Here is a 113,817-nt window from a genome sequence, read left to right as displayed (position 1 = left end):
CTGCGCCGCAACGCCGTCTACCACTCCACCTACACGGGCAAACCGCCCGATGAACCTGCAGTGCTGGGGGTCGCGCTCAACGAAGTCTTCGTGCCGCTGTTGCAGAAGCAATTCCCCGAGATCACGGATTTCTATCTGCCACCGGAAGGCTGCAGCTACCGGATGGCCATTGTGAAGATGAAGAAGGCCTATCCGGGCCATGCCAAGCGCGTGATGTTCGGCGTGTGGAGTTTCCTGCGGCAGTTCATGTATACGAAGTTCATCGTCGTGGTGGACGAGGACGTCGATATCCTGGACTGGAAGGAAGTCATCTGGGCCATCACCACGCGTGTCGATCCGACCCGTGACACCACGCTCGTCGACCAGACCCCCATCGATTATCTCGATTTCGCTTCGCCCACGGCGGGACTGGGCTCGAAGATGGGGATCGACGCCACGAATAAGTGGCCCGGCGAAACGTCGCGCGAATGGGGACGCCCCATCGAAATGACCGCCGACGTCGACGCGCGCATGGCCGCGCTGTATCAGGACCTCGGCCTGTAGCCAGATCGTTCGGCCGAGGCGGCCGACGGGTCGGCCGATTCTCTGCTCACTTTTCATCTGACCCTTTAATAATTTGTAATACGCGCTTTCCCTAGGTCAAGAACCGCGCCCTGCCTGGCTTGCGCGCGTTCCTACCTGACGTCGCCGACCCGAATGTCGCCGCGAAAGTTCCACAAAGTCCCACACGACGGGACTGGCTCGGGTAGAATCGCGATTTTTTTGCGATCGGCGACTCCGACCCCATTTCGGGTAATGCACGTCCCCGCGTGCGTTGTCATGTCGGATGCCCGTCGAAACTCGCGAAGCCGATCAACAGAAGTTGCGTCCGCCAGCGCCGCCCCCCGCCGTCATGCGCCTGATGACGACGACCGGCCTGCGGGCAGTTTGTCCGCCCTCGCGCAGCGTACCGCTCCCGCCCTCATCGGGATCGGCGCCTGCTCCCCCCGGGCGTGGAGAAGACATCGAATGGATAACAATCAACCCCTCATGCGCAACATCGGGCCGTTCGCCCTGATGTTGACCGGTCTTGGCTCGATCATCGGCTCCGGCTGGCTGTTCGGCGCCTGGAAGGCCGCCAAGATCGCCGGTCCCGCCGCCCTTTTCGCCTGGCTCATCGGCGCCGTTGTCATTCTGGCCATCGCGCTCACTTACGCCGAACTCGGCGCGATGTTCCCCGAGTCGGGCGGCATGGTGCGTTACTCACGTTATTCGCACGGCAGCCTCGTCGGCTTCATCGCCGCGTGGGCCAACTGGATCGCCATCGTGTCGGTCATTCCGATCGAGGCCGAAGCGTCGATCCAGTACATGAGCACGTGGCCGTATGACTGGGCGCACGCGCTGTTCGTCGACGGCACGCTCAGCACGAGCGGTCTGATGCTCTCCGCGTTGTTGGTGATCGGCTACTTCATGCTCAACTATTGGGGTGTCAAGCTGTTCGCGCGCGCCAACACGGCCATCACGCTGTTCAAGTTCGCCATCCCCGCGCTGACCATCGCGGGCCTGATGATTGCAGGCTTCCACCCCGGCAACTTCAACGTGGCGGAGCACGGCGGTTTCGCACCGAATGGCATGTCGGCCGTCTTCACTGCGGTCGCCACGTCAGGCATCGTGTTCGCCTTCAATGGCTTCCAGAGCCCGGTGAATCTCGCGGGTGAAGCCCGCGACCCGGGCCGCAGCATCCCGTTCGCGGTAGTCGGCTCGATTCTGCTCGCGACCGTTATCTACCTGCTGCTGCAAGTGGCCTATATCGGCGCGCTCTCGCCCGAACAACTGGCTGGCGGCTGGCATGGGGTGAGCTTCAGCTCGCCGTTCGCGGAACTGGCGATCGCGCTCGGCCTGAACTGGCTGGCGATCGTGCTGTACTTCGACGCGTTCCTGAGCCCGAGCGGTACCGGCACCACCTACATGGCGACCACGAGCCGCATGATCTACGCGATGGAGCGCAACCGCACGTTGCCCGCGATGCTCGGTCGCGTGCATCCGCTGTATGGCGTGCCGCGCCCGGCGATGTGGTTCAACCTGGCGATCTCGTTCGTCTTCATGTTCTTCTTCCGTGGCTGGGATTCGCTGGCCGCCGTGATTTCGGTCGCGACCGTGATCTCGTACCTGACCGGTCCAATCAGCGTCATGGCGTTGCGTCGCTCCGCCCCCGAGCTGCACCGTCCGCTGCGCCTGCGCGGCCTCTCGCTGATCGCACCGTTTGCCTTCGTATGTGCATCGCTGATTCTGTACTGGGCGCGCTGGCCGCTCACCGGCCAGATCATCGTGCTGGTGGTCGTGGCGTTGCCCGTCTATTTCTACTATCAGGCGAAGGACCGTTGGCAAGGGTTCGGCCGTGACCTCAAGGCATCCTGGTGGCTGATCGGTTACCTGCCGGCCATGGCGCTGTGCTCGTATATCGGCAGCAAGGAATTCGGCGGCCTAGGCCTGCTGCCGTATGGCTGGGATATGCTGATCGTGGCCGCCATGTCGCTCGCGTTCTACCACTGGGGCGTGAAGGCCGGCTGGCGTACGCCGTACCTGGCTGGTGAGCGTGAAGAAGACGTCGCGAGCATGGAAGGCATGCCGGCGCTCTCGCACTAAGCGCGCCGCGCTACGGCATCGCCAACGGAGAAGCCCGCCTGCAAATCATTGCGGCGGGCTTTTTTGCGTCATGCCAATCGACTCGGGCACGCTCACCGATGCGCGCGCCGACGCTCGACGAACAGGCTGTTGCCCAACGCGCGCTTGGCCATCTTCTTGGCATCGGCCGCTGCGGCCGAGACTTCCACGTGCGACGGAAAGCTCTCCGGCGTCACCGCCACCACGCCGATCGACAGGCTCGTGATCGGATGGAAGATGACCATGCCACGACGATCCTCCGCCTCGAACCCGCCCGCCGCGATCTGATCCGGATGGAAGTATTCCGTCACCGCCTCGCCGAAACGGGCGAGTGCTTCGCGACAGCGCGCCTCCCAATCGGGGCTGCGGAACACCACCAGAAAGTCGTCGCCACCGATGTGGCCCAGGAAGTCACGCTCGGGATTGCGCACTGCCATCAGCACACGCGCGACCAGTTGGATCAGGTCGTCGCCGCGCCGATAGCCAAACACGTCGTTGAACGGCTTGAAGTTATCGAGATCGACATAACACGCGTGGAATGACTGCCGCTCGCCGATCATGCGATCCATATAGTCGTCGATGGGCACGTTGCCCGGCAGCAGCGTGAGCGGGTTGGCGTACCGCGCCGCGTCGAGCTGCATGTCGGTGATGTAACGCATGAGGGCATGCCCCTGCGCCACCCCCAGATAGCGCCCCTGGTCGGTGACGATCAAACCGCCCGCGATTTGCCGGCTGGCGCCTTCGGCAATCATGCGGCTCAGATCCTCCATGCGCGCGCGCTTGTCGAACGTGAGCGGGCGTGGCTCCATCACGGCCGAGCATGGCTTGCGTCCATAGAGTTCGCGCGTGAAGGGCCGGGCGAAACGGCCGATCAGCGATGCCCGGCCGATCAAGCCTACCGCGCGCTCATGTTCGACCACCGGCAGCACGTCGAGCGACGCATCGCTCTCGAAACGCGCCACGACATCCTCGCTGCGGGTCTCCGGCGAGACAGGCAACACGTACGAGGCAATGCCCTCCAGCGTTACGTTGCCCGCGCCCAGCTGACTCGGTTGCTGGTGCACATAGGCGCGACGCTCATTGACGACCGCCTGCACCTGCGCGGTGATCGCCCGTTGCGGCCTCGCTTCCGGGCGCGCGATGAGATATCCCTGCCCTAGAAAAATGCCGAGATCGCGGACCACTTGCAGTTCCTCGGCCTGCTCGATGCCTTCGGCGATGACGCGGGTGCCGCTCGTCTCCGCAATCTGGTGCATCGAACGCACGAACTGAAGTTTGACGGTATCGGTGTCGATGCCGTCGACGAAATGGCGGTCGATCTTGACGTAATCGGGCCGCAGCTCTGACCACAATCGCAGGCTGGCGTAGCCTTCGCCCATGTCGTCGAGCGCGACTTCGAAACCCAGCGCGCGATACGCCGCGAGTGAGGCGCGCGTGCTCGCCAGATCCAGCGTGGGGGCGTGCTCCGTGAGTTCGAGCACCACCCGCTCAGGTGCGAGCGGCAACGACTGGAGCATCGCAAACGTTTCGTCGAGACCCAGCGAGTCGCCCACACCGCCGCCGGGGTGGGCACGGGTGATCGGGCCGATGTTGAGAAACAGGCGTTCCGGCAGATCCTGCTTGACGAAGCCGCGCAGCACCGTGCGGCGGCAAGCCAGTTCGAGCGGTGCAAGCAGGCCATGACGGCGGGCGGCGGCGAACAGCGCCAGCGGTGAATGGATCGACGTGCCAACCGGCCCGCGCACCAGCCCCTCGTAACCGGCGATACCCGACGTACGAAAGTCGAGGATCGGCTGAAACACGCAGGTCAGACCGATGCCTTCGCACAACTCGGCAAGCAACGCCGCTTCGTCGGGTTCTGCATAAGGGGCGCGGATTGGGACTGGCGACAGTAGTGCGTCGTCCGATGCCGCCGGCACGGCAAACCGCTCCGGCGGACGTATCGCGACAGGCGGAAGAAGGGTCAACGGCAACTCCGTAAGTCGGGGCGGTGCGCGGCCAACATGCAAACCGCATGACGTTGTGCGGGCATATGCCGGGCCTGCCCATGCACATGTGCAGGCCTATGCATGCACACCCATGGCAAGCGACGCGCCGATGACGTGTTTCACCCGCTCCCCGTGCTTCACGTGCGGCAGTTGCTCTGTGGCCTGTGTCCGCGTCTGGTGACGGTGCCCGCAGGCACCCTCTTGTACTTGGCACTCAGGCTAGCGCCGAGATTTGACAGAACCGTGACAGTGTCGGAATTGCCACACACGGCAGGACAGCGAAAACCTCCCCCCTCTCACGCCGCGGGAATCCGTCGCGCGCGCCGGGCATTCGTCCGACACGGCACGAGAAGCAGGGGCCAAGTGTAGGGAGCCAATGCGGGGACGAAAAAAAACGGCAACGCCGCAAAGCGTTGCCGTGCTTTCCCGAGGGTGCCGTCGACCGGCACGCCCTGCCGGGCTGACCGGTCGGCGGTTCAGACTTAACCCGACGGTAGTGGACGGGTTACTGTGTCGTCACGACCGAATTACCACGCGGTAACGACCGAGCCGCCGAACTTCTTCTCGATGAAGGCCTTCACTTCCGGCGAATGGTAAGCCTTGATCAGCTTGGCCACCCAGGGCTTGTTCTTGTCGGCCGTGCGAATGACCAGCACGTTGGCGTACGGGCCGCTGGCGTCTTCGATGGCGATCGAATCACGCTTCGGGTTCAGACCGGCTTCCATCGCGAAGTTGGTGTTGATGACAGCCACGGCGACATCGTCGAGCGAGCGCGGCAGTTGCGCGGCGTCCAGCTCCACGAACTTCAGCTTCTTCGGGTTGTCGGTCACGTCGAGCGGCGTCGCCTTCAGACCCGCGTCGGCACGCAGCTTGATCAGCCCCTGCTTTTGCAGCAACAGCAGCGCGCGTCCGCCATTGGTCGGGTCGTTCGGCAGCGACACCTTGTCGCCCGACTTCAGATCGGCCAGCGACTTGATCTTCTTCGAATAGATGCCCATCGGGAAAATCACGGTCTTGGCAATCGACTCGAGCTTGTAGCCACGGTCCTTCACCTGGGCGTCGAGGTACGGCTGGTGCTGGTAGCTGTTCGCGTCCAGGTCGCCCGACGACAGCGCGGCGTTCGGCTGCACGTAGTCGCTGAACTCGATGACCTTGATGTTCAGGCCGTCTTTGGCCGCAACCTTCTTCACTTCGTCGAAGATCTGCGCGTGCGGGCCACCCGTGACACCGATCTTCAGATTGACGACATCGGCGGCAGCCGCAGGCGCGGCGAATTGCGTGGCGAAGACGGTAGCGGCACCGACACCGGCCAACAGCTTGAAAAGCGTACGACGTTGCATGAAAAACCTCGCGTGTGAGTGAAGTGCCGGTTCGCCGGCGACGTTGTTGTGTGAGACGTTATTTATGGCTCAGGCGACGCACCAGCCAGTCGCCGAATGTCTGTACCAATTGCACGAAGACGATCAGGATCAGCACGACGGTAATCATCACTTCGGGCAGGAAGCGCTGATAGCCGTAGCGGATGCCGAGGTCGCCCAGCCCTCCCCCGCCGATGGCACCGGCCATCGCCGAATAGCCGACCAGACTGACGAACGTGATCGTCAGACCGGCCACGATGCCGGGCAGCGCCTCGGGCAGCAATACCTTGGTGACGATCTGACCGGTCGTCGCGCCCATCGACTGCGCCGCCTCGATCAGGCCGCGGTCGACCTCGCGCAGCGCCGTCTCCACCAGGCGCGCCACGAACGGCGCGGCCGCGATGGTGAGCGGCACGACTGCCGCCATCGTGCCGATGGACGAGCCGACGATCAGGCGGGTGAACGGGATCACCGCGACGAGCAGGATGATGAACGGCGTCGAGCGCACCGCGTTGACGAGGATGCCGACGATACGATTGGTCGGAAGGTTCTGCAACACGCCGTTGCGGTCGGTCAGATAGAGCAGCACGCCGAGCGGCACGCCGACCACAGCACCGATCACGCCGGAAATCCCGACCATGATGAGCGTCTCCCAGAACGAGGAGACGAAGAGATCGAACATTTCACTCCACATGGCTCAGCTCCTCAACGACAACGCCTTGACTGGCGAGGAACGCCATGGCTTCGGCCACTCGGGCCGGGGTGCCGCCCGCCAGCACGGCGAGCGATCCGAACGCCTGCCCCTGGATCTCGTCGATCTGGCCGTGCAGGATGTTGAAATCGAGTTCGTAGCGGCGAATTGCCTCGGAGAGCAGCGGCTGATCCACCCCGGCGCCGGAAAACGCCAGACGATACAGGTGATCGTGACCGTTGCCGATACGCGACGCGACACGCTCACGCACGCCCACCGGCAACTCCTGCGAGATGACGTCGCCGATGAGCGCACGCGTGACTTCGTGGCGCGGGCGCAGGAACACGTCGATGACGCGGCCCTGTTCGACCACGCGGCCGGCATCGAGCACCGCGACACGGTCGCACACCTGCTTGATGACTTCCATCTGGTGCGTGATGAGCACGATGGTCAGGCCCAACTCGCGGTTGATCCGCTTGAGCAACTCAAGAATCGAGCGCGTCGTCTCTGGATCGAGGGCCGACGTCGCCTCGTCCGAGAGCAGCACCTGCGGCTCGCTCGCCAGCGCCCGGGCAATGCCCACGCGCTGCTTCTGTCCACCGGAAATCTGCGACGGATAACGATCCTTTTGGGACGTCAGGCCGACCAGTTCGAGCAACGGCAGGATCTTCGCCCGAATCTCCGCCGCCGACAGGCCCGCCAGCTCCAGCGGCAGCGCCACGTTATCGTAGACGGTGCGCGAATTAAGCAGGTTGAAGTGCTGAAAGATCATGCCGATGCGGCGGCGCGCCTGGCGCAGCGCGTCGGCCGACAGCGACGTCAAGTCCTGGCCGTCGACGCGCACGGCGCCGTCGCTCGGACGATTGAGCAGGTTGATGACACGCACGAGCGTGCTCTTGCCAGCGCCGCTTCGGCCAATGATGCCGAAGACTTCGCCGCGCTCGATCGACAGGCTGATGTTGGAAAGCGCGTCGATCGGCCCCTTGGGCCCAGCAAAGCGCTGGGTAATGTTCTGGAGTTCGATCATGCAAAAAAATAGCAGCCCCACTGCCGAAACTGCCCGCAGTGCCGCCGCCTGGACCCGATATTCAGTGCAAAGACAATATTCTAGCCCATGCATCTAAATATTTGAAAATAATAAAACTCGACCTCCTTATATCGGATTTCAACTGAACCGGGTGACGCTCAGGCTTGCCTGCCGGAGGCAAAGTCGTCGAGCACTTCGATCACGCGATCAAATTCGAGCGACTTATCGAAGAAGTACTGCACACCCAGTTGCTGACAACGCTTGCGGTAGGTGGCCAACGCGTAGTTCGTCAGCACGATGGCCATGAGCTGCGGCAGCAGCCCCGCGTCGTGCAGGTACGCGAGCACATCCATGCCCGAGCCGCGTCGCAACTGAATATCGACGATCACCGCGTCGAACGACGCTTCCTGGAGCGTGCGAACGGCGTCGTCGGCCGTCTCCGCCACGCCCGCCACCTGGAGCATCCCCGTCGACCCGAGCGCTTCGGACAGGCTTTCGCGGATGACCGCCGAGTCCTCGATCAAGAGCACCTTGAGGGGCAAGCGGGACCCCGTAAGCGTTGCCGCGTTCCCGGTTGACATGACAACCTCGCTATCAACTGATCAAGCCGTTCTTGAGCGCGTAGAGCGTCAGGTCGGCATTGGTTTTCAAATGCATCTTTTCCAGCACGCGCGCGCGATACGTACTGACGGTCTTCACCGACAGATGCAACTCGTCGGCAATCTCGGTGGGGGTGCGTCCCTGCGCGAGCTTGCAGAACACCTGAAACTCGCGCTCCGAGAGTTGTTCGTGGATCGGCTCGTCGCCGGGCTGGTCCAGCTTCTGCGCGAGCAGATCGGCCGTGCCTTCGCTGACATAGCGATGGCCACGCGCTACCGTGCGGATGGCCCGGATGATTTCTTCCGGCGCGGCATCCTTCATCAGGTAGCCGTTCGCACCCGCGCGCAGCAGGTTGACCGCGTATTGTGCTTCCGGGTACGTCGACAGGAACAGCACGCCCTGCGACGGGCGCAACTGCTTGATCACGCGCAACGTGTCGATGCCGTTCTTGTCGGGCATGGCGATATCGAGCAGCACCACATCGAATGCCGTATCGCGCACGGCACGAATCACTTCGTCGCCGCTCGCCGCTTCGCCCAGCACTTCCATATCCGATTCATCGGCGATGAATTGCTTGAAGCCGGTGCGGACAATCGCGTGGTCGTCGGCAATCAGAATTTTTATTGTTGTCGGTGACATCAAAGCTCCAGTGATGCTCGGTCGCCCAAATAATGAATCATCTCGCGCTAACGCTCAATTGCGATGCGCAGCCAGTGCGGCCGGGCTGCCCGACGCGCGTGCCGAGGTCGCCCGGCCGGGCGAGACACCTCGGCGGCCGGGAAGCGCGCGTCTATCGTCGGAACACCCCGAAGAGCAGCGTGACCAAAAAGATCACAAGGAAGATGAAGAACAGAATTTTCGCGATCTCTGCCGCACCGGCAGCAATGCCGGTAAAACCGAACACTGCGGCGATCAACGCGATCACGAAAAAAACGACAGCATAATGAAGCATCGCAACCTCCTAGGATGGGAGCGGTCCGTGCGCGGCATGACAACGCGTCACGGCTTCACGACCGCGCACGGACATGCTCCGTGCAGCAGCGCACCGTCTAGTCGACCATCTTCTTGGCGACAGTCAGTCCAAGCAGCAGGAAGATCACAAACAGCACCAGGAACAGCACGAACAGAATCTTCGCGATGCCGGCCGCTCCCGCGGCAATCCCGGTAAAGCCCAACAGGCCTGCCACGATCGAGATCAGTGCGAACATCAAAGCCCATTTCAACATGGCGCTCTCCTCGGTCAGTCCATCGTTTCCCGGAGACTTCCGTCACATCCGGTGGCGCGTCGCCCCTTGACACAGCGCGACGCAAACCCTCGGACGCTGAGTAAATGGTAGAAAAACGGCACGGGCGGGACTGCCCGGACGCCGCTGGTTTTTGCGTAGGAATTCGCTGACAATTCGCAAAATGACGCGCATTTCGACTTATGATCGAAGCGCGTCTGATCATCGGTATTCCCCGCGCGCGCCCCCCCGTCAACACCACGCCACAGGCCCTCATGTCCCGATTGCTCACGTCCTGGTTGCGTCGCCGAAGCTGGATCATCGCGATGATCGCGGCGATCGTCATCACCGTCGGCAGCCTGATCGGGCTGGAGTCGGCACACCGCCGGCTCGCCTCCACCTACGAGGCCGCCCTGCAGGCGATGACCGCGGCCAACGAACTCAACGAGATCATGGCGCGCACCTCGACCGTGGTATCGAGCCAGCGCGGCTATCTGCTCACGAACGATCCGATCTATCTCGATCCCTACCTGTCGGCCGTGCGACGCATTCGCGATCTCGCCGCCCTGGTGGTCCAGCATTACGAAGTGACCGGCGACGCGCAGGCCTCGAAGGACTTTGCCAACGTGATGACGCTGTTCTCGCAGCGCATCACTGCCATGGAAACGGCACGCGCGGCGGTCAAGCAAGGAGAGATGAACCTCGAAGAGGCGCTCTCGCCGGCCAATCTCGGCATGGGGACGATGGAGCCGGTGCAGGACGGCATCACCGATCTTTACAACCGCGAGTTGGCCCGCGCGCGCACCGCGCAGGACGACGGACGCTTCGATCAGGCGATTTCAGCGATAAGCGCCGGCGCCCTCTCGGTGCTCACCATCCTGCTGTTCGTGCTGCTGTTTCGCACGCTCGGCCGGCAGATGCGGCAGGAGCAACTCGCGCGCGACCAGTTGCACGAACAGCAGGCGCATCTGGATCGAGTGGTGCGCGAGCGCACCGAGCAGCTCGACGAGTTGGCCACGCACTTGCAGAACGTCAGCGAAGACGAGAAGACCCGCCTGTCGCGCGAACTTCACGACGAACTCGGTGCGATTCTCACCGCCTGCAAGATGGACGTAACCTGGGCGCATCACAAGCTGCGCAACGTCGATCCTGTGATTGCCGAAAAACTCGCGCGCGCGCAACGCAATCTCGACTCCGGCATTCAAACGAAGCGCCGTATCATCGAAAATCTGCGCCCGACAGTGCTGATCAACTTCGGTCTCGTGACGGCATTGCGCTCGCTCGCCGAGGAAACCGCCGACCAACAGCACTGGCAACTCGACCTCGACTTGCCGGAAGACGACTTCGCACTGCCCGAGTCGACGGCGATCGTGCTGTTCCGCGTTGCGCAGGAAGCGCTCACGAATGCCGGCAAGTACGCTCGCGCCACGGCGGTGCGCGTGGCGCTGGCGTGCGACGATCAGCGTGTGCGTCTCGAAGTCATCGACAACGGCATCGGACTCACGCCGGATCAGTTCAACAAGCCCAAGACGCACGGCCTGTTCGGCATGCGTCAGCGGGTCTCGGCCAAGGGCGGACGTATCGACATTCACTCGCTGCCGCTGCGCCTCGGCACCGAGATTCAGGTGGTGCTGCCGCTGTGCAATCCTGCGGACGCGCCCAACATCGCGACGGAAGTCACCGAAAGCACTGCCACGCAAACGCCTTGCGCCAGGCGTACTGACGATGATGACGACGCCGGCACCTCGCCGCACACACCCTAGGCTGCATCACCGTGCGTCGGAATGCACCGACAGCGCAACCCGACTCCGCCTACGCATCAGCGCTGACTCGGCTGACAGCGCGAACGCTTCGCACTCCCTACCATGGAATCACGTGTCGCCCGGAAGGCGCGGCGACCCGGCACGACGCTGTGCGTGCCGATGCCAGGCATTACCCGAACCCATCCCAATCCAACCCAAAATGAAGGAGTGGCTATGAACTCGGATCTGATCAAGGGCAAGTGGAACCAACTCAAGGGCGAAGCGAAGAAGCAGTGGGGCGACCTGACGGATGACGATCTGCTCAAGATCGAAGGCAACCGCGACAAGTTCGTGGGGGCGATCCAGGAGCGCTACGGCAAGGCGAAGGCCGAAGCCGAGCGCGAAGTCGACAACTGGAACGACCACCACAAGCTCTGGTAAGCCGTGGCGGCCGTGCCCGCCGGAAGGCGGGCACCCCCGGGCACCCCGATACGCCCCTTTGCCTTCGCGGGTTTGCCACGCGACGCACAATATCCTCTGTCAAAGGAGACATTCCCATGAAACGACTGATCGCTATCGCGCTGCTCTGCGGCTTCGCACTGGGTCTGGCCGGTTGCAACACCATCCACGGCGCGGGCAAGGACGTTGAACGCGGGGGCGAAGCCATTCAGGGCGCCGCCGATCGCGCCAAGTAACGCGGGGACGTCCCCCAAATGCGGCGCGCGGTCGCTGTGAGTGCCCCCAAAATGCAAGCCGCCCGGGACGAACCGATTTGGCGGGGAGGAGACGGCGTCGTGCATCCGTGTGCGACGCCGAGGGCAGGCGGATGTGGCGAATGCGGCATCCGCCTGCTGTTTTTGCGCCACAGGCGGCGGACGCGCATGTAAATGAATGTAACAAGCGCCGCCCGATCCGGCGCGCGCCGATGCGAACCCGTGCCGCATGACGCGCACCGAAACGAGCGCAAATCGTTGATTCTGAATAGAATGACGACTTGATTTACACGTTTGGCGGCCGCTTTTCCACGCCCGAACGTTCCCTGTACCGTGTCAATGCGCATACTTTGCAACAATTGCGCCACGCCCGCGTTTCGGAACTTCAGTAAAGTTAAGGCCAAGGAATCTGACAAACCACGGTGCCCACGGGCATCTGGCGCGCCGGTCGGCATGGTGCCGTCCGGGCGTCGTCAACCGTACGCTGCCAAGTCCGCAGGAGAAACGTCATGAAAACCAAGTTTGCCGCCCTTGCCATCGCGGGCATCGCGCTCGCGGCGGGCGCTGTCGGGACAGCGCAGGCGCACGTCTCGGTCGGTATCGGCATTGGCTTGCCGCTGGTCGTCCCCGCCCCGGTCTATGCGCCGGCGCCCGTCTACGTCGCGCCCCCGCCGCCGGTCTACTACGCCCCGCCGCCCGTTTATGTTGCCCCGGCACCGGTTTATTACGGTCGGCCGCCGGTCTACTATGGGCGTCCGTACTACGGGTACGGACACGGCCACTGGCACCGCGATCGCTGGCATCGCCATTGAGCGACGCCCGGCCATTCACCGGTCGCCTGGCCGGGAAATGCACCGGCCCCCGGTAGATGAACGCGCCACCGACTGTGAGGTCGGTGGCGCGTTCATTTTGACGTAGCCGACTGGCGCAACGCGGCTTGGCGTAGCTACCGGGCGACGCGGTAGGCGATGCGGAAGCCGCCCCAATGACGTCCGTTCACGTAAATTGGCGCCGAGGCGTCTTTCATCACCATGAACTCGCCGCCGCCCATGTCGCGCCGATAGGTCTGCAGCAACAAGGGTTGCGTGTTGCGCCCAGCGGCTGCGCCGGTGCGGTCGTTGAACAGACGCCGGTTGCGGCAGTTCGCGGCGTTCCATACCGGATCGTTGGTCGGTGATTGCGAGAATTTGCGGTTGTGCGTCGGCAGATAGCCATTCTCGTCGACCGCGGCGCAAAAAGCGATGCGTTCGTTGAGCGCAAGCAGCGGCTCCTGGATGGCCGGCAGCGTCTCGTCGGTAAAGCGCGTAAAGCTGGCCATCAACTGCTGAGGATTCGAGCCGGGAATCGGCTCGTAGCGGCGATCGAACAGCGCCTGCTCGGTGATCTTGCCCTTGGCCAGCGCCGCCTCGAAAGTCTCCCCCACCTGCTTGGCCGCACGGCGCACCGCGCGAATGAATGGCGTGTCCTCCGTCTCGACGCCACTGCCGGCAATCAGGCCGATCAGATGCTCCGAGACGCCGAGCAGACCGTTGATGCGCTCACGCGCGCGCTCGACGTGTTCGGCCGAATGCGCTACCCCGTCGGCCATTTCGTCGACATGCGCGGCGAGCATGGTGCATTCGTTCTCGATGGCTTCGCTCGCCTGCGCGATCTGCCCGGCCTGACGGTCGAACGTATCGAGCGCGGTCCCGGCCGTCTCGATCACACTGGCGATGGCGCTTGTCCCTTCGCGGGCGTCGTTGGCGCGCGCGACGTTGGCGTTGCTCTCGCGCATCAGGCGCTCGGTGCGCTCGCCGAGCGCGGCCAGTGTCTGCTCGATCTGCAGCGTCGCCTCGGCCGTCTTGCTGGCGAGCAGTTTGACCTCGGTGGCGACCACGGCGAAGCTGCGCCCGGCCGCCCCGGCGCGCGCGGCTTCGATGGCGGCGTTGAGCGCGAGCAAATTGGTTTGGCGGGCGATGACCGAAATGCCCTCGGCCACCTTGCCGACGTGGTCGAGCGCGTCGCGCAGCCCCGCGATCTCGCCGGCCATGCCGGAGACGCCCTCCACCAGGCCGTGGATCGAAGCCAGCGAGGCGTCGGCCGTGCTGCGCGACGCCGTGATTTGCGCGCTCGCACGATCGGCCACATCACGCGCCTCGCGCGCGGCGTTGGCGATGCGCTGGTTGCCTTCGCTCGTCTCAGCGGCGGTTTGGCGAAGCGCCTGAAACACTTCAGCCTGACGCTTGATGCGAACAGCGATTTCGTCGACGTTACCGGCGATATCGCACAATTCAACGCCCAGGGTGCCGGCGTTGAGCGCCACCTCGTTCATGATGCTGACGGTTTGCGCCGCTCCCCGGGCGCTCGTGAATAGCCCCATCCTCAGTCTCCTCGCGTCTCTGATCTGCTTGTTATGACGAGGGCGCAACCGTCACCCGACCGGCCGGCAAACACCGGCGCAGACGTTCGCGCCACACGCGGGTGTGTCGAAAAGCATAACGGGAGAAATACCGCCGACTTGAGGGATGCCTCGCTGGCCGCCGCCCCGCCCTTCCGACTTTATAGCGGCACCCTCTCATGCACGGCTTACGCGGGACTTACTGCCTGAGGATTGTCGCGCCGCCAGTCAATCATCCGAATAATGGCTATGATGATCGTTAATCATCACCCTATCCGATGGATTCACCATGACGCCGGACCAATTGCTGACCTTCGCGACCGTGGCCGAACTGGGCAACATCAGCCATGCGGCGCAGGCGCTGCACCTGTCGCAACCCGCCGTCTCCGGTCAATTGCGGTTGTTGCAGGAGTCGTTCGGCGAGCCGTTGTACCGACGCGATGGCCGCGGCATCCGGCTGACCGCCGTTGGCGAGCAGGTTGCCGTGTATGCCAACAAGCTGCGACAGGACTATCGCCAGGCCATCGCCCTGCGCGACGACCTGCGCGGCATGGAAACCGGCGCGTTGCGCATTGGCGCGAGCACGACGCCCGCGAGCTACCTGTTGCCCTACGCGATTGCGGAATTCCATCAACGCTACCCCGAAGTCGCACTGCATATCGTCGACGGCAACACCAGTGAAATCGTGGCGCAGCTCGACCGGCTCGACGTCGCGTTCATCGAAGGCGCGGTGCCACCGGGGCTGTCGCGGGAAATTGCAGTGCGTCCGTGGCGCAACGACGAAGTCGTGGCGATCGCGCGCGCCGACCATCCCCTCGCACAACCGCCGCACGGCGCCTCGCTGCAGGCCATCGCCGAGTACCCGTTGATCCTGCGCGAACCCGGCTCGGGGGTGCGGGCGCTGGTAGCGCGTGCCTTCTCGGTGGCCGGACTCTCGCCACGCGTGGCGCTGGAGTTGGCCGGGGTGGAGAGTATCAAGGAGGCCGTGCGCGCAGGCATGGGCGTGGGCTTCGTGTCTGCGATGTCGATGCGTCACGAAGACGCGGCACTCGCCTCCGTACGCATCGATCCCCCGCATGGCCTCAAACGTCTGTTGACGGCACTCGTGCCGCACGCCGACGCGCTGTCGCGTCCGACCGAGCGCTTTCTCGCCCAGTGCTTCGCCTCGGCGGCGGACGATCCGGCGACGGTGCGGTGACGATGCGCTAACCGCACGGTAGCGGCTCCCTCGACATCCGCATGCCGGCGCATGTGCGAGGGCGACGCAAACGCTGTGCCGGGCGTCGCTCAGAACGGCATGCGCACCAACTCTTCCACCGCACCCACGACCTTGTCGCGCGTGCGCATAAGCAACGAGAACGACAGGTCGGCCTGCGCGCTCGCCAGCATCGCGCCGGTCAGGTCGTCGCTCTGGCCCAGATCGAACGCGCGCATGCGCTCGCCCGCATCGCGCTGGGCCGCGTCCACGCCGCGCAGCATCGTGCCGAAGTCGGGACCGGTCGGCGTACCGGCCAGCGCGGGGTCGGCGTCGCGCGCCCCTGCCACGCGATCCAGTTCGCGCTGTGTCGCCTGCATGCGACGCATTTCAGCCATCAATGACTGTTCCATCGAAACGGGCATTCGTATCTCCATCGTGAGGTTCGACGTGTGCCCCCGCCTTCGGCGCAGGCAGCACTGACAAGACTCCGCACTTTACGCACACCCCGCCCTACCCAGAATGGGGAATCCCCCAAAGCGCGCGCGGTTGAGTCATTCCCCATCAACACGTGGGGAAGACGCCTTTAGGATGCGAACTTCCTTGCGCTCACGAGCGCTGCGAACCGACATCCAATCACATGAACACAATGCACGCGCCTACGCCGCCCGGCGCGATCCGGGCACTCGATCCGTGCCGGCTGGGACAGCCGACGCAGCTTCTCGACCCCCTGACCGAGCGGCTGCGCTCGCGCCTCGATGTCCAATTACCGCAGCACGTTCGTCATCGTCATGCTATGGCGTGGCGTGTCGCCGCCATGTCCGTGAGCGCCAGCGCGCCGAACGTCAACGACGTCATCGTGCAGCGCTTTCATGTCGATGGCCACGGCATCGACGTTGGCATCGACGCGGGCCTGCTGCGCGACGCCTTTCGTCTGCGCTACGACGCGGACGATTTCGTCGGGCCGCCCGCCCTGCACGCCGCGCCGCCCGCGGCGACCTACGAGCGTTTCGTCACGCGTTTCGCGCGGCAAATGCTTGACGCGCTGCGCCTGGCCGTCTCCTCGGAGATGTCACCGGCCACGGCCCATGTCGAGACCCTGGCATCAGCGCCGCGCTTGACACCGCCATCGCTGTGGATCGGCGCGCGCATCGCGGATCGCGCGGGCGACGCGCCGCTGGGCACGGTCACGTTCCGGCTCGCCGCCGAGGACGCCCGCCGCTGGCTCACGATGCTCGGCCCCGACGCCGGCGAACGTGCCGCGCAACACACGCCACCCGCCTGCGACATCGCCACGATTCCCGTGCGTCTGAGCGCGCACTGGCTCGACGTCGACTTGTCGCTCGGTGCGCTGCTCGACGCCCAACCGGGGGACGTCCTGCCGGTGCGGTTCATGCAACGCGCGCTCGTTTGCGTGGACAACGACCCGTTGATGAGCGCCGACATCGTCGAGCGCGATGCGCATCTGTGTCTCACGCACTTCCAAACTCTTGAGTAAGGACTCTGTCACCATCATGTCTACCCACTTCCCTCACGACCCGTCCGGTCAAACGCCCAATGCCGGTGTGTCCGCCGATGCAACGGCGCGCACCGCCGCAGACCTGCGCCTGGATGCCCTCGCCGACGATCTGCCTGCCCTCGGCGCACTCCCCGACCTGTCCGACGATCTGGCCGGTGACTGGCTCGGCGCGTCTGGCGAGGCCAGCGATAGCGCGGCACTCGCCGCCCGTCGCACGAACGCGGCCAGCACTGCCCCGGTACCGCTCGCCATGCGCGAAACGCTGCGCCGTGTACCGGTCAAGCTCACGCTGGAAGTCGGTGCAACCCGCCTCACGCTGGGCGAACTGGCGGCCCTGCGTGCCGACGACGTCCTGAGTCTCGATCGCGCAGCCGGTGCGCCGCTGGCCGTGCTGGTCAACGGTGTGCCGGTGGGCCTGGCGGAAGTCGTCGTCTCGGGCGCGCAATACGGGCTGAAGATCCTCACGCTCGATGCGCTCGAGCTGGACCGGCTGGCCCAATGAAAGCCGCGCTACACCTCCTGCGCCAGCGCCACTCGCGCCCTCGCGGGCCGCGCAGCTTCCCGCTGTGCGCATCGGAGACCTTCGTGCTCGCGATCCTCGCGATCGGCTTCGCGCTGTTCGCCACTGGCGCGCATGCCGACGAAGCGGGCGACCTGATGCGCCTGCGCACGCAGGGCGGCACCACCGACTTCACCGTCAAGACCCAGTTGCTCATCCTGATGACGCTGCTGGGACTGCTGCCGATACTGCTGATGGTGATGACGACGTTCGTGCGTTTCGCCATCATCCTCGCATTGCTGCGTCAGGCGCTGGGCCTGCAACAGGGCCTGCCCTCGCGCGTGCTCACCGGCATGGCATTGCTGCTCAGCCTGCTCGTCATGCGCCCGGTCGGCGAAGCGATCTGGACGCAGGCCGTCGTACCCTACGACGAAAACCGCATCACGCTGACCGAAGCCATTCGTGCCGGCGAAGCCCCGCTCTCGCGCTTCATGCTGGCGCAAACGCGCCAGACGTCGCTCGACCTGATGGCCCGGCTGACCGGCGAGACCGACGTCGCCGAGCCGCAGGCGCACAGTTTCCTGGTCAAGGCGTCAGCGTTCTTGCTGAGCGAACTCAAAACCGCATTTCAAGTCGGGGCGATGCTCTTCGTGCCGTTTCTCGTCATCGATCTGGTGGTGGCCTCGGTGCTCATGGCGATGGGCATGATGATGCTCTCGCCGCTGGTCGTCTCGTTGCCGCTCAAGCTCCTGCTGTTCGTGCTCATCGACGGCTGGACGCTTACGGTCAGCACGCTCGTCACCAGCGTGCAGGCGGTCTGAGGAGAACGCCATGCTCACCAGCGACATCGCCATCGACATGGGCCTGGATGCCCTGCGGCTCGTGATCGTCATCGTGCTCGTGCTCATCGTGCCGAGCCTGGTCACCGGGCTCGTCGTGGCGCTCTTTCAAGCCGCCACGCAGATCAACGAGCAGACGCTGTCGTTCCTGCCGCGCCTGATCGTCACACTGCTTACGCTCGGGCTCGCCGCCCCGTGGCTCGCGGGCACGCTCACCGATTTCGCCGCCGACATCTTCGCTCGCGCGGCCATGCTCGCCGGGTAGCGCGGCGCGCCGCCGACGCCCCGCAGCCGGATCCCCCTCATGCCGTTTCCGCTTCCCCTGGCCGCCTGGCCTGGCCTTGAAGGCTGGCTCGCCCAATGGCCCGCGCAGCTCGTGATGCTGTGGTGGCCGTTCTGCCGCTTTGTCGCCGCACTGAGCATGTTGCCGCTCGTCGGCGAGGGTGTTGTGCCGATGCGCTGGCGCGTGCTGGTGGCGCTCATGCTCAGCCTGTCGTTATGGCCGGTGCTCGCCAAAGGCGGCGTGCCCCCGATCGATCCATTCTCGCTGGCCGGTGTCGTGCTGGCCGCCGAACAAGCCATCATCGGCGCGTGTCTGGGGCTGGCGTTCTTCATCGTGCGCAGCCTGCTCACGCTTGTGGGCTACCTGTGTGCCTCGCAGATGGGACTGGCCATGGCGGCGATGAACGATCCGATGAACGGCGAAGCCAGCGAGCCGGTCTCGCTGCTGATGGTATGCCTCGGCACGTTGCTGTTCTTCGTCGCCGATGCGCACCTCATCGCGGTCGCCATCGTCGGCCGCAGCTTCGAGGTCTGGCCCATCGGCGGCGGACTGCCGCTCGGCGATCTCGCCGGGTTGCTGCGCGCGCTCGGCTGGACGCTGGCAGCCGCCATCACGCTGGCGCTGCCCGTGGTGCTCACGACCTTCGTCGTCCAGTTCGGGCTGGGTCTGCTCAATCGCGCCGCGCCGGCGCTGAACCTGTTTTCCCTGGGCTTTGCCGTGACGACGGTCGTCGGGCTCGTAGTGCTCTCGGCCGTCGTCCCGGCCCTGCCCGCCCATTACCTGGCGCTGACCGAACGCGTGCTCGACACGCTCGGCCCCGTCGCCCGCCCAGCCCGACCGATTTGAGCCCATGACGACCCAAGACACCGGCGACAAGTCCGAAGCCCCCTCGTCCCAGAAGCTGCGCCGCGCGCGTGAGCAGGGCCAGGTGGCGCGCTCGCGCGATACGGCCACGGCGGTCGGCATCATGAGCAGCGTGGCCGTGCTCGCCGTCACCGCGCCCGCGCAGCTCGACCACTTCCGGTCCCTTTATGCCGCGGCATTCGCCGACCTCGCGGGCCTCGGCTTCGACGACGCCTGGACGGCCCTGCTGCCGGCGGCGATGTGGCTGCTGATCAAGCTCCTCGCCCCGCTGGCCGCGATTCCCCTGTGCATTGGCGTGGCGGCCATGCTGCCCGGCGGCTACGTCTTCAGCACCACACTGCTCAAGCCGAAATGGCAGCGCCTCTCGCCCAAGGCCAACCTGGGCCGGCTGGTCTCGATGAAGCACTACGCGCAGGTGGGCACCGCCGTGGCCAAGGTCGTGCTGGTGGCGACGGTGCTGGTCTTTGTCGTGCGTGCGCACTGGGACGCCCTGCTCGCGCTGCAAGCAAGCGCGCCGCGCGAGGCGATCGCCGTGGGCCTCGGATTGTTGTGCGACGCGGTGCTCGTACTCGGCGGCGCGTTCGTGGCGTTTGCCTTGCTCGACCTGCCGTTGCAACGCTTCTTCTTCCTGCGCGAGCAACGCATGACCAAGCAGGAGGTCAAGAACGAGCACAAGCAGACCGAGGGACGCCCCGAAGTCAAACAACGCATTCGACAAATACAGCGCCGGATGGCCGAGCGCAGCCTGCGCCGCAAGGTGCCGTCGGCCGACGTGGTGATCGTCAACCCGACGCACTACGCCATCGCGCTCAAGTACGACACCGAGCGCGCGCAAGCGCCCTATGTCGTGGCGCGCGGTCTCGACGAAATGGCAGGCGTGCTGCGCCAGATCGCCCGCGATCACAAGATCGATGTGGTAAGTGCGCCGCCGCTGGCGCGCGCGCTCTACCACACCAGCCAGGTCAACCAGCAGATTCCCGCCGCGCTTTACGAAGCGGTGGCCGTGATTCTCGCCTACGTCCTGCAACTGCGCGCCTGGCGCACCGGCGAGCGCGCCACCCACCCCGACCGTCCGGACACGCCCGCCGTGCCCGCGGCGCTCTCCGATCCACCCGCTACGCGACTCCGCCCCTGATCCCATGAGCCGACTGATGAACCACCTTCGGCGTCACAAATTTCTGACGCCGCTTCTTGTCTTCGCCATCCTCGCGATGGTGATCCTGCCGCTGCCGCCGCTGCTGCTCGACACACTCTTCACGTTCAACATCGTGCTCTCGATGGTCGTGATCCTGGTGAGCCTGTCGGTGCGGCGTCCGCTCGACTTCTCCGTGTTCCCGACGGTCATTCTCGCCACTACGCTCATGCGTCTGACGTTGAACGTTGCGTCCACGCGCGTGGTGCTGCTCAACGGCAACGAGGGCACCCACGCGGCCGGTAGCGTCATCGAGTCATTCGGCAACGTTGTCATCGGCGGCAATTTCGTCGTGGGTCTGGTGGTGTTCGTGATCCTGATGATCATCAACTTCGTCGTGGTCACCAAGGGCGCCGAGCGCATCTCCGAAGTCTCGGCGCGCTTTACGCTCGACGCGCTGCCCGGCAAGCAGATGGCCATCGACGCCGACCTGAACGCCGGGCTCATCAACCAGGAAGCCGCGCAGACCCGCCGTCGCGAAGTCAGCGCAGAAGCCGACTTCTACGGGGCGATGGACGGCGCTTCGAAATTCGTGCGCGGCGACGCCATTGCGGGCATTCTCATCCTGCTCATCAACCTGATCGGCGGGGTCGCCATCGGCGTGACGATGCACGACATGAGTGCGGGCAACGCCTTCCGCCAATACTCGCTGCTGACCATCGGCGACGGCCTGGTCGCGCAGATCCCCGCGCTGCTGCTCTCGGCCGCGGCGGCGATCATCGTGACGCGGGTGTCCGATGCGGGCGATTTCGAAAAGCAGGTGGGCGACCAGTTGCTGGCCTCGCCGTCGGTGCTCGCGAGTGTGGCCGTCCTGATGTTCGTGCTGGCGCTGATTCCGGGCATGCCGACCGCGCCGTTCCTGGCGTTCGCGGCGGTGATGGGATTTGTCGCGTGGCGCGTCGGTCGGCGGCGCGCGCCCGACACGGCCGACGACACCGGGGCGCTCGAAGCCGCGCTCACCGCCCACGAGCCGCCCGCCCTCACGTGGGAGCAACTGCCGTTCGTCGCGCCGGTGACCGTCAGCCTCGGCTTTCAGATCGTGAGTCTCGCCGACAAGCGCGAAGGCGCGCCGCTCGTGCAACGTCTCTACGGCATGCGGCAGACGCTCTCACAGGCGATGGGCTTCGTCGTGCCGGCGGTCAGGCTCGATACCGGACTCGGGCTCGGGGCGAGTGAATATGCGATTGACGTCGGCGGAGTGCGTGTCGCCAGTGCCTCGCTGCCGCACGACCGCTTGATGGCGATCCCGGCCCCCGATTGTTATGGCGACCTCGACGGCATGCCCGCCATCGATCCGTCGTTCGGCATGCCTGTCGTGTGGATCGAAGCGGATCAGCGCGCCCATGCGCTGGGGCTGGGCTATCAGATAGTCGATCCCGCCGGGGTGATCGCCACACACGTTCAGCAAGCGATGAAGACGCATCTGGCCGACCTGTTCACCTACCAGGACGTCACCTCGCTCGGCGAACGGTTGCGCGAGTTGTCGCCCGCGCTGGCCGACGCGCTGGACAAGGCGCTCACGCATCAACAGCAGTTGGCGGTCATTCGTCAGTTGCTCACTGAGAGCGTGTCGTTGCAGGACATCGATGTGTTGGCGACGGCGCTGGTCGATGCGGCCGTGACGAGCAAGGATCCGCTGGTGCTGGCTGCCGAAGCGCGCAGTGCGCTGGGGCGCAGGCTGGTGCACGGACTGATCGGCGACGCGCCGACGCTGCACGTCTATCAACTCACGACCGATCTGGAGAACCTGCTGCTGGGCGCCTACACCGCCGCGCAGCAGTCGGGCAAAACCACCGCCGATGCCTTTCCGCTAGATCCGCAACTGCTGGAGCAGTTGCAGGCCCATATGCCGCAGGCGCGCGAGAACATGAAGCAAACCGGCCACGCGCCGGTGCTGCTCGTGATGCCGCAGCTCCGGCCGCTGCTGGCGCGCTATGCCCGGATGTTCGCGAGCGGGCTGCACGTGCTCTCGTATAACGAGGTGCCGCAGACAAAGGAGATCGACGTGGCGGGAACGCTGGGATGAAAAATGTCCGCTGCCAAGTGTCGTGTGGGGTCAGGCAGCGGTGCGAGAGTGCTTATGTAGCGACAGGTTAGGCCGGCGTTCGGCGGCCGCGCGATTGTGTGGCGCTTTGCGTCAGGTGCCACCTAGGTGATTCGGCGTGGAACGCCAGGGAGCCCAGTATTCTCCAGCTCGCCGAACAGCCAGTCGTGAAAACTGCGCACCTTCGGCAGTTCCGCGCGGGATTTGAGCACATTCAGCGTATAGCCCCGCACAGTCAGCCCCGTCAGGCCAAGCGGAGCGACCAGTTGGCCGGTTTCGAGCTCGCGTTGCGCGAGCAGCAGGCTGTCGAGACAAACACCCAAACCGTCGACGGCGGCGCTGATCGACATGAAGGAGCGATCGAAACGTGGCCCGCGCGTGACGTCGAGCGCCACTTTGCGATGCTGGCGCATCCAGTCGCGCCAGCCCACCAGACAGCCCTCGCTGTGAATCAGCGGGTGATGCTGCAAGTCAGCCGCCCGGGTGATCGGATGCTCGCCATAGGCAAGTTCTGGCGAACAAAGCGGTGCGACGGTCTCGGGCGGCAGCTCGAAGACCATCGCACCGGGCGGCTGCAACTTGCGGGCGCCATAACGGATATCGACGTCGATTTCCTCCGACAGCAGATCGACCGCGCCTGCCGACGCGTTCAGGCGCACATCGATGTCCGGGTGCAGCGCACTAAAGCGCGCCAGGCGTCGCATCAGCCATTGCGTGGCGAAGCTCGGCGTGCAATGGATCGTGAGGATGTCGCTCTTGGCGGCGCGCCCCAGCTCCCGGGTCGCGTGATCGATGCGCGCGAATGCCGCCGCCACCTCCTCGGCGTATCGCCGGCCGAGGTCGGTCAGGACGACCGCACGATGCACGCGATGGAACAGCCTGACACTCAACTGTTCTTCCAGAAGCTTGATCTGATGACTGATCGCCGAGGGCGTCACGAACAATTCCTCCGCAGCAAGCGCGAAGGACGACAGCCGCGCGGCGGCCTCGAAAGCCTGAACTGATTTGAGCGTGACGTGATTGTGCATCGCAACGAATACGTGAATTGAATTCAACGATAAGCCCATATTAATTCGTTTGAGCCCGCGCATTCAACTCTTTAAGCTTATTTCACTGGCTGCGAAGGCAAGCGTCTTGCCCAAGCCCAGGTTCTTGCGAGGCGGCGGTTGCACGCCCGCATCCAGCAAACCCATCCGGTCGAGCCTGAGCGCGACGGCCGGGACAAGGAGAACATGGTGACTACGAGCGACCCCGGGTTGCATGCCCGTCTCGCGGAGTGTGCCTACCGTATCCGGCGCAACGCGATACGCATGGGCGAGGTGCAGGGTCAGGGCTACATTGCCCAGGCTCTCGATATCGCCGACGTCCTCGCGGTCGCTTACGGCCACGCGTTGCGCTTGCGGGCGGACGACCCCGAATGGGATGGCCGAGACCGCTTTTTGCTGTCCAACGGACACTACGCGATCGCCTTGTATGCGGCATTGATCGAGGCCGGCATCCTCCCCGAGGAAGAACTGGAAACGTATGGTAGCGACGACAGCCGCTTGCCGATGTCGGGCATGGCCAGTTATACGCCGGGCATGGAAATGTCCGGTGGCTCGCTTGGCCAGGGCCTGACCATTGCGGTGGGACGTTGCCTAGGCCTCAAGCGGCGCGGCTCGGACGCCTTTGTCTACACGTTGTTCTCGGACGGCGAGCTCGATGAGGGCGCGGTGTGGGAGGGCATCATGTCGGCCAGCCACTGGAAGCTCGACAACCTTATCGGCATCGTCGACGTGAATAACCAGCAGGCCGACGGACCGTCGACGCAGGTCATGGCCTTTGAGCCGCTGGTCGACAAGCTGCAGGCGTTCGGCTGGTTCGTGCAACGCATCGACGGCAACGATCTGGCCGCCGTGATCGCCGCCTTCGACGCGGCTCGCGCGCACCGCGGCGCATGCCCGCGCATGATCGTGTGCGACACCAAAATGGGCAGCGGCGTGCCGTTCCTCGAAGCCCGCGAGAAGAACCACTTCATTCGGGTCGAGGCGCACGAATGGCAACTCGCGCTGCAAGCGCTCGACGCCGGGAGACAAGCATGAGCACCGCCGCAAGCAAGCCGCGCCTGAAAACCTCGGCGATGATCGCCTCCATCGCGGGCGATGGCCAGGCCACGCGCGCCGCCCCGTTCGGCAACGCCCTGGTGGCGCTGGCGCGCGAACGCGCCGACGTCGTCGGCATGACCGCCGATCTCGGCAAATACACCGACCTGCACCTCTTCGCGCAAGCCTTTCCGGAACGCTATTACCAGATGGGCATGGCCGAACAATTGCTGATGGGCGCGGCCGCCGGCCTGGCCCACGAGGGTGCGTTACCGTTCGTCACCACCTATGCGGTATTTGCCGCGCGCCGCGCCTACGACTTCATTCATCAGGCGATCGCCGAAGATAATCTGAACGTCAAGATCGTCTGTGCGCTGCCGGGTTTGACCACCGGCTACGGGCCGAGCCACCAGGCCGCCGAGGATCTGGCGCTGTTTCGCGCCATGCCCAACCTGACGGTGATCGATCCGTGCGACGCGGTGGAGATCGAGCAAATGGTGCCCGCCATGGCAGCCCATCACGGCCCGATCTACGCGCGCTTGCTGCGCGGCAACGTGCCGGCCGTGCTCGACGAATACGACTATCGCTTCGAGCTCGGCAAGGCCAAGCTGCTGCGCGACGGCGCCGACGTGCTGATCATTTCGTCGGGGATCATGACGATGCGCGCGCTCGAAGTCGCCAAGACGCTGGCGCCCGAGCGCATCGACGTGGGCGTCTTGCACGTGCCTACCATCAAGCCGCTCGATACCGCCGCGATTCTGCGCGAGGCGCGCCGCAGCGGCCGTCTGGTGGTGGTCGCCGAGAACCACACCGTGATCGGCGGGCTCGGCGAGGCGGTTGCCGGCGTGCTGCTCTCCCATGGCGTGACACCGGCGTTCCGCCAGATCGGCCTGCCCGATGCATTTCTCGATGCCGGTGCGCTGCCGACCCTGCACGATCGCTACGGCATTTCCACGCAAACCATGGCCGATACCGTGAAAACCTGGCTGCGCTGACGCGCTCGCCACCCCTTACGAAAGCCCGTCAAGCGATCTACCTTAGGAAGACAAAATGAGCGAGACAAAACTTCTGGACGGCAAGGTTGCCGTCATTTCCGGCGCAGCGTCGCCGCGCGGCATCGGCATCGCCACCGCGCGCATGTTTGCCCGGCACGGCGCGCGTGTGGCCATCCTCGACCTCGATCAGGCGGCCGCCGCCGAGGCTGCGGCGAGCCTTGGCGCAGGGCATCGCGGTTATGCCTGCGACGTGACCAACAAGCAAGCGTGCGTGGCCTCGGTCGAGCAGGTCGTTGGCGATTTCAGCAAGATCGACGTGTTGGTCAACAACGCCGGCATCACCCAGCCGGTCAAGCTGCTCGACATCGACGCGGCGAGTTGGGACAAGATTCTCGACGTGAATCTGCGCGGGGTGCTGTATCTGTCGCAAGCCGTCATTCCTCAGATGAAAAAGCAGCACAGCGGCTCGATCGCGTGCATGTCGTCGGTGTCGGCGCAGCGCGGCGGCGGCATCCTGGGCGGCCCGCATTACTCCGCCGCCAAGGCCGGCGTGCTGGGCCTGGCCAAGGCGATGGCACGCGAATTCGGCGTTGACGGCATTCGCGTGAATTGCGTCACACCGGGTCTGATTCACACCGACATCAATGCCGGAAAGATCAGCGACGAAAAGCAGGTCGAAATCCTGGCGGGAATTCCGCTCAACCGCATCGGCGTGCCCGACGACGTGGCCGGCGCCTTCACGTTCCTCGCTTCCGATCTTTCGTCCTACATCACCGGCGCGGTGATCGACGTCAACGGCGGCATGCTGATTCACGGTTAAGCAGGCATCACCCCGGCGCGCTGCGGCGCGCCGGCGCGGCTCAAGCAAGCGTTAAAACTACAACAGCGGTACACGCCATCACCGGAGGAGCACATTATGAGCACGGATTCCAACACGAAAACCCGCATCAACCGCCGTACCTTTCTGAAAGCCGGTGCAGCACTGTCGGTGGCCGCGCCGTTGGTGAGCGTCTCCGGCAGGGCGTTTTCGGCGCCGCAGTTCTCTTACAAGCTGGCCACCGGCCAGGACCCGAGCCATCCGGTGAACGTGCGCGCCAAACAGGCCGCCGAGCGCATTCTCAAGGCCACCGGCGGGCGTCTTGAGATTCGCGTGTTTCCGAGCAATCAGCTCGGCTCCGACACCGATTTGCTGTCGCAGATTCGCAATGGCGGGGTCGAATTCATCAATATGGCCGCCTCGGTGCTCTCCACGCTCGTGCCGGCCGCCGGCATCGCCAACACCGGCTTCGCTTTCCCCGACTACGATCACGTCTGGAAAGCCATGGACGGCGATCTGGGCAAATACATGCAGGCGCAAATCGGCAAGGCCGGCATGCTCGCGATGTCGCGTCCGTGGGACAACGGATTCCGTCAGATCACCTCGTCGACCAAGCCGATCCGCACGCCGGACGATCTGCACGGCTTCAAGATTCGCGTGCCGGTCGCGCCGATGCTGATCTCGCTGTTCCAGTCGCTCAAGGCCGGACCCACGCCGATCAACTTCAATGAACTGTATTCGGCGCTGCAGACCCGTCTGGTCGACGGTCAGGAAAATCCGCTGCCAATCATCTCCACCGCGAAACTCTATGAAGTCCAGAAGTACGTCAGCATGACCAGCCACGTCTGGGACGCCTATTGGATTCTCGGCAACCCGGCGGCATTCAAGCGTCTGCCGAGTGACGTGCAGGCCATCGTGCTCACGGAGTTCGATCGCGCGGCCACCGAAGAGCGGGCCGACATCGCCGCCCTGAACTCGACGCTGAGCCAGAGCCTGGCAAGCAAGGGGCTGCAGATTGTCGACGCCGACAAGCAGGCGTTCCGCGCGCAGTTGAGCAAGACCAGCTTCTATCACGACTGGCGCGACAAGTTCGGCGCGCAGGGTTGGGATCTGCTGCAGCAAACCACCGGGGCACTGGCATGACAAGCGCGCTCTCGATCGACGAGCACCCCCTGCCTGCCTGGCAGGGGCGCTGCGACAGCGCGCTCGGCTGGCTGATCGAGATCCCCTCGGCCATCGCGGTACTGGCCGAGGTCGTGATCCTGCTGATCGGCATCGTCGCGCGCTTCGTCTTCAACCACCCGTTGGTATGGAGTGACGAGATCGCGTCCATCCTGTTCCTGTGGCTGGCGATGCTGGGCTCGGCCGTCGCCCTGCGGCGCGGGCACCACATGCGCATGACGGTGCTGGCCGCGCGGCTACCCGGCCGATGGAAGGCGTTTGCCGAGGTGCTGGCGATAGGTGCACCCTGCCTTTTCCTGGTCATCATGCTCGGCCCGTCGATCGATTACGCATCGAATCAGTGGATCGTGCAGACACCTGTACTGGGCCTGCACGACACCGTGCGCGCAGCGGCGGTGCCGGTGGGCGCCGCGCTGATGCTGGCGATCTGCGCGGTGCGGCTGATGCGGCACCGGGCGCGCGAGTTGCTGCTCGGATTCGGCGCGCTGGCGCTTATCGCGCTCGCGCTGTATGGCGGACGCGATCTGCTGGCGACCATGGGCAACTGGAATTTGGTGATTTTCTTTGGCCTGTTGCTCGGCGGAGGCGTGCTGGTCGGGTTGCCGATCGCGTTTTGCTTCGGGCTGTGCACGGTGGCTTGCCTGCTCACCACCACCACGACGCCGCTGGCGGTCATCACCGGGCAGATGAACGAGGGCATGAGCTCGTTGGTGCTGCTGGCCGTGCCGCTGTTCATCCTGCTCGGCCAGCTCATTGAAATGACCCATATGGCCGAGGCGATGGTGGCCTTTCTCGCTTCGCTGCTGGGGCACGTCAAGGGCGGATTGTCCTACGTATTGATCGGTGCGATGCTGCTGGTCTCCGGCATTTCGGGCGCCAAGACAGCCGATATGGCGGCAGTGGCGCCGGTACTGTTTCCGGAAATGAAACGGCGCGGCATTCCCGAGGGCGAGCTGGTGTCGCTGCTGGCCGCGTGCGGCGCGATGGCCGAGACGATTCCGCCGTCGCTCGTATTGATCATCATCGGTTCAGTCACCGGCGTGTCGATCGCGGCATTGTTCAAGGGCGGGCTGCTGCCGGGCTTGGTGCTGGCGCTGGCGTTGGCGGTGATCGCTCGGCGGCGCACGGGGGACGCGGCGGCCGAAGTGCCGAGGGCGAGCCTCAAAACCGTGTTGCGCACGCTGGTCGTGGCGCTGCCGGCGCTCGTCTTGCCGGTGCTGATCCGTTATGCGGTCGCCGAGGGGGTGGCCACGGCTACCGAAGTGTCCACCATCGGCATTGCCTATACGGTGGTGATCGGGCTGCTGGTGTATCGACAGTTCGACTGGCGGCGCATCTATCCGATGCTGGTCGAAACCGCATCGCTGTCCGGCGCGATTTTGCTGATCATCGGCGCGGCCACCGCGATGGCGTGGGCCTTGACCCAGGCGAGCTTTTCGCAGGCGCTGGCTGATGCCATGGCGCGCATGCCGGGCGGCGCGTATGGGTTCCTGTTCATCTCGGTGATCGCCTTTGTCGTTCTTGGCAGCGTGCTCGAAGGCATTCCGGCGATGGTGCTGTTCGGCTCGCTGCTGTTCCCGATCGCACGCCAGGCCGGCATCAACGAAGTGCATTACGCCATCACCGTCATCCTCGCCATGGGTATCGGCCTGTTCACGCCGCCCTTCGGCCTGGGCTACTACGCGGCCTGCACCATCGGCCGGGTCGACCCCAACGCCGGATTGCGCCGCATCTGGCCGTATCTCGGCGCGCTTGCCGCGGGCCTTGCGGTGGTCGTGGCCGTGCCGTGGATTTCCACCGGGTTCCTCTGAACCCGCGGGTGCGGCGCGCACGGGCGTTGCCGCACACCAACACTCCGTGACTTAATGCTTGATTGACGCGGCCCTGCCAAGGGCCGCGCGAAGGATGCTTTCGACATGTCGCACACCGATGCCAAGGCGCTGGCCAACGCAATACGCTTTTTGTCCATCGATGCCATTCTGCAAGCCGGCGAGGGGCATCAGGGCGTGCCGCTGGGCATGGCCGAGATCGCCACGGCGCTGTTTACGCGCCATCTCAAATTCAATCCTGCCGACCCGACCTGGGCCGATCGCGATCGCTTCGTGCTCTCCAACGGACACGGCTCGATGCTGCTTTACTCACTGCTTTACCTGAGCGGCTACGCGCGCATCGGGCTCGATCAAATCCAATCGTTCCGGGAGCTCGGCTCGCATTGCGCCGGCCATCCCGAATACGACCCCGGCGCCGGTATCGAAGTCACCACCGGGCCGCTCGGGCAGGGCATTGCCAATGCGCTGGGCATGGCGATCGCCGAGGCCTACCTGGCGGCCCGCTTTGGCCGCGGCATTGTCGACCACTACACCTACGCGTTTGTCGGCGACGGCTGTCTGCAGGAGGGCATCGGCCAGGAGATGATCTCGCTGGCCGGGCACCTGCGCCTGGGCAAGCTGATTCTGTGCTGGGACGACAACCGCATCACCGACGACGGCAGCACCGAACTGTCGATCAGCGAAGATGTCGCGGCGCGCTTTCGCGTGGCCGGCTGGCATGTTCAGGAAGTCGACGGTCACGATCTCGAAGCAGTGTCGGCTGCACTGGAAATCGCGCGTCAGGACCCGCGCCCCTCGCTGCTGGCATGCCGCACCGTGATCGCCCAAGGCATCACGCGCCTGCAGGGCCAGCGCGGCGGCCACAGCGGTCGCCTGTTCGCCGCCGACGCCCAGCAGATGCGCGATGCGCTCGACTGGCCGCACGCGCCGTTCGAGGTGCCGGGTCCGGTGCTCGACGCATGGCGTGCCGCCGGGCGCCGCAGCCAGGCCGAATACGGTGCCTGGCACGAACGTGTGGCCGCGTTGGCGCCGGCCGAGCGCGCCGAGTTCGAGCGCGTACAGGCCGGCGCGCTGCCCGAGGGCTGGCGCGAGGTGCTTGAAGACTATCGCCAGCGTGCGATGCAAAGCGACGAGGCGCCTGCGGGCATCATGATCTCGGCCGATATCAGCGACTTGCTCACGCCGCATCTGCCGGAGCGCATGGTCGGTTGCGCCGATCTGGAGGCGCCGACCGGACACAAGCGGCAATTGCGGGCCTTCACGCCCGGCGAGCGGGCCGGCGCCTATGTCCATTGCGGCGTGCGCGAGCATTTGATGGGCGCGATGGCCAACGGCATGGCCGCGCACGGCGGCGTGATCGCGCTGGCCGTGACCTATCTGGCGTTCTCCGACTATGAGCGACCGGCGATGCGCATGGCCGCGCTAATGGGCTTGCCCGTCAAATTCGTCTTCAGTCACGACTCGATCGGCGTGGGCAGGAACGGCCCGACCCATCAACCGGTCGAGATCCTGGCGTCGTTGCGAGCGATGCCGAACATGCAGGTGATGCGCCCGGCCGATGCGGTCGAGGCCGCCGAGTGCTGGATGCTCGCGCTCGAACACCGCACGGGCCCCTGCACGCTGGTGTTCGCCCGCCAGGCGCTGCCACGGGTGCGCGCCAAACACGTCGAGGAGAATCTGTCGCGCCGCGGCGCGTACGTGCTGGCCGAAGCCGAAGGCGGCGCGCGGCAAGTCACCTTGCTGGCCACCGGCTCGGAAGTCGCCGTGGCGCTGGCCGCCCGCACGCGTTTGCAGGGCGACGGCGTGCCGACCGCCGTAGTCTCGATGCCGTGCTGGTCGCTGTTCGAGGCGCAGGACGCCGACTACCGCGCTGCCGTGCTCGGGCCCGGCACCGTGCGCGTCGGCGTCGAGGCGGCGGTACGCCTCGGCTGGGACCGCTATCTCGGCGAGCGCGGCGCCTTCGTCGGCATGACCGGCTTTGGCGCCTCCGGGCCCGCCGAGGCGCTTTACGAACACTTCGGCATCACCGCCGAGCAGGTCGCATCGCAGGCAATGCGGCTCCTTTGAATCACGCCGCACCGTCACACCTCTCGACCATGCATAGAATCGTTTTTCTCGACCGCGCGACGCTCGCGCCGCAGATTCGCCTGCGCCGCCCGGGGTTCGCGCACGAATGGATCGAATACGACCGGACGCAGCCGCATGAAGTCGCTGCGCGTCTGGCCGGTGCGACCATCGTCATCACCAACAAGGTCGCACTGCGCGAGGCAGTGCTGCAAGAAGCATCGGAGCTGAGACTCGTCGCGGTCGCGGCCACCGGCACCGACTGTGTCGACAAAGCCGCGTGCCGTGCCAGCGGGATCGTCGTGAGCAACATCCGCGGCTATGCGGTGGACACCGTGCCCGAGCACACCTTCGCGCTCATCCTCGCGCTGCGCCGCAATCTCGTCGCGTATCGCGACGACGTGCTGGGGGGGGCCTGGCAACGCGCCGGACAGTTCTGTTTCTTCGATCATCCCATTCACGACCTGCGCGGCGCGCGCCTGGGCATCATCGGCGCGGGCGGGCTCGGCCAACGTGTTGCGGAGATTGGCAGGGCCTTCGGCATGGTGCCGCTGTTCGCCGCGCACAAGGGAAAAAGCGGACTCGGATCGCTCTACACGCCCTGGGAGGAAATGCTGGCCACCAGCGATATCATCACGCTGCATTGTCCGCTCACGCCGCAAACCCAAGGGCTGCTGGCGCTGCCCGAATTTCGCGCGATGCAACGCCGGCCGTTGATCATCAACACGGCCCGCGGCGGGCTCGTCGACGAAGCCGACCTGGTGACCGCGCTCGACGAAGGATGGGTGAGCGGCGCCGGTTTCGACGTAGCCGCCGGCGGCGAGCCGCCCCCCGCTGACAGCCCGCTCATGCGCGCCGCGCATCGGCCCAACGTGATCGTCACGCCGCACGTCGCCTGGGCATCTGACGAAGCGCAGCAGGCGCTGGCCGATCAACTGATCGTCAATGTCGAGGCGTTCGTGGGTGGGGCGAGGGTCAATGAGGTGTGAAGGTTGGGACGCCATCGCGTTCTTGATAGCCTCAGGGCACATTGACGCGGCCGCGATGGCGTCATGGTGAGATGAAAAAAGCCAACGGTGCAATACCGTTGGCTTTCCTGTCCCGACTTGCCGGCCGGCAAACTTCACCGGCCGGTACGGTGCGCTGAGTGCGATTAACGCAGCAGCATCTGGATCATGCTCGGCATTTCGCCGGCCTTTTGCAGCATTTGCAGGTTCACGTTCATCTGCGTTTGCAGCTTGGTCAGCTCCGACACCGACTCGGCAAAGTCCACTTCGTTCAGACGCGAGTTGGCTTCACGCGTGTTTTGCAGCAGCGTCGATTGCACTTCCTCGCGACCGTCCAGATCCATCATGGCGGCGCCGATGCTGGCTTGCACGGTGGCCAGTTGGCCGATGGCGGTTTCGAGGTTGGTGATGGCGTTCGACGCGGAGGACGCGTCAAGCAGTTGCGTCGACGGCGAATTGAAACGCGCGTTCAGCACTTCGTCAAACGCGTTGAAGAGCTTCGCTTGCTCACCCAGGTCGAGCGCGTTGCCCGCCGTGGCTGCCAGCCCATTGAGCGGTGCGGTGAGGGCCGTGCGCAAGGCATCGAAATCGGCGCGAGTGCCGGCCGCAAGACCTTCGATCATCGTCGTCAGACCGGCCTCCCAGGTCACGTTGCCCGTGGCGTTCTGCACCTTGCTCAAGATCGCGCTGATGCCGGGCTTCGCCGAAAGATCCTGGATCAGTTGTGCCGCGGCATCAGCATCCGAACCGGCGCCCAAGGCGTCCTTCAACGAGGTATTGGACGGGTACGACGGGTTCGTTTGCGCGCCGAAATTGGCCGTCGCACTGCCAACGCTGGCGAACAGGCTTTGCAGATCGCCGCTGATGTCCATGACCTTCGTTTCGGCCGCGCCCGCGCCGACTTGCAGGTCGATCTTGCCCGCCGCGAGAATCCCCGTCGCAACGCTGCCGAACTCAAACTTCAGCAGGTTCTTGCCGGCGAACGTGGTGTTCTCGAAGATCGCCTGCAGCGCCTGGGCATTGTTGGTGTATTGCTGTTGGAGCGCGCTTTTCTCGGCGTCGCCCTTCAGGCCGTCCTTGGCTTGCGTGGCCAGATCCTTCATGGTCACGAGCAGTTCGTTGGCCTTGTCCAGTGCGCCTTGGGCGACGCGGGTGCTCGACTGGGCGTACTTCATGTTGCTGATCGCCGACTTGGTGCCGCTGGCGTGCATGTTGAGCATGGCCGAAATGCGGGCTGCCGCCGGATCGTTCTTGTACAGGTCGTTCTTGGTGCCGGTGGACAGGTCGCGCATGATGGCGTTCAGCTTGCCGCCGGTGCTGCGTTGCGAATTCAGCGACGACATTTGCGCCACGTTGGTATGCAGAGTCAACATTGCTAGGGCTCCTTGTGCTGGTGAGCAATCTGGCAGACCGGATGGCCTGCCTCACCGTGATAAGGCGTCCCGTCACAACATTTGTTAATGCCTTCCGGCGATGATTTTTCCCATCTCGTGAGCGTCGCGCCTGCGTTCGCGCACAGCACCCGCCGCGCTTAGCTGTCGGCCAGCAACGCCCGAACGTTGGCACGGCTGACCGGCACGCCGCCCGGCATCGCGAGCGTCAGCGCCACGAACGGCGGTTGCTTGCCGAGCCTTGTCGCCCATGCATTTGCCGAGGCGATCGCCGTGGCGTAAGCGCTGTCGTTGGCCGCAGCGTGTCCGGCACTGCCCGCCGCGCGACCGACGGCCTGTGCCGACGCGCGCGCCGTGTTTCGCGCCAATGTGTGGGCCTCTCGAATGGCGTGCACCATCGAGGCGAGCGCGCGCCGCGTCTGGGCAACGGCGTCCGCTCCATCGACGCGCCATGACTGGGGCGCGATGGCATCCGGCGCCTCGCGAAGCGTTGCGCGTCGCGCGACGCCATCGGCACCTCCAGCCATTGCTTGCTGTGACGCGGACGATGCCGTTTGCGCGATGGCGAAGCGTGACGCCAGCGACGGCCAAGCCGCGCCGGGCGCGCTCATCACCCAACTGCGTTCCGGCGGGGGCGGCTCCAGCGTGATGCCGTAAGCGGCGAGCGCGCGCGCCGTGCGACGACGCAATCCCGCCTGCGACACCGCGTTCGCCACGTCGATCTCGACACCCGCCCGGTACGGTCCGGCGGGAAAGAGCGTGATCTGCCCGGTCGCCGACGCACGCCACTGCGCGGGGGCAACGCCCTCGACGGTGAACCGTTTCGGCGTGCGTCCCTGTGCATCGAAATGCAGCCGGTCGTCGACCGTCCCGAGGCTAGCGCGCTCGCGGGCGTCCCATTGGACGACCAGGGCATCCAGGGTACGGCGTGCCTGCGACTGCGATGCCGGATCGCCGTCGCGCCAGCGCGACAGCGACGCCAACGCCGTGCTCGCCGACGCGTGAAGCGTCGCCAGCCATTGCGCGCCCGCGTTTGCCCGGCTCGCTACGGCATGCGTCGAAATCAGCTCGGCGACTTGCGCGACACGCTGCCGGTCGACGGGCGCCGCGCACGGCGACGCCAGCCACGCCGACGCGCCCGCGCGCATCGCGCCGGTCACGCCCAGTGTGGCGGTCGCCGAACGCGCCTCCGTCAACGCTCGCGTCGAGGCGCCGGTTTGCGCGACGTCGCCGGTACGGGGATTCGCGCGGGCCGCGCCCCCGGGAATCTCTCGAATCACGTCAACCATGAGTCCTGTCCTGTTCGTTCAGACGATGCGGGCACATGAAGGCATCGGAAGCCATCAGAGGACATCGAAGAACGACAACTTGCCCACCTCGGCATGTGCCGTGCGCGCCGCCGACATGGCGCGATACAAGGCCATCAGTTCCGGAAATGCCTCGGTGGCGGGCTTGCCCTCGATCGCGACGCGCGCCTTGACGAGCACCTCGCTGTGCACCCCATGCTCCTTGCGCACTGCCTCGAGCCGCTTTGCGCTGTGGTCGTTCGCGAATTGCACGTCGGCAATCCGCGTCAACTGATCATCGATCGGGTCAGCCAGCGCTCGCAGTACCGCGACCGCATCGGGGCTGACGTCATTCGCCAACGACGCCGCAGCCGCCCCGAGGCGATTGAGCAGATCCGGCACCCCCTGCCACGTCCGTGGCGGGTGACTGTGGTGCAGCCCGTCGCCGATCTCGATGGACGCGGGCGCGGGCGCGTTCGCCGTCAGCGTGAAATTCGTCGTCCCAGCACCGGGCGCGGCCGTATCGGTGATGGGCGCACCGATGCGCGCGAACACATGGCTGCCGTCGGCGCGACGGAGGTTGAACGCGTCGGTGAGACCGCGCATCAGCGCATGGATCTTGCCGACGTCGTCCAGTGCCACGCCGCCTTGCAGCGTGCCCGCCTTCGTCACGACATCGCTCTTGAACGCACTCAACCGGTCGTAAGCGTTCTTGAAACTTACGCTCGCTTGCTTGAGATCGGCCTCGAGGCTGGCGATGACCTTCGTGCGTTGCGCGAGCGTCTGCTGCGCACGGTCGATACGCGCAATGCGCTCGAAATCGACGGGATCGTCCGAGGCGTGAAGCACGCGCTTTTCTTCGCGCGCGCGGTCGGTCAGGCGTTCGAGCCGCTCGTTCATGTCGCGCAGCACGTGCTCGCGTTCGAAGCGGCTGAAGTGATGATGGATTTGCATGAGGATGTCCTTTCCCGAACGTCGCTCAGACCATGGCCAGCGTGGCGTCGAACAGCTCGTTGGCCACCGAGGCCACCCTGGCATTCGCACGGTAGAGCTTCATGTAGGCCATGAGCGCGCCGCCCGATTCGGTCTCGTCGACGCCTGCCTGCTTCTGGAACTGGCCCCTTGCGGACACCAGCACCGCCCCTGCCGACGCGGTGCTCGCGTCGATTTCGCTTGTGCGCCGGCCCGTCTCGGCGGCCAGCGCGCTCATGGCTTCGACCAGCGTCGTACCCACGCGCCCCGAAAGCGGCACGGGGCCACTGAGCGCGGCTTTGAGGCGATGCAGCGTCTTGCCGTTTCCGTTGGCGCTGTCCGCGTCGAGCGCGAGGTGTTGCGCCGTCTGGGCCATACGCTGCATCTGCGGCAGGCCATCCGGGCCGGTCGCCAGCTTCAGCAGCGGCGTATCGCTGAAATCGCCCGAAGCCACATCGGCGTGCGCGCGGTTAAGTTGATCGACCAACGTGCGCGCGACGTCCGTCATGTCGGCGATGCGCGAGTCGAGCGCTCCGGTGAGGAAGCGGTCGAGGCCACCCAGACGTCCGCCGAGGGTGCCGACCGGCACATCCACGCGCGACGCGCCGGCCACGACCGAATAGCCGCCCTCGGCACGGACGTCCAGTTGCGCGGCACGATTGCCCAGCACCAGCGGGTGCCCGCCTTGCGTCAGCACGTGGTACGCCCCGCTGGTATCGGCTCGCACGTCCACGTCGAGAAATGTCGCGAGTTCGCCCAGCGTCTGATCGCGTTGATCCTCGATGGCCAGTCGGCCCGCCTCGTCCGGCGCCAGACGGTGCAGGCGATTCAGATCCGCCAGGGCCGTCGTGAGGCGATTCACCTTTTCCGCTTCCCCGGCCCGCACCGCATTGACGGTCTCGCGCAGGCGTCCCAACGCCGAGAACATGGCGTTCGTGCGCTCGGCGACACGCCCCAACGCGGCGAAAACGCCATCGGCGTGGACATCGCTGCCAAGCGTCTGGGCCTCGTGGTCGAGTGCGCCGACGAGCTCGCGCAGGCCAAGCGGATCGCTCGCCACATCGGTGCCGCCCAGTTGCGTGAGCAGCGCGGCGAGATGCGGCTTTTGGGCCTCCCATTCGCCGGCGCCGGACACCGCTCGCCACAACTGACGCCGCTGTTCCAGCCCGGCCACGCGCACGACGTCTTGCGCCTGCACCGTGCCATCGGCGCGAGAGGCGACGCGCACCTCGCGGCGCGTATACGCCGAATTGCTCATCTGCGAGATGTTCAGCGCCTCGTTGTCGAGCAGCGACTGCGCGGTCTTCACGCCTTGCGTGGCGATATTCAGCATGTTCATGATTGAGTCCCTGTCCTGTCGATGTGGACGCGGCGCGCGCTCAGCGCGGCGTCATTTGCCGGATGATGGTGTCGGCGATGCCGAACGCGCGACGCGATGCCAGTGCTTGCGCGACTTGTGCGTCCGCCCATTCATGCAGGCCGTCCGTCGTGCGATCGCGTTGACCCAGCGCCCCGGCACCGTCGCGATCGTCGCGTAGTGCCGCGGTGGCGCGTCGCATTTCGCCAAGCAGCTGCGCGACGAAGATCGCTTCGAACTGCTCGGCGGCGGCCGCTAGCGTCGCGCTCGGCGCCACCGGCGTTGCGCCTGCCTCAGACAAAGGCGACCGGGCGGTGGAAATTAGCAAGGGGTTGGGTGTCATCGTTGGGCTCGTCCGTCTCAAATCACGTGCAGCTCGCCGTTCAGCGCGCCAGCCTCGTCCAGGGCCTGGAGAATCGAAATCACGTCGTCGGGGGTGGCGCCGGAGCGGCGCAGGCTGTCGACGATGGTCTGCAGATCGACGCCGGCCGGCCAGACGTGGATATCCGTATCGTCTTCCGCCACGTCGACGCGCGAGCGCGCCGCGCCTGCCGTACGGCCGCGCGAAAACGGGGCCGGCTGGGCGATGACGGGCGACTCGCTCACCGTCACGCGCAGCGAGCCATGCGACACGGCGACCGGCCGCACCGTCACGCCCTGCGAAATCACCACCGTGCCCGAGCGCGCGTTGATGACCGCGCGCGGCACTCGGCTCACGCCCGGCACGGGCAGTGCATGCACTTCGGCGAGAAAGCGCACGCGTGCATCGGCGTCGTCGGGCGACGTCACCTCGACGGTGCTGCCGTTCTTCGCCTGCGCGGTGCGCTCGCCGAAGCGGGCGTTGATGGCGTCGGCGATGTTCGCGGCCAGCTGGAAGTCCGGACGCTTCAGGCTCAGGCGCATGGCGCCGCCCTCGCCGGCCGGCACGGGAATTTCCTGCTCGATCGTCGCCCCGTTAGGCACGCGCCCGGCGGTCGGCGTATTCTTCTGCACGCGCGACCCGCTGCGACCCTCGGCCTGCATGCCGCTCACGACCAGGTTGCCCTGCGCAAGCGCGTAAGTCTGGCCGTCGACCGCACGAAGCTGCGTGAGCAACAGCGTGCCGCCGCGCAGGCTGCGCGCGTCGCCCATCGACGACACGGTGACATCGATGGTCTGCCCGCGCAGGAAGCCAGACGGATAGGTCGCGCTGACCATCACGGCGGCGACGTTGCGCGAGCGCAGTTGCACGTTCTCGGGCATGCTGACGCCGAATTGCTTGAGCAGGTTGGCGAGCGATTGGCTGGAATGGCGCGAGCGCGGGCCGTCGCCGGTGCCGGCCAGCCCCACGACGAGACCGTAGCCAACCAGTTGGTTATCGCGCACGCCTTCCACGTTGACGTAATGGCGCACGGTTTGCGCATGGCTGGCCGGGGCCACGACCATCAGCGCGACCATGACGATCATCGTCGACAGGCACAGCGCGTGGAACCCACGCGGCACACGCGCGAGCGTGTCGGGCAATCGGAACATACGGACTCCCTCAGAGCGGTGCGAACTGGCTGTTGAAAAAGCGCGTGAGCCAGCCGGGGTTGTTGCTGTCGGCGAGCGCACCGGTGCCGAAATACTGGATGCGCGCGTTGGCCACGCGCAGCGACGAGACGCGGTTGGTCGTATCGATATCGCCCGCGCGCACGTAACCGGCTACGCGTACGGTTTCCTCGCCCTGGTTCAGAAACAGGCGTTTCTCTCCGCGTACATGCAGCAACCCGCTGGGCAACACGCGATGCACGATCACCGTGATCGCCCCACGCAGCGTGTTCTGCGCCGTGCTCGAACTATCGCCGCGAAATCCCCGTCGCGCGCCGAGCGCGGTGTCGCCGATGAGCGGCTTTCCCATCAGCGTGGCGTCGTCGATGGACATGTCGCTGCGCTTGTCCAGGCGAGTGCCCGCGCGCTTGCTGGCCTGCGTCTGCTCCTGCAATACGATGGTCAGGACGTCGCCCGCGCGAAACGCCCGCTGGTCCGAGGTGAGCGACAACGCATGCCCGGCGGAAAAGAGGCCACCCGCCTGCCCTTGCGATGACATCTCGGCCACGCTCGGCAGGTCGTCGCTCTCTTCGAGTTGCGGCGGCAGAAAGCCCGCGCAGCCGGTGAGCACCGCAGCGAGCGCCAGCGTGATCGCGACACGCGCGCCGCGACAGATCATCCTGGCATTGCGCGACCGACAGGCCGTTGCGTACGTCATCGTCGTCTCCGTCCGCGTCCGTTAGCGCGCAACCTGCGCGAGGCTCTGCATCATGTTGTCCGCGGCCGACAGCACCTTGGTGCTCATTTCATACGCGCGCTGTGCGGTAATCATGTTCACCATTTCTTCGATGGCCACGACGTTCGAGCCTTCGAGCGCCTTTTGCCGCAGCAGCCCGAGATTCTCTTCGCCCGGGTTGCCTTCGATGGCCGGACCGCTCGCCACCGTCTCGGCGAACAGGTTGCTGCCCATCGGACGCAGGCCGGACGGATTCACGAAGTCGGCCAGTTGCAGGCGGCCGAGCGACGTCGGCTCGGTGTCGCCGGTCTGCGTTGCGCTGACGTCGCCGTCGGCGCTGATCGTGAGGTCGCGCGCGCCCGGCGGCACGACGATATCGCCCACGAGCGGGTGACCTGCCTGTGTGACCATGCGACCATCGGCATCGAGCCGAAGATTGCCGGCACGGGTATAGGCGGTCTCGCCGTCCGGCATCTCGACTTGCAGGAAGCCACGGCCGGTGATGGCGACATCCAGCGCGTTCTGGGTGTCCTGCTCGGTGCCGTTGATGAACTGCTTTTGCGTGCCGGCAATCCGCACGCCGGTGCCGAAGTACATGCCGCCCGGCAACGTCGCGTCGCCTTGCGTGCGGGCGCCCGCCGGGCGAACGGCACGATAGAACGTGTCTTCGAACGCAAGCCGGTCGCGTTTGAAGCCCGTCGTGTTCACATTGGCCAGATTGTTGGCAATGGTCTGTAACTGCGCGTCTTGCGCGTGAACCGCCGTGCGGGCGATGAGAAGTGCGGGATTCATGACATCTCGAAGGAAGAAGTTGGGATGACGTTGGGATGGACAGGGTTCAGCCGCGCATGAGGCGGTTGCCGCCCTCGGCCATGTCGTCGGCGATCTTGAGCACGCGCATCTGCATTTCGAAGTCGCGGCTCGCGTTCATGCTCTGAACCATCGCCCCGACGGCGGACACGTTGCTCGCTTCGCGATGGCCACCACGCAGCGTGACGTCATCACCCGGCAACACGCCGGCATCGCTCACGAGCACGCCGCTGCCTGCGTTGTGCATGTCGCCGGGCATCGCGATCACCCGTTGCAGGCGGCCGACCGGCACCAGATCCGAGGTGCCGGCGAGCACGACCGCCACCGTGCCGTCCTCACCGATGTCGAGTTCGCGATGCGGCGGCACCACGATGGGCCCACCGTCGCCCAGCAAGACACGGCCCTGCAGTCGCAAGGTGCCGTCACCGTCGAGCGTGAGGGCGCCGCCGCGTGAGTAGACAACATCGGCGCCGTCTTCCGGTCGCGCCGCGAGCGCAAGATAACCGTCCCCGTCGATGGCGACGTCGAGCGCACGCCCCGTGGGTTCGAGCACGCCCGGCGTGGTGTCGAGGCCGGCCGGCGCCTGCACGGCATAGTGGCGCGACGCAAGACCCGCGCCCGGCAGGGCGTTGGCCTGTGCCACGGCCAGCGACGCGCGAAAGCCGGTGGTCGCCGTGTTGGCGAGATTCTGCGCGACGACCTGCTGGGCGTCCTGCGCGCGCTGCGCGCCGGACATCGCGGTATAGATCAGGGCATCCATCGCGTCAGATCGACTGCATCAGGTTGCGCATCATCTCGTTCTGCGTCGAGATGACCTTGGTGTTCGCCTGATAGTTGCGCTGCGCTGACATCAGGTTCACCAGTTCGTCCGTCACGTTGACGTTCGAGCCTTCCAGCGCGTTGCTCACGAGCACGCCCGTGGCGCCCTCGCCCGGACGACGCAGTTGCGCCACGCCCGACTCGCCGGTCTCGCGCCAAACGGTACCGTCGGCAGGCGCGAGGCCACCGGCGTTGGCGAACTCACCGAGCGCGAGTTGATATCGCGTTTCGCTCGCGCCGTTGCTGTATTCCGCGACGACCGATCCATCCTTGTCGATGCGAGCGCGAACAAACTCGCCCGCCTCTCGGCCGCCGACTTCGGTCGCGCTCGCGGTGAACGCGCCGCGCTGAGACGCCATGCCGGAGAAGTCCAGCGTCGGCAGCGTGCCGGCACCGGGCGCCCGATCCAGCATCATCGTGGCAGGATCGAGAGTCCCCAACACAGTCACGTTGGCACCGTCGACTTCGGAGACCTCCAGGCGCAGCGGGCCGTCCTGCATCGCGAAGCGCAGGCCTCGCACCACCATGTCGCCATTGGCGTCGCGGAACGTGACGGACGCCTCGCCGATCTGGCCGGCGGTCGTCGGCAACGGGTCGGGCAAACGGCCCTTGATGTCGACCGAAGCGCTGGCGAGCGCCGCCACCGGGCGCTTGTCGATCGTCACATCCGACACGTTCGACTGACCCTGCGCAAAGCCCTGCACGAGTCGCCCGCTCCCGTCGACGAGCTTGTTGTCCTTGTCGACGGCGAAATCGCCGACGCGCGAATAAACACGCTGGCCATTCGTCTCCCGAAGCACGAAGAAGCCATCGCCTTGAATTGCCTGGTGCAGGCGATTCCCGGAATTCTGCAGACTACCGCTGGCGCCGACCGAATATTCGGTGCCGCTGACCTTGACGCCTGCCGGCTGCGCTTCTGCCATCGCCGAAGCGAAACGGGTCGTGGCAGACTTGTATCCTTTGGTCGACACGTTGGAGATGTTCTGCGAGATCGTCTCCAGCGACTGATTGATGGCGTTGATGCCCGACAGGGCGATATCGAAACTCATGTTGTGCTCCTGTGTTCAGGCCGCGCCCAAAGGCGCGCTGCCCGACAATTCCTTGAGGGTTGCCGCGTCGAGGTTCGTTCCCACGCCCAACACATCGACACGCGCGCCGGCGTCGTCCAGATGCACGCGCTCGACACGGCCCGACATACGAACCGGCAGCGTCGTGCTGCCGGCCTGAACGTGAATATCGAAGCGGCCCGTGCCCAAGCGGTGCTCGGCGAACCAGGCGTCGTCGAGGGTGAAGCCGGTGCGTCCCGAGGATGCCGGCAATGGCTTGCGGATCGTTCTGCCGTCACTGCTGCGCAATACGACCTCGGCCCTCTCGCTCTGCGCGGGCAGATCGACCGTGCCGCGAATCGGTTGACCGCTCACGCGCTCGACGCGCGTCGTCTCCACGCTCACGTCGCGACCGACATGACCGCCCAGCGCATAGCCCTGCATGCCCGAGAGCACCTTGGTCTGTGCCAGCACCCGCTGGCTCATCTGTTGCATCGATTCGGCCTGGCTCAATTGCGTGAGCTGCGCCACGAACTGCGCCGGATCGGTCGGATTGAGCGGGTCCTGATGTCGAATCTGCGCGACCAGCAGCTTCGTGAACATCTCCCGCATCTCGTCGCCTGCGCCGTTCGCAGACACGGACGACGCGGCGCCGCTCTGCGCTGCCGCGCGAGCGACGTCCTCAGTACCAATCGCTGATGTCATCCGCGCTCTCCAAGTCGTAACAGTTCCTGCTGCGCCGCGCGAACGCGGGCGAGCACCTCCAGATTGGTTTGAAACGCGCGCGACGCATCGAGCATGTCCGTCATTTCCTCGATCGCATTCACATTCGCGTAGAAGACGTTGCCATCGGCATCGGCGAGCGGATTCCCGGGTTCATGCGCGACACGCGGCGGATCCTCGCTCTCGTAGATGTCGACGACCTGCACGTGCTGCGCCCCCTGAGCGTCGCCGAGCACGGTGGCAAACACCGGCTTGCGCGCGCGATACGCCGTCTCGGCGTCACCGGCGACAGCACCGGCGTTCGCCAGATTGCTCGCCACGGTATTCAGTCGGATGGTTTGGGCGGCCATCGCCGAGCCGGCGATTCCCGCCATTTCCCTGAAGCTCATCGTCAACGGCCTCCGTCAATGACTTTCTGCAATCCGGCGAGCCGCCGGTTCAGAAAGGAAAGGCTGGCCTGCCAGTCGGACAGGTTCTGCGCGAAGAGCGCCTGCTCGATACCGAGTTCCACGGTGTTGCCGTCGGCGCGCGGTTGCATCGGCACCCGGTAGCGCAGGGCATCGGCGGGCGCGCCCGCCAGCGATGCGTGAGCGCCGCGCGCCGACGCGGTGGCCGCGTCCAGATGCTGCTGCACCCGCGCACCGAAATCGAGATCGCGCGCCTGATAACCGGGCGTGGTCTCGTTCGCGAGGTTGGCCGCAAGCACGCGCGTGCGATCCTCTCTCGCGCGCAATGCCGCGGCGTGAACGCCTAGCGCCTGAGAAAAAAATGTCTGCAAAACTCCGCCTCCGTGGTTGACCGATAACGACGGCTCTCATTGTCGACAAAACTATCGAAAATCGGCCCGAACGCACGCGAAATTGACGCGTTTCCCAAAGCCCCTCGCGGCGTTTGGGAAAAAGACGCTGCTTGCGTAACCACTGGGCGAATGACTTCCCCGTAACTTGCGATGCGGCGCCGCTCGCAAGACGCGGCGGTGCGCCGCGAGGCCACCGCGGGGAATTGGCGTGGGGAATCAGCGCTGGGACTTAGCGCTGGGGCGTGTAGGTCGCCTTGACCGAGGCGGGAGATAACACGGCGTCGAGCGCCTGAAGGCGCGTGCCGATGTCGCGCAGGTTGCGCGTATTGATGGCCTTGCAGCGGGCCGCGCTGGCTTGCAGCGCCTGCCAGCGTGCCGAGAGGGTTTCGCGTGCCGGGTTGTCGAGCCACTGGAACACAGGGGCCATCGTGTCGGCGGCCGCCTCACCGAACGCTTGTTCGAGGCACTGCACGCGACGGCGCGCCCTGGCGCGCAAACGACCGACCAATTGTGCGGCACGATCGTGAGCGCGAGCGAGCGCGTCGAGCTGCTCGTCGACGAGCGCGCGATGCAGCGTGTCGAGTGTCTCGATCAGCGTGCGGTAATCCACGAGATCGGCGTCGACATCGGCCACGATGCGCCCCACACATTCGCGGCGCAGGCGCTGCGTGGCGGTGCTCACCGCAGCATCCCGTGATGACTGAGCATCCGGCTCGCGACGCGCTCACTGTCGAATGTCAGTTCGCCGCGGGCAAGCATGGCCTTGATCCGGGCGACCTTGACGGCGTCGATACGCGGCACGGATTCGACCGCCGCTTGCGCGCTGGCGAGCCAATCGCTGGCGTCGGCCGGCACGGTGCGGGCCGCGCCTGCGGATACGCCGCCCGTCAAAGGCATCCTGGCCTCGGCCGACGTCAGGCGCCAGCGTGTGGCGTCGATAGGCATGACATGGGGCATCGCGTCGATCTTGGGCATGAGAAGCCTCCTCGAAAATTACGGTTCACTTGCATCAGGCGACCGATCGCCGTCGCTTGTTAAGCGCTCGGGCAGTCTGGCGATCGCGTCGGCGTCGGCCTGCGCATCCCGTCCGGAGAGCACCAGCGCCGTGTCGTGCGAGGCGCCGAACATCTGCGCCAATTGTGTCGCCCTGGCCTTCGTGAGGACGACGAATTCGATGCGCCGGTTCGCCGCCGCCGTGGGATGATCGGCCAGCAAGGGGGCGTGATCGGCCATGCCGACGGCCATGAGCACCCGACCCAGCGGCAGCCCGCCGGCGACCAGTGCGGTACGCGCAGCGAGCGCACGTTCCGACGACAGGTGCCAGTTGGTGTACCCATCGGCGGCGGACGTCCGATAACGCACGGCGTCCGTATGGCCGACGATCATCAGCGCGTTATCGACGCCGGCCAGCAGCCCGCCGATGCGTGAGAGCAGTGCGCGAGCGCGAGGCGACGGCGTGACGCTGCCGCGCTCGAACATGCCTTGCTCGTCGGAATCGGCCAGACGCACGCGCAGCCCGTCCGGTGTGATGGACGTACTCACGTGATCCGACAGCTTCGCGATCTTGCTGAGCTGTTGCACGGCAGACGCCAGACGCGCCATGTCGGCTGGCGATTCGAACTGACCGTTGGGCGTCGCCTCGATCCGGCTGGCATCGGCTGGCCGCACTTGCGTCGAGGTGGACGGCGAGGTGGCGTGCGCTGAAGCCAGCGTACTGATGCCCGGCGCCTCGGACGACGGCTGCGACTCGAATACGCGCCGCTCCAGCACCCACATCACCACGAACAGGCACATGAGCACCAGGCACAGGTCGGCAAACGCGACCTTCCAGGCGTGGCTGCCCTCCTCGACCGAGGCGCGCGAGCGACGCGTACTCATCGCCCGTCCTCGGCGCCGCGCACCCAACCTTCGAGGGCGTTGAAGCTCGGCAAGGCGCCGTATTGCAACATACGACGTCCCGCGTCGGCCGAGAGCAGCGGCGTTTTGCCGCTCAGGAACGCGATGATGGCCGCGCGCACGCATTCGTAGCCGGTCATCTCCACGGCAACGGATTGCGACAAACGATTCGCGATCGGGCTCAGCACCGCATAGCACGCGAACACGCCGAAGAACGTGCCGACCATCGCCACCGCGACCTGACGCGTGATCATGGCGGTCGCCGCACCGGCCCCGATGTCGTACATCGCGAGCACCAGACCGAGCACGGCGGCAATGATGCCGAAGCCCGGCATCGATTCGGCGAGCTTGTGCAGCGCCTGCACGGGATGCATCATGCGACGCTCGCGACTCTCGATTTCCATCGCGAGCAGGCTGTCCAGCTCGCCTCGCGAGCCTTTGCTCAGGGCCGCTACGCGCAAGGCATCGACCGTGAAGTCGACCAGCTTCGTGTTGGCCAGCACATGGCCACTGCGCTGGAAGATGGGGCTGCGCGCCGGGTCGTCGAGATGGGCGTCGAGCGCACGATCGCCGTCGCGCGACGAGGTTTGCAGCAGTGTGTAGGTCAGCGTGAGCAACTCCTGCTCGAACGCCTCACCATGACGGCGGCGCCGCATGGCCGCCGCGACGACCGCGCGCAGGTCACCCAGCACGCGCGACGTGTTGCCCACGAGAAACGCGCCCAGCGCCGTGCCGACAACCAGCACCAACTCGTTCAGATGAAATACGGTCTCGAACTGGCCGCCATTGAGCCAGAACATGCCGAACACGCTACCCGCGATCACGGCAGCCCCAAGCAGCAGTAGTTTCATTTCGTTTGCCTCGTCTAATCTGTCTGATTCGTCAAATTCGTCTAAGTCATCTGACCGTTGCGTTGTGAGGCGCGCACCGTTCGCGCGCCGCTTCGCCCGGCGTCATGCATGGCGAGCCGCATCTTGGCGAGCGCCGCCTGATGAATCTGGCAGATCCGCGCCCGGGTCAGCCCCAGCACTTCGCCGATCTCCTCCAGATTCATGTCGAACTCGTAGTACAGCTGCACGACGCGCTGCTCGCGCGCATCCAGCGCGTCGAGCGAACGCGCGAGACTCTGCCTGGCGGCGACCAGGTCTTCCGGGCTGCGCCGCTCGACCAGTGCCTCGTTGGCCGCCATGCCCCCTTCGGCGAGCAGTTGGTCGAAGCTCGCGATGCTCTCCGCATAGCTGGCCATCTCGGCTTCTTCCAGCGAGGCGGCGTCCATCCCCGCGTGGTCGCGCAATTCCTCGCGTGTCGGCGCACGCCCGAGCCGGCGCGTCAGTTCGCGCTCGGCATCGCGCCGCCGGTGCGACGCCTGCCGCAACGTGCGCGGGCGCCAGTCGAGCCGCCGGAGTTCGTCGAGCACCGCGCCGCGAATGCGCGTGGCGGCGTAGGCGATGAAGCGTTCGTCCTGCGGGCCATAACGTCGTATGGCGTCGAGGGCGGCGATCAGCGCGATCTGCGTCATGTCTTCCTGCGCCATCGCCACATTCGTCTGTGGTGCCAGCGAGCGCACGATGCGCGCAATCACCGGCATCAGGCGCAAGACGTGCGCTTGCTCGTCGGCGACCGGCATCGCCGGCCATGCCGACGGCGACGGCGGCCGCGACCTTGGCAGCGACGCGTGCGGACTCGCGGCACGCGAGGGCCGCGAGCCCTCCCCATGGATGCCGCGCGCGGCGCGGGCATCGTTGCTCACCTCATCGCGAATGCCGTCGCGCGGCTCGTCGCGTGCGCGCATGACGGGGCCATACATCAGTGTGTTCATAGCCGGAATGCCTCGTCGCCGCGATCCGCGGCGCCCAGCGCGAGGCCCGGGCGGGTGTCGCCGGACCGATCGTCGCGCGCATGCCGCTCGCGGGCATTGCCAGACGCACCGTCGCCGCCGTGTTGCGGCAAACTGGCGAGGCTCACGTGGACCTCCCCGGCGTGTCGTTGCGAGAGCATGTCGCGCAGAAGCCCGACCGTCCCCTGAACCAGGCTCAACACCTCGGGACGCGCTACGTGCAAGCTCACGCTCAGTTGCATCGGCGACTTGCGCACCACGATGCCGATCTCGCCCAGTTCGGCTGGCATCAACCGCATGCGCGCTTCCTGGACACCGTTTTCCGTCATCGACTGCACGCGCTCGGACAGGGTTCGGGACGCGGCGGCCCCATCGCCCACGCTCAGATGTCCGGCCAATTGCCCGCTCGGCATTGCGGCAAGAATCGCCAATCCCGGCGTCCCCGATGCGGCAGTCGACTCTGTCGCCAGCGCGCTCGCGAACGGCGTCGTCACCCGCGTTGCGCGAAGCCTTTGTGCCGCGCCGCCATCGTTCGTCACGTCCGCGGGCAGCAGCACAGCGGGCGGCAGCGTCATCGGCGAGGCGACCCGCGACGCGGAAGCGGTTGCGGTTGGCGCTGCCGCCATGAAAGACGATGCGTCGGCCGCGCCGCTCCCGCGCTCGGTCAGTGGCACGCTGCCGAGCGCGCCCTGCATGCGATGCGCGCGCGCAGCGAGCATCGTGGCGATGTGGGACGTCGGCGTGTCGTCATGCGACGCGTCACCACGCGCATCGGCGTGGGGCAACATTGGCGCCGGTTCACCGACATCGGGCGTGACGGCCGTCGTCGCTGCGGGCATGACAGGCAGGATCGGCGAAATGAAGGCAACGTTGCGCGCCCTTCCGGCGTCGTCGCGCGCCGACTCGACGGTGCCAGGCGTCTCGACCGCGTTCGACAGATCGGACTCGGTCAAGGGCATCGCGGGGGTGACCGGCGTCGTGACGGGGATTTCCGTCCCGGAACCAAACGAGGCGTCCGACGCTTCGCCCGACGCCCCCCACACGGCATCGGGTTGACCGACCGAGCCGTCGACCGGTTCGCGTCCCTCGGCCGACGAGCGAACGAGCGACGCCGCAAAGTCGTGCAACGCGCGCCCCTCTCGGGGATGCGGCACCGCTTGCGCCAGATCGGCAGGCAGCGCGCCATCGGCCACATTGGCCAACGGGTCCGCGCCGGTCAATGTCATGGGGCGAGCCGCTTCAACGATCATCGTGCATCCTCAGGTAGCCGAGCGCGCCATCGCGCCAATGACCGAGTCCGGCCAAGTGTCTGCGCGCGGTCGATGCGGCGCGCTGAGACAACAGGTAAGCCTGGTCGTGCGCGATGCGCGCATCGGCCATGGCGTGCGCAAGCCGGATATCGCGCGCCTCGGGCGACGGCGCGTGCCGCCACGCACGGCGGAACAACGCGTCGGTGGCTTGCAGCAAGTCCCATTCGCGCGCGGCGGAATGCCGTCGCAGGTCTCGCGCCAGCGCGCGGAAGGTCGCCACATCAACCACAGCGCGTCTCCAGCGAGCGCCAGCCCTGCGCCAGTTGCGTCACCACGGCGGTGACCTCGTCGAGCTTGGCGACATCGTGCTCCACGCTCGCCTGTGCGACCCCGCGGATACAGAAGTCGTACACCGTCGCCAGCGGTTGCGTGACGCCCGGGCCATCGGCCGCATCGACGTGCGACGCCAATCCATTGAGCAGATTCAGGCATTTGGTGACGCTGCGCAGGCGCGCCTCGTCGCGCGAATGCTCGATGTGCGCCCGCACGCGTGCCAGTTCGTCGAGCAGCCCGTCGAGCAGGATAAGCATGAGCTGAAGCGGTGTGGCGCCCGCGATGCGGGCGTCGAGGTCTGAGGCGTGGTATTGCTGATAAGCCATGATCGGTTTGACTCCCTAAAGGATGACGACGCGCATCATTCGTCGGACTTGCGCGATCCGCGAAAGAGCGCGTCGACGAAGCTGCGTATCTCGTTCATTTGCTGGCGAACCTGCTCTGCGCGCGCAAATTCGCCGGTGTAGCGCGCCACGAGCGCGCGAAAGCGCGTCTCCAGCCGATCCTGTTGCTCGGACAGCCGGCGTGAAGCGATTTCGTCGTTGTCGGTCCGGTGCCTGAGCACGCCCGTGATCTCGTCGGTCCACTCACGGATGCGCACCGCCAGCCGCATGCCCGCCGGTTGCTTGTCGAGGTCGGTGCGGGTGTCGCGCTTCATGACGTCGGCGCTCTCGCCGAACCACCGGCTCAACAGTTCCTTGTCTTCGGCGTAAGCGGCGTCGAAGCGCACCGAGTCGAAGGTGACCGATCCGTCGGCGTTACGCTTCACCCCGAACTGGGCGGGATCGAACGTCTTGCCGTCGATCGTCACCGGCCGCTCGAAATGGCGCTCCAGGTCGCGCAGCAGCGAGCGCACACCGGCGTCGGCATAGAACGGGCCCGCCGGTTTGATGTCTTCGCGCGTCTCCTCGCCATCGACGGAGACCGCCGCGCCCGGGGTGCCCGGATCCATCAGCTCGCGCACCTGCTTGCGCAGCGCGTCGTATGCCTGAACGAGCGCGCGCAGGTTCGCCGCCGTTCCCTCACGATCCGGGACAACCGACACACGCGTCGTCTCGACTGCGGCATCCGCCTTTTTCAATGACAGGGTGATCCCCGCGAACAGGGCGATTTCGTTGCTCGGATATGCCTCGTCCTGCCCCGCTTGACCACCAAGACGCACGATTGCGTTATCGCCTTTCGCGAGCACCGTTCCGATTTCGGCGCCAGCCGCGTCCTTGACGCTGAAGCGGGCGTCCAGCCCGGAGGATTTCGCCGTCAACAGAAGCCGCGGCACGCCGTCCCTCGCGACGTACCGAAGATCGGCGCGGACGTGGCCGCTCAAGTTGGGGTCAGCGTTGATGCGTCGGGCAAGCGCCTTGACACCCTCGGGCGTTGTCAGGTCCAGTCCAGACGTATCGAGCGCAACCGCCTCGTTGCGTCCCGCCACGGCCAGCTTGCCGTCGGCAAGCGCCGCAATGTTCTGGATCTGCACCTGGTGCACGGTGGCGAGCTGTTTGACATGCACGTCGAAATCTAGCTGCTGCACGCCCTTCTCCAGCTTGACGGAGAACGCCTGATCGTTCGATTGCGTGGCTTTGTGCTGACGCAAGTCCGCGCTGTCGCCAAGGCGTCGCAGTTGCTTCTCGAAGGCGCCCAGCACGTCCTTGAGCGTTGCGACGCCGGTTTGGCGGGATTCGGTGCTGGCCTTGTCTTTCCCGAGACGGCCGAACTCCGCTCGCATGCGGTTGGAGGCAACATCTTGGGCCAGCTTTTCGATACGGTCTTTCACTTGCAGCATGGCGAAACTCCTGATTCAGGGTGGGCACGAGGCGCAAAACGCGGGGTTTCTCCCACCCAAGCGACCTCGGCACGCGCTTTGTCAACGCCAGGGATCGAGGGGATTTCCTCATTTCGCTCACGCGCGGACACGCCCCGCTGCCAGATCGCCAGCGCCAGCGCGGCTTGCTCGCGCGCCTCGCGCTGCCATCGCGCCTGACGCGCCGCCGTCTCGTGACGGGCGACAAGGATTGCCACACCTTCGCGCCGACGCTGCGCGTCGCGCACGGCCTGCGCCGCGACCGCCTGCCAGCGCCCCATCTGCACCATCGGCGCTTGCTGCGTCTCGATCATCTCCACGAGCGTGCGCTTGTAATCGGCGCGATTCTGAAAGCTGTGCGCGCTCGCACGCGTGCCGTCGATGGCCACGGCGCGATAGAGCGCAGTGAGCTGGGCAACGTTGCGCGCAAGCCGTTGTTGGCGTTGCGCGACTTGGCGGCCATCGCGCTGTGCCGCGTCGAGTTCGCGCTCGCGCATCGACAGCAACGCGCGCAGGGCGCGTGGTGCGTTGTCGTTCATCGACATAGCGCCTCCAGTCGCTCGCACAGATCGTGCGGCGCGCGGTGTTCCCCCTCGTGCTGGCACAGGAAGTCGAGCATGGCGGGATGTCGCGCCACGGCGCGGTCGGTCTCGGCGTGCGCGCCGGGCACATAGGCGCCCAGCGGAATCAACTCGCGAATTTGTCGATACGCGTGCCACTGCGCCTTGAACGCGCGCGCCGCGCCGGCATGACGCGCGCCCACCGCCTGCGTCATGCACCGGCTCACCGATGCTCCGATGTCGATCGCCGGGTAGTGCCCCGCATCCGCCAGTTCCCGCGACAGCACGATGTGGCCATCGAGCACTGCGCGGGCGGTGTCGACCACGGGGTCCTGCAAATCGTCGCCCTCGGCCAGCACCGTGTAGATCGCGCTCAGACTGCCCGAGCCCGCGCCATTGCCCGCGCACTCGACCAAACGCGGCAAGCGGGCGAACACCGATACCGGATAACCACGTGCCGCGGGTGCCTCGCCCAGCGAGAGCGCCACCTCGCGGCACGCCATGGCGTAACGCGTGAGCGAATCGACCAGCAGGAGCACGTCGTGGCCCGCGTCGCGAAAATGCGTCGCGATGGCGTGGCACAACTCGGTGGCTTTCATGCGCTGCGCGGGCGGTGCGTCGGCCGGCGCGGCAACGACGATGGCCTTGGCCAGCCCGTCGCGCCCGAGCGTCTCGGTGACGAACTCACCGACTTCGCGCCCCCGCTCGCCGATCAGTCCAACCACGACGATCTGCGCTTCGGTATGCCGGGTCATCATGCCGAGTAGCACGCTCTTGCCCACCCCGCTGCCCGCGAACAGCCCCACGCGCTGCCCCTTGCCCAGACTCAGCAGTCCGTCGATCGCGCGCACGCCGACGGCTAGCGGCTCGGCAATGGCGCGCCGATCCAGCGGCGCCGGTGGCGATCCCTGGGTATCGAGCCACGTGTCGCCGCGCAACGGGCCCTTGCCGTCCAGCGGCTGCCCGAACGCGTCGACCACGCGGCCGAGCCACGACGGGCCGATGCGCAGCGCCGGCGTCGAGTGGCCGGGCAGCACACGGGCACCGGGCACGACGTCGGCCACACACGCAAACGTCAAGAGCTGCAGCGTGCCATCGGCAAACCCGACGACTTCGGCGTCGGTCCATCGGCCGGCAGACGTTTCAACACGACACGGTTGGCCGAGCGAAAACCGTTGGCCTCGCGCGTCGAGCACCGCGCCATTCGCACGCGTGACGAACGCCATCGGTGTCGCGAGTGCGATCTCGTCGTTCATCGTCGAGCCTCTGGCGTCTCGTCCGGCGTAGGCGCTTGCATGCACGCATCGACCCAGTCGGACAATCGCCGGCGCACGATGTCGTGCGTCGCGGCTTGCCGGCCGTCGCACCCGGCGTCGTACCAGAGGCCGTCGGCATCGACCCGGCAGGCGCCGCGCCCGAGCGAAGGATCGGCAACGATGCGCCATCCCGCACGCTCGCCGTCGGCACGCGGCGATCCGTCAACGATATCGCCACCGATACGCGTCGCGAGCGCCTGGGCGTCGTCAGGGCCGACGTAGACGGTGACGCGGTGGTCGCTCGTGCTCAACTGCGCGAGCAGTCGCTGCACGATGCCGGCAATGTCGGCCGGTGCCGTGTTCAACTCGCGCTGCAAGATCGCTTGCACCGCGCGTGTCGTCACGTCGCACACCACGTCGAGCGCCCCCGCCGCGAGTCGCGCGTGCACTTGCTCGCGCGCCGCCTGCAGCGCTGCGAGCGGCTGGGCAATGGCGTCGAGTTCGTCGCGCAGGCGCGCGGCGTACAACACCTGCGTACGCGCCTCGGCCGCGTGTTCGCCGTGCGCACGGCCGGCGTCGAAGGCTTCCTGCCACACGGCATGACGCGCCTGCGCGGCGCCACGCGCCACGCCTTGCGAATACGCCTGCGCGCGCAGGGTGTCCAGATCCGGCGTCACCGGCACCCACCCGCGCTGCGCGGCGGCATCCGACTGGGTCCCAAACCGGTGCGGCTTCATTCGAGCACCTCGCCGTCGGCCAGACGCAGGAAGAGATTGGCCTCGCGCGCTCGCGTGCGCAGCACCGTCATGATCTCGCTGCGCGCGGTTTCCACGCGTGCCGCCGACACCGCGCCAAGACGCCGCATAGCCTGCGTGAGTGCGTCTTCCTGGAGGCGGGACATGCGCTCTCGCACGACTTGCCGCATGCGGGCGTCCGTCCCCTTGAGCGCGGTCGCCCACGTTTCGGTCGACACTTCGCCCACGGCCAGATCGATGACTTCCGGCGCCTGATATGCCAGGATGTCAAAGCTGTACAGACTCGCCTCGACGGACTCCGCCAGCGTGGCGTCGTGCGCGCGCAGGGCTTCCATAAGCCGCTTTTGATCGTCGGGCACATGGCCGATGATTTGTGCCGCGAGCCGGGTGCCCGGCACATCGGCATTCTCGGCCGACAGCCCGGAGAGACACCGATCCGCGATCAGCTCCAGATCGGCCAGCAACTCGCGATCGACACGCGTGAGCTGTGCCGTCTCCAGCAACAGCGCTTCCTGTTGCGACTCGGGCAGCGCCCGAAGCAGTTGCCCCGCCAGGTCGGCGGGCAGGTAGGCGAGCAGCAACGCCTGCATGCGGTGATGCTCGCGCGAGAGCACGTCGGCAAGCCGTGCGACGCTCACCCATTGCAGGCGAGCCAGCTTGGGCCGAACGCGATCGCCATAGATGCCGTCGAGCACGTTGCTGGCGATCCCCTCGCCAAGCGCCGCGGCGAGCGAGCGTTCGAGGTAAGCGCGCGGTGCGGCATTCGCGCCGCCGTGCTGCGTGCAGGCGGCGAGGAATTGGTCGACGATGGCATGCACGTCGTGCTTCTTCACGCTGCCGGCGCGCGACATGGCGTGCGCCACGCGCAACAGCTCGGCAGGCGCGAGTTGCGCCATCACGGCGGCGGCAGCCCGCTCGCCCATGCAAAGCAGCAGCACGGCGGCGCGGTCGACGCCATTGATCTCACTCAGCGCGGAAGTGTCAGCGGGAAGCAGCATGCGTACCGATCCATTGTTTGATGATCTGGGCGACTCGTTCGGGTTCGCCGTCGGCCAGGGTTGTCAGGCGTTCGAGCTTCGTGTCGAACGACGCGTCCGATGCGGGCGGCAAGTCCGCCGCGAAGGCCGGCAGCGCCGCTTGCTGCGCGGCGCGCTCCGCTTCATGGCGACGGCGCTCGCTGGCCTTCGCTTCAGCGGCCAGCGCGGCGGCCTTGCGGCGGCGCGCACGCCGGGCCAGCGCGGCCCACAGACCCAGCGCCAGCACGAGCGTCGCGGCGGCCGCGATGGCGGCATATTTCCTTTGCGTGTCGGTCAGCACCGAGGGCTGAGCGGCCGCGTCCGGCGAGTCGACGAAGGCGGCACGGTCGGACACCGCGAACGGCATGGCGCTCACCACCAGCGTGTCGCCACGCCCGGTCTGAATGCCCGTGCCGGCGCGCAGCGCACGCTCCAGCTCGGCAAGGGACTCGGCGGTCCACCCGTTGCCGCCCGGCGCCGCTTGCGAGTCGACCATCACGGCCACATGCATTTGGCGCACGCGCGGACGGTGGCGCTTCGTCTGCGTAATCGAGCGGTCGTAGGCGAACTGACGCGTGGCCGAGGTCGTGCGCGTCGCACCGGCGTCGCCCGCGAGCAACGGCGCGGCGTCCACCGGGCGGTTGGTCATCGCCCCCGGCACACCGCCCACGACGGCGTCGTCGTCGCGCGCTTCACGCACGGCTTCCTGCGTCACGCGCGGGTCGGTGCCGAGCGCCTCGGTGGTGTTGGACACCAGGTCCTCGTCCAGGTCGATGCTCACGCTCGCGCGATAGCGATCGGGGCCGAGAATGCCGTCGAGCAGGCCGCGCACGTTGCGAAGCGCGTCGTCGCGCGAGCGGGTGCGCGCTTCGGCGTTGCCGTGCGTCGCAGCGTCCAGATCGAGATTCGCCGTGAGCGGCGTGCCGTGCTGATCGACGATGGAGACCTGCTCCGCCGCCAGTCCATTCACACTGCCGGCGACGAGCTTGACGATGGCACTGACCTGCTGCGGTGCAAGCGTCTGCCCGGCGCGCACGGCAATCAGCACCGACGCGCTGGCCGACGCCTTGGTGTGGGTGACGAACGACGTCTGCGGCGCCAGCGCGAGATGCACGCGGGCCGAGTCCACCGCGTCGATCGACATGATGGTGCGCGCCAGTTCGCCCTCCAGCCCGCGACGAAAGCGCACGTCTTGCACGAACTGACGCACGCCAAGACGCTCGTCCCGGTCGACCAGCTCCAGCCCCGGCGGCAACTCCGGCGTCACGCCCTTGGCCGCCAGCGCGAGACGCGCGCGGCCGACCCGGTCATGCGGCACAAGGATCGCGCCGGTGTCTGGATGCATGCGAAACGGGATCTGCTCCGCGTCGAGCACGCCGGTCGCCTGCGCGATCGGAATGCGTTGGTGCTGCCCGAAGAGCGGCGCGTAGCCGGTGTCGCGCGAAACCCAGGCGAGCGTGGCCGCGGTGATGGCGCCGGCAGCCACGACGATCGGTAACGCACTGCGCAGTTGTCCGGCAAGACCCGATGGCTGTGCCCGCCACTTCTGCCATCGCTCACGCGATTGCGTGCCAGCGTTGCCCAGCGCACGAAAAATGTTGTCGATTCCCATATGTCGATTCACTTGGCCGAACAAGGGGTGGGTCGGATCGAAATCCAACCGCCCTCACTCGGCTAAGGCGTGACGCAAAGCCCGCCTGCGTCGTGTGCCAGATTGAAGGCGCCCATGGTGACAATGAATCCGTCAACTATCGAAAATCTGCGTAGTCTTTGGGCATTGGCCGCATGCAAAGCGTATTTTTGGTGCGATTTCCCATTAACACGGGGTCGACGTAGGGCAGGCCGTCGCGCCAACGTCAACCGCGCGGCGCGCGATGGGAGGACGGTCGGGCCCAGATGCGACAAAGCCCTCACGCGCATCACGCGTGAGGGCTTTGCTGTCTTGCGGAGGCGGCGCGGGGGCCGCTCCGGTCTGTGACGGCCGACGTCAGTCGACGTCGGTCCGTGTCAGTCTGTGTCAGGCGGCGATTGCCTCCGGCTTGGCCACCTCGTCTTCCACCGAGCTGAGCATCAAGTGCTCGAAGGCGCCCAGCGAGGCCTTCGCGCCTTCGCCTACGGCAATCACGATCTGCTTGAACGGCACGGTCGTGATGTCGCCGGCGGCGAACACGCCCGGCACCGAGGTGGCGCCCTTCGCATCGACTTCGATCTCACCATGACGCGAGAGCGACACGCTCCCCTTGAGCCATTCGGTGTTCGGCACGAGCCCGATCTGCACGAACACGCCTTCGAGCGCGATCGTGGACGTCTCCCCCGACGCACGGTCGCGATACACGAGACCGTTGACCTGTTGCGCGTCGCCGCGAATCTCGGTGGTCTGCGCGTTGAGCACCACGCGCACGTTCGGCAAGCTGCGCAGCTTGCGCTGCAGCACGTCGTCCGCGCGCAGTTGCGTGCCGTATTCGATCAGCGTGACTTCCATGACGATGCCGGCCAGATCGATGGCGGCTTCCACGCCTGAGTTGCCGCCGCCGACGACCGCGACACGCTTGCCCTTGAAGAGCGGACCGTCGCAGTGCGGGCAATAGGCCACGCCGCGGTTGCGATATTCGCGCTCGCCCGGCACACCGATCTCGCGCCAGCGCGCACCGGTGGCGAGCACCACCGAACGGGCCTTGAGCACCGCACCGCTGGCCAGATGCACTTCGTGAATCTGGCCCGGAATCAGCGCCTGCGCGCGTTGGGTGTCGATCACGTCGACGTCATAGGTCGTCACGTGCTGCTCAAGGGCCGTGGCGAACTTCGGGCCTTCGGTGTGTGTCACCGAGACAAAGTTCTCGATGGCCATCGTGTCGAGCACCTGACCGCCGAAGCGTTCGGCGACCACGCCCGTCACGATGCCCTTGCGGGCAGCGTAGATGGCCGCGGCCGCGCCTGCGGGACCGCCGCCCACGATGAGCATGTCGTAGACCGGCTTGTTGTCGAGCGCCTTTGCGGCACGCGCGCTTGCGCCAGTATCGAGTTTCGCGAGCAATTCCTTCACACTGGTTCGGCCTTGCGTGAACGATTCGCCGTTGAGAAACACAGTGGGAACCGCCATCACCCGACGCGCTTCGACTTCGCCCTGAAACAGCGCACCGTCGATGGTGACCTGCTGAATGCGCGGATTGATCAGCGCCATGACGTTGAGCGCCTGCACGACTTCCGGGCAGTTCTGGCACGACAGCGAGATATACGTCTCGAAGCGGAAATCGCCGTCGAGCGCACGAATCTGCGCAATGGTGTCGTCGTCGAGCTTCACCGGATGCCCGCCCACTTGCAGCAGCGCGAGCACCAGCGACGTGAACTCATGCCCCATCGGCAGCCCCGCGAAACGGATGCGCGGCGCCTCTCCCGGCGTGCCGATGGCGAACGACGGTCGACGCTCGGCGGCAATATCATCGCCATCGCCGCGCGCCACGACAGCGATCTGCGGCGAGAGCGAGGCGATCTCGTCGACCAGGGCCTTCATCTCGGCCGACTGGGGGCTGTCGTCGAGCCACACGGCGATCTCGATCGGGCGCGTGACTTTCTGGAGGTACGTTTGCAACTGGGCTTTGAGGGTCGCGTCCAACATGGCGTTTCTCCGTCTCGATAAGGAGTGATGGGGTGAGCGAGGCCCACCGCGCCGGCCGGAGGCGGGCGCAGGTCAGCGTCGGGATTCGGGATCAGGCGCCGGCGCACCAGGGTCGGTGGCCGGCGCGGGCCACGCGCCGCCAGGTCACAGGCGCAGCGCTCGTGGCAGTGATCGAGCGAGGCGCTTTGAAGTGCTTAGAAGTTGTTAGAACTGCTTATAAGTACTTTGAAGCGCTTTTCAATGCTTAGATCTTGCCGATCAGGTCGAGCGACGGGCTCAGCGTTTGCGCGCCCGGCGTCCACTTGGCGGGGCAGACTTCGCCCGGATGCGCGGCGATGTACTGCGCTGCCTGCACCTTGCGCAGCAGTTCCTTGGCATCGCGGCCGATGCCATTGTCATGAATTTCGCACAGCTTGATCTCGCCTTCCGGGTTGATCACGAACGTACCGCGCAGTGCCAGCCCTTCCTCTTCGATCAGCACGTCGAAGTTGCGCGAGATCGCCAGCGTCGGGTCGGCAATCATCGGGTACTGGATCTTCCGGATCGTGTCCGACGTGTCGTGCCAGGCCTTGTGCGTGAAGTGGGTGTCGGTCGACACGCTGTAGATCTCCACGCCCAGCTTCTTGAATTCGTCGTAATGATCGGCCAGATCGCCCAGCTCGGTCGGACACACGAAGGTGAAGTCGGCCGGGTAGAACACCACCACCGACCACTTGCCCTTGAGCGTCTCGTCGGTCACGGTGAGGAAATCGCCATTTTGGTAAGCGTTGGCTTTGAACGGCTTGATTTGGGTGTTGATGATCGGCATGTCGTTGTCTCTCTGACGGGGTGGAAAGTGTTGACAGTATGCCGAACGCTATCAATTATACAAAATTGATTATAAAAATCTATGTCATTGGTTCAGGCTATCGGCGCCGATAGCCTTCCCGCTTCCTGCTTCCTGCTTCCTGCTTCCTGCTTCCTGCTTCCTGCTTCCTGCTTCCTGCGCCTCCCTTCCCGCTAGCATCCCCCCTGCTCTGCCGTGCCCTGCCACGTCATGCCGGTCGTTGTCCGGCGCTCAAGTGTGCCAGGGCTCGGTGATTCAGCGGCTTAGCGCTGCGGATACCGTACTGCACGAACCTTGCCGCTTCCGCCCCCGCCGCAGAAGAAAAGATCGGCGCCGTTGTGCTCCAGGCCGCTCACGCCGATGCCCTGCGGCATTTCCAGGCGCATGAGCACCTCACCGCTCACGGGATCGACCTGGCGCAGTTCGCTCTCATCGTTCTCCCATGTGCCGTGCCAAAGTTCATCGTTCACCCAGGTCACCCCGGTCACGAACCGGTCGGACGCGATGCTGCGCAACACCTGTCCGGTCGCAGGATCGATTTGCAGGATGCGGCGGTCGCGATACTGCCCGACCCACAGGCTGCCCTCGGCCCAAGTCAGTCCCGAGTTGCTGCCGCTCTGCGGTGCGGGAATCGACGAGACAACCTTGCCGCTCGACGGGTCGATCCTGTCGATGCGCGACTCGGCGATCTGGTATAGATGCGTGCCGTCGAAGGCCGTGCCGGCATCGCTCGGCGCGTCGATCGTACGACGGACTTCGCCGCTGGCAGGATCGATGGCAATCAGCGTATCGCCCGTGGCGGCCCATACCTGCCGGCCGTCGAACGTAACGCCATGGATACGCTCGTTGTCCGCGAACGGGCCGTACTCACCGGCGATATCGGCCGCCATCACGGCGGCTTGGGGGAGCGGTCGCTCCACGCGTTGCAGTTTGCTTGTCATGTCAGGCTCCGGTTGTGACGCCGTCGTCGGCGTGCAAGTCCACTCTAGCCAAACGACCATCCAACAGGGAGTAACAATGTCGTCGTGAATTCGGTGAGCGGCGGCGACATCCACCGACGGGCCCTTGCGCGCCCGAGCGCACGCACACGGCCCTCTTCCTCCAGCGCGGCCAGGGCGCGTTGCACCGTGCGTTGACTCGCCCCAAGGGCCAGCGCCAGCGCGGACGTCGACCAAGCGGCACCGTCCGACAACAGGGCGACGAGCGACGCGCGATCGCCATCGATGGGGGGCAGCAAGACCGACACCGCCTGCTCACCCTGCGTGCGCAGCACGAACCCGCGCGGCGTCGCGTCGATGTGGGCAAGTCCCTTGAGCACCGCGCGCAGACGGCCGATTTCCACGCGCAGACGAGCGCGGTGGGTGTCGTCGGGGCGCCGGAGTCGAAACACTTCAGCGATGAGCGTATCGCGGTCGACGTCGCCAGGCCAGGCGCGCGCGAGTTGCAGCGCCAGGGCAAAGAGCGCCGGACGCCGCGCCAGTGGACGCCAGCGATTGCCAGCGTTACTGCCAACGTTACTGCCAGCGATATTGCCGGCGTTACCACCAGCGCTGATGCCACGCCGACAGGCATCGACGACGAGCGAATCCGAGTGCAGCAGTCGCGCCACGTCGTCGAGGTTCAACGCGCGCTCGCCGTCGGCGTGCGCAAGTCGAGCGGCCGGACGCGCCAGGGCCTCGCGCACGGTCTCGACTTCGGCGATCAACGCGGGGATGTTGGCCGCCGACGCGGCTATCTGCGCATGCGCGAGCATGGCATGCGCCTGTGCGATGCGCAGTGTGCGCAGCGCCAGCTCGGCGCAGATCAGCGCATGTCCGGCGACGAGGCGCGCCGGGATGGCGTCTGACGGGGTGTCGTTCAGGGCTTGCGCAGCGGTGTCAAGCTTGCCGAGCAGCACAAGGCGACGCGCAATGACCAGACGCGCGAGCATGGCATTGGGGATGTCCGCATGCGCAAGCAGCACGGCGGCGGCGGCGTGGAGCGATCGCGTCGACCCGCCAAGGTCGCGCATGGCGAGCGCGACTTCTGCGTCGGCGACAACACATCGGGCGCGCGCCAGGGCCTCATGCGGGCCGAAGCCTCGCGCCGCCCGCTTGAAAAGCTCGCGCGCGCGAGCGAACTCGCCCAGTTGTGCCATCGCGATGCCGCGCAGCGCGAGCGCGGGCGGATCGTCGCGCAACGCGATCCGGCGCAAGGCACCAAGCGAATCGCCCGCAGCGAGCGCGCGGGCCGAAGCAGCAATGAGAGCATCCATCGCGCGATATTACCTCGCGCACAAGGCGATGCCGACGGCGCGATGTCGGCATCGCAAAAACGTTACGGACGAGGCGCGCTCGTGAGACTCAATACCCGCTCAACACCGCGAACGCGAGCACACCGCCCGAGAGCATCAGCAGCACGACGAACAGCGGCAGGATGAACTTCAACCACTGTCCGAAACCGACCCGCGCGGTCGCGAGATACGCGAGCAACATGCCGGACGTCGGCGTGATCATGTTCGTCAGCCCGCCGCCCAGCAAGAATGCCAGCACAGACGTCTGAGGACTCACGCCCGAGAGCTGCGCAATCGGCCCGATGATCGGCATGCTCACCGCGGCCTTGCCGGAGATCGACGGAATGAAGACATCCAGCGCCATCTGCACGCCCATCAGGCCATTGGCGACCGCCACCGCCGATTGACCGCGCACCGCGCGCGTGAAGTCGTTGATGAGCGTATCGAGCACATAGCTCCCATGCAGGATGATCTCGACCGACGCCGCCAGTCCGATCAGCAGGCCCGCGAGCATCATGCCCCTGAGGCCTTCGACGAACGCGTCGGCGGCCGTGCGGGAGTCAAGGCGACCGACGACGGCAGTCACCAGGCTCGTCAGTACATAGAAGGCCGACAGCTCGAGGTTGCCCCACTTCAGCTCGCGCGTGCCGTAGACCAGCATGGCCGCGGCCAGCGCCAGCACGAGCAGCGTGACCTTGTGGCGTCGCGAGAGCCGCGCATGCAGATGCGCCACCGACGCCATTTGCGCCCGCGCCTCGGCCAGGCGGTACTCGCTGCGATACACGTGCCAGAGAAAGTAGGCGATGCCCAGCGCCAGGAACCCCACGAACACCGCCACGCGAAGCCCGACGCCGGAGAACAGCGGCAAGCCGACGAGCGGTTGGGCGACGGCGAGCGCCAGCGGATTCGTGACGGACGCGATATACCCGATCTTCGCCGCAATCGCCACCAGCGCCACCGCGAACAGGTTCGACAACCCCAGACGGCGCGTGAGCACCATCACCATCGGAATCACGACCAGATATTCGGAAATGAAGCCGAGCAGCGTGCTACCCAGCGCGATCAGCACCATCAGCAACGGCGCGAGGAGGTACATGTTGCCCGCGGTGAGTTGCAGCAACCGGTCGATGCCAGCGTCGATGGCCCCCGTCTTGCGCATCACGCCGAACATGCCGCCCACGAACATCACCATGAAGATGAGCGGCGCGTTCTTGACGAGCCCCTGCGGCACCGCGAGAAATGCCGACACCACGTTGGCGGGCTGCGCCTGCGCCGGTGTGCTGTGCGCGGCCCTGGGCGCCACGAGCATCGCAATGTCGTGCGTCTTCGGCACGACTTGATAGGTGCCCGGCACCACGAGCTTGCCCTCGCGCGAGAAGCGCCCGGCATCGACCCACCACGTGATCGCCACGGCCGCGATCAGCACCCAGAGCATCATGACGACGGGGTGCAGCATTTTGCCGTGCGGTTTTTCGACCTTGCCGGGCTCGCCGTGCGCGTGCCCGGCTGGCGCGTTCGCGAGATCGGAATGGGAATGCCCGTCGACGGGCGTCGGCGCTAGCGCTGTCATGTCAGTCCTGCCTGTTGTCTCTTTCGTGTTGTTGATATGACGTCGCCTGGCGCCGTGCCGCCACCGGCCGCCAATCCCTGGCGAACCAGTGCGGGTCTGGCGCCGCGCTACGCCACCTTGTCGGCTTGCGCCTCGTTCGGGGCCTGCGCGAGCGCAGCGCCCGCATACCCCAGTTCCGCCGAAATCTGGCGGCTGCACGCCTGCAGGCGCTCCAGATAATCGGGAATCTCGATGCGGCTGATGCGCGCCTCCGGTCCCGAAATCGAGAGCGCCGCCACGACTTCGCCCGACACGTCGCGCACCGGCACCGCAATGGCGATGGCCCCGCTCGTGACTTCTCCCGCACTGATCGCATAGCCCTTGCGCGTCACGGCGGCCAGCTCCTCGGCCAACGTCATCGTCTCGGCTTCGCCCGGCAAATGCTTCATTCGTGTGAAGAATTCGTTGCGAACGGCATCCGGGGAGAATGCGAGCAACACCTTGCCCGACGCCCCCGAACTGATCGGCCGACGGTTGCCGACCGATCCCACCGAGCGCACCTGATGCGTCGTTTCGCTGCGCGCCACACACACGGTCTCCAGCCCTTCGCGCACACGCAGCACGATGGTCTCGTTGATCGCCTGGTTGAGCACGAGCATCGACTTTTGCGCCGCACGCACGAGAATGTTCTGCTGCGATGCGGCCACGCCGATCACAAACGCCTGCGGCCCCAGCGAATAGGTTGTCGTGCGCTCGTCCTGCAGCACGAACCGGTTGTGCTCCAGTGTGCACAGCATGCGATAGGTGCGCGACTTGTTGATGCCCAGACGATTGGACAGCTCCGTCACGCCGAGTCCCGGATGCTCCGCGACCAGCGAGAGCAGTTTCAGGGCGCTGTCGACGGAATCGACGATGTAGTTCATGGGATTTCCTTAGGGCTTGCCTGCGCGCGCACCCAACGGGCGAGCGTGGCCGTGAACGTTTCCAGATTGCGCCCGAGCGTATCAAATCCGGCGTGCTTCACAAAGCGCGCCTCATCCATGTACAACGCGCGATTGATCTCGATCTGCAAGCTCGAGCGCCGACGCGCGGGATCGCTCACGGCGGTGAGCAGGTCGCCGCCCTGATACGGCGTATTGACCTGAACGCGATATCCCAGCTCGCGCAGCGTGCCGGCCACCCACTCGGTAAACGCCGGATCGGCCGTGGTACCGAGGCGGTCGCTCACCACCATGTCCGGGCGCGCGGCACCGTCGTCCACATTCATGGCGTTGCCGCGCGACTTCATCGAATGGCAATCGACATGCCACAGCGCGCCATGCATCACGTAGGCCGCATCGGCCACTTCCGCCAGCGCGCGGCGATACGGCCGGTAGTAGCCGTCGATGCGATGGCGAACTTCGGCCACCGATAACTTGCGGTCATACATTGGCATGCCCGGCAATGCGTAACGGCGCAGCAGCCCCATGCCGCGTGCCGAATATTTTTCCGGCGCGATGGGGTCCGGCCAGGGCCCATCGAGCATGTCCGCGTCGATATCCGTCACGGCCCGATTCGCGTCGATGTACATGCGGGGGAAATTCGCGGCGATCAGCGTGCCGCCATGACGCGGCACGCAGGCCCAGAGTTCGTCGACGAATGCGTCCCATCCCGAGAGCAGCGCCTCGCGCGGCACCACCGTGTCGAAGTCGGCCGGAAATGTGGCGCCGCTGTGCGGTGAGTCGAACACGATCGGCAGCGACGACTCGACCGGACGCACGACGACATATGCGTCGTTGCGCGACATGCGCACGTCGGCGGATACGTCGGCGCCCAAGGCCGTCGTGTTGTTTTCTTGCGTCACCATCAAAATTTTTCCCACGTGCTTGCGACCGCCTGACGGGCCGGAATAGCGAAATCTCTTATCGCCAAATCATCGTTGTTTTATTTATTAAAACAACGTATTAAAAATTAAGCCTGAAAAAATTTAGACGGTCAAGCGAGGAATCTGTCAGCGGCACGTGCCGATTTCAGGAACCACTCGTGGAATCTGCTGAAATTCACTATTTTTTCCGCGTTTCAATGACTGAAATATCAAATTTTTCAGTATTTTGATTTCACGGATTCTGAAAATTTTTCGACCGGTTGACGTTGCCATCCCCTCTATCCAATAATTTTCAAAACATTGTTTCAATCATTAAAACATTGAAACACGACGTCATTCCACACACCCAGAGGGGAGATATGAAGCAGAAGGCAGGGTTAATCGCACGCGTCGCCATCATGGCCACCGGGGTCGCAGGATTCGCGGCCGTCAGCCCGTCGGCCGACGCACAATCGAACGTCAGGCTCTACGGCCTGCTCGACAGCGGCCTCACGTACGTGAGCAAAGTTGCGGGGCCGAGCGGCACGACGACCGGCAACCGGTTGAGCGTGGATAGCGGCGATCTTCAACAATCGCGTTGGGGCATGAAGGGGATAGAGGATCTGGGCGGCGGCATGAAGGCGCTGTTCATCCTCGAAGGCGGGTTCTCCGTCGCCAACGGCACCGCTGGACAAGGTGGCCTGGCGCTAGGACGCACGACCGTCGTCGGCCTGTCGAGTCCTTACGGCACTGTGCAGATCGGCCGTCGCAAGGACTACATCGACGAAATCGCCACCTGGTATTCGAGCGTCCACGACTTCGGCGTCTTCATCAACGGCGTTCACGACAACAATCTCGACCGCGTCGGCGGCAATCGCGCCAACAACTCGATCCGCTACGATTCGCCGGACTTTCGTGGTCTGAGCGCCAATGTGACTTATGGCTTCGGCGGCACCCCCGGATCGATGGCCACGGGGCAATCGCTGGGCTTCGGTGCGAACTACAAGTACGGTGGCTTCGGCGTCGGCTTCGGGTATTGGCAATCACGACTGGGCACCGGAACCGGGATGACGAACGCGTCGAGCGATGCCGGCGCGACCCCTGGTGGAGGTTGCGATCCCGCGTACGGACATGCGAGCGACGTCTGCATTCGCACATGGATGGTCGGCACGAGCTACCGGTGGGACAAGGCACGCGTCTACGCGTCTTGGTCGCGCACGCTGCAACCGCTTGCACGCTTCGGTGGAACGGCAGCCCCCCTGGCAACGACCCTCACCAGTGCCGCCAGCAGCGGCGCCTTCGCGGCCGCAGGTTCGAACAACGACGCGACCAACGTGTTCGACGTCGGTGTGAACTACTGGGTGCTACCGAATTTGAAGCTTGCCGCGGCAGTCCTGCACTCGCGGTATTCCTTCGTCGGCGCGCCGGCCACGGGTCGTCTGCTCCAATTCAACGTCGGCCTGGACTACTTCCTGTCCAAGCGCACCGACCTCTATTCAAACTTCGCGAACCTGCGCGCGTCGCATATGTACAACCCGGGCATCACGGGTGGCGCACCGGGACGCGACGCGACCCAGAGCGCCGTGACCCTCGGCCTGCGTCACGTCTTCTAAAGGGGGATGCCGCGCCCTGCCATGGGGCGCGGCAAGCATGCCGTGCGGACGATTCAATGCGACTGAGACGCCGGGTCGCCGCGACAATCGCTTCCGGCACAGGACGATGCCGCATTGCGCGCATTCGCCCCCTGCCCAGACGACGTGCCCTGACGTCCAAAGCCGATCTGCTGGAAAACGCCGCCGCCCAGTTCAAAACCGGAGGCGTAGTGATAGGCGGCCACTGTGGAGCCGAGCGCCACCGATAGCAACAACAACGTTCCCGTACGCCAGCGGCGTCGGACCGTGGAAGCCATGTCTCCTCCCTGTCAGAGGTCGGCCCGCCTGAACGACGCTCGTCACCGGCCATCGGCAACCAGCCTTCCATCCTTCCGGCGGGGATCGAGTTCCCGTCACTGCTGAGTCTCGTTTTTTCGCGATTCTGCACGCACTGTGCCCCGTTTGTCATCCCGGCTATCCCTAAGGCCATGAAATGTATCGTGATATGATATATTTTTTGGTTTTCGGACCTCCCGGCGTTTCTCGCCCGCCCGACTCATGCCCGCACCCCCCTCGCCCACACCGACGGTCACCGCCGATGCGCTGACCAAGCACGATTTCGAAGCCCTGTCCGAATTCCGCTATCGCTTGCGCCGATTCCTCAATTTCAGCGAATCCGCCGCGCGCGACGAAGGCATTACGCCGCAGCAATACCTGCTGCTGCTGCACGTCAAAGGTATACCGGGGCGCGACTGGGCGTCCATCAGCGAATTGGCCGAGCGTCTGCAAGCCGTGCATCACAGCGTGGTGGCGCTCGTCGCCCGCTGCGAGAAAGCCGGGCTCGTCACGCGCCGCCAAAACGAAAGCGACCGGCGAGTGGTGGAAGTGCACCTCTCAGCGGCGGGCGACGCATGTCTCATGAATCTCGCCGCCCAGCACCGCAAAGAGTTGAGCACCTTTGCGGACATCTTCCACATTCGTGGCGTTCATCTGTAATCACGGCATTGTCATGGCTTCTCTTCCCCATCCTCCTTCGCCTCACGCCACCGTGGCCGCACCCGCCCACGCACGCGACTTTTCGCGGGCACCGGGCCTGCCGCGACTGCTTGCGCTGGCCGCCGTCATCGGCTTTTGCGGCGTTCCCGCCGCATGGCTGCTGCTGCACCTGATTCAAGGGTTCACCAACCTCTTCTTCTACCAGACGCTCTCGTTCGCGCCCCGCTCGCCCGCCGATAACACGCTCGGCGCCGCCGTCATTGTCCTACCGGTCATCGGCGGATTGATCGTCGGCGCGATGGCCCGATTCGGCAGCGACAAGATTCGCGGCCACGGCATTCCCGAAGCCATCGAGGCGATACTGTTCGGCAAGAGCAAGATGTCGCCGCGCGTCGCCATCCTCAAGCCGCTGTCGTCAGGCATTGTGATCGGCAGCGGCGGCCCGTTCGGCGCGGAAGGCCCGATCATCATGACGGGCGGTGCGGTCGGCTCGCTCATCGCCCAGTACTTCCATCTGAGCGCCGCCGAGCGCAAGACGCTGCTCGTCGCCGGGGCCACCGCCGGGATGACGGCGGTCTTCGGCACACCGGTCGCCGCCGTGCTGCTCGCCGTGGAACTGCTGCTGTTCGAATGGCGACCGCGCAGCTTGCTACCGGTGATCGCCGCGTGCGCGGTCGCGGGTTTTGCACGGCCGCTGATGCTCGACGCCGGTCCGCTCTTTCCCATGGCGGCCTCTGTCGTCGCGCCCATCGCGCTGATATCGTGCGTGATTGCCGGTTTGTGTGCGGGCATCCTCTCCGCCGGCATGTCGCGCGCCCTCTACGCCATCGAAGACGGCTTCCACAAGCTTCCCGTGCATTGGATGTGGTGGCCGGCCATCGGCGGTGTCGCCATTGGCATTGGCGGCTACCTTCAGCCGCGTGCGCTGGGCGTGGGTTATGACGTCATCGCAGATCTGCTCGCCGGACACTTCACACTGCACGCCGCGCTGGCGCTGCTGGTGGTCAAGGCGATCATCTGGGCGATTGCACTGGGATCATGCACGTCTGGCGGGGTGCTCGCCCCGCTGCTCATGATCGGCGCAGGACTCGGCACGCTGCTCGCGCCCGTGCTGCCCGGCGGCGACGTCTCGCTGTGGGCGCTGGTGTGCATGGCGGCCACGCTCGCCGGCGTGCTCGGCGCGCCCCTGACGGCCATCGTCTTCGCGCTTGGCCTCACGCACAACGTGAATGCGTTGCTGCCGCTGCTGCTGACTTGCGGCATCTCGTACGGCATCACGATCTGGATCATGCCGCGCTCGATCATGACGGAGAAGATCGCGCGACGTGGCCGTCACATCCATCGCGAGTATGGTGTCGATCCGCTCGAACGCCTGCACGTTGGCGAGTTGATGACGCGCGAGCCGGTATCGCTGGCCGCCGACATGCCGATCGACGAGGCGGCGCAACAAGCCTTCGGTGCGGGCCAGCGTCATCGCGCCTATCCCGTGGTCGACGCCGGGCACGGTGTGCTGGGCATGGTCGACCGACAAGCGCTCACGCGCGCCCAGGCGCAAGGGCTGCAAACGCTGGGGCAGTTGTACGGCGCGAATCCGCCGCTCGTGGCCCTGGCGTCTGAGACCGGGCGGATCGTGTCGGCGCGTTTCGCGGCGCATCACCTGGAACGCCTGCCTGTCGTGAGCGATGCGACCTCGCGCAAGCTCGTCGGCATCATCAGCCGCAGCGATCTGGTCAAGCCGGCCGAGCACTGGCGCTCGGAAGAAGAAGTGCGCGAGCGCATGCTTCATCTCGGACGCCGACGCAACTGATCCGCGATACGACGACGCGCCGTCAACCCAGGGTGACGGCGCGTCAGGAAGGAATGAAACAACCGTCAGTGGTCAGTGCATCGGCGCCGAATTGCGCGCGTCGCGCGACGAGGCCAGCGGGTTGCCGCTGGCCCGTTCCCAGGCGTTCTTCGCAAGCAGCGCGACGGTGGCGATCACGGCGGGAATGGCCAGCAGCGAGAACGTCGACGCAAATCCCAGGTGACGGCGCATCAGCTCCGCGCCGAGCAATGCCCCGGCAATGCCGCCGAAGCGTCCCACACCGAGCATCCAGGCCACGCCCGTGGCGCGACCGTGCGTCGGGTAGAACATCGCTGCTAACGACGGCATCGACGACTGCGCACCGTTCATCGCCGTGCCGGCCAGGAAAATCAGCACGACCAGCGCACCGATGTTGCCCATCGCCTGCCCGACGGCATACACCAGCACGGCCGTGATCGCGTAGCCCACGGCCACCACTTTCTGCGCGTTGAACTTGTCCATGCACCAGCCCGACAAAATCGTGCCGATGCCGCCACCGAGCGGGAACAAGGCCGTGATCAACGCGGCGCGTTCGATGCTGAAACCGGCATCCTTGAACAGCAGCGGCATCCAGCTCGTGAGCAGATAGAAGATCACGAGTCCCATGAAGTAGGTGACCCACAGCATCAACGAGCCGAAGCCATATTGCTTCGAGAGCACCACGCCGATGGCGGAACCGGCCCGCTTCGGCGCGGTTTCATTGACCGTGAACGTGCCGACGTCGTCGAGCGGCTCGCCCGAGATCCGCGACAGAATACGACGCACGCGCTCGATCGGCTTGTGACGCACGACGAGGAACTTCACCGACTCCGGCAAGCACAGGATCAACAGCACCGCGAGCACCAGCGGCAACACGCCGCCGAGCACCAGCACGCTATGCCAGCCAAAGTGCGGAATCACCCACGAGGCCACGAATCCCCCCACCGACGCCCCCAGCGGAAAGCCACAGAACATGGTGTTGACGATAACCGCGCGACGCGATTCCGGTGCGTATTCGGAAATCAGCGTCACGGCGTTGGGCATGGCCGCGCCAAGCCCAAGCCCCGTCAGGAAGCGCAGTGCGGTCAGCGTCTCGAGATCCTGGGCGAACGCCGTCGTCAGGCTTGCGACGCCGAAGAAGACCACCGAGAGCACCAGCAACGTCTTGCGACCGAGCTTGTCGGCGAGCGGTCCGGCGAAAATCGCCCCGCCCGCCAGACCGAACAGCGCCGCCGAAAGCACCGGGCCGAGCGAACCTCGGTCGATATGCCATTGCTGCACCAGCGACGGCGCGATGTAGCCGATGGCCGCGGTATCGAAGCCGTCAATGGCGACGACGAAGAAACACAGGATCAACACCAGCCATTGATAGCCGGAAAATCGGTGTGCGTTGATGTAGGTGGGCACATCCACCGTTCTTGTCTGCGTCATGAAACTGTCTCCTCGGGGCGCGGCCGCCCCGGTTGTCATCGCTTTGTAATTCTGGAATTCGCCGCCGCGGGTGCGCGTCCCTCTGCGGGGAACGGTGCGCTTGTCGGCCGATGGGATGCAACGGATTTGCGGCGCCGATTTTCTGCCGCTACTGTAAGGCCTTCACCCGGCTGTCGAAATGATCTTTCGTCAGATCATCCATAACGAACAGTTATACACGAGCGCCCGCGCCGATGCCCCCGCCCCGCGCTTCAGGCGAGCGGCAGCCCCACGTAGTTCTCCGCCAGCATGAGTGACGCCGCGCGCGAACTGACAACGTACTCCAGCTCCGAGCGCTGCATCTGCTGCTCGAACGGCGTGGCGTCGTCGAGTCGGTGCATCATGCGCGTCATCCAGTACGAGAAGTGCTCCGCGCGCCAGATCCGCTTGAGCGCCGCCTCCGAGTAGCCCCGCAAGCCGGCTTCGCTGTCACGATGGAAGAAGTCGTCGAGCGCACGCGCCAGACGCCACACGTCGGCCACGGCCAGGTTCATGCCCTTGGCGCCCGTCGGTGGCACGATGTGCGCCGAGTCGCCCGCCAGGAACAAACGGCCGTACTGCATCGGCGTGGCGACGAAGCTGCGCATTGCGATCACGCTCTTCTGGAAGATCGGCCCCTCCTTGAGGCGCCAACCGTCATCGCTTTCCGTGCGCGTGTGCAGCTCTTGCCAGATGCGCTCGTCGCTCCACGTCTCGGCGCGCTCGCTCGGATCGCATTGGAAATACATGCGCTGTACTGTCGGGGAACGTGTGCTGATCAACGCGAAGCCGCGCTCGTGGGCCGCGTAGATCAGTTCGTCCGACGAGGGCGGCGCCTCCACCAACACGCCGAACCACCCGAACGGATACACGCGCTGGTATTCCTTGCGCACCGAGGCGGGCATGGCCGGGCGGCACACGCCGTGAAAGCCATCGCAGCCCGCGATGAAGTCGCACGTCAGCCGTCGAACCTGGCCGTCCACCGTGAACTGCACGCTCGGTTGCGTGCTATCGATGTCATGCACCGAGACATCCGACACGTCGAACAGGATGTCGCCCTGCGCCGCTTCACGCGCCGCGATCAAGTCCTTGATGACTTCGTGCTGTGCGTAGACCGTAATGGCGCGGCCTGTCAGTTCGGTGAGCGAAATGCGATGACGCTGACCGCCGAAGGCCAACTCGATACCGTGATGCAGCGCGCCTTCACGACGCATGCGCTCGCCCACGCCCGTCTCGTTGAGTATATCCATCGTGCCCTGCTCCAGCACACCGGCGCGAATGGTCGACTCGACGGCGGCGCGTGAGCGCGATTCGAGCACGATGGATTCGATGCCTTGCAAATGCAGCAGATGGGAAAGCAGCAGTCCGGCTGGACCGGCGCCGACGATGACGACGGGGTAATGAGTGCGCATGTGTTGTCTCCTGTAGCGGCATTGCCCACGCCCGGCACACCCGTGCCGGGGCATCTCGCGACAGGAAAGCGGCATGCGGGTGGCTTGCATTTCTCTGCTGCCTGGCGCTCGCTGCACCGAATTGAGACTGCGCGTAAACGAGCATGTCAGAAACGGCTTTCACGCCTTGTCACGAGGGGCGAATGCGTCATATCTTATGGATCACGCGCGTCGCATTGAATGGATGAATCGACGCCTTTCTTGTACTTTTTTGACAACTTGAACCAAGGGAAAACCAGTATGTCAGGCGCGTCATCCCGGCTGCGCGCGGCGCGCGAGGCGATTCCGGAATTTTCGCTGTACGGTGAATTGACGGGAACGGACAGTGCCGATTTCGTCCATATCGAATGGATCGAGACGCGCAGCCGCCTCTACGACTGGCATATCGACACGCACCGACATCTGGGACTGTTCCAGGTGCTTGCGATCTTCGAGGGCTCGGTCGAGGCGAACGTCGACGATGCCACGTGGGAGGTGCAAGGCCCGGCCGTCATCACGGTGCATCCGTCGGCCGTCCATAATTTCCGCTTCTCGCGCGGCGCGCACGGCTTCGTGCTGACGATGGCGCAGAGCGTGCCGTTCGATGCCGCGCTCGGTGCCGACGCCGACATGGCGTCGCTGCTGCGCAAGCCGTGGCTTTTCCCGCTGGGCGATGCGCCCCAAACGCGCGACCGCTTGTACACGCTGCTCGGTCTCATCATGGACGAGTTTTCGCGCCCGCAACTGGGACACGCGGAAATGGTGGGATGGCTCACGCGTAGTGTGCTGTTGCTGCTCGCGCGCTTGCATGCGCATCACGATTCGGCTACCCGAGCCGGGCGCACGGAGCTGGATCTGTTCGCGCGCTTTCGCGCGCTTGTCGAGACGCACTACACCGAAGCGTGGGCCGTGCCGGCCTATGCCGAACGACTGCATGTGACCGAGAGCAAGCTCAATCGGTTATGCCGTCGCATCGCGGGAAAATCGGCCTTCGATCTGGTGCAGGACCGATTGATGCTCGAAGCGCGCCGCAAGCTGATCTATATTCCGGCGCCTGTCTCGCACGTCGCCTACGAACTCGGCTTCCAGGATCCGGCGTATTTCTGCCGTGTCTTCAAACGACATGTCGGTGTCACGCCGTCGGCCTTCCGCCGCTCGGCGCAACACGCCCACCTCGGCGACGCTTCGTAAGCGCCGTGAGGTGGTAGACGGGCCAGCGCTGTCGAAAGCCCGCCACCCCGCCGATGCACCGATGCATCGATTCACTGATCCCCTGACGCGTCGATGCGCCGGTGCACCAGCGAACCGGTGCTCACATGCTTACGCGTCGGCCGGGGCCGGCACGCGCAGGAAGCACAGGAGCGCCTCGGTCACGGCCGGGGCACACTCGATGTTCGAGATGTGCGCGCCCGGCACGATGACCTGCTGCGCACCGGGGATGCGCGCGAGCATCGCGCTCGACATCGCGGGCGGCGTCGCAAGATCCTCCGAGCCAGTCACGATCAGCGTCGGCGCGGTGATCGACGCAATCTCGTCGAGCTGATTCATGTCGCGCACGGCGGCACAGGCGGCCGCATAGCCCTGCGGCGACAGCGCGCGGAACATTGCCTTCATGCGCTCGATCAACGCGGGTTCCTGCTCTGCGAACGCCGGCGTGAACCAGCGCGACACCACGGCATCGGCGACCGCGCTCATGCCGTCGGCCTGCACGGTGCGAATGCGCGCATTCCAGCCATCCTCGCCGCCGATATGCGCCGACGAGCAGACGATGGCGAGACGCTCGAGACGCTGTGGCGCATGAATGCCCAGCCACATGCCCGTCATGCCCCCCATCGATACCCCCGCCACACTCGCGCGCTCGATATCCAGCGCGTCGAGCAGCCCGATCACGTCACGTCCCAGTTGGTCGATGACATACGGGCCCGGCGTGACGGACGAGCCGCCATGCCCGCGCGCGTCGTAACGGATCACACGGAATTCGCGGGCCAGCGCCGGCACCTGCGGCGCCCACATCTCGAGCGTCGTGCCCAGAGAATTGGACAGCACCAGCGCCGGTGCATGCTCGTCGCCGTCGATCGCCACGCGCAGCGTGGCGTCGCCCACCTCGATAAGCCGTTCCATCGTCATTCGATTCGTCTCCTCAGCCCTGTGCCGCGTCGCGCGCACGGGTCGTCGACCCCGGCTCGGCGGCTTCCATCTCCGCGAACACCGTCTCGGCGTCGTGGATCGCCTGATTGGCGGCGGGCAAGCCGCAGTACAGCGCAGCGTGCATGAACAGTTCCTTCATTTCCTCGCGCGTCACACCGTTGTTGAACGCGGCGCGTACGTGCATGCGGAACTCATCGCCCCGATTGAGGGCGATGAGCAGCGAGAGCGTCACCATGCTGCGCATGTGGCGCGTGAGGCCTGGACGCGTCCAGATGTCGCCCCACGCGAAGCGCGTGATGAAGTTCTGGAACTCGTCGTTGAATTCATTGCGGCGTGTGAGGGTTCGGTCCACGTGCGCGTCACCCAGGACGGCGCGGCGCACCTGCATGCCGTTGTCGTAGCGTTCCTGATCGTTCATGTTGATTTCCTGCCGGGTTGGGATGGCGCCTGCGTGGCGTCGGCGAGCGCGAGGACCCGGCTCACAAACGCCTCGGCAGCACCCAGATAATGTTGCGGATCCGTCAATCGCTCGAGCGTCTCGACGCCGAGGATGCGGGTAATGTCATCGTCTTCGCGCAGCACATCGAACAAATGACGCTGTTGGGCGAGCGCATCGCGGCAACGTGCCTCGACACGGCGATGGGCTTCAAGACGGCCCATCGATTCGCCCAGGGCCATCGTCACGGCCTCGGCCATGATGAGCCCGTGTGTAATCTCGAGATTTGCCCGCATGCGCGTCGTGTCGACCGTCCAGTCCTGCACGAGCGTGCGCGCCGTGGCCAGCGCACCACCGCACAGCATGAGCAGCTCGGGCAGCGTCTCCCACTCGGCATGCCATGTGCCCAGACCGCGCTCGTGATCCTGCTGCATCGCGACGAACAGCGTGGCGGCCAGTTGCGGCGTGCGGGTGGCCGCCGCGAGAATCGCAGCACAGCCGACCGGATTGCGCTTGTGCGGCATGGTCGACGAACCGCCCCGCCCCGGCCCGGACGCCTCGGCAATTTCACCGACTTCGGTTTGCGTGAGCATGGCCGTGTCGCGCGCGAACTTGCCGAGCGAACCCGTCAGCGCCGCCGCCCAGCTTCCCACGCGTACGATGCGATCGCGCTGACCGTGCCAAGGCGTGGCCGCCTGTGCCAGGTCGAGATGGCGCGCAAGCGCGGCGCCCACGGCGGGGCCCTGCGTGCCGAGCGACGCCAGCGTGCCTGCCGCGCCGCCAAATTGCACGCACAGCGCCTGCGCGCGTACGTTCGCGAGATCGGCGCGCGCGCGCAGCAAGACGTCGAGCGTGCCCGCGAGCTTGAGGCCGAACGTGATCGGCAAGGCGTGTTGCAGCCACGTGCGGCCGACCATGACCGTCGCACGATGCTGCCGAACCTGCGCGGCGAGTTCGTCGATGAAGCCATCGAGATCCGCGCCCAGATCGTCGAGCGCGCCACGCACTTGCAGGATGAGACCCGTGTCGATGGCATCCTGACTGGTGGCGCCCCAATGCACGAAGCGAGCGGCGTCGGCATCGAGCGCGCTCACGCGTGCCGTCAGTTGCTTGACCAGCGGAATGGCGAGGTTGCCCGCGAGGGCCGCCGCGTCGCGCAGGGCGGGCCAGTCGAGTTCGCTGGCACGCGCAGCGGCGGTAATCGGCGCGACAGCGGCGGCCGGGATCAGACCGGCTTCGGCCTCGGCTGCCGCCAGCGCCGCTTCGAAGTCGAGCATGCCCTGCAGCGTGGCGTCGCGCGAGAAGCGCGCCGTCACGGCAGCGCCGCGCAGCAAGGAGTCAAGCAGTTCCGTCATCGGAGCGTCGATGGTGGTTGAGGTTGGGTAGGAGCCCGGTCGCCCGGGTACGTTGCAACAATGCAATGCAGAGACGGCCACGGGCCGGCGGCATTCGCATGCCGACAGCCCGAAGCCGCGCCAGTATCCGCCGTGCGTGACCGAATGATCGACCTCAAAGGTCGAGGAAAACCGTCTCCTCGTCCCCCTGCATGCGGATGTCGAACCGGTACGACACACGCCCGCCGTTCACCTCGCGGCGCGCGATCAGCGTGTGGCGACGCTCGGCCGGCACTTGCTGCAGCACGGGGTCGAGCGCATTGGCCGCGGCCTCGTCGTCGAAATAGATACGCGTAAACAGGTGATTGAGCAAGCCCCGCATCGTCACGATCACGTCGATGCGCGGCGCTTCGCCCGGCGCGGCCACGCCCGGCTTGATCGTCTCGAAGCTGAAGCGGTGCTCAGCGTCCGTGCCGGTGCCGCAGCGGCCGGTGCCGGCGAAGCCGGTGCGCTCGATGTCGTCGGCGCTCTGCACGTAGCGGCCGGCGGCGTCGGCCTGCACAATCTCGATCAACGCGTCGTTGATCGGTTGACCGGCGCCGTCGAGCACCTGCCCGACCAGGCGGATGGCCTCGCCTTCGGCACGATCGAGCGCCACCACGGGCGTGAACGCGCTCTTGAAGTCGTAACGGTACTGCTCCGGCGAGAGGCCATAAGCGAAGTACGGGCCGACGGTCTGCGACGGCGTTTGCTGGTAATCGGACATGGCTCAGGACTCCATCGGCGTTTGGCCGGCACCGCGCAGGACGATGTCGAATTCGTAACCCAGTGCGTACTCGGGCTCGGTGATATCCATCGAGAAACGCGCAATCAGACGGTCGCGGGCATGCGCCGGCGTGGCCTGGAAAATCGGGTCGTAGCCGAGCAGCGGATCGCCCGGGAAGTACATCTGCGTCACGAGCCGGGTCGCGAAATACTCACCGAACACAGAGAAGTGCAGATGCTGCGGACGCCACGCGTTGTGATGGTTCTTCCACGGATAGGCGCCGGGCTTGATCGTCAGGAATTTGTAGCGGCCCTGCGCATCGGTCAGTGCACGACCGGCACCGAGGAAGTTCGGGTCCAGCGGCGCGTCGTGTTGGTCGACCTTGTGCACGTAGCGACCGCACGCGTTGGCCTGCCACAGCTCGACGAGCGTGTTCGGCACCGGACGGCCGCCTTCGTCGAGCACGCGGCCCGTGACGATCATGCGCTCGCCCAGCGGCTCACCGTTGCGCACGGCGTTGCGCGTCAAGTCGCTATCGAGCGCCCCGACGATGCCGTGACCGTAGACCGGCGAGCGCAGGTTCGCGAGGTTCTGCTTCACGGGCACGAGCAGTTGCTTGGGGCCGCGCAGCGCCGTGGACTTGTACCCGCTGTCGATCAGCTTGGGATGCGAATCCCAGTCGCGGGGGCGCAGGACGGTCGTCGAATTCGACATGGTCTCACTCCATTCTGTGTTGACGAATCTGGCTTGCCGCCAGCGTGTTTTCCACACTATATCCATAATCAACGGATATATTTATTGACATTTTCTTAGGTTTTTCATAACTTTCCGGCATGGAAAAACATCGACTCGACGGGCGAATCAAGCTGCGTCATCTGCAATGCCTGCTGGCCGTCGCCCAGCACGGCAGCCTGCAGCGCGCCGCGGAGGCGCTCTCCATCACGCAGCCGGCCGTCAGCAAGACCATTGCCGAACTCGAAGGCCTGCTGGGCGTGCGCCTGTTCGAGCGCGGACGCAATGGCGCGCGCCCCACCGCACAGGCCGAACTGTTCCTGCGGCATGCGGGCGCGAGCGTGAGCGCGCTGCGCCAAGGTATCGACGTCCTCTCGCGCGCCGTCGGCCAGACCGGCGGCGTGATCGAGATCGCCGTCCTGCCCACCCTGGCGGCCGCCCTGATGCCGAGCGCGCTCGAAGCGTTCCGGCGCGAATGGCCGGGCATCGTCGTGCAGGTGCACACCGGTGCCAACCAGCAATTGCTCGCGCAGTTGAAGTCCGGGCAGGTCACGCTGGCGCTCGGCCGGATGTCCGACCCCGAGGGCATGGTGGGCCTCACCTTCGAGCACCTGTGTGCAACGCCGCTTTGCGTGGTGGTGCGCCCATCGCATCCGCTCGCCCAGCAACGCAGCGTGTCGCTGGCCGACATTGCGAATTATCACGTCGTGCTGCCGCCGCACGGCACGATCCTGCGACACACGGCAGACAGCTTCCTGCGTGCGCACGGCGTGGGCATGCTCAACGACTATTCCGAGCTGCTCTCGATGTCTCTCGCCCGCGCCATGACGCTGCGCGACGATGTCGTCTGGATCGCCTCCGAAATCACCGTGCAGGACGACCTTGCCGACGGTGTGCTGTGTGCTCTGCCGTTTTCCACGAAGGGCACCGAGGAGTCGATCGGCATTCTGTGGCGCAACGATACCGTCCCGACCCCGCCGGAACAGACGCTCATCAGCGCCATGCGCGACGCCGCGCGCGTGCGCTATGGCACACCGGGCGTGCGCTGACGACAGCACGCCGTCGCCGGTCACGTCGACCATCCCTCCGGCACGCATCCACAACACATTACGCCGTCGCCGCCACGGGCTGCGCGCTCGCCAGCCCGAGCATGCGTACCGCGTTGTCCTTGAGCACCAGCGGCTTGACCTCATCGCGAAACCCCACCGTCTCGAAGTCGCGCAGCCACCGGTCCGGCGCGATGAGCGGAAAATCCGAGCCGAACAGCATCTTCTCGCGCAGCAGCGAGTTCGCGTACTGCATCAGCTCCGGCGAGAAATACTTGGGCGACCACCCCGACAGATCGATATAGACGTTCGGCTTGTGCAGCGCAATCGAGAGTGCTTGCGATTGCCAAGGCCACGACGGATGCGCGATCACGATGTTCATGTCCGGGAAGTCGGTGGCCACGTCGTCGAGATGGATCGGCTCCGAGAACTTGAGCCGCAACCCGCCGCCGCCCGGCATGCCCGAACCGATCCCGGAATGGCCGCTGTGAAAGACCGCCGTGAGCCGGTATTCCGCGATCAGCTCGTACATCGGGTAGGCCATGCGGTCGTTGGCGAAGAACCCCTGCATGGTGGGATGAAACTTGAAGCCCCGCACGCCGAACTCCTCGACGAGCCGCCTCGCCTCTCGCACGCCCATGCGCCCCTTGTGCGGATCGATGCTGGCGAACGCAATCATGATGTCTGCGTTTTCCTGCGCATAGCCGGCGATCTCCTCGTTCGGAATCCGGCGACGACCGATGTTCGCTTCGCAATCGACGGTAAACATCACAAAGCCGATATTGCGCTCGCGGTAATGGTCAAGGGTCTCGGGAATCGTCGGGCGGCGATTCTGCTTGAGCACCGTGCCGAAATACTTGTCGGCCGCGTCGTCAAACGCCTTGCCGAACAGATCCGGCGGCTGGCAACACGACACTTCCGCATGCACGTGCGTATCGATGGCGATGAGTTTTTCGAGATTCATTCGGCCAGCTCCGGATCGCAAAGTTGCGCAGCGACGATCGTCATCGCACGACGCGTCTCCGGCAGGGTGAACTTCAGCCAATAGCGCGCGGCGCGGCATTTCGCGTCGGCAGCGGGTCCGTGAACGCGCCGCGCCGCCAGTACCGCGTGTGCCCAGAGGCCGGCCATCGACAGGCCGTGCACCACACGCATCACCTCGCCCGCGACACACAACGCCGTGCGGGGCGACGTTCTCGCCAGCGCAATGACGGTCGGCATCATCGACGTCCAGTCGTCGAGCGCCGACAGCGCGGCATCGAAGCCGTGGAGCGTGTCGACGGTGCGCGCGTCGCTTACCTGCGCTCGCGCCCACGCCAGCCATTGCGACAGCGTGGCGCCATCGTCCTTGACCATCTTGCGCAACACCAGGTCGATGGCCTGTATCTCGTTGGTCCCTTCGTAGATCATCGGGATGCGCGCGTCGCGCATCACCTGTGAGATGCCGGTCTCTTCGATGTACCCGTAGCCCCCGAAGACCTGCAATGCGTCGCTCGCCCCCTGGAAGGCCTGCTCGGTGAGCATCGCCTTGACGACCGGGGTGAGCAGCGCCGCCAGCGCATCGGCTTGCGCGCGGGCCTGCGGCGTGTCGGCGTGATGCGCCTCGTCGATCGCGAGCGCCGCGCGATACAACAACAGTCGCGCACCCTCCAGCGCGACGCGCTGCCCCTCGAGCAAGCGCCACACCGCCGGGTGCCCGGCGATAGGCGTCCCGGCGTCGGCCCCCGGCACCCGCGATTGCACGCGCTCACCGGCATGCCGCACCGCCATGTCATAGGCGCTCTGCGCCAGTCCGACGCCGGACGCCCCCACATGCAGCCGCGCCGAGTTCATCATCGCGAACATCGCCTCGAGTCCGCGATGCGGTGCGCCGATGAGATAACCGGTCGCCCCCTCGAACGCCATCGAGCACGTGGCACTGCCGCGAATGCCCATCTTGTGCTCGATGCCGGTACAACGAACGGCATTGCGCTCGCCATTCGCGAGCGTCTTGGGCACGAGAAAGAGCGACAATCCGCCGCTGCCCGGCGGGGCGTCGGGTGTGCGCGCCAGCACGAGGTGAACAATGTTCGGCGTAAGGTCCTGCTCACCGCCCGAGATGAATATCTTCTCGCCGGTCACGCGCACCGTCTCGCGCTGCGCATCGACCCATTCGGCGCGCGTGCGGATCTGCCCAAGATCGCTGCCGGCGCCCGGTTCCGTCAGCCCCATCGTGGCGAGCCATTCGCCGCTGACAAGCGGGCCCAGCCAGGCGTCGCGCAACGCGGCACTGCCGAATCGATGCACGCATTCGTACGCGCCGTGCAGAATGCCAGGGTACATCGTCCAGGCGAGATTCGCGCCGGCCGTCAGTTCCTGCACGGCCACCTGCGCCACGACAGGCAACCCCTGTCCGCCCAACGACGGATCGCACGGCAGCGACGGCCAACCGGCGTCGCGATACTGACGATAGGCTTCGGCAAAGCCGCGGGGCGTGCGCACCTCGCCGTCGCGCCAGGTGCAGCCTTCTCGATCGCCCACGGCATTGAGCGGCGCGAGCACTTCGCGCGAGAAGCGCGCGGCTTCTTCGACTACCTGCACAAGCGTGGCCGTGTCGAAGTCGCGAAACGGAGCGAGGCGCGTCAGCGCCTCACCAACGCCGAGCGTGTCCAGCACGAACGCAATATCGTCGGCCGCGCTGTGCGATTGTGGAGCGTTCATGTCAGTGCCTTGCCGGCGCGAGGATAATGTGCCTGTCATCCGCTTGCGCGGCGTGCAGCCCATCCACGGCCGCGGCGCGCTGGTCCTGCACCGCCCGCTGGTTGATCGATCCCTTGTCGGTGACTTCGCCCCGATCGAGTGAAGGCGGGGTGTCGAGCAGCATGAGTCGCGCCACATAGGTGGCGCTGCCGCCGGCACTCGCATTCAGCCGCGCGAGCAGTGCCGAAAACGCCTCACGCACGGGATGGCTGGCAAGCACGTCGCTCAGCGGCGTCTGTGGCGGCAGACCGCTCAGCCGCCGGCAATCGTCGACGCGCGGGAAGACCATCAGGCCGATATCGTCACGGTTGATGCCGGTGACCACGGCGTCCTGCACATAGGGCGCGCCTTCCGAAATCACGCGCGCCCGCAACGGTCCCACGCTCACGAACGTGCCCGAGCTGAGCTTGAAATCTTCGGTGATGCGACCGTCGAATTGCAGACCGACCTCCGGGTGCTGCGGGTCGACAAACGTGGCGGCGTCGCCCGTGCAGTAGTAGCCCTCTTCGTCGAACACGGGATCGCCCGACGGATGACGCCAATAGCCGGCCATGACGTTCGGTCCGCGAAAGCGCACTTCGAGCTTGCCGCCGACCGGTGCGAGCTTCACTTCGCAGCCGGGCGCGGGCAGGCCGATGTAGCCCGCGCGCATGATCGGCCCAGTAGTGAACATGCAGCTTGGCGACGTCTCGGTCATTCCCAACCCCGACATGATCCGGATGCGCTCGCCGCAATGCGCCTCGGTCACGCGTTCAAGCCGGTCCCAGGCCGCCTGAGACAGCCCGGCACCGCCGAAGAAGTAGAGATTGACACGGGCGAAGAAGCGCTCGCGCAGGGCCGCGTCGTTTTCGAGGGCGATCGCGAGATCCTCCCATCCCTTCGGCACATTGAAATACACGGTCGGCGAGATCTCGCGCAGGTTGCGCAGCGTCTCCTCGAACTTGCCGGCGACCGGCTTGCCGTCGTCGATGTACAGCGTGCCGCCGTTGTAGAGCGCGATGCCAACGTTATGACTGCCGCCATACGTGTGATTCCAAGGCAACCAGTCGACCAGCACGGGCGGCACCTCGCCGAAGGTCGGGAACGTTTGCAGCAGCATTTGCTGATTGCTGCACAGCATTCGCTGGGTGGTCGGCACGGCCTTCGGCTGGCGGGTCGAGCCTGACGTGAAGAGGATCTTGGCGATCGTGTCGGCGTTGACTTGCGCATGAATGGCGTCGATGTCGCGCGGCACGGTATCGAGCAGCGCATCGAAGGCCAGCGTACCCGCGTCGCCGTGCGCGGTGACGCGTACGACACCGTCGTCGAGTACGGCGTCCATGGCGCGACCGTAGGCGCTTGCGTCCGTCGCATACACCAGTCCCGGACGCAGCAATCCCAGCGTATGGCGTAGCTTCCCGAAGTCCGTCGACACGATGGAGTACGCCGGAGATATCGGCGCGAACGGCACGCCGGCGTACATCGCGCCGAGGGCGAGCTGAAAGTGTTCGAGATCGTTACCGGAGAGGATCGCGATGGGGCGTTGCGGCGACATCCCGCGATCGCGCAATGCCTGACCGATCGCGCGCGCACGCTGCAGCATCTGGGCATACGTGATGCCGATCCATTCTCCGTTGGGGCCGCGCCGCGCCACGAGCCACCGCTCCGGGTGCCGGGCGGCGCCCGAGACGAGCCGGTCCGTGAGTCGTTCCGGAAAATCGCCGAGCGGCTCGCGCGAGCGCAGATACCAGCATTCGCCATCGCGAACCACGTCGACGCCCGGGTTGCCGATGGCAACGTGGCGATAGCGATGCGCTGCCACGTCATGCGTGGCGGCTGTGTTGTTGCGTTGATTCAAAACACTGTCTCCTGCTTCGATCCCGCGGCGGCGCGCTCTCGGTCGCGTCCGTACGCGGGTACAGCCTCATCCTGCAACCGATCAGATCGGGTAATGGCGCGGCGTGGTCTGCACGGTGATCCAGCGCAGTTCCGTAAATTCGCCAATCGACGCCTTGCTGCCGAAGCGGCCATAGCCACTGGACTTCACGCCGCCGAACGGCATTTGCGCTTCGTCGTGCACGGTCGGACCGTTGATGTGACAAATGCCCGATTCGATGCGCTTGGCCAGTTGCAGCGCACGCGACACATCGCGGCTGAAGATGGCGGCCGACAGGCCGAACTCGCTGTCGTTGGCCACGCGCACCGCCTCGTCGTCGCCGTTCACGCGCTGGATCGTCACCACGGGACCGAACGACTCCTCGCGGTACAGGCGCATCGCCGGGCTCACGCCATCGACAATCGTCGCCTGCATGATCGCGCCGTCGACACGGCACCCCAGCGGCAGATGGGCGCCATGCGCGCGGGCATCGTCCACCAGCGCCGCCACACGCGACGCCGCCTGCGCGCTCACCATCGCCCCCAGCACGCTGTCGGGCGACGTCGGCGCGCCCGCGCGCAATGTCGCCGCCTTCGCAGTGAGCTTCTCGACGAAGGCATCCGCGATGCGCGCATCGACGATCACACGCTCAGTCGACATGCAGATCTGCCCCTGATTGAAGAACGCGCCGAACGCAATGCCGTCGACGGCAGCGTCCAGATCCGCGTCATCGAGCACAAGCACGGGGGCCTTGCCGCCCAGCTCCAGCAGCGCCGGCTTGAGATGCTCCGCGGCCAGGCGCGCGATGATGCGACCGACATGCGTCGAGCCGGTGAAGTTCACTCGCCTGACCGCCGGATGCGCAATCAGTCGTGCCACGATCTCGCCCGCGTCCTGCGGCGCGTTCGTCACAACATTGACCACGCCGTCGCCCAGTCCCGCATCGTGCAGGCAAGCGCCGATGAGTGCATGCACGCCGGGGCATTGCTCCGACGCCTTGAGCACGACCGTGTTGCCACACGCGAGGGGCATGGCAAGCGCACGCGTCGCCAGAATCACCGGCGCATTCCACGGCGCGATACCGAGCACCACACCGACCGGCGAGCGCACCGCCATCGCGAGACTGCCGGGCACATCGCTCGGAATCACACTGCCATCGATCTGCGTGGTCATGGCCGCCGCTTCGCGCAGCATATTGGCCGCGAGCATGACATTGAAGCCGTACCAGTTGGCCATCGCGCCGGTCTCGGCGGCCCCGATGGCGATGAACTCCGCCGCGCGGGCGTCCATGCGTTCGGCGGCCGCAAGCAAGCGTTGGCGACGCGCCGTCGGCGACAGCGCCGCCCAGGCGGGAAACGCCGCCTGCGCCGCGTCGACGGCCGCGTCGGCGTCCGCCAGCGTGGCGGCCGGCGCCCGCGTGGCGAGCTCGCCCGTCACCGGGTCGATGCGCTCGAACGTTGCCCCATCCTGCGCGCCGCGCCACTGGCCACCGATCAGCATCTGCACTTCATGCATCGCGCTCTTCCTCTTTCCGGTCACTGATGAACATCGCGTCTCAGCGCTTGTAGGCCTGCAGACCCGGCTTGATCGACTTGTCGTCGAGGAACTGCTTCAAGCCTTGCTCGCGGCCATGTTCCGGATCGCGCAACTGGGCCTGATCAAGCTTGGCGTACAGGTAATCTTCGCACTGCTCCCACGTCAGCTCGCGCGAACGCTTGAAGCCATGTTTCGCGGCGCGCAGCACCACCGGATTCTTTTCCAGCAGCTTGGCGGCCAGCGCCAGCGTGGCATCGCGCAGTTCGGCGAGCGGCACGCTCTGGTTCACCAGCCCCATGTCCGCGGCTTCCACGCCCGTGAACGTGTCGCCGGTCATGATGTAGTGCAGCGCGCGGCGATGTCCCACCGTGTCGGCCATGGCCTTGCTCACCAGATTGCCCGGCGGAATGCCCCAGTTGATTTCCGACAAACCGAAGACGGCCTCGTCGGCAGCGATCGCCAGGTCGCAAGCCACCAGCGGCGAGAAGCCACCGCCGAAGCACCAGCCGTTGACCATCGCGATGGTCGGCTTGGCATACATGCGCAGGCGGCGCCATTGCCAATCCGAGGCATCGCGGCGCACGCGCTCCTGTACCACTTCCGGTCCGCCGTCGATCTCGCGGAAGTATTCCTTCAGGTCCATGCCCGCCGTCCACGCGGCGCCAGCGCCCGTGAGCACGACCACTCGCGCATCGGCATCGAGTTCGAGCGCGTCGAGCACCTGAATCATCTCGGTGTTGAGCGTCGGGCTCATGGCGTTGCGCTTTTCCGGGCGATTGAAGGTGACCCAGCCAATACCGCCCTCCACCTTCACGTCGATCGTCTTCCAGCGTCCTTCGTATGCATTCATTTTGCGTAATTCCCAAGTGTTCCGAGCAACCTGTGCCGCGCACCGGAAGTGGCGCGCGGTGTTGCCGACAGACACATTTAATATCAGGCAACCTTACATTGCAAGCCTCATGTTTTCAGTGAAAACCCTGAGCCCTAAATATCAGAACGTGTGACGCATGCCGAGCATCACGCCGGCCTGGCCCTCGCCGGCAGGCGGCGTGGTGCCGCCGCCCCCGCCGCTGACCGAATACGCGGCGCGGGCGCTGTTGAAGAGGTAGGCTGCCTGCGCATAGACCGCGGTGCGCACCGAGAGCGAGTATGTGGCGCGCAGCGTCGTCATCGTGCCGCGCGTGTCATGGTCGCTGTTGACGATGCGATAGACCTCGCCGTCGACGAGCCAGGCCGGTGTGATGCTGTACGCCGCGCCCAGATAGAACAGGTTCGAATGCGTGTTGATGGCGGACGTCGACACACGGCGGCCCAGCCAACCGCCACCCACCTTGAGCGCCCCGTACTTGTAGTACGCGCCGAGGGTGGTGCGCGTGTCCTTGTCGCCGCGGCTCGCGAACGCCGAGGTGGGCTGTCCGTCGAAGAAGTTGGCCGCCGCATTGGTGCCGCCACGTTGCTCCTCGTACGACGCGGCCACGCCGAAGTTGTTCGCGTCGTACTTGAGCATCACCGACCAGTCGCGGCATTGCACCGATTGGCCCGGTACCTGTCCGGCGCAAGTGCCCTGCCCCGGCGAATTTCCCGTGCCTGCCGCGTCGCGGCCGAACGAATATCCCGCGCCGAAGCTTAGCCCCTGCCAGCCGACCTGATACGTGATCGAGTTGTCGGTGCGCGCGTTGGGAACGTAGGCATCGAACGAGCCCATGCCGTAGATGTCCGGACCAAGAATGTCCGAGCCCAGCAGCGCGTAGTACGTCATGGTGTACTGGCGGCCGAGCGACAGCGTGCCGTATGGACCCTTCACACCCACGAAGGCCTGACGACCGAACAGGCGAGCACCCTGCCCAAGATCGCCGCCACGCAGGTTGAAGCCGCTCTCCAGTTGGAAGATCGCCGCGAGCCCGCCGCCGAGATCTTCCGTGCCGCGCAGACCCCAGCGCGACGGAAATTCGCCGGTCACACCCGGCATGCGCAGCACGGCACCGTTCACGCTGGCGTGCGAGACGTACTCGATGCCGGTGTCGACGATGCCGTACAGCGTGATATTCGATTGTGCGCTGGCGATACCGGGCGCCGCCAGCGCGGCGGCCACGGCCAATGAAGCGAGCGCATGCGCGCGGTAGGAAGATGCCATGTGAGTCTCCAAATCATTGATGTTGTTATCGGTGCAGGCAAACCAGGAACAGCAGACGTGCGCGGCCTTTGCGCAAGAAAATGCGCGACGGCACAGCCAGGTGGCGTCCGTCGCGCACAAGCGAGGCCAACCGGCGTGACGCCGGATCAGTCAGCCGCGCGGGGACGACGAATGAGCATGAGGGCGGCCAGTGCGGCTACGATCGTCACGGGAATGCTCGCGCCGATCACCACGGCGGCACTGCTGCCCACGGCGAGCAACATGCCGGCCGCAAGCGGCCCGACCACCGAGCCGATGCGCCCGAAGGCCACGGCCGCCCCCACGCCCGTGCCGCGCATGGCGGTCGGGTAGTAGGCGGCAGCGAGTGCATAGAGCACCGATTGACCACCGATGATGAACATGCCCGCGAAGAATGCCGCCGTGGCCAGCACCCCGAAGCCCTGCGCCGCCGCAAGTCCGACGAGCGAGGCGATCATGCCCAGGTACATGCCGCCGATCACGAGCGACATGCGCACACGATCCATCAGATAGCCGAGGGCGAGCACACCGACGGCGCTGCCCACGTTGAAGAGAATCTGCACCCAGCCGATATCGCCGCGCGCCAGACCGCGCGCGCCCATGAGCGACGGCAGCCAATTGAGCAGGAAGTACAGCACGATGAGCGTGCAGAAGTAAGACAGCCAGAGTTGAATCGTCGAGATACCGCGGCCCTGCGAAAACAGCACCGTCATCATCGGCGCAGGCGTGGCGCGCCGGCCTTGCGAGGTGGCGGCCGCAAACGCGCGAGACTCGGGCAGGTACCAGGCGAGCAACGGCAAGAGCAGCAGCGGGCCGACACCGCCTGCGTAGAAAATGTGCCGCCAGTCCGCGTCGCTTACCGCCAGCATGCCGATGGCCGCAGCGATGCCGCCGCCGAGCGGAATTCCGCAATACATGATGCTCACCGCCGTGCCGCGCAGGCGCGGCGCCACGGCTTCCGACGACAGCGCGATCAGATTCGGCATCGCCCCGCCCAGACCAATGCCCGTGAGCACGCGCACGATCACCAGCATCCCGAAGTCCGACACGAACGCCGTGGCAATCGACAACACGCCGAAGACCACCGCCGAGAGCATCAGCACGCGCTTGCGGCCAATGCTGTCGGCCAGGCGCCCGCCTACCATCGCTCCCGGCAGCAGCCCGAACGTGCCCGCCGAAAAGGCGAGCCCCATCTGCGCGACGCTCAGCCCGAACTCCTTGGACATGCCGCGTGCCGCTACGCCGACCGATTGCAGGTCAAGGCCTTCAAGCAGCGCGACGGCAAAACACAACGCCAGCGTGAGCGCCACCGGACTGGCCGCCTGCGCGGTGCCCTCCGGCGCCAACGGCAACGCCTGCGCGCTACCCTCATGATTCGATTTCATGGTGTCTCCTGTGATCTTTTTCATGGACTTCGGTCGCCACCCAGCGCGGGCAGCACCTGATGCGCCGTCAGTCGACACCGCCGACGAAGCGGGGCGACGCGCCCCCATTTAATCAGGGAACCTGATATTAAGGATGCACGTACCACGGGCGCGACGATGCCGCGCGAGCCGCACCTCCGCTTTCGTCTTACCGTGTCACTGGGATTCTGTCGCGCGTTTTGCTCCGGCGACGGACTCCATTTAATATCAAGCTACCTGACAATACAAGTCATCGGCAGGTCGGGACAAACCCGGGGTCAGTCGCGCAAATTGCGCACGAACATTTCGAGATGGCGTTGCACGGCTGCCGCGTCTTCGCGGCTCACATCGGCACGCATGCGCGTGTCGATTTCCTTGGCGACGGCCTCGCATTGCGCGAGCACCCGGCGGCCTTCGTCGGTGAGTTGCAACAGCACAATGCGGCCGTGATTGGGGTCGGGCTCGCGGGTGATCCACTGGCGCGCGGCCATCAGACTCACGACCTCGTTGGCCGACTGCGGTGTGATGAACGAGCGTTGCGCGAGTTGCGCATTGGAGAGCTTGCCGCGTGCGTCGAGCACCGAGAGCGCGGTGAACTGGGCCAGCGTCAGCCCAAGCGGCGCGAGCGCTTCGGACATGTGGCGGCGCAGCAGACGGTCGAGGCTGGCGATGACATAGGTCAGACGCAGCTTGGCGCGACGCGGCCGGGCCTCGGCCGAGCCCGATGTCCCCTCGAACGCGTCGGTATCCGGTGCCGGCGCGACGCTGTCATTCTCGTTGGCACCTGCGGCTGCGGTCAGCTTCTTTTTCTGGGGTACGACGCTCATGGTGAGAGGGCGAGACTGCGCAAATGGCCTGCGCCAATGCTCGCGTAGTGCAGGAAAGTCAGCAGTGTAACGCCACCGTCGCGCTGTGGCGACGCTCGGACGGCGAAGCGCCCAGATCATGCGCGCCCTAGCCGGCTCGCCCAGCCGTCGCGGGCCGGGGTAGCGGCACAGTCGGCATGATCATCGGCGCGCAGGCTCAGCCGGCAAGCCGGCGGAACGTCTCGAGCACGGCGTCACCCTTGAACGGTTTGACGATCCAGCCCTTCACGCCGGCCGCCTTGCCCCGCTCCTTCATGGCCGGGCTGCTCTCGGTGGTGAGCATCACCACGTTGACGCTCTGATTCGCGAGTTCGCCGCGAATCTTCTCGACCATCGTCAGGCCGTCCATATTCGGCATGTTCACGTCGCTGATGACGAGCTTCACGCCAGGGCTGGCCTTGATCTTGGCCAGGCCGTCCTTGCCGTCGACGGCCGTGTCCACGTCCAGGCCGTTCTTGCGCAGAAAACCCGCGACTTCGTCGCGCACGGTGCTCGAATCGTCGACCACGAGAATCTTCGACATGATGTTGTCCTTGTGTGTAAGAGAAAGCAGAGGTTCGCGCCGGGATCTCAGAACAGTTCCAGCGCCCCGGTCTCGACGGGCTCGGCGCTCGCCTGCGGGGCGTCGCGGAACGCTTCCGGCGACCAATTGAGACTGAAGACGAAATGTTGATGCAACGTCACGATCTGGCCGCTGACCGGATCGGTGAGGTGATAGACGAAGCACAACTGGGGATTGTCGGTGCCGAACGAAATGTATTTCTGTTTGTGATTGATCAGCAGCGGCACCTGCACCTGCGCACGGTCGACCGCCGACGGATCGCCCATATAGCGGTTCTTGAACGCCCCCCAGATCAGGTTCGTCAGCTCGCCGAGCATCCCGTTGAGTTCGCGAAAGCCTGCCTGGCCCTCACAGCGGCCCGTATGCTCGAGCAACTGCATGAAGGGGACCTGTTCGGCCTGCATCATCATGTAGCCGCGGCACCACGCGCTCTCTAGCGGAATCAGGCTGAAGACCTCGCCGAAGATGATGCGGTCGCGCACCACGCCGGGCGGTTCGCAGTGCACGGCGATGTCGCCGAACAGACCGCGAAACACGCCATCGGTGATATCGACCATCCCGCGCACGAGCGCTTCGGGGTATTCATGCTCGACGTTGTCGTCGAGGATCAAAAACTGGCTGACCGACTCGCGGGGGGTGCTTCGGTTCATTATCGTAATTTCCTAAGGCCAGGCAAAACCATTGCCATATCAAAACAATTCCAGCTCACCGCTGCTGTCCTGCGACTCGCTGACGTCGGCGTTGAAGTCGAGCGGCGCGTGCGCACAAACACACAGCGTGGCCGCCAGACGCACCGAACCGTCGAACGTGATGTCCCACGAAGACAGAAGATTCGGCTTGAGCTGCTTGAGGTGCGGCACGCATCGCGCGCTAAGCACGTAAGGGGTCGACATCCCCAGATCGGGGAAGTCATTGAGCAGCGCTTGATTGATCGCCCCACAGCACAGATTGCCCTGCTCGAGGAACACCTCGCGAAACGGCTTGTCGCGATCGTCGCCCGCGAAGTACGCCGCGGTCGTGTCGTCCTCGTCGAAGTGCAGCACGAACAGCAGGCGAAAACCGATGGACGAGATGGTGAACACCACCACGTTGGCGTGACGGGCGGCCAGATCGACTTCGGTGCCCTCCGGCGTCGCGTCGGCATGGCGCACGGCGAGCGGCACGATCTCGCACTCGGCGTGCGCCGTACGGGCGAGCCGGGTGCGGGCAGCGTGATGAAGAATGCGTTCGAAACTGTCGCGGGCGTGAGCGCTGATCACAACGAAACCTGCTGGCTTAGTGAAGACGGGAATGCAACTGTTGTGCGAGCGCTTCGACGCTCGAGAGCGATGCCGCGATCATCTTGCCGCCCGCCTGAATGTCCTGGAACGTCGCCGTGGTCGTCACGTCGTTGCGATGCAGGCTGTCGCGATAGCTCTTCGACAGTTCCTCGGAGCGTGTGGCGAGCGCGCGCACTTCGCTGGCGACGATGCCGAAGCCGCGTCCGGCCGAGCCCGCGCGTGCCGCTTCGATGGATGCGTTGAGCGACACGATCAACACGTGCCGGACAATCGACGACAGCTCGTGATTCTTTGCGTGCATGTCCTGGTTCTGCGTCATGAGCGAGATCATCTGCTCGTGCCAGCGCTCGAAGGTCGCCGCCAGTCCGCGCAGACGTGCCGCTTCGAGCGCAATGCGCTCGGCCTCGGCCTGCCAATGCCCTTTCGCCTCCAGCACGGCGGCCTCGGACTTGCGCGCGACGTGCAGATCCTGTTCGGCTTGTGTCAGACGCGCCTGCTGCGCGGCAAGCGCCTCACCCTGTGCCCGCCCCTGTTCGTCGAGACTGGCGATCGCCAGACGCTCGCGTTCGTGCGCCTGCGCCAGCGCCTCGTCATGCGCCTCGGTCAGCGCCCGCCAGTGCGCCGTGGCCTGCGCCATGCGCCAGCGATGCGCAACGAACGCTACGACGCACGTGCCGATTACGCCGGCCAGCCCACCGACCCAAAGCCATTGCAGGGTGTTCATGCTCAAACCGTCTCCGGAAACGACGTGTCCGCATCCAGCACCGGTCGATCGACAACATCGGCAGCCACGCTGTTCAGATCGAAACCGTCGACCACCAAGGTGTCCGGCAGACACACCACCGTCTGGAACTGGCGGAACTCGGCGCCCTTGTGATCATCGGTGAAGCGCAGTTCGATGCGGCCGTGTTCGCGACGCACGAAGTCCTGCACCGCGTCCATGCCTACCCCGCGCCCCGACACCTCGGTGACCTGCGCCGCGGTCGAGAAGCCCGGGCGGAAGATGAACTGCGCGATCTGCTCGTCTGTCACGTACGTCTCTGCGGTAATCCAGCCACGCTGCACGGCAATGCTGCGAATGCGATGCAGCGCCAGTCCGCGACCGTCGTCGGAGAGCGTGACTTGCAGCATGTTGTGATCGAGGCCGACTTCGATGTCGATGGTGCCCGCTTCCGGCTTGCCCTTCGCACGACGCTCTTGCGCACCTTCCAGCCCATGATCCAACGAGTTGCGCAGCAGGTGCATGAACACGTCGCGCAGAATTCGCACGGCGGGCGAGCGCAGGCGGTAGCCGTTGTCGTCGATGCGCACGGCCGGCGCCGGTTTGCCGAGTTCGCTCGCCAGCGACGGCAGCGAATCGAGCACACCGCCCAGCGCTTCGCCCACGCCCTCGGTACCCAGCAGGCGCAGCGTCTGGTGCACGGCGTCGCGCATGCCCACCAATTGATGCAGATCGTTCGGATCGGCAGCTTCGAGCATGCGAAGGCTCGCGCGGATATGGGCGCGGTCCACTACCATTGACTGTTCGTCGGCGCTCTTGCCCGGGCCTTTGCGGCCGAGGCTCATCTCGTTGATGTGCGCGTAGGCATCGACGGCGTCGCGCACGCGCTCAAGCTCGCGCATCAGGCCATCCTGATCCCACAGGCGAGCGACGTCCGGCTGGCGCAGCTCGTGATAGCGCTGCTCGGTCTCGTGCACGACGTTCGTCAGGTACTGCAGGTTGTACGTGCGCGCATTGCCCTTGATGGTGTGCATGTTGCGGAACAGCTCGGCAATGGCCGCGCTGTCGGCCTGCGAGTGCTTGCGAATGATGCGCTCGTTCTCACGAATGAAGCCGGTCGAGCTTTCGATGAAGTGATGAAACTTCTCCTGGCTCACCGACAGAATCTCGCCGATCATCTCCAGCCGCTGCTTCTGCTCGCTGGCCTCGGCCGCGAGTTCGCGCAGCTCGGTCACGTCGCGCACACACAGCATGAGCCGCAGGATCGTGTCGCTCTCGTCGGTGATCGCCGACCAGGTCAGATCGAGTTGCTTGATGCGCCCGTCCGGCATGCGCTTGCCGATCTCGCCCACCAGCAGGTGTTCGTTGAAGACAAAGTTGATGGCATCCTGCCCGATGCAGGCCTCGACGGCGGCTTCGACCTGCGAGAGCGCATCCGCGCCCAGATCGCTATCGCCGAACACCAGTTCCATGACGGGACGCCCGGCGATGTCTTGCGTCTCGAAGATCGCTTCGAGATAGGCCGAGTATTCGCCATGCACGCGCGCGCCGTCGACCACCGTCAGAATGCCCTGCTGCATGTTCTGCAACATCGCCTGAATGTCGGCCGTCTTCTGCTTGAGCTGCGCCGAGCGCTCCTGAATCTTCTCGATCATGCCGTTGAACGCCACGATCGAGTGCCCGATTTCATCCATGCGGCCGACCGGCACGCGACGCGTGAAGTCCTGGCTGTTCGCGATCTCGCTCATCATCGCCTGCATACGCGAGAGCGGACGGGTGATCTGACGGTACAACAGCGCACCGATGGCCGTGAGCAGCACGATCGCCAACCCCGTCACAATGCCGATGGCCGTCGTGGTGGTCGAGAGCGTGTCGTTGAGCGTGGCGATGGCCGAGTCCTGCTGGCGCGTCTTTTCGACGCGCAGCGTGTTGACCACCCCTTCGAGTTCGTCGCGATATTGCGCGACCATCGCGAAAAGGAATGCCTGCGCCATCTCGGTCTTGCCTGCCTGCTTGAGCTTGGCGGTGTCGTGGATGGCGTTGAAGTAATTCTCGACGCTCTCGCGCGCCTGGGTCACCAACCCCTTCTGCGCATTGCTCGCCGCGCCTTCGGCCTGACGCGTCAGTGACCGGTCGATGTCGCCGCGCAGCTTCTTGAGCGTGTCGAGCGCCTGTTCGACGACGGTGTCGTCCTGCGCGTAGACCAGCGTCATCGTGGCGATCTGCACCGCCTTGACTTGCGAGACGAGATCGGCCGAAGCGAGTGCGCTGGGCACCACCCCTTCCGTCACCTGCCGCACCTTGTGAGCGCTCGCGCGGGTCTGGTAGACCGCGTATCCCCCGATGATCGAGAGCGCGACAAACGTCAGGATCACCAATAGCGTAATTCGATGACGGATCGTCATGGCGTCATTTCCCCGGGTCGCACCGGCCCCCGGTGCCACGCGCGAGTTGACGCAGTAGATCGGTTGCCGAATTAGTTGGTATAGGCTTCGTGCGACGTGATTATTGCCGGTGGACTGTGACGATTCGATGAATCAACGGAAACTTAATGTGTTCCGAAGTCCGCACTACCGAGTAGGAATCCGAGATGAGTGAGCACACACAAACACCGTCGTTCGACGCGTTTCGGCGCTTGCAACGCGTACCATCAAAAACAGCGCCGGCCGCAGTGGGATGCCCACCGCGCGCCGGCGCTGCTGGTCGAGGCGCTGGCTTAGTAGCCGGCGGCGAGACCGTCGCGACGACTATCGCTTGCGGCCACGTAGCCGCGCTCCGGATCGTTGCGATCCAGGCGCCAGATGTACTGTCCCGAGCCGAAGTCCATGTAGGGGTCGTCGATGGACTTCAGCGAGTGGCCCATAGCGACCAGCCCCGCCACCGTCTCGCGGTCGAGCGTCGATTCGATGTCCACGGTGAAGTCGCGGTTGACCTTCCAGCGCGGCGCATCGCAGGCGGCCTGAGGCTGCTGGCCGTAGTCGATCATCCGCACGATCGATTGCAGATGGCCTTGCGGCTGCATATCGCCGCCCATCACACCGAAGCTCATCACCGCCTCGTGCTTGCCGTCGACCTTCTGCGTGAGGAACGCGGGGATGATGGTGTGGAACGGCCGCTTGCCGCCTTCGACCACGTTGGCCGACTTCGGGTCCATCGAGAAGCCGCAGCCCCGGTTTTGCAGCGCGATGCCCAGGTCGGGCACCACCACGCCAGACCCGAAGCCCATGTAGTTCGACTGGATGAAGCTCACCATCATGCCCTGCTCGTCGGCGGCCGACAGATAGATCGTGCCACCGGCCTTCGGCATGCCGAAGTCGAATTGCGACGCACGCTCGGGGTCGATGAGCTTGGCGCGGGCGGTGAGGTAAGCGTCGTCGAGCATCTGCTCGGGCGTGACTTCCATCGATCGCGGATCGGCGACGTATTTGTACAGATCGGCAAAGGCGAGCTTCATCGCCTCGATTTGCAAGTGTTGCGAATGCACGCGATCGACCGCCAGACGCGACACGTCGAATTTTTCCAGAATGCCCAGCGCCATGAGCGCGGCGATGCCCTGTCCGTTCGGCGGAATCTCGTGCACGGTATAGCCGCGATAATCCTTCTCGATGGGCTTGACCCAGTCGGCGCGGTAATTGCTCAGATCGTCGGTCGTCATCGCGCCACCGTGCTGCGCCGACCAGGCGGCGATGCGCTCGGCGATCTCGCCTTCGTAATACGCACGCGGCCCCTCCTTCGCGAGCAGGCGCAACGTGCGCGCATGCCCCGGCATGCGGATCATTTCACTCGTGGTCGGCGCGCGGCCGTTCGGCATGAAGGTCTGCGCGTAACCGGGCAAGTCCTTGAGCTCGGGCACCGCCGCCGCCCATTTGCGTGCCACGATATGCGCGACGGCATGTCCGCGCTCGGCGATCTCGATCGCCGGGGCCATCAGATCGGCGAACGGCAGCTTGCCGAACTTTGCATGCAACGCCTCCCAGCCCGCGATCACGCCGGGCACGGTCACGGTGTCGAGACCGCGCGTCGGCTGCTTGGCGATGCCATGCTGCTCGCCATATTTTTTGCGGAAGTAATCGACGTTCCACGCGGCCGGTGCCACGCCCGATGCGTTCAGGCCGTGGAGTTCCTTGCCGTCCCAGATCAGCGCGAAGCAATCGCCGCCCAGGCCATTGGAGACCGGTTCGACGATCGTCATGCAGGCGGCGGCGGCAATCGCGGCGTCCACGGCGTTGCCGCCCTGCCACAGCATGCGCAGCCCGGCTTGGGCGGCCAGCGGATGCGACGTCGATACGATGTTGCGGGCGAACACCGGCATGCGCGGTGTCGGGTACGGATTCTGCCAATTGAAGTGTGTCATGGGACTGGCTGATCAGCTCTGTAACGAATGATGAAGTAGGCCTGCCGGGCAGCGAGGCTGACGAGGCTCGTCTCTCGCGCCGCGCTATTGCTCGCGCGGATCGAGCGCGTCGCGCAAACCGTCGCCCAGCAGGTTGAAACCGAGTACCGTCAGGAAAATGGCGATACCGGGGAAAATGGACATCCAGGGCGCCTGTTCGACGAAGTCCTTGGCGGTGTTGAGCATCGAGCCCCACGAAGGTGCCGGTGGCAACTGCCCCAGCCCCAGGAACGACAGGCTTGCCTCAGCGATGATGGCGCTCGCCACCGTCAGGCTCGCCTGCACGATGATCGGCGGCAGCACGTTGGGCAGAATGTAGCGCACGATGATGCGCGCATCCGTCAAACCGATGGCACGCGCGCCTTCGACGTATTCCTCGGCCTTGACGCTCAGCGCCTGCGCGCGGGCGAGCCGCACGAAGCGCGGCATGGCCGACACGCCGATGGCGATCATCGCGTTCGTCAGGCTTGCACCGAGAAACGCCGCCATCGCAATGGCGAGAATCAGGAACGGGATGGAGAGCAGCGCATCGGCCAGACGCGACACGATCGCGTCGACCCATCGGCCGAAGTACCCCGCGAGCAAACCAAGCGGCACGCCGATGATCACGGCGATGCCCACCGACACCACCCCCGCCGCAAGCGAGGCCCGCGCGCCGAAGATCATGCGCGCAAGCACGTCGCGGCCCAGCTCGTCCGTGCCGAACCAGTGCAGCGCGCTCGGTGCCTGACGCACCGTCATGAAGCTCGTGGCGATCGGATCGTACGGCGACAGCCACGGCGCGAATAGCGCCACGATCACGGCGAACGCCACGATGACGGCCCCCGCGACGGCCGCCCGGTTACGCGCGAATTTTCGCAGCCCGCGATGGCGCCGGCGCGGCAACCGTTCGGGGCTGGCAACGACCGCGGCGGCGTGGCCCCCGTCGGGAGTCTGCGATGCGGTAGAAGTCGTGGGCAATGCGGCCATGTTCGAAAAGATCTCAGGCGCGACGCAGTCGCGGGTTGAGCAAGACGTAGAGCACGTCGGCCAGGAGGTTGAGCACGATGAAGCTGACGGCAGTCACCAGAACCACGCCCTGGACCACCGCATAGTCGCGATTGAACACCGCATCGACGACCAGCTTGCCGAAACCCGGAATGGTAAAGACCTGTTCCGTGAGCACCGCGCCCGCGAGCAGTTCGCCAAACAGCAGCGCGAGCACCGTCACGATGGGAATCAGGGCATTGCGCAGCGCATGCTTGAGCACCACCGTGCCGCGCAACAACCCCTTGGCGCGCGCCGTGCGAATGTAGTCGGTGCGCAGCACGCCGAGCATGGCGCTTCGCGTGTGGCGCATCAACTGCGCCCCCAGCGCCGCCCCCAGCACGAAGGCGGGCATGACCATCGTCTTGACGCTCATCCACAGGTCTTCGCCCGGTGAGACATAGCCCGACGACGGCAGCAAATGCCAGCGCACCGAGACCAGAAAGATCAGCAGAATGCCGAGCCAGAAGTTGGGGATCGACATCCCCGACAGGGCCAGCACGTTCGCGCCGTAATCGATGGCCTTGCCGCGGTTGGCCGCCGACAGAATGCCCAGCGGGATACCGATGCCGATGGCGATCAGCAGCCCGAACGTCGCCAGTTGCAGCGTAACGGGCAGCTTCTGCGCGATGAGTTCCCTCACCGGCTCGCCCGTGCGCAGCGAGTTGCCGAGGTTACCGCGCAGCACGTCGCCCATCCAGAGCGCGTACTGCGTAGGCAGCGGCTTGTCGAGGTGATACTGCTCGCGCAGTGCGGCGATGACCTGCGGGTTCTGATCCTCGCCAGCCATCGCGAGCACGGGATCGCCGGGCAACATCTTCTGCAGCCCGAAGATCATCATCGACACGATGATGAGCGTGGGTATCGCGACCAGCGCACGATGGATGACGAGGCGAAGCATGACGGCTCCTGTTTCCCTGGAGATGCCGGGCGGTCCCGGATTAGCCCTTGAGGCTCACGCCACGCAGACGGATCAACCCGTCCGGATACGCGACGAATCCCTGCACCTTCTTACTGAGCACGTACGGCCACGGCTGCACATACAGATAGAGGATCGGATTGTCTTCGGACAGTATCTTGTCGGCGGCGTCGTACAGGGGCTTGCGCTCGGCCACGCTAGACTTCACGCGCGCCTCGTTGAGCAGCTTGTCGATGTCGGGATTGCAATACTGCCCGTAGTTCAGATTGCCCTTGCACGTGACGAACTGATGAAGATTGCCGTCCGGATCCACGCGACCCGACCACCCGTTGTAGAGCACATCAAAGTCGCCACGATGGGCAGCGTCGAGCGCCGCCGCGTAATCCATCGGTCGCAATTTCAGCTGAATGCCCGCTTCGGCGAGCATCGCCTGCAGCATCTGCGCCATCTGATTGGAGACGGTGTTGTTGCCGAAGCTCAGCGTCACGTCGACCTTCTCGAAGCCCGCCGCCTTGAGCAGCGCTTTCGCCTTGGCGACGTCGCGCTTGGTCGTCTTGATCGACGTGTCGTAGTACTGCCCGGAACGCGGCAAGGCCTGGTTGGCCGGCGTGAAAATGCCGCCGCCGATGACCTGGTTGATGGCGTCGCGATCGATGGCCAGATCGAACGCCTGACGCACGCGCTTGTCGCGCAATGCCTTCGGCGCGTTGGCCGCCACGTTGAACGTCAGGCCGTAGTACCCCAGCCCGTCGATGGAGACGAATTTCAGGTTCGCATCGCGCTTGACCGAGGCCACGTCCGACGGCGCGAGGCGCTCGAGCATGTCGAGCGAGCCCGAGCGCACATTGGCCAGGCGCACCGTCGTGTCGGGAATCGGCAGGAACACGACCTTCTGGATCGGATACTTGTCCGCTTCCCAGTAGCCCGGGAATTTCTCCAGCACCACGCGATCGTTCTGCACGCGTTGCACGAACTTGTACGGGCCGGAGCACACCGGGTGCGACTGCACGCCGGCATCGTCGCTCAGGGTCTTGGGCGCGAGCATCATGCCCGCACGGTCGGACAGCGTGGCGAGCAATGCGGAATCGGGAGCCTTGAGCACGATGTTGACGGTGTCGTCGTCCACGACGTCGACATGATCGACAGACGACAGCTCGCTCTTGCGATTGCTCGCCGGCAGGCTGCGCGCACGGTCGAGATTTGCCTTGACGGCGCGCGCGTTGAACGGTTCATCGTCGTGGAACTTCACCCCGTGACGCAGCTTGAACGTCCAGGTCTTGCCGTCGGCACTCACACTCCACGACGTGGCGAGCATCGGCACGAACTTCAGATCGGTGCCGATATCGACGAGCGAGCTGCACAGCGAGCGCAGCACCATGCGGTCGACCACCTGCGAACTGCGCGCAGGATCGAGCGAGCCGATGTCCTCCTGCAAACCGATGCGAAGCGTCGATTGCGCCATCGCTGCGGCGGTGCCGGTCGCCAATGACGCCGCCAGAACAAGATCGAGCAGAACTTTTCGCATGCGTGAGACCCCTTGTGGATGGTGGTGTGGTGAAAGTGTCGTTATCCGCCGATGGCGGCATCGGCCTGGGCTTGGCGCGCGCGATACAGCGCAAGGCGTGCGCTCAGGGTTTCGCTCGGCGGCGCGGCGCGCGCGGGACTGGCCCCGGCGTTCTGGATCTCGCGCCAGAAATGGCAGGCGATCTGTCGACCGTCAGGCAGCACTTCGTTGACAGGCTTCTGCTCACGGCACGCGGCGCGCGCATGCGGGCACCGCGGATGGAAGCGGCAGCCGGGCGGCGGCGCGGTCGGGCTGGGTAACTCACCGCCGAGCGGCGCGCGTTCGCGCCGCAGGTGCGGACCGCTCGCGGGGATCGCCTGCAGCAGCGCCTGCGTGTAGGGGTGCAGCGGCGTGTCGAACAACGCATCGGCACTGGCCAGCTCGACAATTTCCCCCAGATACATCACCGCTACGCGGTCGCTCATGTGGCGGATCACCGCCAGATCGTGAGCGACCATGATGAGCGTCAGGCCAAAGTCATGTTTGAGGCGTTCGAGCAGATTGATAACCTGGGCTTGCACGGAGACGTCGAGCGCCGAGACCGGTTCGTCGCCGACGATCACTCGCGGCTCTCCTGCCAGCGCCCGCGCAATGCCGATGCGCTGACGCTGACCGCCGGAGAACTCATGCGGGAAGCGCTGCGCGTAATCGGGCTGCAGGCCGACGGTGCGCAGCAGTTCGGCTACGCGTTCGTCGCGCTCGCGACCGCGCGCGAGACCGTGCAAGGCAATCGGCTCGCCAATCAGTCCGCCCACGGTCATGCTCGGATTGAGCGACGCGAACGGGTCCTGGAAAATGATCTGGAGTTCGCGCCGCAATCGACGCATGGCGCTCGCGCCCAGCGTCATGATGTCCTCGCCCTGGTAGCGCACTTCGCCGCGCGTGGCATCGAGCAGGCGAAGCAGCAGGCGTCCCAGTGTGGATTTTCCGCAGCCGGATTCGCCCACGATCGCGAACGTCTCGCCCGCCTGCACGGCAAACGACACGCCGTTGACTGCATACACCGTGGGCGCACGCGAGAAACCGACGCGATGACCGCCGAAGTGCTTGGTCAGGTCGCGCACGTCCAGCAGCGGGAGCGGTGAAGCGGTAGCGTTCATACGGCGACCTTTTCCATCGGGAATGCGGGCGGTGTCAGGGCCTCGACCGGCGCCAGCCAGCAGGCCACGCGATGCGTGCCGGACAACGTGCGCTCGACTGGCGCTTCACGCGTGCAGCGGGCTTCGGCAAACGGGCAGCGCGGCGCAAAGCGGCAGCCGGCAGGCATGCGCTCCGGTGACGGCACCGCACCACGAATGGTTGCGAGCGTGCCCTCGCGTTTGCCGATCGAGGGAATCGCCCCCATCAGGCCAATGGTGTAGGGATGCTGCGGATCGTCGAAGATCTCGTTCACCGTGCCATATTCGACGATGCGCCCCGCGTACATCACCGCGACATCGTCGGCGACTTCGGCAACCACGCCCAGGTCGTGCGTAATGAGCACGACGGCGGTACCGGTTTCGCGCTGCAAGGTTTGAATGAGGGTGAGCACCTGCGCCTGGATCGTGACGTCGAGCGCGGTGGTCGGTTCGTCGGCGATGAGCAGCGCGGGCCGGTTGGCGAGCGCCATCGCAATCATCACGCGCTGACGCATGCCGCCGGAGAGCTCGTGCGGATAGTTATCGAGCCGAGTCTCGGGCGCAGGGATACGCACCCGCTTGAGCATCTCGAGCGCCTCGGCGCGCGCGGCGCGGCGATCCAGCCCACGATGGCGCCGAATGCCTTCCTCGATCTGATGACCGATGGTGAACGCCGGATTCAGCGAAGTCATCGGCTCCTGGAAGATCATGGCCAGACGATTGCCGCGCAGATCGGCAAACTCGCGCTCGCCCAGCGCCAGCAGATCCCGGCCTTCGAACATCGCACAACCGGCGACGACGTTGGCAGGCGGGCTCGGCAACAACCCCATGAGGGCGAGCGACGTCACGCTCTTGCCGCATCCCGATTCGCCGACGATGCACAGCGTCTTGCCGGGATGCACGGCAAACGAGACGCCATCGATCAGATTCGGCGCGGCGGGCGCTTTGGAGAACTTCAGCGACAGTCCGGTGACATCGAGCACCGGCCCAGCGTCTGCGGGCATGGTCATTGGCGCGTTGTGTAGGTCGATCTTCCTGCCCTCGTTTCCGGCCAAGCCGGTCGCGAGGGATGTGCGTGACACGATTATGTCTTCCATGCACGCAAAAGAAATATTAATATTTCTTTTTCATTCGTAAATTATTCTTGACCCACCGATGCTTACGCTGCGCATGCTGAAGACGTTCCGACTGGTGGCACAAACCGGCTCGTTCGCCGCGGCCGCCGAGCGCGCCGCGCTGACGCAGGCGGCCGTCAGTCTGCAGATGCGCGGTCTGGAAGAGGCCGTCGGTCAGCGATTGTTCGATCGGCGCGGCCGGCAGATCACGCTCACGCGTCAGGGACGCGATCTGTTCCCGCGTGTCGAGCAGATCCTGGCACTCACCGCCGAACTCAGCGCCACCTCCGCCGATGCCATGCAGGGCCCCGTCACCATCGGCGCCGTGGTGTCCGTCATCGGCGCGCTGTCGTTAGTCGTGGCGGAACTGAAGACCGCGCATCCGCGGCTCGATGTACGGCTCACGTCGGCACGCTCTGACGAACTCACCGATCTGGTCGAACAAGGCGAAGTCGATATTGCCGCGGTGGTGGCGCGAGCCGACGATGCCCGCGTCGACGGGCTGGTGTGGACGCCCCTCTATACCGAGCCGATGGTCATGGTCGTCAATCGCGACGTCACCGAACCCGACCCGCAGCGCATTCTCGACGAACACGCGTTTCTGCGCTTTGACCGGCGCGTTCGCACCGGTATGGTGGTGGAGCAGGCGTTACGCGCGGCGAAGCTCAGTGTGACCGAATACCTGGAGCTGAACTCCATCGAGACAATCGTCGCGCTCGTGCGCAAGAACGTCGGCGTGTCGGTGCTGCCGCAGTTGCATCGCGGCGACTGGCAATCAGACCCACTGCTGCGCATCGTGCCGATTGCCGAACCGCCCTTGCTGCGCACGGTCGGCATGATTCATCGCGAGCACGATTCGCGCACGCACGACATCACGGCCGCCATCGCCGGCATGTTGCACGATGTGTGAGTGGATGACGGCTGGGTGGACAAACGGCGCGAACCCTGTCGCGCCGTCACGGAAGATGAGAAGCCGGTGCCGCGCCGGCGATCAATCGCGCGTCTCGAAGGCCTTGTTGATGCGCAATGCCAGCAGCGTGCACACCGTGCCCGAGAGCAGATAGGCACTCACGGCAATCAGTCCGAACTCGGACGACAATCCCAGCGCCACGAGCGGCGCGAAGGCCGCGCCGAACAGCCACGCGAAGTCGGTCGTCAGCGCCGCCCCAGTGTAGCGAAAGCGTTGCTCGAAGTTCGACGTCACCGTACCGGCGGCCTGCCCGTACGACAGCCCGAGCAGCGCGAAGCCAACCAGGATGAAAATATCCTGCCGCGTTGAGCCGCCGCCCATGAGAAACGGGGCGAAGAGCGCGAACACACCGATGAAGATGGCGAAAAGGCCCAGTGTGGTGCGCCGGCCGATACGGTCGGCAATGCGCCCGGAAATGACGGTGCATACGATGGCGATCGCCGCACCGCACAGCTGCACGATCAGCACATTGTTCAGATCCTGGCTGTTCTGCAGCGCAATCCATGACAGCGGGAACACCGTCACCAGGTGAAAGAGCGCGTAGCTCGCGAGCGCCGCAAAGGCGCCGAGAAAGATGTTGTAGCCCTGCGAACGAACCATCTCGCGCGTGCTGATCGGCTCCAGTTGTCCCTCTTCCAGCATCTCCGTGTATTCGTGCGTCACCACCAGGCGCAGCCGCGCGAACAGCGCCACCACGTTCACGGCAAACGCGACATAGAACGGGTATCGCCAGCCCCACGTGAGGAAGTCGTCAGACTCGAGGCTCCAGTGCAGGAACAGGAACAGGGACGCGGCGATGATGAAGCCAATCGGCGCGCCCAGTTGCCCCATCATCGAATACCAGCCGCGCCGTTGCGGGGGGGCGTTCATCGCGAGCAGCGACGGCAGTCCGTCCCACGAGCCGCCAAAACCGATCCCCTGCACCAGCCGGAAGAACGCCAGCAGCCAGATGGCGCGGTCGCCCAGCACCGAATAGCCCGGCAGGAACGCCATGCCGGCGGTTGCCGTGCCGAGCACGAACAGCGCGGCCGTGAGCTTGACACTGCGCCCCCAGCGGCGCTGCGCGTTCATGAACAACGCGGTGCCGAACGGACGAGAAATAAACGCGAGAGAGAAAATCGCGAACGCGTACAACAGGCCATGCAGGCTGTCGGCGAACGGGAAGAAAACGTGCGGAAAAACGAGGACGGCGGCAATGCCGAACACGAAGAAGTCGAAGTACTCGGAGGCCCGTCCGACCACCACGCCGACGGCGATTTCCTCCGGCGCGATGCGCGACTTGCTGCCGTGATCGTGCGCCGTCGTCGCGGCGGTCACGCCGGGAGGCGTCGGCGATTGATGAGCACTGCTTGACATTATCGGACCCCCTTGCGGATCGGGATGACCATGACACTTGTGCCAAAAGAGCATCGCAGGTATCGCGAATCCACGCCATCGGGTTTACCCTGAATTGCCGCATCGTGGAGGGGAGTCCATGATGATCCCGGTCTGAGGCTACGGTTCCATCGATCGCAGCATGACTTCCCCCAAGCTCCCTCGCGGGGTATTTTTGCTCCCCGCCGCCGCGTTGCTGTCCGGTTGCAGTACCGTATTGATGTCGCCCTCGGGCGATCTTGCGGTACGGCAGCGGGACATCATCATCATTTCCACTGTCCTGATGTTGCTGATCATCGTTCCGGTGATCGTGCTGACACTGGTCTTCGCCTGGCGTTACCGAGCGTCGAACAAGCAGGCGGTCTACACGCCCGAATGGGATCACTCGACGCTGCTCGAACTGCTGATCTGGGCCGCGCCGCTGCTGATCATCATCGCGCTGGGGGCCCTCACCTGGGTGAGCACCCACAAGCTCGACCCCTACCGGCCGCTCGAGCGGATCGACGCCAAACGCGACATTCCGCCAGACACGCGCCCGCTCAGAGTACAGGTGGTGGCCATGGACTGGAAGTGGCTGTTCTTCTATCCGGATCAGGGCATTGCGACCGTGAACGAGTTGGCCGCGCCGGTCGACCGTCCCATCCGCTTCGAAATCACATCGACCACGATGATGAATTCGTTCTTCGTGCCCGCCCTGGCCGGACAGATCTACGCCATGCCGGGCATGGAAACAAAGCTGCATGCGGTCATCAACAAGCCCGGCATTTATGACGGCTTCTCCGCGAACTTCAGCGGCGCGGGCTTCTCGGGCATGCGCTTCAAATTCCACGGGTTGTCGGCAGACGACTTCGACGCATGGGTCAAGCAGGTCAAGGCCCGCGGCGACAACCTCACGCGCGACAAGTACGCGGCCCTCTCCCAACCGAGCGAATGGGTGCCCGTGCACTACTACGGCGACGTGGCGCCAAACCTCTACGACGCGATTCTGAACCGGTGCGTGCAGCCCGGGCAGACCTGTCTGAAGGACATGATGGATCAGCCCAATCTCCCGCACGCCAGCCGGGCGCGTAGCGGCACGTCCGAGTCGTTGCTCGCCGACGCGATGTGCACGGCGCAGAACACCGCGCAGTTCGCGTCTGGCGCACAACGCGCGCCCGGTGCGGGAATTGCACAGTGACGCGCACCGCGCCCAACCGTCGACAATGATGCGCCTCGTGCGCGATTGATCCCAGGCTCGAGCTTATGGACATCGTCAAGTTGATCTTCGGTCGCCTCACGCTCGAGGCGATCCCGTACCACGAACCGATCCTCATCGCGACCTTTGCCGGGGTGGCGTTCGGCGGCCTCGTCGTACTGGGCGCCATCACCTACTTCAAGCTGTGGGGATACTTGTGGCGCGAATGGTTCACGAGCATCGATCACAAGAAAATTGGTGTCATGTATGTGATCCTGGGCATCGTCATGCTGCTGCGCGGTTTTGCCGACGCCTTGATGATGCGTATGCAGCAAGCGGTCTCGTTCGGCGACAACATGGGGTATCTGCCGCCGCACCATTACGATCAGATCTTCACCGCGCACGGCGTAATCATGATCTTCTTCGTGGCGATGCCGCTGGTGACCGGTCTCATGAACTTTGTGGTGCCGCTGCAAATCGGCGCGCGCGACGTGGCGTTCCCCTTCCTGAACAACTTCAGCTTCTGGATGACGACGAGCGGGGCCATCCTCGTGATGCTGTCGCTGTTCGTGGGCGAATTCGCCGGCACCGGATGGCTGGCTTACCCGCCGTTGTCGGGCATCCTGCAGAGTCCGAACGTCGGGGTCGATTACTACATCTGGGCACTGCAGATCGCCGGGATCGGCACCCTGCTCTCGGGGATCAACCTGCTCGTGACCATCGTGAAGATGCGTGCGCCGGGCATGACGATGATGCGCATGCCGGTCTTCACGTGGACTTCGCTGTGCACCAACGTGCTGATCGTGGCCGCGTTCCCGGTGCTGACCGCCGTGCTTGCCCTGCTGGCGCTCGATCGTTACGCCGGCACCAACTTCTTCACGAACGACCTCGGCGGCAACGCCATGATGTACGTGAACCTGATTTGGATCTGGGGCCACCCTGAGGTCTACATTCTCGTGCTGCCGGTGTTCGGCGTGTTCTCCGAGGTGGTCGCCACCTTCTCTGGCAAGCGCCTGTTCGGCTATGCGTCGATGGTCTATGCGACGGTCGTGATCACGGTGCTGTCGTACCTTGTATGGCTGCACCATTTCTTCACGATGGGCTCCGGTGCGAGTGTGAACTCGTTCTTCGGTATCACGACGATGATCATCTCGATACCGACCGGTGCGAAGATCTTCAACTGGCTGTTCACCATGTATCGCGGGCGCATCCACTTCGAAGTGCCGATGTTGTGGACTGTCGGCTTCATGGTGACGTTCGTCATCGGCGGCATGACCGGCGTGTTGCTCGCCGTGCCACCGGCCGACTTCTCGCTGCACAACGGCCTGTTCCTGATCGCTCACTTTCACAACGTGATCATCGGCGGCGTGATCTTCGGGGTCATGGCGGCGATCACCTACTGGTTCCCGAAGGCCTTCGGCTACCGGCTTGATCCGTTCTGGGGCAAGTGCTCGTTCTGGTTCTGGTTCATCGGCTTCTACGTCGCCTTCATGCCGCTGTATCTGCTGGGCCTGATGGGGGTGACTCGCCGCGTGAGTCACTTCGACGATATGTCGCTGCAGATCTGGTTCCGGATCGCCGCCGTGGGCGCAGTGCTCATCGCCATTGGCATTGGGTGCTTCATCATCCAGCTCGTGGTGAGCTTCATGCGCCGCGAACAACTGCGCGACGATACGGGCGACCCGTGGAATGGCCGCACGCTGGAATGGTCGACGTCGTCGCCCCCGCCGGCCTACAACTTCGCGTTCACGCCGGTCATCCATGACAACGACGCCTGGTGGCAGATGAAGCAGCACGGCTTCAAGCGTCCGGAGAACGACTTCATCCCGATCCACATGCCGAAGAACACGGGTGCGGGCATCATTCTCGCCGGGTTCGCGACGGTGTGCGGCTTCGGGCTCATCTGGCACATGTGGCTGGTGGTGATCGTGTCGTTCGTGGCGCTGCTGGCGACCGCCATCGGCCACACGTTCAACTACCACCGCGAGTACTACATCCCGGCCGATCAGGTCGAACAAACGGAGGCAGCGCGTACGCGCCTGCTCGCGCAGCATGTCTGATACGACGGCAACCTTCCCGGCCGGCGGCGCCCCGCTCGGGGCTCACACGCCCAGCGCGCCCGACGGCGAATTGAAGTTCATGATGACGAGCGACTATCACCCGCCCAACGGGACGCTGCTCGGCTTCTGGGTCTACCTGATGAGCGACTGTCTCGTCTTCGCCTGTCTGTTTGCGGCGTATGGCGTGCTCGGACGCAATTACGCGGGCGGCCCCACCGGCGCGGAGCTGTTCGAACTACCGCTGGTGGCACTCAACACGACCTTCCTGCTGCTCTCGTCAATCACCTACGGCTTCGCGATGCTTGAGATGCAGCGGCGGCGCCAGAGTGCGGTGCTCGGCTGGCTCGCGGTCACCGGGGCGCTTGGTGCGGCGTTTCTCTCGCTGGAACTCTACGAATTCGCGAACCTCATTCACGAGGGCGCCGGGCCGTGGCGCAGCGCGTTCCTGTCCTCGTTCTTCACGCTGGTGAGCACACACGGGCTGCACGTCACGTTCGGCATCGTCTGGCTCATCACCCTGATGGTGCAGGTTGGCAAGCACGGCCTCACCGCGCCCAACCGCCGTCGCCTGATGTGCCTGTCGATGTTCTGGCACTTTCTCGACGTGGTGTGGATCGGCGTCTTCACGTTTGTCTATCTAATGGGAGTGCTGCCGTGAGCACCCACGACTCGACCCTGCATGGTGCCGACGGGCACGACCACGACCATGAGCATGGCGACGAGGGGCCGCACAGTACCTTGCGCGGGTATGCGACCGGGTTCATCCTTTCCGTCGTGCTCACCGCCATTCCGTTCTGGTTCGTGATGGGCGGCGTCTTCGAGAAATCGAGTACCACCGCCATCATGATTCTGTTTCTCGGCGCCATTCAGATCATCGTTCATATGATCTACTTCCTGCACATGAACGGGCGCTCCGAAGGCGGCTGGAACCTGTTGTCGCTGATTTTCACGATCGTGCTGGTCGTGATCACGCTGTCGGGTTCGCTATGGGTGATGTATCACCTGAACCAGAACATGATGGCGGGTATGATGCAGGATACGAAAAACCTTCCGTGAACGGCATTTCCCTTGAGCAGCAATCGACTTCATGACTCGGGGGGCGCACAGCGTCCCCCGCGCACTTCTGGTGCGCCCTCCCGCCCCTCTCCGCTTCGGCTGGTCATCCTTGGCGTCATCACGTTGATGCTGGTCAGCGTCTTCGTATCGCTCGGGACCTGGCAGTTGCATCGACGCGCCTGGAAGCTCGACTTGATCGAACGTGTGAATTCGCGCGTGCATGCGCCGCCCGCACCGGCACCCTTGCGCGCCCAATGGGCCGCGGTCAGTGCGGCCGAGGATGAATATCGCCACGTCTCGCTCAGTGGTACATACCAGTTCGACAAGGACACCCTCGTGCAAGCCGTTACCGATCTGGGCGGCGGGTTCTGGGTGCTCACGCCGTTGCGCACGGCGGACGGCGGCGAGGTGCTGATCAATCGCGGCTTTGTGCCGCCGGGCTGGAAGGAGGCCGTGCCGGCCGCCCCGGCGGGTGAGGTTACGGTCACCGGTCTGCTGCGCATGCCCGAGCCGGGCGGCGGATTCCTGCGCAAGAATGCGCCGTCGGAAAACCTCTGGTATTCGCGCGACGTCGCGGGCATTGCCGCCGCACGTGGATTGACGGCCGCCGACGTGGCGCCCTTCTTCGTTGATGCCGATGGAAAACCTGGCGCCGACGCGAGCCGCGCGTTGGCCGGCGGCGATGCCGAGGCCATGACTGGCCAGGCGCCGGTGCGCGACTACCCGGTGGGCGGGCTCACGGTGGTGAAGTTTCCGAACAACCACATGAGCTATCTGCTGACGTGGTACGCCCTGGCGATCATGTCGGCCGTGGCCGGCGGGTTCGTCATCCGGCTCGAACTGCGCAAGCGCGGCGAGTCGAACGTCCGGCAACCCTGACGCGCTCGCGTAGCACACTCCCCGACAATCCCCTTGATGGCAGCGTGGTGACAGCGCAACATTCGCAAGGTGAAACCTCATCTTTTCGAGCGGTTTCGCCTGTCGATATTCCACATTTCGAGCGGCTGGCGCCATTACCATCTGACCCCATATAGGCACAAACGCTTGTCGGCCAAGGCAAGCGAGCCTTTTTGCAAAATGTCCAGGGCCACGCGATCTCACGCTGTGGCCCGTCACTCGGACGTGCGTCGCATCTTTCCCCAATTCGCCGTTATGCGTTAACGTTCCAGGGTCGACGGCGTTGTTACGCATGCCTAAGTCTAGGCAGTGGAGACGTCGCCCCGCAACTGTGCCGGCCTCAGGCTCGGTGCGCGGGCGGGCTGCTGGTTGTGCGTGCGTCGCTGGCGATGTTGAAACTCCCCCTATCTCGCTCGGACAAGAACACGTTAAGACGATGAAAAATCCAACTTTCTCCAAAGCGTTTCTGGCGACAGCGCTGAGTTGTGCGCTGTTCAACGTTCACGCCGCCTCGCAGGCACCGGTCGGTGCCGAGAACGGCATGGTGGTTACGGCCCAGCACCTGGCGTCGAAAGTCGGCGTAGATGTGCTCAAGGCCGGTGGCAATGCTGTCGATGCGGCGGTAGCCGTGGGGTATGCGCTCGCGGTGGTGTATCCGGCCGCCGGCAACCTCGGCGGCGGCGGCTTCATGACGATCCAGCTTGCGGACGGCCGCAAGACCTTCCTCGATTTCCGCGAAAAGGCCCCGCTGGCCGCGACGGCCAACATGTATCTCGACAAGGATGGCAACGTCATCAAGGGCGCCTCGACGACCGGCTATCGGGCCGTGGGCGTGCCCGGCACCGTGTCGGGTATGGAATACGCGCGCCAAAAGTACGGCACCAGGACGCGGGCACAACTGATCGCGCCTGCCGTCACGCTGGCGGAAAAGGGTTTCGTGCTCGATCAGGGCGACGCCGACATGTTGTGGACATCGACCAAGAACTTCGAGAACGACCGCGCCAACTCGGGTGCCATCTTCCTGAACAAGGGTCAGCCATTCCAGCCGGGTGAGCGGCTTGTCCAGAAGGATCTTGCGCGTACGCTCAAGCTGATCAGTGCCAAGGGTACCGACGGGTTCTACAAGGGCGAAGTCGCCAACAAGCTTGTGGCTTCGATGAAGGCCGGCGGCGGCATCATCACGCAGGCCGATCTCGATCAGTATAAAACGCGCGAACTGGCCCCCGTCGAGTGCGACTATCGTGGCTACCATGTGGTCTCGGCCCCCCCGCCCAGTTCGGGCGGTGTGGTGATCTGCGAGATCATGAACATCCTCGAAGGCTATCCGATGACCGAGTTGGGATATCACTCGGCGCAGGGGGTGCATTACACCATCGAGGCAATGCGCCACGCGTATGTCGACCGCAACAGCTATCTGGGCGACCCCGATTTCGTGAAGAACCCGATCGCTCACTTGCTCGACAAGCAATACGCGGCCAAGATTCGGGCAGCCATCAACCCGCAGAAGGCCGGTATCTCGCAGGAGATCAAGCCGGGGGTAGCGCCGCATGAAGGCAGCAACACCACGCATTACTCGATCATCGATCGCGACGGCAATGCCGTGTCGGTTACCTACACACTTAACGACTGGTTCGGTGCAAAGGTGATGGCCAACGGCACGGGCGTCATGCTCAACGATGAAATGGACGACTTCACGGCCAAGGTGGGCGTGCCGAACCTGTACGGCCTGATCCAGGGGGAAGCGAATGCCATTGGCCCGGGCCGTCGTCCGCTCTCGTCGATGAGTCCGACCATCGTCACGAAAGATGGGAAGACGGTCATGGTCGTGGGCACGCCGGGCGGTAGCCGTATCATCACGGCCACGCTGCTCACGATGCTCAACGTCATCGACTACGGCATGAATCTGCAGGAGGCCGTTGATGCACCGCGCTTCCATCAACAGTGGATGCCCGAAGCGACCAACCTCGAGCGGTTCGCCCTGAGTCCCGACACGCAGAAGATCCTCGAAAGCTGGGGCCAGAAGTTTGCCGGTCCGCAACCCGCGAACCATATCGCCGCCATTATCGTGGGTGCGCCGTCGCTCGGCGGCAAGCCGATCGGCAAGAACCGCTACTACGGCGCGAACGATCCGCGTCGTAACACGGGGCTCGCACTCGGCTATTGATTGAGGAACCGTGATCCGAACGACGTTTGGATTGTTGGTGTTGATGGGGCCGCTTGCGCGGCCCCATTGTCTTATGGGCGGCGTCCGTGATTGTGATCGCCGGGCACCTCCCCCCAATGTGCTCGGTTAATTTGGGGAGGTCAGTGACCGCCTAAGCGCCGTCGCACACCAAAGGGTCGTTATTTGTAACGTTTTGTAATATGCCGCTGGGAAGTTCAGGAACTCCTCGCCCGCGTCCCGTCCAATAGGTTTGCCCGTGTACTGCGCCGGCATCTCGTGTGGTGGTCACCGACGCGAGAGGTTGCTGTTGCCTGCACGTGCCGACCGTCCCCTTTTGCTACGGAACCGCTCGAAGATGTCCGCCCTGTGGTACCCGCTGTTTATCTCGTCCTTGCCCCGTCTTCCTCGTTTATCGCCGCGCACCGTCGCGTTCGCTCGCCTGGTGCTGTTCGGATTGATGTTGCTCGTCGCCGGGCTACCCGTCAGCGATGCACTGGCAGCGACCGTCCATCATTCGAGTCATGGCAAGCACCACCACCCTGCGGTGAAGAAGAAAAAGACGGCAGCGAAGAAGCCGGCGAAGTCTGCGCGTCGATCGCACCAACGATCAGCGCATCGTGGGGCCAAGCGCCATGCAGGCCACAAAGCGACGAAACCACCGCACAGCGCTAAAACGTCGGTGAAGCGTCGGCCCGCGGCTACGCGGCGCAATGCGGTGTCGAATGCTTCAAACGCTTCAAGGGTTTCAAAGGTTTCAAAGGTTTCAAAAGCTTCAAAAGCTTCAAAGGCTTCAAAGGCTTCAAAGGCTTCAAAGGCTTCGAGCGTTTCGAGCGTTTCGGGAGTTTCGGGAGTTTCGGGAGCGGTGGGAACAACGAGAGCAACAGGAGCCGTTGGCACTGCAGGAGCCGTGAGAGCGACGAAGACAGCGACCGCATCAGTCGGCACGGCTACCAAGCCGCGTCTTCTCGCGCGATGCGGTTTCACGCGGGCATCACGCAAGCGGCTTTTCTCAAGGGCTGTTTATATTGTCGACGAGAAAACGAAGACGCCACTCTTCTCCCTCAATGCGAATCAAGTGCGCCCGATTGCCTCGCTATCGAAGCTGATGACGGCGGTCGTCTGGCTTGATAGCGGCCCGGCCATGCGTGCACCGCTTACGGTCACGAATGCGGATCTCGATACCCTCAAGTTCAGCCATTCGCGTTTGGCGGTGGGCTCGACGCTTTCACGTGCCGACATGTTGCACATCTCGTTGATGGCATCGGAGAACCGGGCTGCCGCCGCCTTGAGCCGCGACTATCCGGGCGGGCGTCCCGCCTTCATTTCTGCCATGAATGCGAAGGCCCGCGCGTTGAACATGCCGAATACGCGTTTCGAGAACTCGACGGGGCTGTCACCATACAACGTGTCGACGGCGCGAGAACTGGCGCGTCTGGTTCGAGCGTCGAATAGGTATCCGCTGATCCGCCGCTACTCGACTGACCATCAACAACGGGTGAACACGGGCAAAGGGCGGCTGCAGTACGTCAATACGAACCGTCTGGTGCGCTACGGAAAGGTGGATGCGAGCGTTCAGAAGACAGGCTTCATCAACGAATCGGGGCATAACATGGTGATGCGCTTGATGGTGCACAAACGGCGTCCCGTGATCGTGACCATGCTGGGCAGCGATACCCCAGAAGGCTCGCGCCTCGATGGCGTGCGCATCGCCCATTGGTTGTCGTGCTCGTTACGATGACACCGGCGCATTCTTGCTTGGCATCTTCAATGCATAGCTCAAGCTCGAACGGCCGACCTGCATCAGCGCACACGCTCGCCTTTGACTCAAGCCCCGTTCGACTGCAAACCGGACTTGCTCGCAGCGAACGTGTGCGATCACCACATTTTTTCGCCGATCTCCCTCATGACCTCGATCTCAAGATCGCGCTCAGCCACCATTTTCTTTAACCGCGCGTTCTCGGCCTCAAGCGTCTTGAGTCGCTTGACGTCATTGCTGGCCATCTCGCCGAACCGTTGTAAGCGACCGGCAAACCCGTCTTGACGGGTCAGGTTTCAGGGCGCGGCCGGCGTCCAACGGTGCGGCAGCAGATCA

At 65.2% G+C, this 113,817-nt stretch carries 108 protein-coding genes and 1 pseudogene (1 of these 109 only partly in view); 34 read left to right on the top strand and 75 right to left on the bottom strand.

Translation table 11 applies throughout. The features are described from left to right. Together PEP31012_RS13165 and PEP31012_RS13160 are read left to right on the top strand one after the other, a co-directional pair. Positions 1-543, top strand: partial view of a UbiD family decarboxylase gene (locus PEP31012_RS13165; RefSeq protein ID WP_150589784.1) — the end only. It extends 1,008 nt beyond the left edge of the window; only the last 543 of its 1,551 coding nucleotides appear in the window; its start codon lies beyond the left edge, outside the window; its stop codon occupies positions 541-543. Between the two features lie 465 nt (positions 544-1,008). Beyond that, positions 1,009-2,625 carry an APC family permease gene (locus PEP31012_RS13160; protein ID WP_174978232.1) on the top strand — a complete coding sequence of 539 codons (1,617 nt, stop codon included), beginning with the start codon at positions 1,009-1,011 and terminating at the stop codon, positions 2,623-2,625. A gap of 92 nt (positions 2,626-2,717) precedes the next feature. On the opposite strand, the gene PEP31012_RS13155 is transcribed toward PEP31012_RS13160, so the two are convergent. From PEP31012_RS13155 to PEP31012_RS13120, 8 genes are all read right to left on the bottom strand, one after another. Next, positions 2,718-4,610 (bottom strand): EAL domain-containing protein, encoded by a 1,893-nt coding sequence (locus PEP31012_RS13155; protein WP_150589783.1) that lies wholly within the window; start codon positions 4,608-4,610, stop codon positions 2,718-2,720. A 548-nt stretch (positions 4,611-5,158) separates the two neighbouring features. Further along, positions 5,159-5,971 (bottom strand): MetQ/NlpA family ABC transporter substrate-binding protein, encoded by an 813-nt coding sequence (locus tag PEP31012_RS13150; RefSeq protein WP_150589782.1) that lies wholly within the window; start codon positions 5,969-5,971, stop codon positions 5,159-5,161. A 58-nt stretch (positions 5,972-6,029) separates the two neighbouring features. Next, entirely contained in the window at positions 6,030-6,683 is a 654-nt protein-coding gene (locus tag PEP31012_RS13145; RefSeq protein WP_150589781.1) for a methionine ABC transporter permease, read from the bottom strand. After that, on the bottom strand, positions 6,673-7,707 hold the full coding sequence (locus tag PEP31012_RS13140) for a methionine ABC transporter ATP-binding protein (RefSeq protein ID WP_150589780.1): 1,035 nt from the start codon (positions 7,705-7,707) through the stop codon (positions 6,673-6,675). The genes PEP31012_RS13145 and PEP31012_RS13140 overlap by 11 nt, the downstream gene beginning before the upstream one ends. Positions 7,708-7,865: 158 nt before the next feature. Beyond that, positions 7,866-8,288 (bottom strand): response regulator, encoded by a 423-nt coding sequence (locus tag PEP31012_RS13135; RefSeq protein ID WP_150589779.1) that lies wholly within the window; start codon positions 8,286-8,288, stop codon positions 7,866-7,868. Positions 8,289-8,301: 13 nt separating this feature from the next. Beyond that, on the bottom strand, positions 8,302-8,946 hold the full coding sequence (locus PEP31012_RS13130; RefSeq protein ID WP_150589778.1) for a response regulator: 645 nt from the start codon (positions 8,944-8,946) through the stop codon (positions 8,302-8,304). A gap of 151 nt (positions 8,947-9,097) precedes the next feature. Then, positions 9,098-9,259: a DUF1328 domain-containing protein gene (locus PEP31012_RS13125; protein WP_039414459.1), complete on the bottom strand. Its 162-nt coding sequence runs from the start codon at positions 9,257-9,259 to the stop codon at positions 9,098-9,100. Between the two features lie 97 nt (positions 9,260-9,356). Then, on the bottom strand, positions 9,357-9,533 hold the full coding sequence (locus tag PEP31012_RS13120; RefSeq protein WP_150589777.1) for a DUF1328 family protein: 177 nt from the start codon (positions 9,531-9,533) through the stop codon (positions 9,357-9,359). A gap of 200 nt (positions 9,534-9,733) precedes the next feature. Here PEP31012_RS13120 and PEP31012_RS13115 point away from each other — a divergent pair, with 200 nt between their 5' ends. The 4 genes from PEP31012_RS13115 to PEP31012_RS13100 all read left to right on the top strand — a co-directional run bounded on the left by PEP31012_RS13115 (position 9,734) and on the right by PEP31012_RS13100 (position 12,797). Then, positions 9,734-11,293, top strand: coding sequence for a sensor histidine kinase (locus PEP31012_RS13115; RefSeq protein WP_150589776.1), 1,560 nt, complete (start codon positions 9,734-9,736; stop codon positions 11,291-11,293). Positions 11,294-11,506: 213 nt separating this feature from the next. Then, positions 11,507-11,713, top strand: a complete 207-nt coding sequence (locus tag PEP31012_RS13110; protein ID WP_150589775.1) for a CsbD family protein — start codon at positions 11,507-11,509, stop codon at positions 11,711-11,713. A gap of 116 nt (positions 11,714-11,829) precedes the next feature. Next, a complete protein-coding gene (locus tag PEP31012_RS13105; RefSeq protein ID WP_150589774.1) occupies positions 11,830-11,967 on the top strand; it encodes an entericidin A/B family lipoprotein in 138 nt (45 codons plus the stop codon). A 527-nt stretch (positions 11,968-12,494) separates the two neighbouring features. Beyond that, positions 12,495-12,797 (top strand): hypothetical protein, encoded by a 303-nt coding sequence (locus PEP31012_RS13100; protein ID WP_246171278.1) that lies wholly within the window; start codon positions 12,495-12,497, stop codon positions 12,795-12,797. 134 nt (positions 12,798-12,931) lie between these two features. Here PEP31012_RS13100 and PEP31012_RS13095 read toward each other — a convergent pair whose 3' ends face one another. After that, positions 12,932-14,344: a methyl-accepting chemotaxis protein gene (locus PEP31012_RS13095; RefSeq protein ID WP_150589773.1), complete on the bottom strand. Its 1,413-nt coding sequence runs from the start codon at positions 14,342-14,344 to the stop codon at positions 12,932-12,934. Positions 14,345-14,651: 307 nt separating this feature from the next. Here PEP31012_RS13095 and PEP31012_RS13090 point away from each other — a divergent pair, with 307 nt between their 5' ends. Further along, the gene (locus tag PEP31012_RS13090) at positions 14,652-15,560 is read left to right on the top strand and encodes a LysR family transcriptional regulator (protein WP_150589772.1); all 909 of its coding nucleotides are present in this window, start codon (positions 14,652-14,654) and stop codon (positions 15,558-15,560) included. Between the two features lie 89 nt (positions 15,561-15,649). Here the strand turns inward: PEP31012_RS13090 and fliE are convergent, their stop codons facing one another. Next, entirely contained in the window at positions 15,650-15,982 is a 333-nt protein-coding gene (gene fliE / locus PEP31012_RS13085) for a flagellar hook-basal body complex protein FliE (RefSeq protein ID WP_246171277.1), read from the bottom strand. Between the two features lie 215 nt (positions 15,983-16,197). On the opposite strand from fliE, the gene PEP31012_RS13080 reads away from it, so the two are divergent. From PEP31012_RS13080 to PEP31012_RS13050, 7 genes are read left to right on the top strand one after another with little or no spacing between them, the layout of a single operon-like run. Then, complete coding sequence (locus PEP31012_RS13080) at positions 16,198-17,055, top strand: FliM/FliN family flagellar motor switch protein (RefSeq protein ID WP_150589771.1); 858 nt, start codon at positions 16,198-16,200, stop codon at positions 17,053-17,055. A 16-nt stretch (positions 17,056-17,071) separates the two neighbouring features. Then, positions 17,072-17,578 (top strand): FliM/FliN family flagellar motor switch protein, encoded by a 507-nt coding sequence (locus PEP31012_RS13075; RefSeq protein ID WP_174978231.1) that lies wholly within the window; start codon positions 17,072-17,074, stop codon positions 17,576-17,578. After that, positions 17,575-18,396 (top strand): flagellar type III secretion system pore protein FliP, encoded by an 822-nt coding sequence (locus PEP31012_RS13070; RefSeq protein WP_150589769.1) that lies wholly within the window; start codon positions 17,575-17,577, stop codon positions 18,394-18,396. The genes PEP31012_RS13075 and PEP31012_RS13070 overlap by 4 nt, the downstream gene beginning before the upstream one ends. A 10-nt stretch (positions 18,397-18,406) precedes the next feature. Beyond that, a complete protein-coding gene (fliQ, locus tag PEP31012_RS13065; RefSeq protein ID WP_150589768.1) occupies positions 18,407-18,679 on the top strand; it encodes a flagellar biosynthesis protein FliQ in 273 nt (90 codons plus the stop codon). A gap of 39 nt (positions 18,680-18,718) precedes the next feature. Continuing rightward, on the top strand, positions 18,719-19,543 hold the full coding sequence (locus PEP31012_RS13060; RefSeq protein WP_246171276.1) for a flagellar biosynthetic protein FliR: 825 nt from the start codon (positions 18,719-18,721) through the stop codon (positions 19,541-19,543). 4 nt (positions 19,544-19,547) lie between these two features. After that, entirely contained in the window at positions 19,548-20,696 is a 1,149-nt protein-coding gene (locus PEP31012_RS13055) for an EscU/YscU/HrcU family type III secretion system export apparatus switch protein (protein WP_150589767.1), read from the top strand. Between the two features lie 16 nt (positions 20,697-20,712). Beyond that, a complete protein-coding gene (locus tag PEP31012_RS13050) occupies positions 20,713-22,779 on the top strand; it encodes a flagellar biosynthesis protein FlhA (protein WP_246171275.1) in 2,067 nt (688 codons plus the stop codon). Positions 22,780-22,901: 122 nt separating this feature from the next. Here PEP31012_RS13050 and gcvA read toward each other — a convergent pair whose 3' ends face one another. After that, positions 22,902-23,825 (bottom strand): transcriptional regulator GcvA, encoded by a 924-nt coding sequence (gene gcvA / locus PEP31012_RS13045; protein WP_150589765.1) that lies wholly within the window; start codon positions 23,823-23,825, stop codon positions 22,902-22,904. A 204-nt stretch (positions 23,826-24,029) separates the two neighbouring features. On the opposite strand from gcvA, the gene PEP31012_RS13040 reads away from it, so the two are divergent. The 7 genes from PEP31012_RS13040 (at position 24,030) to PEP31012_RS13010 (ending at position 32,754) form a co-directional block, all read left to right on the top strand. Continuing rightward, positions 24,030-24,878 carry a transketolase gene (locus PEP31012_RS13040; protein WP_150589764.1) on the top strand — a complete coding sequence of 283 codons (849 nt, stop codon included), beginning with the start codon at positions 24,030-24,032 and terminating at the stop codon, positions 24,876-24,878. Beyond that, positions 24,875-25,873 carry a transketolase family protein gene (locus tag PEP31012_RS13035; RefSeq protein WP_150589763.1) on the top strand — a complete coding sequence of 333 codons (999 nt, stop codon included), beginning with the start codon at positions 24,875-24,877 and terminating at the stop codon, positions 25,871-25,873. Before PEP31012_RS13040 ends, PEP31012_RS13035 begins: the two co-directional genes overlap by 4 nt. A 55-nt stretch (positions 25,874-25,928) precedes the next feature. Then, complete coding sequence (locus tag PEP31012_RS13030) at positions 25,929-26,693, top strand: SDR family NAD(P)-dependent oxidoreductase (protein WP_150589762.1); 765 nt, start codon at positions 25,929-25,931, stop codon at positions 26,691-26,693. A 96-nt stretch (positions 26,694-26,789) separates the two neighbouring features. Beyond that, complete coding sequence (locus PEP31012_RS13025) at positions 26,790-27,833, top strand: TRAP transporter substrate-binding protein (RefSeq protein ID WP_150589761.1); 1,044 nt, start codon at positions 26,790-26,792, stop codon at positions 27,831-27,833. Then, the gene (locus tag PEP31012_RS13020) at positions 27,830-29,683 is read left to right on the top strand and encodes a TRAP transporter large permease (RefSeq protein WP_150589760.1); all 1,854 of its coding nucleotides are present in this window, start codon (positions 27,830-27,832) and stop codon (positions 29,681-29,683) included. Before PEP31012_RS13025 ends, PEP31012_RS13020 begins: the two co-directional genes overlap by 4 nt. Positions 29,684-29,788: 105 nt before the next feature. Then, the gene (gene tkt / locus PEP31012_RS13015) at positions 29,789-31,768 is read left to right on the top strand and encodes a transketolase (protein WP_150589759.1); all 1,980 of its coding nucleotides are present in this window, start codon (positions 29,789-29,791) and stop codon (positions 31,766-31,768) included. Between the two features lie 29 nt (positions 31,769-31,797). After that, positions 31,798-32,754, top strand: coding sequence for a D-2-hydroxyacid dehydrogenase (locus tag PEP31012_RS13010; RefSeq protein ID WP_150589758.1), 957 nt, complete (start codon positions 31,798-31,800; stop codon positions 32,752-32,754). 164 nt (positions 32,755-32,918) lie between these two features. On the opposite strand, the gene PEP31012_RS13005 is transcribed toward PEP31012_RS13010, so the two are convergent. The 34 genes from PEP31012_RS13005 to PEP31012_RS12840 form a co-directional block, all read right to left on the bottom strand. Next, on the bottom strand, positions 32,919-34,145 hold the full coding sequence (locus tag PEP31012_RS13005) for a flagellin N-terminal helical domain-containing protein (protein WP_150589757.1): 1,227 nt from the start codon (positions 34,143-34,145) through the stop codon (positions 32,919-32,921). A gap of 158 nt (positions 34,146-34,303) precedes the next feature. Further along, a complete protein-coding gene (locus tag PEP31012_RS13000; protein WP_150589756.1) occupies positions 34,304-35,452 on the bottom strand; it encodes a hypothetical protein in 1,149 nt (382 codons plus the stop codon). Between the two features lie 54 nt (positions 35,453-35,506). Continuing rightward, the gene (locus PEP31012_RS12995; protein WP_150589755.1) at positions 35,507-36,403 is read right to left on the bottom strand and encodes a hypothetical protein; all 897 of its coding nucleotides are present in this window, start codon (positions 36,401-36,403) and stop codon (positions 35,507-35,509) included. Positions 36,404-36,428: 25 nt separating this feature from the next. Further along, positions 36,429-37,760, bottom strand: a complete 1,332-nt coding sequence (locus tag PEP31012_RS12990) for a FlgK family flagellar hook-associated protein (RefSeq protein ID WP_150589754.1) — start codon at positions 37,758-37,760, stop codon at positions 36,429-36,431. 40 nt (positions 37,761-37,800) lie between these two features. Then, positions 37,801-38,121, bottom strand: a complete 321-nt coding sequence (locus PEP31012_RS12985; protein ID WP_150589753.1) for a peptidoglycan hydrolase — start codon at positions 38,119-38,121, stop codon at positions 37,801-37,803. A 17-nt stretch (positions 38,122-38,138) separates the two neighbouring features. Further along, positions 38,139-39,290 carry a flagellar basal body P-ring protein FlgI gene (locus tag PEP31012_RS12980; protein ID WP_174978230.1) on the bottom strand — a complete coding sequence of 384 codons (1,152 nt, stop codon included), beginning with the start codon at positions 39,288-39,290 and terminating at the stop codon, positions 38,139-38,141. Between the two features lie 10 nt (positions 39,291-39,300). Continuing rightward, positions 39,301-40,005, bottom strand: coding sequence for a flagellar basal body L-ring protein FlgH (gene flgH, locus PEP31012_RS12975; protein ID WP_246171274.1), 705 nt, complete (start codon positions 40,003-40,005; stop codon positions 39,301-39,303). 21 nt (positions 40,006-40,026) lie between these two features. Then, positions 40,027-40,815 carry a flagellar basal-body rod protein FlgG gene (gene flgG / locus PEP31012_RS12970; RefSeq protein WP_150589752.1) on the bottom strand — a complete coding sequence of 263 codons (789 nt, stop codon included), beginning with the start codon at positions 40,813-40,815 and terminating at the stop codon, positions 40,027-40,029. Between the two features lie 46 nt (positions 40,816-40,861). Beyond that, positions 40,862-41,593, bottom strand: coding sequence for a flagellar basal body rod protein FlgF (locus PEP31012_RS12965; RefSeq protein WP_150589751.1), 732 nt, complete (start codon positions 41,591-41,593; stop codon positions 40,862-40,864). A gap of 4 nt (positions 41,594-41,597) precedes the next feature. Further along, positions 41,598-42,701, bottom strand: coding sequence for a flagellar hook protein FlgE (locus PEP31012_RS12960; RefSeq protein ID WP_150589750.1), 1,104 nt, complete (start codon positions 42,699-42,701; stop codon positions 41,598-41,600). A gap of 15 nt (positions 42,702-42,716) precedes the next feature. Further along, positions 42,717-43,403: a flagellar hook assembly protein FlgD gene (locus tag PEP31012_RS12955; RefSeq protein ID WP_150589749.1), complete on the bottom strand. Its 687-nt coding sequence runs from the start codon at positions 43,401-43,403 to the stop codon at positions 42,717-42,719. Beyond that, positions 43,400-43,810 (bottom strand): flagellar basal body rod protein FlgC, encoded by a 411-nt coding sequence (gene flgC / locus PEP31012_RS12950; RefSeq protein WP_150589748.1) that lies wholly within the window; start codon positions 43,808-43,810, stop codon positions 43,400-43,402. The genes PEP31012_RS12955 and flgC overlap by 4 nt, the downstream gene beginning before the upstream one ends. Positions 43,811-43,812: 2 nt before the next feature. Then, on the bottom strand, positions 43,813-44,127 hold the full coding sequence (gene flgB / locus PEP31012_RS12945; RefSeq protein WP_425494959.1) for a flagellar basal body rod protein FlgB: 315 nt from the start codon (positions 44,125-44,127) through the stop codon (positions 43,813-43,815). 322 nt (positions 44,128-44,449) lie between these two features. Then, on the bottom strand, positions 44,450-44,902 hold the full coding sequence (gene flgN / locus PEP31012_RS12940) for a flagellar export chaperone FlgN (RefSeq protein ID WP_150589746.1): 453 nt from the start codon (positions 44,900-44,902) through the stop codon (positions 44,450-44,452). Continuing rightward, positions 44,899-45,195, bottom strand: a complete 297-nt coding sequence (gene flgM / locus PEP31012_RS12935) for a flagellar biosynthesis anti-sigma factor FlgM (RefSeq protein ID WP_150589745.1) — start codon at positions 45,193-45,195, stop codon at positions 44,899-44,901. Before flgM ends, flgN begins: the two co-directional genes overlap by 4 nt. A gap of 18 nt (positions 45,196-45,213) precedes the next feature. Beyond that, positions 45,214-46,098, bottom strand: coding sequence for an OmpA family protein (locus PEP31012_RS12930; RefSeq protein WP_150589901.1), 885 nt, complete (start codon positions 46,096-46,098; stop codon positions 45,214-45,216). Further along, positions 46,095-46,967 carry a motility-associated protein gene (locus PEP31012_RS12925; RefSeq protein ID WP_150589744.1) on the bottom strand — a complete coding sequence of 291 codons (873 nt, stop codon included), beginning with the start codon at positions 46,965-46,967 and terminating at the stop codon, positions 46,095-46,097. The genes PEP31012_RS12930 and PEP31012_RS12925 overlap by 4 nt, the downstream gene beginning before the upstream one ends. A 41-nt stretch (positions 46,968-47,008) precedes the next feature. Beyond that, entirely contained in the window at positions 47,009-47,935 is a 927-nt protein-coding gene (locus tag PEP31012_RS12920) for a FliA/WhiG family RNA polymerase sigma factor (RefSeq protein ID WP_217427131.1), read from the bottom strand. Beyond that, complete coding sequence (locus PEP31012_RS12915) at positions 47,932-49,179, bottom strand: flagellar hook-length control protein FliK (protein WP_174978229.1); 1,248 nt, start codon at positions 49,177-49,179, stop codon at positions 47,932-47,934. Before PEP31012_RS12915 ends, PEP31012_RS12920 begins: the two co-directional genes overlap by 4 nt. Before the next feature lie 13 nt (positions 49,180-49,192). After that, complete coding sequence (locus tag PEP31012_RS12910) at positions 49,193-49,492, bottom strand: hypothetical protein (protein WP_150589742.1); 300 nt, start codon at positions 49,490-49,492, stop codon at positions 49,193-49,195. Beyond that, on the bottom strand, positions 49,485-49,862 hold the full coding sequence (gene fliS / locus PEP31012_RS12905; RefSeq protein ID WP_150589741.1) for a flagellar export chaperone FliS: 378 nt from the start codon (positions 49,860-49,862) through the stop codon (positions 49,485-49,487). Before fliS ends, PEP31012_RS12910 begins: the two co-directional genes overlap by 8 nt. Positions 49,863-49,897: 35 nt before the next feature. After that, on the bottom strand, positions 49,898-51,316 hold the full coding sequence (fliD, locus tag PEP31012_RS12900) for a flagellar filament capping protein FliD (protein WP_150589740.1): 1,419 nt from the start codon (positions 51,314-51,316) through the stop codon (positions 49,898-49,900). Beyond that, on the bottom strand, positions 51,304-51,879 hold the full coding sequence (locus PEP31012_RS12895; protein WP_174978228.1) for a flagellar export protein FliJ: 576 nt from the start codon (positions 51,877-51,879) through the stop codon (positions 51,304-51,306). Before PEP31012_RS12895 ends, fliD begins: the two co-directional genes overlap by 13 nt. Continuing rightward, a complete protein-coding gene (locus tag PEP31012_RS12890) occupies positions 51,870-53,150 on the bottom strand; it encodes a FliI/YscN family ATPase (RefSeq protein WP_281355471.1) in 1,281 nt (426 codons plus the stop codon). Before PEP31012_RS12890 ends, PEP31012_RS12895 begins: the two co-directional genes overlap by 10 nt. Next, positions 53,147-53,887 carry a FliH/SctL family protein gene (locus PEP31012_RS23995; protein WP_150589737.1) on the bottom strand — a complete coding sequence of 247 codons (741 nt, stop codon included), beginning with the start codon at positions 53,885-53,887 and terminating at the stop codon, positions 53,147-53,149. Before PEP31012_RS23995 ends, PEP31012_RS12890 begins: the two co-directional genes overlap by 4 nt. Then, positions 53,884-54,903: a FliG C-terminal domain-containing protein gene (locus PEP31012_RS12880; protein ID WP_150589736.1), complete on the bottom strand. Its 1,020-nt coding sequence runs from the start codon at positions 54,901-54,903 to the stop codon at positions 53,884-53,886. The genes PEP31012_RS23995 and PEP31012_RS12880 overlap by 4 nt, the downstream gene beginning before the upstream one ends. Continuing rightward, positions 54,887-56,533: a flagellar basal-body MS-ring/collar protein FliF gene (fliF, locus tag PEP31012_RS12875; protein ID WP_150589735.1), complete on the bottom strand. Its 1,647-nt coding sequence runs from the start codon at positions 56,531-56,533 to the stop codon at positions 54,887-54,889. The genes PEP31012_RS12880 and fliF overlap by 17 nt, the downstream gene beginning before the upstream one ends. Positions 56,534-56,938: 405 nt before the next feature. After that, positions 56,939-58,537, bottom strand: coding sequence for an alkyl hydroperoxide reductase subunit F (gene ahpF, locus PEP31012_RS12870; protein WP_150589734.1), 1,599 nt, complete (start codon positions 58,535-58,537; stop codon positions 56,939-56,941). Between the two features lie 244 nt (positions 58,538-58,781). Further along, positions 58,782-59,345: an alkyl hydroperoxide reductase subunit C gene (gene ahpC, locus PEP31012_RS12865; RefSeq protein WP_150589733.1), complete on the bottom strand. Its 564-nt coding sequence runs from the start codon at positions 59,343-59,345 to the stop codon at positions 58,782-58,784. A gap of 281 nt (positions 59,346-59,626) precedes the next feature. Then, positions 59,627-60,304: a Vgb family protein gene (locus tag PEP31012_RS12860; RefSeq protein ID WP_150589732.1), complete on the bottom strand. Its 678-nt coding sequence runs from the start codon at positions 60,302-60,304 to the stop codon at positions 59,627-59,629. A gap of 44 nt (positions 60,305-60,348) precedes the next feature. After that, the gene (locus PEP31012_RS12855) at positions 60,349-61,617 is read right to left on the bottom strand and encodes a helix-turn-helix domain-containing protein (RefSeq protein ID WP_150589731.1); all 1,269 of its coding nucleotides are present in this window, start codon (positions 61,615-61,617) and stop codon (positions 60,349-60,351) included. An 88-nt stretch (positions 61,618-61,705) separates the two neighbouring features. Next, positions 61,706-63,205, bottom strand: coding sequence for a YfcC family protein (locus tag PEP31012_RS12850; protein ID WP_150589730.1), 1,500 nt, complete (start codon positions 63,203-63,205; stop codon positions 61,706-61,708). A 107-nt stretch (positions 63,206-63,312) separates the two neighbouring features. Continuing rightward, complete coding sequence (locus tag PEP31012_RS12845; protein WP_150589729.1) at positions 63,313-64,107, bottom strand: IclR family transcriptional regulator; 795 nt, start codon at positions 64,105-64,107, stop codon at positions 63,313-63,315. Further along, positions 64,104-65,030 carry an N-formylglutamate amidohydrolase gene (locus PEP31012_RS12840; RefSeq protein WP_150589728.1) on the bottom strand — a complete coding sequence of 309 codons (927 nt, stop codon included), beginning with the start codon at positions 65,028-65,030 and terminating at the stop codon, positions 64,104-64,106. Before PEP31012_RS12840 ends, PEP31012_RS12845 begins: the two co-directional genes overlap by 4 nt. Positions 65,031-65,407: 377 nt before the next feature. Here PEP31012_RS12840 and PEP31012_RS12835 point away from each other — a divergent pair, with 377 nt between their 5' ends. Continuing rightward, the gene (locus PEP31012_RS12835) at positions 65,408-66,640 is read left to right on the top strand and encodes a porin (protein WP_246171273.1); all 1,233 of its coding nucleotides are present in this window, start codon (positions 65,408-65,410) and stop codon (positions 66,638-66,640) included. Between the two features lie 53 nt (positions 66,641-66,693). Here the strand turns inward: PEP31012_RS12835 and PEP31012_RS12830 are convergent, their stop codons facing one another. Continuing rightward, a complete protein-coding gene (locus PEP31012_RS12830) occupies positions 66,694-66,936 on the bottom strand; it encodes a hypothetical protein (RefSeq protein ID WP_150589727.1) in 243 nt (80 codons plus the stop codon). A gap of 241 nt (positions 66,937-67,177) precedes the next feature. Between PEP31012_RS12830 and PEP31012_RS12825 the strand changes: the two genes are divergently transcribed. Both PEP31012_RS12825 and PEP31012_RS12820 read left to right on the top strand, forming a co-directional pair. Continuing rightward, positions 67,178-67,615 carry a MarR family winged helix-turn-helix transcriptional regulator gene (locus tag PEP31012_RS12825; protein WP_150589726.1) on the top strand — a complete coding sequence of 146 codons (438 nt, stop codon included), beginning with the start codon at positions 67,178-67,180 and terminating at the stop codon, positions 67,613-67,615. Between the two features lie 52 nt (positions 67,616-67,667). Beyond that, positions 67,668-69,422 (top strand): chloride channel protein, encoded by a 1,755-nt coding sequence (locus PEP31012_RS12820; protein WP_150589898.1) that lies wholly within the window; start codon positions 67,668-67,670, stop codon positions 69,420-69,422. Between the two features lie 72 nt (positions 69,423-69,494). Here PEP31012_RS12820 and PEP31012_RS12815 read toward each other — a convergent pair whose 3' ends face one another. Beyond that, positions 69,495-70,871, bottom strand: coding sequence for an MFS transporter (locus PEP31012_RS12815; protein WP_150589725.1), 1,377 nt, complete (start codon positions 70,869-70,871; stop codon positions 69,495-69,497). A 251-nt stretch (positions 70,872-71,122) separates the two neighbouring features. Continuing rightward, on the bottom strand, positions 71,123-72,301 hold the full coding sequence (gene pobA / locus PEP31012_RS12810; RefSeq protein ID WP_150589724.1) for a 4-hydroxybenzoate 3-monooxygenase: 1,179 nt from the start codon (positions 72,299-72,301) through the stop codon (positions 71,123-71,125). A gap of 279 nt (positions 72,302-72,580) precedes the next feature. Here pobA and PEP31012_RS12805 point away from each other — a divergent pair, with 279 nt between their 5' ends. Beyond that, the gene (locus PEP31012_RS12805; RefSeq protein ID WP_174978227.1) at positions 72,581-73,510 is read left to right on the top strand and encodes a helix-turn-helix domain-containing protein; all 930 of its coding nucleotides are present in this window, start codon (positions 72,581-72,583) and stop codon (positions 73,508-73,510) included. A 129-nt stretch (positions 73,511-73,639) separates the two neighbouring features. Here PEP31012_RS12805 and pcaD read toward each other — a convergent pair whose 3' ends face one another. From pcaD to pcaH, 5 genes are all read right to left on the bottom strand, one after another. Beyond that, positions 73,640-74,446, bottom strand: coding sequence for a 3-oxoadipate enol-lactonase (gene pcaD / locus PEP31012_RS12800; protein WP_150589722.1), 807 nt, complete (start codon positions 74,444-74,446; stop codon positions 73,640-73,642). Positions 74,447-74,459: 13 nt separating this feature from the next. Continuing rightward, positions 74,460-74,885 carry a 4-carboxymuconolactone decarboxylase gene (gene pcaC, locus PEP31012_RS12795; protein ID WP_150589721.1) on the bottom strand — a complete coding sequence of 142 codons (426 nt, stop codon included), beginning with the start codon at positions 74,883-74,885 and terminating at the stop codon, positions 74,460-74,462. Next, positions 74,882-76,258 (bottom strand): 3-carboxy-cis,cis-muconate cycloisomerase, encoded by a 1,377-nt coding sequence (locus tag PEP31012_RS12790; RefSeq protein WP_150589720.1) that lies wholly within the window; start codon positions 76,256-76,258, stop codon positions 74,882-74,884. Before PEP31012_RS12790 ends, pcaC begins: the two co-directional genes overlap by 4 nt. 154 nt (positions 76,259-76,412) lie before the next feature. Further along, a complete protein-coding gene (pcaG, locus tag PEP31012_RS12785) occupies positions 76,413-77,003 on the bottom strand; it encodes a protocatechuate 3,4-dioxygenase subunit alpha (RefSeq protein ID WP_150589719.1) in 591 nt (196 codons plus the stop codon). A 3-nt stretch (positions 77,004-77,006) separates the two neighbouring features. After that, positions 77,007-77,717 carry a protocatechuate 3,4-dioxygenase subunit beta gene (gene pcaH, locus PEP31012_RS12780; protein ID WP_150589718.1) on the bottom strand — a complete coding sequence of 237 codons (711 nt, stop codon included), beginning with the start codon at positions 77,715-77,717 and terminating at the stop codon, positions 77,007-77,009. 119 nt (positions 77,718-77,836) lie between these two features. On the opposite strand from pcaH, the gene pcaQ reads away from it, so the two are divergent. Beyond that, positions 77,837-78,784, top strand: a complete 948-nt coding sequence (gene pcaQ, locus PEP31012_RS12775) for a pca operon transcription factor PcaQ (protein ID WP_150589717.1) — start codon at positions 77,837-77,839, stop codon at positions 78,782-78,784. Positions 78,785-78,842: 58 nt separating this feature from the next. Here the strand turns inward: pcaQ and PEP31012_RS12770 are convergent, their stop codons facing one another. From PEP31012_RS12770 to PEP31012_RS12680, 19 genes are all read right to left on the bottom strand, one after another. Beyond that, entirely contained in the window at positions 78,843-79,745 is a 903-nt protein-coding gene (locus PEP31012_RS12770; RefSeq protein ID WP_150589716.1) for an amidohydrolase family protein, read from the bottom strand. After that, on the bottom strand, positions 79,742-81,481 hold the full coding sequence (locus tag PEP31012_RS12765) for an acyl-CoA dehydrogenase family protein (RefSeq protein WP_150589715.1): 1,740 nt from the start codon (positions 81,479-81,481) through the stop codon (positions 79,742-79,744). The genes PEP31012_RS12770 and PEP31012_RS12765 overlap by 4 nt, the downstream gene beginning before the upstream one ends. Position 81,482: 1 nt before the next feature. After that, positions 81,483-83,357: a feruloyl-CoA synthase gene (locus tag PEP31012_RS12760; protein ID WP_150589714.1), complete on the bottom strand. Its 1,875-nt coding sequence runs from the start codon at positions 83,355-83,357 to the stop codon at positions 81,483-81,485. Positions 83,358-83,438: 81 nt separating this feature from the next. Further along, positions 83,439-84,890 carry an aldehyde dehydrogenase gene (locus tag PEP31012_RS12755; protein WP_150589713.1) on the bottom strand — a complete coding sequence of 484 codons (1,452 nt, stop codon included), beginning with the start codon at positions 84,888-84,890 and terminating at the stop codon, positions 83,439-83,441. Between the two features lie 40 nt (positions 84,891-84,930). Continuing rightward, positions 84,931-85,761 carry a p-hydroxycinnamoyl CoA hydratase/lyase gene (locus tag PEP31012_RS12750; RefSeq protein ID WP_150589712.1) on the bottom strand — a complete coding sequence of 277 codons (831 nt, stop codon included), beginning with the start codon at positions 85,759-85,761 and terminating at the stop codon, positions 84,931-84,933. Positions 85,762-85,902: 141 nt separating this feature from the next. Then, positions 85,903-87,045 carry a porin gene (locus PEP31012_RS12745; RefSeq protein ID WP_150589711.1) on the bottom strand — a complete coding sequence of 381 codons (1,143 nt, stop codon included), beginning with the start codon at positions 87,043-87,045 and terminating at the stop codon, positions 85,903-85,905. A gap of 146 nt (positions 87,046-87,191) precedes the next feature. Beyond that, positions 87,192-88,448 (bottom strand): 3-(3-hydroxy-phenyl)propionate transporter MhpT, encoded by a 1,257-nt coding sequence (gene mhpT, locus PEP31012_RS12740; protein ID WP_246171272.1) that lies wholly within the window; start codon positions 88,446-88,448, stop codon positions 87,192-87,194. Positions 88,449-88,744: 296 nt separating this feature from the next. Continuing rightward, positions 88,745-89,293 (bottom strand): MarR family winged helix-turn-helix transcriptional regulator, encoded by a 549-nt coding sequence (locus PEP31012_RS12735; protein WP_150589710.1) that lies wholly within the window; start codon positions 89,291-89,293, stop codon positions 88,745-88,747. Positions 89,294-89,489: 196 nt separating this feature from the next. After that, positions 89,490-89,855, bottom strand: coding sequence for a response regulator (locus tag PEP31012_RS12730; RefSeq protein ID WP_017233217.1), 366 nt, complete (start codon positions 89,853-89,855; stop codon positions 89,490-89,492). Positions 89,856-89,902: 47 nt separating this feature from the next. Beyond that, positions 89,903-90,544 carry a chemotaxis protein CheX gene (locus PEP31012_RS12725; protein WP_150589709.1) on the bottom strand — a complete coding sequence of 214 codons (642 nt, stop codon included), beginning with the start codon at positions 90,542-90,544 and terminating at the stop codon, positions 89,903-89,905. A gap of 39 nt (positions 90,545-90,583) precedes the next feature. Then, entirely contained in the window at positions 90,584-91,153 is a 570-nt protein-coding gene (locus tag PEP31012_RS12720) for a hypothetical protein (RefSeq protein WP_150589708.1), read from the bottom strand. A gap of 16 nt (positions 91,154-91,169) precedes the next feature. Continuing rightward, a complete protein-coding gene (locus tag PEP31012_RS12715; protein ID WP_150589707.1) occupies positions 91,170-91,898 on the bottom strand; it encodes a methyl-accepting chemotaxis protein in 729 nt (242 codons plus the stop codon). 2 nt (positions 91,899-91,900) lie between these two features. Beyond that, complete coding sequence (locus PEP31012_RS12710) at positions 91,901-94,300, bottom strand: ATP-binding protein (protein WP_150589706.1); 2,400 nt, start codon at positions 94,298-94,300, stop codon at positions 91,901-91,903. 311 nt (positions 94,301-94,611) lie between these two features. Further along, positions 94,612-96,249, bottom strand: a complete 1,638-nt coding sequence (locus PEP31012_RS12705) for a gamma-glutamyltransferase family protein (RefSeq protein WP_150589705.1) — start codon at positions 96,247-96,249, stop codon at positions 94,612-94,614. An 84-nt stretch (positions 96,250-96,333) separates the two neighbouring features. Next, positions 96,334-97,257 (bottom strand): ABC transporter permease, encoded by a 924-nt coding sequence (locus PEP31012_RS12700; protein WP_217427130.1) that lies wholly within the window; start codon positions 97,255-97,257, stop codon positions 96,334-96,336. Between the two features lie 13 nt (positions 97,258-97,270). Further along, the gene (locus PEP31012_RS12695; protein ID WP_150589704.1) at positions 97,271-98,215 is read right to left on the bottom strand and encodes an ABC transporter permease; all 945 of its coding nucleotides are present in this window, start codon (positions 98,213-98,215) and stop codon (positions 97,271-97,273) included. Between the two features lie 40 nt (positions 98,216-98,255). After that, complete coding sequence (locus tag PEP31012_RS12690; protein ID WP_150589703.1) at positions 98,256-99,758, bottom strand: ABC transporter substrate-binding protein; 1,503 nt, start codon at positions 99,756-99,758, stop codon at positions 98,256-98,258. A gap of 41 nt (positions 99,759-99,799) precedes the next feature. Then, positions 99,800-100,897, bottom strand: coding sequence for an ABC transporter ATP-binding protein (locus PEP31012_RS12685; RefSeq protein ID WP_150589702.1), 1,098 nt, complete (start codon positions 100,895-100,897; stop codon positions 99,800-99,802). Continuing rightward, positions 100,894-101,919 (bottom strand): ABC transporter ATP-binding protein, encoded by a 1,026-nt coding sequence (locus PEP31012_RS12680; RefSeq protein ID WP_425494958.1) that lies wholly within the window; start codon positions 101,917-101,919, stop codon positions 100,894-100,896. Before PEP31012_RS12680 ends, PEP31012_RS12685 begins: the two co-directional genes overlap by 4 nt. Before the next feature lie 151 nt (positions 101,920-102,070). Here PEP31012_RS12680 and PEP31012_RS12675 point away from each other — a divergent pair, with 151 nt between their 5' ends. Beyond that, on the top strand, positions 102,071-102,940 hold the full coding sequence (locus PEP31012_RS12675; RefSeq protein ID WP_150589700.1) for a LysR substrate-binding domain-containing protein: 870 nt from the start codon (positions 102,071-102,073) through the stop codon (positions 102,938-102,940). An 81-nt stretch (positions 102,941-103,021) separates the two neighbouring features. Here PEP31012_RS12675 and PEP31012_RS12670 read toward each other — a convergent pair whose 3' ends face one another. Beyond that, positions 103,022-104,356: an MFS transporter gene (locus PEP31012_RS12670; RefSeq protein WP_150589699.1), complete on the bottom strand. Its 1,335-nt coding sequence runs from the start codon at positions 104,354-104,356 to the stop codon at positions 103,022-103,024. A gap of 160 nt (positions 104,357-104,516) precedes the next feature. Between PEP31012_RS12670 and cyoA the strand changes: the two genes are divergently transcribed. The 6 genes from cyoA (at position 104,517) to ggt (ending at position 111,725) form a co-directional block, all read left to right on the top strand. Beyond that, positions 104,517-105,551: a ubiquinol oxidase subunit II gene (cyoA, locus tag PEP31012_RS12665; protein ID WP_150589698.1), complete on the top strand. Its 1,035-nt coding sequence runs from the start codon at positions 104,517-104,519 to the stop codon at positions 105,549-105,551. Between the two features lie 65 nt (positions 105,552-105,616). Then, a complete protein-coding gene (cyoB, locus tag PEP31012_RS12660; RefSeq protein WP_150589697.1) occupies positions 105,617-107,608 on the top strand; it encodes a cytochrome o ubiquinol oxidase subunit I in 1,992 nt (663 codons plus the stop codon). Continuing rightward, on the top strand, positions 107,601-108,266 hold the full coding sequence (cyoC, locus tag PEP31012_RS12655) for a cytochrome o ubiquinol oxidase subunit III (RefSeq protein ID WP_150589696.1): 666 nt from the start codon (positions 107,601-107,603) through the stop codon (positions 108,264-108,266). Before cyoB ends, cyoC begins: the two co-directional genes overlap by 8 nt. Then, positions 108,263-108,664, top strand: coding sequence for a cytochrome o ubiquinol oxidase subunit IV (gene cyoD / locus PEP31012_RS12650; RefSeq protein ID WP_150589695.1), 402 nt, complete (start codon positions 108,263-108,265; stop codon positions 108,662-108,664). The genes cyoC and cyoD overlap by 4 nt, the downstream gene beginning before the upstream one ends. Before the next feature lie 126 nt (positions 108,665-108,790). Then, positions 108,791-109,543, top strand: coding sequence for an SURF1 family protein (locus PEP31012_RS12645; protein WP_246171271.1), 753 nt, complete (start codon positions 108,791-108,793; stop codon positions 109,541-109,543). A 559-nt stretch (positions 109,544-110,102) separates the two neighbouring features. Beyond that, positions 110,103-111,725 (top strand): gamma-glutamyltransferase, encoded by a 1,623-nt coding sequence (gene ggt / locus PEP31012_RS12640; protein WP_246171287.1) that lies wholly within the window; start codon positions 110,103-110,105, stop codon positions 111,723-111,725. Between the two features lie 519 nt (positions 111,726-112,244). Here the strand turns inward: ggt and PEP31012_RS23670 are convergent. After that, positions 112,245-112,679 (bottom strand): hypothetical protein, encoded by a 435-nt coding sequence (locus PEP31012_RS23670; protein WP_174978226.1) that lies wholly within the window; start codon positions 112,677-112,679, stop codon positions 112,245-112,247. Between PEP31012_RS23670 and PEP31012_RS12635 the strand changes: the two genes are divergently transcribed. Beyond that, positions 112,588-113,463 carry a serine hydrolase gene (locus PEP31012_RS12635; protein WP_150589692.1) on the top strand — a complete coding sequence of 292 codons (876 nt, stop codon included), beginning with the start codon at positions 112,588-112,590 and terminating at the stop codon, positions 113,461-113,463. The two genes, PEP31012_RS23670 and PEP31012_RS12635, sit on opposite strands and share 92 nt — an antisense overlap. Before the next feature lie 6 nt (positions 113,464-113,469). Here PEP31012_RS12635 and PEP31012_RS23990 read toward each other — a convergent pair. Next, positions 113,470-113,741, bottom strand: a pseudogene (locus PEP31012_RS23990) (IS3-like element ISMxa2 family transposase); the annotation flags it as partial. Positions 113,742-113,817 lie beyond the last annotated feature (76 nt).

Origin of the sequence: Pandoraea eparura, from assembly GCF_902459725.1 — a bacterium.
GTDB classification, from domain to species: Bacteria; Pseudomonadota; Gammaproteobacteria; order Burkholderiales; family Burkholderiaceae; genus Pandoraea; species Pandoraea eparura.
The sequence above is the reverse complement of the archived record's forward strand: the minus strand, read 5'-3'. Positions and strand labels throughout refer to the sequence as shown.

Coding starts and splice junctions, on each gene's coding strand:
- PEP31012_RS12930 (WP_150589901.1), bottom strand. CDS start 46,098: ATGAGTACGCGTCGCTCGCGCGCCTCGGTCGAGGAGGGCAGCCACGCC.
- pcaG (WP_150589719.1), bottom strand. CDS start 77,003: ATGTCCGATTACCAGCAAACGCCGTCGCAGACCGTCGGCCCGTACTTC.
- PEP31012_RS12690 (WP_150589703.1), bottom strand. CDS start 99,758: ATGCGAAAAGTTCTGCTCGATCTTGTTCTGGCGGCGTCATTGGCGACC.
- PEP31012_RS12840 (WP_150589728.1), bottom strand. CDS start 65,030: ATGGTGACGCAAGAAAACAACACGACGGCCTTGGGCGCCGACGTATCC.
- PEP31012_RS12730 (WP_017233217.1), bottom strand. CDS start 89,855: ATGTCGAAGATTCTCGTGGTCGACGATTCGAGCACCGTGCGCGACGAA.
- ahpF (WP_150589734.1), bottom strand. CDS start 58,537: ATGTTGGACGCGACCCTCAAAGCCCAGTTGCAAACGTACCTCCAGAAA.
- PEP31012_RS12725 (WP_150589709.1), bottom strand. CDS start 90,544: ATGAACCGAAGCACCCCCCGCGAGTCGGTCAGCCAGTTTTTGATCCTC.
- fliQ (WP_150589768.1), top strand. CDS start 18,407: ATGCTCACCAGCGACATCGCCATCGACATGGGCCTGGATGCCCTGCGG.
- PEP31012_RS12835 (WP_246171273.1), top strand. CDS start 65,408: ATGAAGCAGAAGGCAGGGTTAATCGCACGCGTCGCCATCATGGCCACC.
- pcaH (WP_150589718.1), bottom strand. CDS start 77,717: ATGTCGAATTCGACGACCGTCCTGCGCCCCCGCGACTGGGATTCGCAT.
- PEP31012_RS12805 (WP_174978227.1), top strand. CDS start 72,581: ATGTCAGGCGCGTCATCCCGGCTGCGCGCGGCGCGCGAGGCGATTCCG.
- PEP31012_RS12980 (WP_174978230.1), bottom strand. CDS start 39,290: ATGTTCCGATTGCCCGACACGCTCGCGCGTGTGCCGCGTGGGTTCCAC.
- PEP31012_RS12735 (WP_150589710.1), bottom strand. CDS start 89,293: ATGAGCGTCGTACCCCAGAAAAAGAAGCTGACCGCAGCCGCAGGTGCC.
- PEP31012_RS12770 (WP_150589716.1), bottom strand. CDS start 79,745: ATGAATCTCGAAAAACTCATCGCCATCGATACGCACGTGCATGCGGAA.
- PEP31012_RS13050 (WP_246171275.1), top strand. CDS start 20,713: ATGAACCACCTTCGGCGTCACAAATTTCTGACGCCGCTTCTTGTCTTC.
- fliF (WP_150589735.1), bottom strand. CDS start 56,533: ATGGGAATCGACAACATTTTTCGTGCGCTGGGCAACGCTGGCACGCAA.
- PEP31012_RS13000 (WP_150589756.1), bottom strand. CDS start 35,452: ATGGTTGACGTGATTCGAGAGATTCCCGGGGGCGCGGCCCGCGCGAAT.
- PEP31012_RS12695 (WP_150589704.1), bottom strand. CDS start 98,215: ATGCTTCGCCTCGTCATCCATCGTGCGCTGGTCGCGATACCCACGCTC.
- cyoA (WP_150589698.1), top strand. CDS start 104,517: ATGACTTCCCCCAAGCTCCCTCGCGGGGTATTTTTGCTCCCCGCCGCC.
- PEP31012_RS13070 (WP_150589769.1), top strand. CDS start 17,575: ATGAAAGCCGCGCTACACCTCCTGCGCCAGCGCCACTCGCGCCCTCGC.
- PEP31012_RS13130 (WP_150589778.1), bottom strand. CDS start 8,946: ATGTCACCGACAACAATAAAAATTCTGATTGCCGACGACCACGCGATT.
- PEP31012_RS13160 (WP_174978232.1), top strand. CDS start 1,009: ATGGATAACAATCAACCCCTCATGCGCAACATCGGGCCGTTCGCCCTG.
- PEP31012_RS12985 (WP_150589753.1), bottom strand. CDS start 38,121: ATGACACCCAACCCCTTGCTAATTTCCACCGCCCGGTCGCCTTTGTCT.
- PEP31012_RS12990 (WP_150589754.1), bottom strand. CDS start 37,760: ATGAACATGCTGAATATCGCCACGCAAGGCGTGAAGACCGCGCAGTCG.
- PEP31012_RS12880 (WP_150589736.1), bottom strand. CDS start 54,903: ATGCTGCTTCCCGCTGACACTTCCGCGCTGAGTGAGATCAATGGCGTC.
- ahpC (WP_150589733.1), bottom strand. CDS start 59,345: ATGCCGATCATCAACACCCAAATCAAGCCGTTCAAAGCCAACGCTTAC.
- pcaC (WP_150589721.1), bottom strand. CDS start 74,885: ATGAACGATCAGGAACGCTACGACAACGGCATGCAGGTGCGCCGCGCC.
- fliE (WP_246171277.1), bottom strand. CDS start 15,982: ATGCCCGTTTCGATGGAACAGTCATTGATGGCTGAAATGCGTCGCATG.
- PEP31012_RS12645 (WP_246171271.1), top strand. CDS start 108,791: ATGCTGGTCAGCGTCTTCGTATCGCTCGGGACCTGGCAGTTGCATCGA.
- PEP31012_RS13135 (WP_150589779.1), bottom strand. CDS start 8,288: ATGTCAACCGGGAACGCGGCAACGCTTACGGGGTCCCGCTTGCCCCTC.
- PEP31012_RS13080 (WP_150589771.1), top strand. CDS start 16,198: ATGAACACAATGCACGCGCCTACGCCGCCCGGCGCGATCCGGGCACTC.
- PEP31012_RS13055 (WP_150589767.1), top strand. CDS start 19,548: ATGACGACCCAAGACACCGGCGACAAGTCCGAAGCCCCCTCGTCCCAG.
- PEP31012_RS13090 (WP_150589772.1), top strand. CDS start 14,652: ATGACGCCGGACCAATTGCTGACCTTCGCGACCGTGGCCGAACTGGGC.
- pcaD (WP_150589722.1), bottom strand. CDS start 74,446: ATGACGATGGAACGGCTTATCGAGGTGGGCGACGCCACGCTGCGCGTG.
- cyoB (WP_150589697.1), top strand. CDS start 105,617: ATGGACATCGTCAAGTTGATCTTCGGTCGCCTCACGCTCGAGGCGATC.
- PEP31012_RS13025 (WP_150589761.1), top strand. CDS start 26,790: ATGAGCACGGATTCCAACACGAAAACCCGCATCAACCGCCGTACCTTT.
- ggt (WP_246171287.1), top strand. CDS start 110,103: ATGGTGGTTACGGCCCAGCACCTGGCGTCGAAAGTCGGCGTAGATGTG.
- PEP31012_RS13095 (WP_150589773.1), bottom strand. CDS start 14,344: ATGGGGCTATTCACGAGCGCCCGGGGAGCGGCGCAAACCGTCAGCATC.
- PEP31012_RS12965 (WP_150589751.1), bottom strand. CDS start 41,593: ATGGATGCCCTGATCTATACCGCGATGTCCGGCGCGCAGCGCGCGCAG.
- PEP31012_RS13005 (WP_150589757.1), bottom strand. CDS start 34,145: ATGTTGACTCTGCATACCAACGTGGCGCAAATGTCGTCGCTGAATTCG.
- PEP31012_RS13150 (WP_150589782.1), bottom strand. CDS start 5,971: ATGCAACGTCGTACGCTTTTCAAGCTGTTGGCCGGTGTCGGTGCCGCT.
- PEP31012_RS12815 (WP_150589725.1), bottom strand. CDS start 70,871: ATGACGCAGACAAGAACGGTGGATGTGCCCACCTACATCAACGCACAC.
- mhpT (WP_246171272.1), bottom strand. CDS start 88,448: ATGAAATCGAATCATGAGGGTAGCGCGCAGGCGTTGCCGTTGGCGCCG.
- PEP31012_RS13020 (WP_150589760.1), top strand. CDS start 27,830: ATGACAAGCGCGCTCTCGATCGACGAGCACCCCCTGCCTGCCTGGCAG.
- flgM (WP_150589745.1), bottom strand. CDS start 45,195: ATGCCCAAGATCGACGCGATGCCCCATGTCATGCCTATCGACGCCACA.
- PEP31012_RS12955 (WP_150589749.1), bottom strand. CDS start 43,403: ATGACATCAGCGATTGGTACTGAGGACGTCGCTCGCGCGGCAGCGCAG.
- PEP31012_RS12680 (WP_425494958.1), bottom strand. CDS start 101,919: ATGCCCGCAGACGCTGGGCCGGTGCTCGATGTCACCGGACTGTCGCTG.
- PEP31012_RS12890 (WP_281355471.1), bottom strand. CDS start 53,150: ATGAACGACGAGATCGCACTCGCGACACCGATGGCGTTCGTCACGCGT.
- PEP31012_RS13120 (WP_150589777.1), bottom strand. CDS start 9,533: ATGTTGAAATGGGCTTTGATGTTCGCACTGATCTCGATCGTGGCAGGC.
- gcvA (WP_150589765.1), bottom strand. CDS start 23,825: ATGCACAATCACGTCACGCTCAAATCAGTTCAGGCTTTCGAGGCCGCC.
- PEP31012_RS12845 (WP_150589729.1), bottom strand. CDS start 64,107: ATGAACTACATCGTCGATTCCGTCGACAGCGCCCTGAAACTGCTCTCG.
- PEP31012_RS12995 (WP_150589755.1), bottom strand. CDS start 36,403: ATGCAAATCCATCATCACTTCAGCCGCTTCGAACGCGAGCACGTGCTG.
- PEP31012_RS12895 (WP_174978228.1), bottom strand. CDS start 51,879: ATGTCGATGAACGACAACGCACCACGCGCCCTGCGCGCGTTGCTGTCG.
- PEP31012_RS12685 (WP_150589702.1), bottom strand. CDS start 100,897: ATGAACGCTACCGCTTCACCGCTCCCGCTGCTGGACGTGCGCGACCTG.
- flgH (WP_246171274.1), bottom strand. CDS start 40,005: ATGACGTACGCAACGGCCTGTCGGTCGCGCAATGCCAGGATGATCTGT.
- PEP31012_RS12925 (WP_150589744.1), bottom strand. CDS start 46,967: ATGAAACTACTGCTGCTTGGGGCTGCCGTGATCGCGGGTAGCGTGTTC.
- PEP31012_RS13075 (WP_174978231.1), top strand. CDS start 17,072: ATGTCTACCCACTTCCCTCACGACCCGTCCGGTCAAACGCCCAATGCC.
- PEP31012_RS13125 (WP_039414459.1), bottom strand. CDS start 9,259: ATGCTTCATTATGCTGTCGTTTTTTTCGTGATCGCGTTGATCGCCGCA.
- PEP31012_RS13105 (WP_150589774.1), top strand. CDS start 11,830: ATGAAACGACTGATCGCTATCGCGCTGCTCTGCGGCTTCGCACTGGGT.
- pobA (WP_150589724.1), bottom strand. CDS start 72,301: ATGCGCACTCATTACCCCGTCGTCATCGTCGGCGCCGGTCCAGCCGGA.
- PEP31012_RS12700 (WP_217427130.1), bottom strand. CDS start 97,257: ATGGCCGCATTGCCCACGACTTCTACCGCATCGCAGACTCCCGACGGG.
- PEP31012_RS13060 (WP_246171276.1), top strand. CDS start 18,719: ATGCCGTTTCCGCTTCCCCTGGCCGCCTGGCCTGGCCTTGAAGGCTGG.
- PEP31012_RS12850 (WP_150589730.1), bottom strand. CDS start 63,205: ATGACAGCGCTAGCGCCGACGCCCGTCGACGGGCATTCCCATTCCGAT.
- PEP31012_RS12755 (WP_150589713.1), bottom strand. CDS start 84,890: ATGCATGAAGTGCAGATGCTGATCGGTGGCCAGTGGCGCGGCGCGCAG.
- pcaQ (WP_150589717.1), top strand. CDS start 77,837: ATGGAAAAACATCGACTCGACGGGCGAATCAAGCTGCGTCATCTGCAA.
- PEP31012_RS12830 (WP_150589727.1), bottom strand. CDS start 66,936: ATGGCTTCCACGGTCCGACGCCGCTGGCGTACGGGAACGTTGTTGTTG.
- PEP31012_RS12855 (WP_150589731.1), bottom strand. CDS start 61,617: ATGGATGCTCTCATTGCTGCTTCGGCCCGCGCGCTCGCTGCGGGCGAT.
- PEP31012_RS12960 (WP_150589750.1), bottom strand. CDS start 42,701: ATGAGTTTCGATATCGCCCTGTCGGGCATCAACGCCATCAATCAGTCG.
- cyoC (WP_150589696.1), top strand. CDS start 107,601: ATGTCTGATACGACGGCAACCTTCCCGGCCGGCGGCGCCCCGCTCGGG.
- flgC (WP_150589748.1), bottom strand. CDS start 43,810: ATGAGCTTCAGGGAAATGGCGGGAATCGCCGGCTCGGCGATGGCCGCC.
- PEP31012_RS12745 (WP_150589711.1), bottom strand. CDS start 87,045: ATGGCATCTTCCTACCGCGCGCATGCGCTCGCTTCATTGGCCGTGGCC.
- PEP31012_RS12705 (WP_150589705.1), bottom strand. CDS start 96,249: ATGACACACTTCAATTGGCAGAATCCGTACCCGACACCGCGCATGCCG.
- PEP31012_RS12790 (WP_150589720.1), bottom strand. CDS start 76,258: ATGACGGAACTGCTTGACTCCTTGCTGCGCGGCGCTGCCGTGACGGCG.
- PEP31012_RS13140 (WP_150589780.1), bottom strand. CDS start 7,707: ATGATCGAACTCCAGAACATTACCCAGCGCTTTGCTGGGCCCAAGGGG.
- fliD (WP_150589740.1), bottom strand. CDS start 51,316: ATGCTGCAAGTGAAAGACCGTATCGAAAAGCTGGCCCAAGATGTTGCC.
- flgG (WP_150589752.1), bottom strand. CDS start 40,815: ATGAATCCCGCACTTCTCATCGCCCGCACGGCGGTTCACGCGCAAGAC.
- PEP31012_RS12750 (WP_150589712.1), bottom strand. CDS start 85,761: ATGAATGCATACGAAGGACGCTGGAAGACGATCGACGTGAAGGTGGAG.
- PEP31012_RS13110 (WP_150589775.1), top strand. CDS start 11,507: ATGAACTCGGATCTGATCAAGGGCAAGTGGAACCAACTCAAGGGCGAA.
- PEP31012_RS13035 (WP_150589763.1), top strand. CDS start 24,875: ATGAGCACCGCCGCAAGCAAGCCGCGCCTGAAAACCTCGGCGATGATC.
- PEP31012_RS12715 (WP_150589707.1), bottom strand. CDS start 91,898: ATGAACACCCTGCAATGGCTTTGGGTCGGTGGGCTGGCCGGCGTAATC.
- PEP31012_RS13115 (WP_150589776.1), top strand. CDS start 9,734: ATGATCGAAGCGCGTCTGATCATCGGTATTCCCCGCGCGCGCCCCCCC.
- PEP31012_RS13145 (WP_150589781.1), bottom strand. CDS start 6,683: ATGTGGAGTGAAATGTTCGATCTCTTCGTCTCCTCGTTCTGGGAGACG.
- PEP31012_RS13100 (WP_246171278.1), top strand. CDS start 12,495: ATGAAAACCAAGTTTGCCGCCCTTGCCATCGCGGGCATCGCGCTCGCG.
- fliS (WP_150589741.1), bottom strand. CDS start 49,862: ATGGCTTATCAGCAATACCACGCCTCAGACCTCGACGCCCGCATCGCG.
- tkt (WP_150589759.1), top strand. CDS start 29,789: ATGTCGCACACCGATGCCAAGGCGCTGGCCAACGCAATACGCTTTTTG.
- PEP31012_RS23995 (WP_150589737.1), bottom strand. CDS start 53,887: ATGAAGCCGCACCGGTTTGGGACCCAGTCGGATGCCGCCGCGCAGCGC.
- PEP31012_RS12710 (WP_150589706.1), bottom strand. CDS start 94,300: ATGACGATCCGTCATCGAATTACGCTATTGGTGATCCTGACGTTTGTC.
- PEP31012_RS12765 (WP_150589715.1), bottom strand. CDS start 81,481: ATGAACGCTCCACAATCGCACAGCGCGGCCGACGATATTGCGTTCGTG.
- PEP31012_RS13030 (WP_150589762.1), top strand. CDS start 25,929: ATGAGCGAGACAAAACTTCTGGACGGCAAGGTTGCCGTCATTTCCGGC.
- PEP31012_RS12860 (WP_150589732.1), bottom strand. CDS start 60,304: ATGACAAGCAAACTGCAACGCGTGGAGCGACCGCTCCCCCAAGCCGCC.
- PEP31012_RS12920 (WP_217427131.1), bottom strand. CDS start 47,935: ATGAACACACTGATGTATGGCCCCGTCATGCGCGCACGCGACGAGCCG.
- PEP31012_RS12675 (WP_150589700.1), top strand. CDS start 102,071: ATGCTTACGCTGCGCATGCTGAAGACGTTCCGACTGGTGGCACAAACC.
- PEP31012_RS13040 (WP_150589764.1), top strand. CDS start 24,030: ATGGTGACTACGAGCGACCCCGGGTTGCATGCCCGTCTCGCGGAGTGT.
- PEP31012_RS13010 (WP_150589758.1), top strand. CDS start 31,798: ATGCATAGAATCGTTTTTCTCGACCGCGCGACGCTCGCGCCGCAGATT.
- PEP31012_RS12670 (WP_150589699.1), bottom strand. CDS start 104,356: ATGTCAAGCAGTGCTCATCAATCGCCGACGCCTCCCGGCGTGACCGCC.
- PEP31012_RS12915 (WP_174978229.1), bottom strand. CDS start 49,179: ATGACATTGACCGGCGCGGACCCGTTGGCCAATGTGGCCGATGGCGCG.
- PEP31012_RS12825 (WP_150589726.1), top strand. CDS start 67,178: ATGCCCGCACCCCCCTCGCCCACACCGACGGTCACCGCCGATGCGCTG.